This window comes from Sphingopyxis sp. EU05-FHT14B03, from assembly GCF_058790875.1.
Map to the genome: position 1 here is coordinate 664755 of NZ_JBYTDC010000003.1, position 110850 is coordinate 775604.

Annotated in this window: 110 protein-coding genes and 1 riboswitch (1 of these 111 cut by a window edge); of the genes, 46 read left to right on the plus strand and 64 right to left on the minus strand. The window is 66.7% G+C overall.

Annotation, left to right across the window (positions count from 1 at the left end; genetic code table 11):
- The first annotated feature begins 120 nt into the window (after positions 1-120).
- Positions 121-2490 carry a TonB-dependent receptor gene (locus AC3WS4_RS19775; RefSeq protein ID WP_187139613.1) on the plus strand — a complete coding sequence of 790 codons (2370 nt, stop codon included), beginning with the start codon at positions 121-123 and terminating at the stop codon, positions 2488-2490.
- 453 nt (positions 2491-2943) lie between these two features.
- Here the strand turns inward: AC3WS4_RS19775 and AC3WS4_RS19780 are convergent, their stop codons facing one another.
- Complete coding sequence (locus AC3WS4_RS19780) at positions 2944-3321, minus strand: VOC family protein (protein WP_187139614.1); 378 nt, start codon at positions 3319-3321, stop codon at positions 2944-2946.
- A gap of 184 nt (positions 3322-3505) precedes the next feature.
- Between AC3WS4_RS19780 and AC3WS4_RS19785 the strand changes: the two genes are divergently transcribed.
- The gene (locus tag AC3WS4_RS19785; RefSeq protein ID WP_492737630.1) at positions 3506-4045 is read left to right on the plus strand and encodes a winged helix-turn-helix transcriptional regulator; all 540 of its coding nucleotides are present in this window, start codon (positions 3506-3508) and stop codon (positions 4043-4045) included.
- A 79-nt stretch (positions 4046-4124) separates the two neighbouring features.
- Here AC3WS4_RS19785 and AC3WS4_RS19790 read toward each other — a convergent pair whose 3' ends face one another.
- The 4 genes from AC3WS4_RS19790 to AC3WS4_RS19805 all read right to left on the minus strand — a co-directional run bounded on the left by AC3WS4_RS19790 (position 4125) and on the right by AC3WS4_RS19805 (position 7633).
- On the minus strand, positions 4125-5711 hold the full coding sequence (locus AC3WS4_RS19790) for a GMC family oxidoreductase (protein WP_492737633.1): 1587 nt from the start codon (positions 5709-5711) through the stop codon (positions 4125-4127).
- A gap of 176 nt (positions 5712-5887) precedes the next feature.
- The gene (locus AC3WS4_RS19795) at positions 5888-6802 is read right to left on the minus strand and encodes a sterol desaturase family protein (protein WP_492737635.1); all 915 of its coding nucleotides are present in this window, start codon (positions 6800-6802) and stop codon (positions 5888-5890) included.
- Entirely contained in the window at positions 6795-7202 is a 408-nt protein-coding gene (locus AC3WS4_RS19800; protein ID WP_187139618.1) for a hypothetical protein, read from the minus strand. The genes AC3WS4_RS19795 and AC3WS4_RS19800 overlap by 8 nt, the downstream gene beginning before the upstream one ends.
- A complete protein-coding gene (locus AC3WS4_RS19805; RefSeq protein WP_492737637.1) occupies positions 7199-7633 on the minus strand; it encodes a TIGR01244 family sulfur transferase in 435 nt (144 codons plus the stop codon). The genes AC3WS4_RS19800 and AC3WS4_RS19805 overlap by 4 nt, the downstream gene beginning before the upstream one ends.
- Positions 7634-7724: 91 nt before the next feature.
- Between AC3WS4_RS19805 and AC3WS4_RS19810 the strand changes: the two genes are divergently transcribed.
- Positions 7725-8366 (plus strand): GNAT family N-acetyltransferase, encoded by a 642-nt coding sequence (locus AC3WS4_RS19810; protein WP_492737639.1) that lies wholly within the window; start codon positions 7725-7727, stop codon positions 8364-8366.
- 121 nt (positions 8367-8487) lie between these two features.
- On the opposite strand, the gene AC3WS4_RS19815 is transcribed toward AC3WS4_RS19810, so the two are convergent.
- From AC3WS4_RS19815 to AC3WS4_RS19840, 6 genes are all read right to left on the minus strand, one after another.
- On the minus strand, positions 8488-9315 hold the full coding sequence (locus AC3WS4_RS19815) for a sterol desaturase family protein (RefSeq protein ID WP_492737641.1): 828 nt from the start codon (positions 9313-9315) through the stop codon (positions 8488-8490).
- Positions 9316-9392: 77 nt separating this feature from the next.
- Positions 9393-10457, minus strand: a complete 1065-nt coding sequence (locus tag AC3WS4_RS19820; protein WP_492737643.1) for an AraC family transcriptional regulator — start codon at positions 10455-10457, stop codon at positions 9393-9395.
- A 41-nt stretch (positions 10458-10498) separates the two neighbouring features.
- On the minus strand, positions 10499-11488 hold the full coding sequence (locus tag AC3WS4_RS19825; RefSeq protein WP_492737645.1) for a hypothetical protein: 990 nt from the start codon (positions 11486-11488) through the stop codon (positions 10499-10501).
- Positions 11489-11606: 118 nt separating this feature from the next.
- Positions 11607-13382, minus strand: a complete 1776-nt coding sequence (recQ, locus tag AC3WS4_RS19830) for a DNA helicase RecQ (protein WP_492737647.1) — start codon at positions 13380-13382, stop codon at positions 11607-11609.
- Positions 13383-13556: 174 nt separating this feature from the next.
- Positions 13557-15200, minus strand: a complete 1644-nt coding sequence (locus AC3WS4_RS19835; RefSeq protein WP_492737649.1) for a cation:proton antiporter domain-containing protein — start codon at positions 15198-15200, stop codon at positions 13557-13559.
- Positions 15201-15270: 70 nt separating this feature from the next.
- Positions 15271-17295, minus strand: coding sequence for a putative bifunctional diguanylate cyclase/phosphodiesterase (locus AC3WS4_RS19840; RefSeq protein ID WP_492742944.1), 2025 nt, complete (start codon positions 17293-17295; stop codon positions 15271-15273).
- Between AC3WS4_RS19840 and AC3WS4_RS19845 the strand changes: the two genes are divergently transcribed.
- Together AC3WS4_RS19845 and AC3WS4_RS19850 are read left to right on the plus strand one after the other, a co-directional pair.
- A complete protein-coding gene (locus AC3WS4_RS19845) occupies positions 17294-17479 on the plus strand; it encodes a hypothetical protein (protein WP_492737653.1) in 186 nt (61 codons plus the stop codon). The genes AC3WS4_RS19840 and AC3WS4_RS19845 overlap by 2 nt on opposite strands.
- A gap of 34 nt (positions 17480-17513) precedes the next feature.
- Complete coding sequence (locus tag AC3WS4_RS19850; RefSeq protein ID WP_492737655.1) at positions 17514-18230, plus strand: hypothetical protein; 717 nt, start codon at positions 17514-17516, stop codon at positions 18228-18230.
- Here the strand turns inward: AC3WS4_RS19850 and AC3WS4_RS19855 are convergent.
- The 6 genes from AC3WS4_RS19855 to AC3WS4_RS19880 all read right to left on the minus strand — a co-directional run bounded on the left by AC3WS4_RS19855 (position 18227) and on the right by AC3WS4_RS19880 (position 23401).
- Positions 18227-20041 (minus strand): ABCB family ABC transporter ATP-binding protein/permease, encoded by a 1815-nt coding sequence (locus AC3WS4_RS19855; RefSeq protein WP_492737657.1) that lies wholly within the window; start codon positions 20039-20041, stop codon positions 18227-18229. The two genes, AC3WS4_RS19850 and AC3WS4_RS19855, sit on opposite strands and share 4 nt — an antisense overlap.
- 284 nt (positions 20042-20325) lie before the next feature.
- Positions 20326-20478 (minus strand): hypothetical protein, encoded by a 153-nt coding sequence (locus AC3WS4_RS19860; RefSeq protein WP_492737659.1) that lies wholly within the window; start codon positions 20476-20478, stop codon positions 20326-20328.
- Between the two features lie 144 nt (positions 20479-20622).
- Positions 20623-21420, minus strand: a complete 798-nt coding sequence (locus AC3WS4_RS19865; RefSeq protein WP_492737661.1) for a M15 family metallopeptidase — start codon at positions 21418-21420, stop codon at positions 20623-20625.
- Between the two features lie 130 nt (positions 21421-21550).
- A complete protein-coding gene (locus AC3WS4_RS19870; protein ID WP_492738077.1) occupies positions 21551-22096 on the minus strand; it encodes an LptA/OstA family protein in 546 nt (181 codons plus the stop codon).
- Between the two features lie 35 nt (positions 22097-22131).
- A complete protein-coding gene (lptC, locus tag AC3WS4_RS19875) occupies positions 22132-22770 on the minus strand; it encodes an LPS export ABC transporter periplasmic protein LptC (RefSeq protein WP_056342527.1) in 639 nt (212 codons plus the stop codon).
- A 13-nt stretch (positions 22771-22783) separates the two neighbouring features.
- Positions 22784-23401 carry a ribonuclease D gene (locus tag AC3WS4_RS19880; protein ID WP_056342525.1) on the minus strand — a complete coding sequence of 206 codons (618 nt, stop codon included), beginning with the start codon at positions 23399-23401 and terminating at the stop codon, positions 22784-22786.
- A gap of 261 nt (positions 23402-23662) precedes the next feature.
- Between AC3WS4_RS19880 and AC3WS4_RS19885 the strand changes: the two genes are divergently transcribed.
- Positions 23663-24475, plus strand: a complete 813-nt coding sequence (locus tag AC3WS4_RS19885) for a cold-shock protein (protein ID WP_187139632.1) — start codon at positions 23663-23665, stop codon at positions 24473-24475.
- A 151-nt stretch (positions 24476-24626) separates the two neighbouring features.
- On the opposite strand, the gene AC3WS4_RS19890 is transcribed toward AC3WS4_RS19885, so the two are convergent.
- From AC3WS4_RS19890 to AC3WS4_RS19905, 4 genes are all read right to left on the minus strand, one after another.
- On the minus strand, positions 24627-25082 hold the full coding sequence (locus AC3WS4_RS19890) for a Dps family protein (RefSeq protein WP_492737664.1): 456 nt from the start codon (positions 25080-25082) through the stop codon (positions 24627-24629).
- A gap of 89 nt (positions 25083-25171) precedes the next feature.
- Positions 25172-25744, minus strand: coding sequence for a hypothetical protein (locus tag AC3WS4_RS19895; protein WP_492737666.1), 573 nt, complete (start codon positions 25742-25744; stop codon positions 25172-25174).
- A 25-nt stretch (positions 25745-25769) separates the two neighbouring features.
- Entirely contained in the window at positions 25770-26099 is a 330-nt protein-coding gene (locus tag AC3WS4_RS19900; RefSeq protein WP_492737668.1) for a hypothetical protein, read from the minus strand.
- Positions 26100-26154: 55 nt separating this feature from the next.
- Positions 26155-26799, minus strand: coding sequence for a GGDEF domain-containing protein (locus AC3WS4_RS19905; RefSeq protein ID WP_492737670.1), 645 nt, complete (start codon positions 26797-26799; stop codon positions 26155-26157).
- 188 nt (positions 26800-26987) lie between these two features.
- On the opposite strand from AC3WS4_RS19905, the gene purE reads away from it, so the two are divergent.
- The 8 genes from purE to AC3WS4_RS19945 all read left to right on the plus strand — a co-directional run bounded on the left by purE (position 26988) and on the right by AC3WS4_RS19945 (position 35354).
- Positions 26988-27485: a 5-(carboxyamino)imidazole ribonucleotide mutase gene (purE, locus tag AC3WS4_RS19910; RefSeq protein ID WP_492737672.1), complete on the plus strand. Its 498-nt coding sequence runs from the start codon at positions 26988-26990 to the stop codon at positions 27483-27485.
- A gap of 4 nt (positions 27486-27489) precedes the next feature.
- Positions 27490-28563, plus strand: coding sequence for a 5-(carboxyamino)imidazole ribonucleotide synthase (locus tag AC3WS4_RS19915; RefSeq protein ID WP_492737674.1), 1074 nt, complete (start codon positions 27490-27492; stop codon positions 28561-28563).
- Entirely contained in the window at positions 28560-29054 is a 495-nt protein-coding gene (locus AC3WS4_RS19920) for a dihydrofolate reductase (protein ID WP_492737676.1), read from the plus strand. The genes AC3WS4_RS19915 and AC3WS4_RS19920 overlap by 4 nt, the downstream gene beginning before the upstream one ends.
- Entirely contained in the window at positions 29054-30256 is a 1203-nt protein-coding gene (locus tag AC3WS4_RS19925; RefSeq protein ID WP_492737677.1) for a dipeptidase, read from the plus strand. Before AC3WS4_RS19920 ends, AC3WS4_RS19925 begins: the two co-directional genes overlap by 1 nt.
- Complete coding sequence (locus tag AC3WS4_RS19930; protein WP_492737679.1) at positions 30253-31182, plus strand: bifunctional riboflavin kinase/FAD synthetase; 930 nt, start codon at positions 30253-30255, stop codon at positions 31180-31182. The genes AC3WS4_RS19925 and AC3WS4_RS19930 overlap by 4 nt, the downstream gene beginning before the upstream one ends.
- A 246-nt stretch (positions 31183-31428) precedes the next feature.
- Positions 31429-34383: an isoleucine--tRNA ligase gene (gene ileS, locus AC3WS4_RS19935; protein WP_492737681.1), complete on the plus strand. Its 2955-nt coding sequence runs from the start codon at positions 31429-31431 to the stop codon at positions 34381-34383.
- A gap of 3 nt (positions 34384-34386) precedes the next feature.
- A complete protein-coding gene (gene lspA, locus AC3WS4_RS19940; protein ID WP_492737683.1) occupies positions 34387-34908 on the plus strand; it encodes a signal peptidase II in 522 nt (173 codons plus the stop codon).
- A 26-nt stretch (positions 34909-34934) separates the two neighbouring features.
- A complete protein-coding gene (locus tag AC3WS4_RS19945; RefSeq protein ID WP_187139644.1) occupies positions 34935-35354 on the plus strand; it encodes a DUF3035 domain-containing protein in 420 nt (139 codons plus the stop codon).
- A 155-nt stretch (positions 35355-35509) separates the two neighbouring features.
- Here AC3WS4_RS19945 and AC3WS4_RS19950 read toward each other — a convergent pair whose 3' ends face one another.
- Genes AC3WS4_RS19950 through dxs form a run of 3 tightly spaced genes read right to left on the minus strand, consistent with a single transcriptional unit; the run spans position 35510 to position 38528 of the window.
- Positions 35510-36178, minus strand: coding sequence for a hypothetical protein (locus tag AC3WS4_RS19950; RefSeq protein WP_492737685.1), 669 nt, complete (start codon positions 36176-36178; stop codon positions 35510-35512).
- Positions 36175-36603: a hypothetical protein gene (locus tag AC3WS4_RS19955; RefSeq protein ID WP_492737687.1), complete on the minus strand. Its 429-nt coding sequence runs from the start codon at positions 36601-36603 to the stop codon at positions 36175-36177. Before AC3WS4_RS19955 ends, AC3WS4_RS19950 begins: the two co-directional genes overlap by 4 nt.
- The gene (dxs, locus tag AC3WS4_RS19960) at positions 36600-38528 is read right to left on the minus strand and encodes a 1-deoxy-D-xylulose-5-phosphate synthase (RefSeq protein WP_492737689.1); all 1929 of its coding nucleotides are present in this window, start codon (positions 38526-38528) and stop codon (positions 36600-36602) included. The genes AC3WS4_RS19955 and dxs overlap by 4 nt, the downstream gene beginning before the upstream one ends.
- Positions 38529-38703: 175 nt before the next feature.
- Here dxs and AC3WS4_RS19965 point away from each other — a divergent pair, with 175 nt between their 5' ends.
- Entirely contained in the window at positions 38704-39651 is a 948-nt protein-coding gene (locus AC3WS4_RS19965) for a hypothetical protein (RefSeq protein ID WP_492737691.1), read from the plus strand.
- A 104-nt stretch (positions 39652-39755) separates the two neighbouring features.
- On the opposite strand, the gene AC3WS4_RS19970 is transcribed toward AC3WS4_RS19965, so the two are convergent.
- Positions 39756-40007, minus strand: coding sequence for a hypothetical protein (locus AC3WS4_RS19970; protein ID WP_492737693.1), 252 nt, complete (start codon positions 40005-40007; stop codon positions 39756-39758).
- Between the two features lie 223 nt (positions 40008-40230).
- On the opposite strand from AC3WS4_RS19970, the gene AC3WS4_RS19975 reads away from it, so the two are divergent.
- Positions 40231-41235: a MipA/OmpV family protein gene (locus tag AC3WS4_RS19975; RefSeq protein WP_492737695.1), complete on the plus strand. Its 1005-nt coding sequence runs from the start codon at positions 40231-40233 to the stop codon at positions 41233-41235.
- A 44-nt stretch (positions 41236-41279) separates the two neighbouring features.
- Positions 41280-41711, plus strand: a complete 432-nt coding sequence (locus AC3WS4_RS19980; RefSeq protein ID WP_492742946.1) for a DUF3592 domain-containing protein — start codon at positions 41280-41282, stop codon at positions 41709-41711.
- A gap of 4 nt (positions 41712-41715) precedes the next feature.
- On the opposite strand, the gene AC3WS4_RS19985 is transcribed toward AC3WS4_RS19980, so the two are convergent.
- Entirely contained in the window at positions 41716-42606 is an 891-nt protein-coding gene (locus AC3WS4_RS19985; RefSeq protein WP_056342464.1) for a LysR substrate-binding domain-containing protein, read from the minus strand.
- 96 nt (positions 42607-42702) lie between these two features.
- Here AC3WS4_RS19985 and AC3WS4_RS19990 point away from each other — a divergent pair, with 96 nt between their 5' ends.
- The 4 genes from AC3WS4_RS19990 to AC3WS4_RS20005 are packed head-to-tail and all read left to right on the plus strand — an operon-like array spanning position 42703 to position 44437.
- Entirely contained in the window at positions 42703-43329 is a 627-nt protein-coding gene (locus AC3WS4_RS19990) for a pyridoxamine 5'-phosphate oxidase family protein (RefSeq protein ID WP_492737699.1), read from the plus strand.
- Positions 43326-43748, plus strand: coding sequence for a VOC family protein (locus tag AC3WS4_RS19995; protein WP_492737701.1), 423 nt, complete (start codon positions 43326-43328; stop codon positions 43746-43748). Before AC3WS4_RS19990 ends, AC3WS4_RS19995 begins: the two co-directional genes overlap by 4 nt.
- A 12-nt stretch (positions 43749-43760) precedes the next feature.
- Complete coding sequence (locus tag AC3WS4_RS20000) at positions 43761-43982, plus strand: tautomerase family protein (RefSeq protein WP_492737703.1); 222 nt, start codon at positions 43761-43763, stop codon at positions 43980-43982.
- Positions 43979-44437, plus strand: coding sequence for a DMT family transporter (locus AC3WS4_RS20005; RefSeq protein ID WP_492737705.1), 459 nt, complete (start codon positions 43979-43981; stop codon positions 44435-44437). Before AC3WS4_RS20000 ends, AC3WS4_RS20005 begins: the two co-directional genes overlap by 4 nt.
- A gap of 140 nt (positions 44438-44577) precedes the next feature.
- On the opposite strand, the gene AC3WS4_RS20010 is transcribed toward AC3WS4_RS20005, so the two are convergent.
- A complete protein-coding gene (locus AC3WS4_RS20010) occupies positions 44578-45033 on the minus strand; it encodes a DUF6265 family protein (RefSeq protein WP_492742948.1) in 456 nt (151 codons plus the stop codon).
- A 98-nt stretch (positions 45034-45131) separates the two neighbouring features.
- Between AC3WS4_RS20010 and AC3WS4_RS20015 the strand changes: the two genes are divergently transcribed.
- The gene (locus tag AC3WS4_RS20015) at positions 45132-45818 is read left to right on the plus strand and encodes a helix-turn-helix domain-containing protein (protein WP_492737710.1); all 687 of its coding nucleotides are present in this window, start codon (positions 45132-45134) and stop codon (positions 45816-45818) included.
- On the opposite strand, the gene AC3WS4_RS20020 is transcribed toward AC3WS4_RS20015, so the two are convergent.
- Positions 45815-46093 (minus strand): hypothetical protein, encoded by a 279-nt coding sequence (locus AC3WS4_RS20020; protein WP_492737712.1) that lies wholly within the window; start codon positions 46091-46093, stop codon positions 45815-45817. The two genes, AC3WS4_RS20015 and AC3WS4_RS20020, sit on opposite strands and share 4 nt — an antisense overlap.
- Complete coding sequence (locus tag AC3WS4_RS20025; RefSeq protein ID WP_492737715.1) at positions 46090-46479, minus strand: winged helix-turn-helix transcriptional regulator; 390 nt, start codon at positions 46477-46479, stop codon at positions 46090-46092. Before AC3WS4_RS20025 ends, AC3WS4_RS20020 begins: the two co-directional genes overlap by 4 nt.
- Before the next feature lie 107 nt (positions 46480-46586).
- On the opposite strand from AC3WS4_RS20025, the gene AC3WS4_RS20030 reads away from it, so the two are divergent.
- Positions 46587-47189, plus strand: a complete 603-nt coding sequence (locus AC3WS4_RS20030; RefSeq protein ID WP_492737718.1) for a flavodoxin family protein — start codon at positions 46587-46589, stop codon at positions 47187-47189.
- A 48-nt stretch (positions 47190-47237) separates the two neighbouring features.
- On the opposite strand, the gene AC3WS4_RS20035 is transcribed toward AC3WS4_RS20030, so the two are convergent.
- The 4 genes from AC3WS4_RS20035 to AC3WS4_RS20050 form a co-directional block, all read right to left on the minus strand.
- Complete coding sequence (locus AC3WS4_RS20035) at positions 47238-47552, minus strand: hypothetical protein (protein WP_187139661.1); 315 nt, start codon at positions 47550-47552, stop codon at positions 47238-47240.
- Between the two features lie 104 nt (positions 47553-47656).
- Positions 47657-47956 (minus strand): transcriptional regulator, encoded by a 300-nt coding sequence (locus AC3WS4_RS20040; RefSeq protein ID WP_056342434.1) that lies wholly within the window; start codon positions 47954-47956, stop codon positions 47657-47659.
- A 2-nt stretch (positions 47957-47958) separates the two neighbouring features.
- Complete coding sequence (locus AC3WS4_RS20045; RefSeq protein ID WP_492737722.1) at positions 47959-48405, minus strand: hypothetical protein; 447 nt, start codon at positions 48403-48405, stop codon at positions 47959-47961.
- Between the two features lie 91 nt (positions 48406-48496).
- Complete coding sequence (locus AC3WS4_RS20050) at positions 48497-49729, minus strand: cytochrome P450 (RefSeq protein WP_492737724.1); 1233 nt, start codon at positions 49727-49729, stop codon at positions 48497-48499.
- A gap of 147 nt (positions 49730-49876) precedes the next feature.
- Between AC3WS4_RS20050 and AC3WS4_RS20055 the strand changes: the two genes are divergently transcribed.
- Genes AC3WS4_RS20055 through AC3WS4_RS20065 form a run of 3 tightly spaced genes read left to right on the plus strand, consistent with a single transcriptional unit; the run spans position 49877 to position 51778 of the window.
- Positions 49877-50335: a hypothetical protein gene (locus AC3WS4_RS20055; RefSeq protein ID WP_492737726.1), complete on the plus strand. Its 459-nt coding sequence runs from the start codon at positions 49877-49879 to the stop codon at positions 50333-50335.
- Positions 50332-50772, plus strand: coding sequence for a cupin domain-containing protein (locus AC3WS4_RS20060; protein ID WP_492737728.1), 441 nt, complete (start codon positions 50332-50334; stop codon positions 50770-50772). Before AC3WS4_RS20055 ends, AC3WS4_RS20060 begins: the two co-directional genes overlap by 4 nt.
- A 52-nt stretch (positions 50773-50824) precedes the next feature.
- Entirely contained in the window at positions 50825-51778 is a 954-nt protein-coding gene (locus AC3WS4_RS20065) for a hypothetical protein (RefSeq protein ID WP_492737730.1), read from the plus strand.
- Here the strand turns inward: AC3WS4_RS20065 and AC3WS4_RS20070 are convergent.
- Positions 51775-52926, minus strand: a complete 1152-nt coding sequence (locus AC3WS4_RS20070) for a hypothetical protein (RefSeq protein ID WP_187139667.1) — start codon at positions 52924-52926, stop codon at positions 51775-51777. The genes AC3WS4_RS20065 and AC3WS4_RS20070 overlap by 4 nt on opposite strands.
- 140 nt (positions 52927-53066) lie before the next feature.
- Positions 53067-53177, plus strand: a riboswitch (TPP riboswitch).
- A gap of 42 nt (positions 53178-53219) precedes the next feature.
- On the opposite strand from AC3WS4_RS20070, the gene thiC reads away from it, so the two are divergent.
- From thiC to AC3WS4_RS20085, 3 genes are all read left to right on the plus strand, one after another.
- Entirely contained in the window at positions 53220-55106 is a 1887-nt protein-coding gene (gene thiC / locus AC3WS4_RS20075; RefSeq protein WP_492737732.1) for a phosphomethylpyrimidine synthase ThiC, read from the plus strand.
- 82 nt (positions 55107-55188) lie between these two features.
- Positions 55189-56868: an RNA-directed DNA polymerase gene (locus AC3WS4_RS20080; RefSeq protein ID WP_492737735.1), complete on the plus strand. Its 1680-nt coding sequence runs from the start codon at positions 55189-55191 to the stop codon at positions 56866-56868.
- 145 nt (positions 56869-57013) lie between these two features.
- Positions 57014-57301 carry a hypothetical protein gene (locus AC3WS4_RS20085; protein ID WP_492737737.1) on the plus strand — a complete coding sequence of 96 codons (288 nt, stop codon included), beginning with the start codon at positions 57014-57016 and terminating at the stop codon, positions 57299-57301.
- 31 nt (positions 57302-57332) lie between these two features.
- On the opposite strand, the gene AC3WS4_RS20090 is transcribed toward AC3WS4_RS20085, so the two are convergent.
- Positions 57333-57734 carry a hypothetical protein gene (locus AC3WS4_RS20090; RefSeq protein WP_492737739.1) on the minus strand — a complete coding sequence of 134 codons (402 nt, stop codon included), beginning with the start codon at positions 57732-57734 and terminating at the stop codon, positions 57333-57335.
- Positions 57735-57827: 93 nt separating this feature from the next.
- On the opposite strand from AC3WS4_RS20090, the gene AC3WS4_RS20095 reads away from it, so the two are divergent.
- Complete coding sequence (locus AC3WS4_RS20095; protein WP_492737741.1) at positions 57828-58508, plus strand: hypothetical protein; 681 nt, start codon at positions 57828-57830, stop codon at positions 58506-58508.
- A gap of 80 nt (positions 58509-58588) precedes the next feature.
- Positions 58589-59101 carry a 2'-5' RNA ligase family protein gene (locus AC3WS4_RS20100; RefSeq protein ID WP_492737743.1) on the plus strand — a complete coding sequence of 171 codons (513 nt, stop codon included), beginning with the start codon at positions 58589-58591 and terminating at the stop codon, positions 59099-59101.
- A gap of 101 nt (positions 59102-59202) precedes the next feature.
- Here the strand turns inward: AC3WS4_RS20100 and AC3WS4_RS20105 are convergent, their stop codons facing one another.
- Positions 59203-59619 (minus strand): hypothetical protein, encoded by a 417-nt coding sequence (locus AC3WS4_RS20105; RefSeq protein WP_492737745.1) that lies wholly within the window; start codon positions 59617-59619, stop codon positions 59203-59205.
- Between the two features lie 202 nt (positions 59620-59821).
- On the opposite strand from AC3WS4_RS20105, the gene AC3WS4_RS20110 reads away from it, so the two are divergent.
- Complete coding sequence (locus tag AC3WS4_RS20110; protein WP_492737747.1) at positions 59822-60145, plus strand: hypothetical protein; 324 nt, start codon at positions 59822-59824, stop codon at positions 60143-60145.
- Positions 60146-60151: 6 nt separating this feature from the next.
- On the opposite strand, the gene AC3WS4_RS20115 is transcribed toward AC3WS4_RS20110, so the two are convergent.
- Entirely contained in the window at positions 60152-60568 is a 417-nt protein-coding gene (locus AC3WS4_RS20115) for a hypothetical protein (RefSeq protein ID WP_492737749.1), read from the minus strand.
- A gap of 182 nt (positions 60569-60750) precedes the next feature.
- Between AC3WS4_RS20115 and AC3WS4_RS20120 the strand changes: the two genes are divergently transcribed.
- Positions 60751-61566, plus strand: coding sequence for a ThuA domain-containing protein (locus tag AC3WS4_RS20120; RefSeq protein ID WP_492737751.1), 816 nt, complete (start codon positions 60751-60753; stop codon positions 61564-61566).
- Here the strand turns inward: AC3WS4_RS20120 and AC3WS4_RS20125 are convergent.
- From AC3WS4_RS20125 to AC3WS4_RS20135, 3 genes are all read right to left on the minus strand, one after another.
- Complete coding sequence (locus AC3WS4_RS20125) at positions 61563-62405, minus strand: arylamine N-acetyltransferase family protein (protein WP_492737753.1); 843 nt, start codon at positions 62403-62405, stop codon at positions 61563-61565. The genes AC3WS4_RS20120 and AC3WS4_RS20125 overlap by 4 nt on opposite strands.
- Before the next feature lie 80 nt (positions 62406-62485).
- On the minus strand, positions 62486-63259 hold the full coding sequence (locus AC3WS4_RS20130; protein WP_492737755.1) for a hypothetical protein: 774 nt from the start codon (positions 63257-63259) through the stop codon (positions 62486-62488).
- 71 nt (positions 63260-63330) lie between these two features.
- Positions 63331-63873, minus strand: a complete 543-nt coding sequence (locus tag AC3WS4_RS20135) for a hypothetical protein (RefSeq protein WP_492742950.1) — start codon at positions 63871-63873, stop codon at positions 63331-63333.
- Between the two features lie 130 nt (positions 63874-64003).
- Between AC3WS4_RS20135 and AC3WS4_RS20140 the strand changes: the two genes are divergently transcribed.
- Positions 64004-64585 (plus strand): hypothetical protein, encoded by a 582-nt coding sequence (locus AC3WS4_RS20140; RefSeq protein ID WP_492737759.1) that lies wholly within the window; start codon positions 64004-64006, stop codon positions 64583-64585.
- Here AC3WS4_RS20140 and AC3WS4_RS20145 read toward each other — a convergent pair.
- The 8 genes from AC3WS4_RS20145 to ung all read right to left on the minus strand — a co-directional run bounded on the left by AC3WS4_RS20145 (position 64582) and on the right by ung (position 69263).
- Positions 64582-65010 (minus strand): OsmC family protein, encoded by a 429-nt coding sequence (locus AC3WS4_RS20145; protein WP_492737761.1) that lies wholly within the window; start codon positions 65008-65010, stop codon positions 64582-64584. The two genes, AC3WS4_RS20140 and AC3WS4_RS20145, sit on opposite strands and share 4 nt — an antisense overlap.
- A gap of 132 nt (positions 65011-65142) precedes the next feature.
- Complete coding sequence (locus AC3WS4_RS20150; RefSeq protein WP_492737763.1) at positions 65143-65703, minus strand: hypothetical protein; 561 nt, start codon at positions 65701-65703, stop codon at positions 65143-65145.
- Between the two features lie 96 nt (positions 65704-65799).
- Complete coding sequence (locus AC3WS4_RS20155) at positions 65800-66141, minus strand: Mpo1-like protein (protein ID WP_492737765.1); 342 nt, start codon at positions 66139-66141, stop codon at positions 65800-65802.
- 550 nt (positions 66142-66691) lie between these two features.
- Positions 66692-66883: a hypothetical protein gene (locus AC3WS4_RS20160; RefSeq protein ID WP_056342384.1), complete on the minus strand. Its 192-nt coding sequence runs from the start codon at positions 66881-66883 to the stop codon at positions 66692-66694.
- 202 nt (positions 66884-67085) lie between these two features.
- On the minus strand, positions 67086-67544 hold the full coding sequence (locus AC3WS4_RS20165; protein ID WP_492737767.1) for a YaiI/YqxD family protein: 459 nt from the start codon (positions 67542-67544) through the stop codon (positions 67086-67088).
- Between the two features lie 31 nt (positions 67545-67575).
- On the minus strand, positions 67576-67707 hold the full coding sequence (locus AC3WS4_RS20170) for a hypothetical protein (RefSeq protein ID WP_492737769.1): 132 nt from the start codon (positions 67705-67707) through the stop codon (positions 67576-67578).
- 93 nt (positions 67708-67800) lie between these two features.
- Complete coding sequence (locus AC3WS4_RS20175) at positions 67801-68559, minus strand: sulfite exporter TauE/SafE family protein (RefSeq protein ID WP_492737771.1); 759 nt, start codon at positions 68557-68559, stop codon at positions 67801-67803.
- Positions 68556-69263, minus strand: a complete 708-nt coding sequence (gene ung / locus AC3WS4_RS20180) for a uracil-DNA glycosylase (protein ID WP_492737773.1) — start codon at positions 69261-69263, stop codon at positions 68556-68558. The genes AC3WS4_RS20175 and ung overlap by 4 nt, the downstream gene beginning before the upstream one ends.
- Positions 69264-69350: 87 nt before the next feature.
- Between ung and AC3WS4_RS20185 the strand changes: the two genes are divergently transcribed.
- The 5 genes from AC3WS4_RS20185 (at position 69351) to AC3WS4_RS20205 (ending at position 79990) form a co-directional block, all read left to right on the plus strand.
- Entirely contained in the window at positions 69351-69671 is a 321-nt protein-coding gene (locus tag AC3WS4_RS20185) for a phosphoribosyl-ATP diphosphatase (RefSeq protein WP_492738079.1), read from the plus strand.
- 9 nt (positions 69672-69680) lie between these two features.
- The gene (locus AC3WS4_RS20190; protein ID WP_492737775.1) at positions 69681-70058 is read left to right on the plus strand and encodes a histidine triad nucleotide-binding protein; all 378 of its coding nucleotides are present in this window, start codon (positions 69681-69683) and stop codon (positions 70056-70058) included.
- A gap of 118 nt (positions 70059-70176) precedes the next feature.
- A complete protein-coding gene (locus tag AC3WS4_RS20195) occupies positions 70177-76011 on the plus strand; it encodes an alpha-2-macroglobulin family protein (protein WP_492737777.1) in 5835 nt (1944 codons plus the stop codon).
- Between the two features lie 143 nt (positions 76012-76154).
- Complete coding sequence (pbpC, locus tag AC3WS4_RS20200) at positions 76155-78305, plus strand: penicillin-binding protein 1C (RefSeq protein ID WP_492737779.1); 2151 nt, start codon at positions 76155-76157, stop codon at positions 78303-78305.
- A gap of 122 nt (positions 78306-78427) precedes the next feature.
- The gene (locus AC3WS4_RS20205) at positions 78428-79990 is read left to right on the plus strand and encodes an amino acid permease (protein WP_056342360.1); all 1563 of its coding nucleotides are present in this window, start codon (positions 78428-78430) and stop codon (positions 79988-79990) included.
- 65 nt (positions 79991-80055) lie between these two features.
- Here AC3WS4_RS20205 and AC3WS4_RS20210 read toward each other — a convergent pair whose 3' ends face one another.
- The 4 genes from AC3WS4_RS20210 to AC3WS4_RS20225 all read right to left on the minus strand — a co-directional run bounded on the left by AC3WS4_RS20210 (position 80056) and on the right by AC3WS4_RS20225 (position 86906).
- Complete coding sequence (locus tag AC3WS4_RS20210) at positions 80056-81249, minus strand: multidrug effflux MFS transporter (RefSeq protein WP_492737781.1); 1194 nt, start codon at positions 81247-81249, stop codon at positions 80056-80058.
- A gap of 189 nt (positions 81250-81438) precedes the next feature.
- Positions 81439-81741, minus strand: a complete 303-nt coding sequence (locus tag AC3WS4_RS20215) for a hypothetical protein (RefSeq protein ID WP_056342353.1) — start codon at positions 81739-81741, stop codon at positions 81439-81441.
- A gap of 26 nt (positions 81742-81767) precedes the next feature.
- On the minus strand, positions 81768-84644 hold the full coding sequence (locus AC3WS4_RS20220; protein ID WP_492737783.1) for a M16 family metallopeptidase: 2877 nt from the start codon (positions 84642-84644) through the stop codon (positions 81768-81770).
- A 102-nt stretch (positions 84645-84746) separates the two neighbouring features.
- A complete protein-coding gene (locus AC3WS4_RS20225) occupies positions 84747-86906 on the minus strand; it encodes an acylase (RefSeq protein WP_492737785.1) in 2160 nt (719 codons plus the stop codon).
- Positions 86907-87067: 161 nt separating this feature from the next.
- Between AC3WS4_RS20225 and AC3WS4_RS20230 the strand changes: the two genes are divergently transcribed.
- Together AC3WS4_RS20230 and clpB are read left to right on the plus strand one after the other, a co-directional pair.
- Entirely contained in the window at positions 87068-88648 is a 1581-nt protein-coding gene (locus AC3WS4_RS20230) for a leucyl aminopeptidase (protein WP_492737787.1), read from the plus strand.
- A gap of 267 nt (positions 88649-88915) precedes the next feature.
- Positions 88916-91495, plus strand: coding sequence for an ATP-dependent chaperone ClpB (gene clpB / locus AC3WS4_RS20235; RefSeq protein ID WP_492737789.1), 2580 nt, complete (start codon positions 88916-88918; stop codon positions 91493-91495).
- Positions 91496-91546: 51 nt separating this feature from the next.
- Here clpB and AC3WS4_RS20240 read toward each other — a convergent pair whose 3' ends face one another.
- From AC3WS4_RS20240 to AC3WS4_RS20260, 5 genes are all read right to left on the minus strand, one after another.
- Positions 91547-94594 carry a TonB-dependent receptor domain-containing protein gene (locus AC3WS4_RS20240; RefSeq protein WP_492737791.1) on the minus strand — a complete coding sequence of 1016 codons (3048 nt, stop codon included), beginning with the start codon at positions 94592-94594 and terminating at the stop codon, positions 91547-91549.
- Between the two features lie 287 nt (positions 94595-94881).
- Positions 94882-95196, minus strand: a complete 315-nt coding sequence (locus AC3WS4_RS20245; RefSeq protein WP_492737793.1) for a hypothetical protein — start codon at positions 95194-95196, stop codon at positions 94882-94884.
- Between the two features lie 39 nt (positions 95197-95235).
- Positions 95236-95592, minus strand: a complete 357-nt coding sequence (locus AC3WS4_RS20250; protein ID WP_187142007.1) for a hypothetical protein — start codon at positions 95590-95592, stop codon at positions 95236-95238.
- A gap of 22 nt (positions 95593-95614) precedes the next feature.
- A complete protein-coding gene (locus tag AC3WS4_RS20255) occupies positions 95615-95935 on the minus strand; it encodes a hypothetical protein (protein WP_056342333.1) in 321 nt (106 codons plus the stop codon).
- A 119-nt stretch (positions 95936-96054) separates the two neighbouring features.
- A complete protein-coding gene (locus AC3WS4_RS20260) occupies positions 96055-97239 on the minus strand; it encodes an aspartyl/asparaginyl beta-hydroxylase domain-containing protein (RefSeq protein WP_262407902.1) in 1185 nt (394 codons plus the stop codon).
- Between the two features lie 43 nt (positions 97240-97282).
- Here AC3WS4_RS20260 and AC3WS4_RS20265 point away from each other — a divergent pair, with 43 nt between their 5' ends.
- Positions 97283-98308, plus strand: a complete 1026-nt coding sequence (locus AC3WS4_RS20265; RefSeq protein ID WP_492737796.1) for a hypothetical protein — start codon at positions 97283-97285, stop codon at positions 98306-98308.
- Positions 98309-98414: 106 nt separating this feature from the next.
- Here AC3WS4_RS20265 and AC3WS4_RS20270 read toward each other — a convergent pair whose 3' ends face one another.
- The 4 genes from AC3WS4_RS20270 to xseA form a co-directional block, all read right to left on the minus strand.
- Positions 98415-101606, minus strand: coding sequence for a TonB-dependent receptor domain-containing protein (locus AC3WS4_RS20270; RefSeq protein WP_492737798.1), 3192 nt, complete (start codon positions 101604-101606; stop codon positions 98415-98417).
- 258 nt (positions 101607-101864) lie between these two features.
- Positions 101865-102800 carry a M23 family metallopeptidase gene (locus tag AC3WS4_RS20275; protein ID WP_492737800.1) on the minus strand — a complete coding sequence of 312 codons (936 nt, stop codon included), beginning with the start codon at positions 102798-102800 and terminating at the stop codon, positions 101865-101867.
- Positions 102797-103003: a DUF2093 domain-containing protein gene (locus AC3WS4_RS20280; RefSeq protein ID WP_056342324.1), complete on the minus strand. Its 207-nt coding sequence runs from the start codon at positions 103001-103003 to the stop codon at positions 102797-102799. Before AC3WS4_RS20280 ends, AC3WS4_RS20275 begins: the two co-directional genes overlap by 4 nt.
- 75 nt (positions 103004-103078) lie before the next feature.
- On the minus strand, positions 103079-104509 hold the full coding sequence (gene xseA / locus AC3WS4_RS20285) for an exodeoxyribonuclease VII large subunit (RefSeq protein ID WP_492737803.1): 1431 nt from the start codon (positions 104507-104509) through the stop codon (positions 103079-103081).
- Here xseA and purD point away from each other — a divergent pair.
- The 3 genes from purD to AC3WS4_RS20300 all read left to right on the plus strand — a co-directional run bounded on the left by purD (position 104508) and on the right by AC3WS4_RS20300 (position 107248).
- The gene (gene purD, locus AC3WS4_RS20290) at positions 104508-105785 is read left to right on the plus strand and encodes a phosphoribosylamine--glycine ligase (RefSeq protein WP_492737805.1); all 1278 of its coding nucleotides are present in this window, start codon (positions 104508-104510) and stop codon (positions 105783-105785) included. The two genes, xseA and purD, sit on opposite strands and share 2 nt — an antisense overlap.
- 59 nt (positions 105786-105844) lie before the next feature.
- Positions 105845-106534: a helix-hairpin-helix domain-containing protein gene (locus AC3WS4_RS20295; RefSeq protein WP_492737807.1), complete on the plus strand. Its 690-nt coding sequence runs from the start codon at positions 105845-105847 to the stop codon at positions 106532-106534.
- A 270-nt stretch (positions 106535-106804) separates the two neighbouring features.
- The gene (locus AC3WS4_RS20300; RefSeq protein ID WP_492737809.1) at positions 106805-107248 is read left to right on the plus strand and encodes a hypothetical protein; all 444 of its coding nucleotides are present in this window, start codon (positions 106805-106807) and stop codon (positions 107246-107248) included.
- 50 nt (positions 107249-107298) lie between these two features.
- Here the strand turns inward: AC3WS4_RS20300 and AC3WS4_RS20305 are convergent, their stop codons facing one another.
- A complete protein-coding gene (locus tag AC3WS4_RS20305; protein WP_056342308.1) occupies positions 107299-108621 on the minus strand; it encodes a hemolysin family protein in 1323 nt (440 codons plus the stop codon).
- 213 nt (positions 108622-108834) lie between these two features.
- On the opposite strand from AC3WS4_RS20305, the gene AC3WS4_RS20310 reads away from it, so the two are divergent.
- Positions 108835-109524 carry a YiaD family glycine zipper/OmpA-like lipoprotein gene (locus tag AC3WS4_RS20310; RefSeq protein WP_492737814.1) on the plus strand — a complete coding sequence of 230 codons (690 nt, stop codon included), beginning with the start codon at positions 108835-108837 and terminating at the stop codon, positions 109522-109524.
- Positions 109525-109585: 61 nt separating this feature from the next.
- On the opposite strand, the gene AC3WS4_RS20315 is transcribed toward AC3WS4_RS20310, so the two are convergent.
- Entirely contained in the window at positions 109586-110212 is a 627-nt protein-coding gene (locus AC3WS4_RS20315) for a MarC family protein (protein WP_056342302.1), read from the minus strand.
- 2 nt (positions 110213-110214) lie between these two features.
- Positions 110215-110850, minus strand: the 3' portion of a protein-coding gene (locus AC3WS4_RS20320) for a hypothetical protein (protein ID WP_492737817.1). Its footprint extends 45 nt past the window's final position; 636 of the gene's 681 nt are visible here — the last part of the coding sequence; its start codon lies beyond the right edge, outside the window; the stop codon is at positions 110215-110217.

Genomic DNA, 110850 nt, shown 5'->3' on the forward strand with positions numbered 1-110850 from the left:
CAGCGCGCCGACATTTTGTTACGCGCGATTCGGACCCCATTGCGCATTTGTGACAAGAGGCGCACTCCTCTCGCCGCGACGGGACAAGATAGTCCCGCGCTGCTCAGAGAGGAAAACATCATGCATGCTCGCACTATGCTGCTGGCCGGGCTTTCGACGCTCGCGCTGGCCAATTTCGTTACGCCCGCCGCCGCGCAGGACGCCGCCGCCGAGGAAGACGACAGCAACATCATCATCGTCACCGCGACCAAGCGCGACGCCAATCTTCAGGACATCCCCTTTTCGATCAACGCGCAGACCGCCGCCGACATCCAGAGGTCGGGGGCGGTGACGCTCGAGGATCTGTCGCGCAACGTCGCCGGCCTGTCGGTGCAGAACCTCGGCCCCGGCCAGAGCCAGGTGTCTGTCCGCGGCGTGTCGGCGGGACAGGTCGTGCGCGACCAGCCCGGCGTCAAGGAACAGGTCGGCGTCTATCTTGACGAAAGCGTCATCTCGCTCTCGCTCTTCACCCCCGACATCGACCTTTTCGACCTCAACCGCGTCGAAACGCTGCGCGGGCCGCAGGGCACGCTGTTCGGGTCGGGGTCGGTCGGCGGCACGATCCGCTACATCACCAACCAGCCCAAGCTCGGCGTGACCGAAGGCAGCGTCGAGGCGAACCTCAACCTCGTCGACGGCGACGATATCGGGGGTCATCTGAAAGGCGCGATCAACGTCCCGCTCGGCGACAAGGCGGCGGTGCGCGCGGTCGGCTATTACACGCGCTACGGCGGCTTCATCAACGCGGTCGGCCCCGCGGGCGGCAACGACGTCAACAGCGGCGAACGCTATGGCGGGCGCCTCGCGGTGACCTTCGAACCCGTCGACGACGTCACCATCACCCCGCGCATCGTCTATCAAAAGGTGACCGCCGACGGCTTCAACCGCCAGGACATCTATAATCTCTATGGCAACCGCTTCACCACCACGCGCCCGCAGGTGACCTATGACGAGCGCGAGCAATATCTGCTGCTGCGCGAAGCGTTCGAGGACAAGACGCTGATCGCCGACCTGGTGATGAACGCCAAGCTCGACGGCGTTTCGGTCACCTCGGTGACCAGCTACACCAACCGCGACATCCTCGTCAGCCGCGACGCGAGCGCGCTGACCGGTTCGGTCTCGGTCGACCTCGGTTTCCCGACCGCCGGGGTATTGCTGCCATCGGCCCTCGTCGACACCACCGACCTCAAGACCTTCACGCAGGAAGTCCGCCTCGCATCGGATTATGACAGCGCCTTCCAATGGGTGTTTGGCGGTTTCTATTCGAGCACCGACCGCTTCTATCGCCAGCGTCTGCCCACCCCCGGTTATGACGCCTTCACCGATGCGACGCTCGGCGCGGGCACCTCGGCGGCGGTCGCCAACGGCTTCCCCGCCAACTCGCCGTACAACGCCGACCTGCCCTATAAGATCAAGCAGCTCGCGATCTTCGGCGAAGGCACCTATTCGATCACCGACGCCTTCGACGTCACGGTCGGCGGCCGCTATTACGACTTCGTCGAGACGCGGCGCTTCGTCACCGGCGGGTTGTTCGCGAATGGCGACCGCCGCCGCGACAAGACGCGCTCGAACGGCATCAGTCCGCGCGTGCTGCTGAGCTACGACGTCGCCGACAATGTGTCGGTCAATGCACAGGCGTCGAAGGGTTTCCGCCTCGGCGGGGTCAACGATCCGCTCAACCTGCCGCTCTGCTCGCCGAGCGACGCGGCATTGTTCGGCGGCTTCCAGGACTATGATGACGAGACCTTGTGGAACTATGAAGTCGGCGTGAAGTCGAAGGGCCGCGGCTTCACCTTGAACACCGCCGCCTTCTACAACGACATCCGCAACCTCCAGGTCACGCTCGACGCCGGCAGCTGCTCGTCGCGCATCGTCTTCAACGTCCCCAAGGCGCATTCGATGGGGGTCGAGGTCGAGCTCGGGGTGAACCCGATCGACGGACTCGACCTCAACCTGTCGGGCAGCCTGATCGAGGCCGAGTTCGACACCACCCTGCCCGGCGTACTCGCCACCGCGACGGGCATCCGCGAAGGCAACCGCCTGCCCTCGGTTCCGAAGTTTCAGCTGTCGGCATCGGGCAGCTATGAATTCCCGGTCTCGGACAGCGCGTCGGCCTATCTCGCGGCGTCGTTCCAGCATGTCGGCGCGCGCTACACCCAGCCCGCGGATCAGGAAAACAACCCGCGCACCTTCGTCCACGGCCTGCCTTTCGGCGGCGCCCCGGCGAACGCCGCGACGACGGTCGACCTTGAACTGCCCGACTACCAGCTGGTCAATCTCAGCGCCGGGGTCGATTTCGAAAGCGGCCTGTCGCTCAGCGTCTATGTCAACAATCTGCTCGACGAAAACGCCCTGCTCTCGTTCGACCGCGAACGCGGCGGCCGGGCGCGCCTCGGCTATACCGTTGGTCAGCCGCGCACCTTCGGCATCACCGCGCGCCAGAGCTTCTAGACGATCGGGGCGGGTTGCCGTTCGCGGCGGCCCGCCTTCGCAGGCGCACAATAAATAGGCAGTGGTGATGCAAATTTAGGCCTTTCCATCATGACATTAATATGGCATTCAACCATCAAGAGTTTCAGGAGGGGAGAGCCTGAAAGGCTGGGCCGGGACGCAAGTCCCGGCCCTCTTTTTTTGTGCGCAGCATAAGCCATCGCGCAAAAGCCCGGAAAAGCGCGGTGCGGGATTTTGCTGCGCCGCAGCCGGCGCACGGGGCGGCTGCGAAAGCCCCCGATTCGCCGCGGCGGAATCCTCCCGAATAGCCAGCGCCCGCGTACCTGTCGCCGCACGCGTCGCGTTGCGGATTTCCGCTCGGACGAAAGAATGAGCGAGTCGGGCCCGGGCTTGAAGACGGACCCATCGCGACCCCCGCGGCAGCAATGCGGCGGGGGTTGCTCTATCGGGCGTTCAGCCGGCGCCCGCCTCGGACCGCGAAAACATGAAGGCATTACCGTCGGGGTCGTAGAAGGTGAGCAGCTTCACCAACCCCGGAATATGCTGGATATCGCCGTCCTGCCGTACCCCTTCGGCATCGAGATGCGCCTTCGCCGCCTCGATATCCTCGACCTCGAAGACGTTGGTCGCGCCGCCGCCTTGCACCACCGTCTCGACCTCGCTCAGCCCGATGTTCACGCCCGCCATCGGCGATTTGAGTTCGCACCAGCCGATCTCGTCGGCGCGGTAGAGCAATTCGCACAGCATCACCCGCTCGTACCAGGCGATCGACGCGGTCATGTCCTTGACCCCCATCGAACAGGTGAGTTCGGACCCGATCTTCAACGCCATTGTCATTTCTCCCTATCTGGCCAGGACTTCGTCATTGCGAGCGAAGCGAAGCAATCCAGGGCGACTGACGCCCGCTCTGGATTGCCGCGTCGCTTGCGGCTCCTCGCAATGACGGTCCCTATGAATTGGAACCCAAGACCCAATCCGCTTGCTTCGATAGTCTGATTTGTATAGTTACTAGCTAATGCCGTCAAGCGTTCCCGATCCCCTGCTCGCGCAGCTGACCCGCCACCGCTGGCTGGTCCCGCTGCTCGCCGATCTCGCCGCGCACCGCGGCGCGCGGTTCGTCGAACTGGTGAACCGGCTCGCGCTCGCGCGCGACAGCCTGACGCGCACGCTTGAGGCGGCGGCGGCGATCGGCTGGGTGCAGCGCAATCCCGGCCACGGCCACCCGCTGCGCCCCGAATATATCCTCACCGAAAGCGGGGCCGCCGCCGCACTGCGCGCCGCGACGATCGCACAGGCGCAGACGGCAATCGGCCTGCCGCCCGGCGCGGCGACGCGCTGGGGGCTGCCGCTGGTCGCCGGCATCGACGCCGGGCACGCCCGCTTCAACGCGCTGTCGCGGCTGCTCGCCCCCGCGACCCCGCGCGCGCTGTCGCAGGGACTGACGGCGCTCGGCAAGCATGGGCTGGTCGTGCGCGAGGTGGTCGACGGACGGCCGCCGAGCAGTCTCTATGGGCTGACGGAGACGGGGCGGGTGCTGGCGGAGGCTTGCGCTTAGCGCTCCCGTTCCCCGGCGAAAGCCGGGGCCCATGCGACGCCGCGCCAGCTCTCCGGGTCCCGGCTTTCGCCGGGGAACGTCAGGCCAAAGCCGCCTTCACGAAATCCGCCGCGCGTTCGCCGATCATGATGCTCGGCGCATTGGTGTTGCCGCTGACCAGCCGCGGCATGATGCTCGCATCGGCGACCCACAGCGCGTCGAGGCCCTTCGCCTTCAGCGTCGGGTCGACCACCGAAGCATCGTCGCTGCCCATGCGGCACGTCCCGACCGGATGATAGACGGTGTCGGCTCGGCTACGGATCAGCGCGTCGAGCGCGGCATCGTCGGCGAGGTCCACCGGATGCCGGTCGGCGCCGGCATAGTCCGACAGCGGCGGCGCGGCGGCGATGCGGTGCATCATCCGCACCCCGGCGCGGAGCGTCGCCATGTCACGGTCGTCGGTCAGGAAGCCCGGATCGATCGCGGGCGCGGCGGCGGCGTCCGGTGATGCGAGGCGCACCGTGCCGCGGCTCTCCGGGCGGAGCACGCAAGCGTGGATCGAAAAGCCATGCCCCTTGACCTTGGTCCGGCCATGGTCCTCGAGCATCGCGGGCACGAAATGATATTGGATATCGGGCGCGGGCAGGTCGGGGTGCGATTTCCAGAAGCCGCCCGCTTCGGCGAAGCAGGTCGTCATGATGCCGGTGCGTTTCAGCCGGTGCTCGACAATCGCCTTGAGCATCCGCCAGCTGCCACCGAGGCTGTCGCCGAAGGGATCGGTCGAGCGCGTCTCCCAACTCGACACATAATCGATATGATCCTGCAGGTCTGCACCCACCGAGGCGCGTTCGGCGACCACATCGACGCCCTGCTCCTGCAGATGCGCGCCCGGCCCGATCCCTGACAGCATCAGGATCTGCGGGCTGTTGAACGCCCCCGCCGACAATATCACCCCGCCCCGCGCGCGCAGGGTCTCCTGCCGGCCGCCGCGCCGGATCACGACCCCGGTCGCGCGCCCGTCCTCGACAAGGATTTTCTCGACCAGCGCCTTGGTGCGAATGTCGAGATTGGCGCGCCCGCGCAGCGGTTCGACATAGGCGCGCGCCGCCGACCAGCGCTCGCCTGCCTTTTGCGTCGTCTGATAAAGGCCGAACCCCTCGTTATTCGGTCCGTTGAAATCGGCGGTGCGCGGCAGTTGCAGCGCCGCCGCGCTTTCGACGAAGCGCCGGCTCGTCACATTGGGCCAGCGCTGGTCCATGACATTGAGCGGCCCGTCGCCGCCGTGGAAATCATCCGCCCCGCGCTCATTGCCCTCGCTGCGTTTGAAATATGGCAGCACGTCGGCATAGCTCCAGCCGGTCGCGCCGAGCGCCTCCCACTGGTCGTAATCGAACTGGTGGCCGCGGATATAGACCATCGCGTTGATCGCGCTCGACCCGCCGAGGCCGCGCCCGCGCGGCTGATATCCGATGCGGCCGTTCAGCCCCTTTTGCGCAACGGTGTCGTAGCGATAGTTCGACGCCTCGGGGATGAAGGGCATGAAGCCCGGTGTCTTGACGCGAATGATATCGTTCGTGCCGCCCGCCTCGACCAGACACACGCTGCGCGTGCCGTCCTCGGCCAGCCGCCCCGCCGCCGCACTCCCCGCGCTGCCGCCGCCGATGACGATGATGTCGAACTGATCCATATACCGCTCCCCTCGCGCCGCCTGCGGGCGGTCGCCGGGTGCTTACATGAATGTCATTAACGGGCGAAGCAAGACCCTAGTCGTCACGCCCGCGCAGGCGGGGACCGCTGGAAGTTTACGCCTTCGTCGATGACCAAGACCGCCAATGGCCCCCGCCTTCGCGGGGGCGACGATGCCTACTCCGCCGGCTCTTCCACCGGCCGCCCCGCCGCCCAGCGTTCCTTGATCATCGCGCTCGTCGCGCGGCTGCCGTCGTGGCTCCAGCCGGGCTCGCGCCACATGTAGCTGAGCTTGTGTTTCCACGGCGCGTGCCAGACATCCTTGGCGATGCCGACCCATTCATGGACCGCGGCCCACAGGATGTTGAAGCTGCCGAGCTGCTTGACGATGCCGTAACGCACCGGCTCGTCGTCGCGTTCGGCAACGAAGCTGCCGAACATCTTGTCCCAGATGATGAACACGCCGGCATAGTTCGCGTCGAGGTAACGCGGGTTGACGCCGTGATGGACGCGGTGGTGCGACGGGGTGTTCATCACCGCCTCGAACCAGCGCGGCATCCGCCCGATCGCCTCGGTATGGATCCAGAACTGGTAGATCAGGTTCAGCCCCGCGCAGAAGAACACCATCGCGGGCGGAAAGCCGATCAAAAACAAAGGCAGGCGGAAGAGGAAGGTCAGGCTGAAAAAGCCCGTCCATGTCTGCCGCAGCGCGGTCGACAGATTATAATGCTGCGAGCTGTGGTGGATGACATGGCTCGCCCAGAACCAGCGGACGCGGTGGGCGCTGCGGTGGAAGGCATAATAAGCCAGATCGTCGAGGAAGAAGCAGAGGATCCACGCCCACCACCAGCTGCTGAATTCGAGGCCGATGTCGAACAGGTGGAACTGATACACCCACACCGACATGCCGACGACCGCCGCACCGACGAGCGCACCCGCGACCTGGCTGACCGTACCGAGCATAAGCGAGGTCAGCGTGTCGCGCGCTTCGTAGCGGCTCTTGTCGCGGCGCAGCGAAACGATCATCTCGGCGATCAGCAGCAGGATGAAGGCGGGCACCGCATAGACGACGGGATCGGGAAGCTTATCCACGGGCGATCTCGCGCATCCGGCTGGCCCACATCCCCGCGTCCTTCCCCAATTGCAGCGTCACCGTCCCGAAAGTGCGTTCGGGCATCGTCAGGATCAGAAAGTCCTTGTCGAGCCGCCCGGTCACGCTGGCGTCGATCGGGCGCGCCGCGAAATGATTGCCATGCGCGCGGACCAGCATCTGGCGCCCCCCGGCATCGCGGACGATCGCCGCGAAACCCGCCCGGTCACGCGCGACCTCGACGCCCCTGAACCCCGCCTCGGCCTCTTCGGCGAGGCGGATCGCATGCGCCTCGTCCGCAATGCGCGGATCGGCGCCCAGTCCCATGGCCTTGACCAGCCAGGCGACGAACAGCACCGCGACCAGCGAAGCGCCCAACTGGATGAGGTCCGCCAGCGTCATTTGTCGCCCGCGAGCGCGTCCATCATCGGCCGCAGCCCGCTCAGGTCATACCCCGCATTCGCCGCTGCCTCGACGATGGCATCGACGTCGTCGCCGGCGCGCGCGCGGGTCAGCGCCCACAGATGCGTCGATCGCGTGCCCGAGCGGCAATAAGCGAGGACCGGCCCCGTCGCATCGCCGAGCAAGGTGTCGAGCGCGTCGAGCTGCGGATGGCTGAAGCCCGCATGGCCGACCGGGATAGCGGCATAGGCCAGCCCCTCGGCCGCCGCGGCATGCGCGATATCGTCGCCCTGCGGTGCCGAGGGCTCCTCGCCGTCGGGCCGGTTGTTGACGATCATCGCGAAGCCCGCGGCCTTGGCCTCGGCCACGTCCTCGAGTGTAATCTGGGGGGCGACGCTATAGTCGGCGGACAGGGTTCGAAAATCGCTCATGGCGCCGATCTACTCCCGCCGCCCGCTCGCTGACAAGCGGGAAGCTGCGTTGCCGCTTTCCTTGCCCGGCGCTTTACCTATGGTCGATGCCATGGACGATCATTTCACATGGGCCTTCGGCTATTGCGCGGCGCGCGGCTTTGGCGATCCGGTTGCCGCGACCACCCCTCCGGCGCTGTGGTTCGATGTCGGCAAGCCCGATCAGGCCGGCCGCTTCATTCTGGGGAATGTGTCGGGGGAGGCGGCCGCCGATGCGTTCGCCGCTGTCGCGGCGTCCCATATCTATGTCGACATTGCCGCGCCGCGCGACGCCATTCTCCCCCATATTCCGCCGCGCTGGCAGCCGCGCGACGCGATGTGGCTGATGGCGACCGACGCCCTCATGCCGGCGGCACTGCCCACGCCCGGCTTTGCGATCGAAGTCGATGAAAGCACCGACCGTTTCGAGGCGGTGGCCAGGCATGGCGACGGGTCGCTCGCCGCGCGCGGCGTTCTCGGCATCCATGGCCGCACCGCCGTCTATGACCAGATCGTCACCGAAGCGGCGTTCGCTCGCCGCGGGCTCGGCTCGGCGATCATGGCCGAACTCGGTCGCCGCGCCGTTGCCCGCGGCGTCACCACATGCCTGCTGGTCGCCACCGCCGACGGCAAGGCGCTTTACGAACGGCTCGGTTGGACGCTGCGCAGCGACATCGTCTCGGTCATCTCGCCACCGGGGCGTCCCCACCCATAGCCCGAAAGGCGCGAAAGCCTGGGGACGCGATCCGCGCCCCCAGGCTCCCTGAAGCAGGCCCGCCTTGCGGGAGGCCCACTGCCTTCTCCCCGAACCCCTCGCCCGGGAAGGCGGTTTCGGTTCAGGCGGCCACCGCTGTTGCGCCTGAGTCGGCGGGTTTCGCGCCCACCGCGCGGTCGCCGGCCACCACCTCGGCAAAACGCTCGGCATAACGCGGGTGCTCGGTCCCCATCATCTTGTCCCACCAGGTGAAATAGAGCCCGTAATTCTTGTTGAAGCCGCCATTGTGGTGGAGGTCGTGGTGCGTCGTGGTGTTGATCCAGCGCGTCCACGGCGTCGACAGCCACCAGCGCGGGTGGAGCTCGAACCCGGCATGCCCCATCGCGTTGCGCAGGATCTGGAACAGGATCCAGCTCAGCATCACCCAGCCCGGGGTCGGCACGAAGAAGAGCCAGATCGGCACGAAGGCGATCATCACGAACGCCTCGGGAATCGCGAAACTGTACGCCGCCCAAGGCGTCGGGGTGATCGAGCGGTGATGCGCGCGGTGGAAGGCCTTGAACAACTTGGGATGATGCATCGCGCGGTGCACCCAATAGAAATAGGCGTCGTGGGCGACGATGATCGCCGCGAGCAGCGCGAGGTCGCCGGCCCAGCCATAGCTGCCCTCAAACCGGTGCAGCACCCCGACATCGACGCCCCAGATGATGAACGCCGACACGACGGTATAGACCGCGACGGTCTGCACCGACTGCGCGAATTCGCGGCGCCTGTCGGCCATCGTCGCCTCGCGCGCCTGGATCTTGCGAGTCCTGAGGCTGCTCCGCCGCAATCCCCAGACGATCGCCGCGACCAGCGCGGCGGCGACCAGGTAGCGACCGAAGTCGAAGGCGAAGACGACCGGCCCTTTGTGGACCAGATTGGCGAGCGGCGGAAAGGCGTCGAGCATCGGGGCATCCTGTCTGGATTGGATGCCCGCCTTTCAGCACGGCAGCAGATGCCCCGCTCCCCGATGTCGGAAAATGGCTAGCCGATTCCGGAATCGGCGAGTCGGACGCTGCGATATTCGCTCGGCGTCATCGCCTCGGCGTCGCGGAACGCGCGGTTGAACGGCCCGAGCGAGCCGAAACCCGCGTCGAGCGCGATCGTCAGGATCGGCACCTCGCGCTGTGCCGGGTCGGCGAGCGCGGCGCGGACCTCGTCGAGCCGGAAGCCGTTCAGGAAGGCGGTGAAGTTGCGATAGCCCATCTCGCCGTTGATCGCGCGCCGCACGCGATATTCGGGCTCGCCGAGTCCTGCCGCGAGCATCGCGATCGAAAAGCCCTCGGCGCGATAGGCGCGCTCCTCGGCCATCACCGCGCGAAGTCGCTGCGCCAGCGGCGACGGCGCAGCGGGCGGCGCGACCGCATCGGGTTCGGCGCGCGCATCGGGACCCGCGAACAGTTCGGCGGCGCGAAACCGGTACAGCCCGACCGAGACGATGAAGGTCGCAACGAAGATCGCGACCAGCGTCACCGACCGGCCGAGGTCATGGCTCATGTCGCGATTGCGGAACATCTCGACAAAGGTGACGAGCAGGATGAAGCCGCCGATCGCCCCGACGACGCCGAGGCGGAAGGCCCGCCGCGCTTCGATCAAATCATTGGCGCGCCCGCGCCACGCGATCCACATGCCCGCCACCGCGAAACCGAACATGCCGATCCGTACCAGCACCCATATCTCCCAGCTGAACCGGCCGGTCCCGGCGATCAGCACGGCCTGGATCAGCGGCAGCGCGCCGAACGCGAGCACCAGCAGCCAGCTGCGCCGGCCGATCCGTTGCCGGTCGTCGAACCACAGCCGCGCAAACAGCCAGAACAGCGCCGGCACCATCACCGACAGGGCATCGCACAAAATATAGGGAAAGCGCGCCGGCTGATCGGGATTCAAGACGCGCGCCAGCAGATAGGCGATGATCGCGACGTTCATCGCGATCGCGACCCGCGCCGACAGGACGGCCCGATGGTCGCGCACCAAAATTGCGATCCACAGCGCGAACAGTGCAATCGCGCCGCCGCGAATCATCGGGTCGATTATGTCCAGCGCCGCCATCGCCGTCTGCTAGCTCACGGCGCGCGGCGGCGCCACCGTGCCTAGCCGTCGGGATATTGGTCGATGCAGGTCTGCATTTCGGCCCACAGCCCGCCTGCGGCGGCAAGCTGGACCACCCCCATTTCCTTGCCGAGCACCTTGACCTGCATCGTCCGGCCGGCCTTCAGAGTCGGCCAATAATATTCCTGCAGCGCCCCCAGCTTGTAATCGGTCGCGCCGTCCTCGGTCGCGCCATAGATGAAGCGCGCGGCCACCGCGCCATCGACGAAGATCGCGGTGCCCGGGAAATTGGCGTAGGTGACGCCGGGATCGAACCGATCGCGCGGATTGCCTTCGGCATCCTCGCCGGCACTCGCGCCCTTCTCGTGCTGCGCCGACAGCGCCTCGGATTTGCCTTCGTCGATGCGTGGCAGCGCCTTGCCGCTCAGCCAGATATTGCCATCGTTGAAATTGGTGAAGCGCAGCGCGAGCGTCAGATCCTTCGCCAGCGCCCGCGTCGCGATGCAGCTGTTGCCGCGCGACTGAAAGGTCCAGCCGTCGCCGAAGCTCAAATCCTTGCGCGGGATCGGCGGCGGTTCCCTGCCCTGCCGTTCCAGCGCGGCGCCGTCCGCGAATTTTTCGGGTGCCGCGAGCGCGAGCAGTTCGGCCATGTCGCGATAGGCGTCGAGATGGGCGCGGCGCAGCTTGTCGCACGCGGTCATGCGGCCGATCAGGTGATCGGCCCGCGCGCTGCCTTCGGCGGGCTGCGCGACCACGGCTTCGCCCTCTTCCTTGTGCACCCTATCGAAGGCGGCGGTCTGCTCGGCGTCGCTCAACGCCGATCGGTCGCTGGCGAGCGCGAACCAGGTCAGCGCCATCGCCTCGCGCGTCCGCACCGCTTCGGCATCGCCCTCGACGAGCACCCCCATCAGGCTGTTGAGCACCCCGCAACGCGCCGCGTCGCCATAGGCGACCGGTGTTTCCTCGGCGGCGGCGGCGGCGGGGACGGCGAGCAACAGGGCGGGAAGGATCGGCAGGGCATAGCGCAGCATGGCAGGCTCCATCGGCCGCGACCCTGCGCGCCTGATGCGGCGGTCGCGGGTCCCTGTCAATCGTGATGGGATCGGGCCGAGAGGCCGGTTTCGATTTGCCTGGCGCGCGGCGCGCGGATCAAAACTGCCTGATCACCGCCAGAAACGCATCGCCCCACGCCTCGAGCTTTTTGGCACCGACTCCCGGGATCGCCCCCATCGCGTGCAAAGTGCCGGGCTTTTCGGTCGCCATCGCGCGCAGCACCGCGTCGTGGAACACGACATAGGGCGGCACCCCCGCCTCGGCCGCGAGTTCGCGCCGGACGCTGCGCAGCGCGTCGAACAGCGGGTCGCCGACCGGGTTCGGCGCCCCGCCCGCGCCGCCGCGCTCGCGCCGCGTGCGTTTCACCGGCGGTTCGGCCATCAGCACCTCGGCCTCGCCCTTCAGCACCGGGCGCGCCGCTGGGCCGAGCATCAGCCCGCCATGTTCGGTCGTGGCGAGCGCCTCGCGCGCCATCAGGCTGCGCACCAGCGGCTTGATCAGCCGCGCCTCCTCGCCCGCGACGATGCCGAACACCGACAATTTGTCGTGGCCCCGGCTGACGATCCGTTCGTCGCTACGCCCCGTCAGCACCGCCTCGACATGGCCGATGCCGAAGCTCTGCCCGGTGCGATACACCGCCGAGAGCAATTTGCGCGCCAGTTCGGTCGCGTCGATCCGGCTCGGCGGTTCGAGGCAATTGTCGCAATTGCCGCAGCGCTCGGGCGGGTCCTCGCCGAAATGGCGGAGCAGCAGGGCGCGGCGGCACGCCGGTGTCTCGACCAGCGCACCAAGCGCGTTCAGGCGTGCCCGCTCGCCCGCGACGCGCGCCTCGGGCAGTTCGTCCAATCGCGACCGCGCCATCGCGAAGTCGGTCGCCCCCCACAGCATCAGCGCCTCGGCGGGGTCGCCGTCGCGGCCGGCGCGGCCGGTTTCCTGATAATAGGCCTCGATCGATTTCGGCAGCCCGGCATGCGCGACGAAGCGCACGTCGGGCTTGTCGATCCCCATGCCGAAGGCGACCGTCGCGGTGACGATGCCGTCCTCCGACGCGACGAAATCATGCTGGACGCGCGCGCGGATTTCGGGATCGAGCCCGGCGTGATAGGCCGCGACCTTGCGCCCGGTAGCGGCAGCGAGCTGGCTCGCCAGCTTCTCGGTCCCGCTGCGCGTCGGGCAATAGACGATGCCGGGGCCCGGGTTGGCGGTGATGAAATCGGTGAGCTGGCGCGCCGGGGTGACGCGCCCGCGCATCGCATAGCGGATGTTCGGCCGGTCGAACCCCGCGAGGATCAGTCCGCCCGCCGGGATGCCGAGCTGGACGAGGATATCCTCGCGCGTATGCTTGTCGGCTGTCGCGGTCAGCGCGAGCCGCGGCACCGCCGGGAAAGCGTCGAGCAAGGGCCGCAGCAGACGGTAGTCGGGGCGGAAATCATGCCCCCATTCGCTGACGCAATGCGCCTCGTCGATCGCGAACAGCGCCGGACTGCGCGCCTCGAGCAGCGCGCGAAACCCCTCGCCGGTCGCGCGTTCGGGCGCCACATAAAGCAGGTCGAGGTCGCCGTCGCGATAGCGCTGCCGCGTCTCGGCGAAATCGGCATCGACGCTGGTCAGCGCCGCCGCGCGGATTCCCGCCGCCCGCGCCCCGCGCAGTTGGTCGTGCATCAGCGCGATCAGCGGCGACACGACGACGACGCAGCCGGGCAGCGCGACCGCGGGCAGCTGATAGGTCAGCGACTTGCCCGCGCCGGTCGGCATCACCGCGAGCGTGCGCTCGCCCGCCATGACGCGGTCGACGACTTCGCCCTGACGGCCACGGAAATGGTCGAAGCCGAAGGTCGATTTCAGGAGGGGGAGCAGCGCGTCGGCGGTCATGCCGGGGCGATAGGAAGTTTGGGGGAGTGGGGGAAGCCCCGACCTCCTCAATATCGGGATCGATCCTCAAATATCGTCATCCCCGCGAAAGCGGGGACCCAGTGCGTAAGTCGACTTACCCCTCACTGGGTCCCCGCTTTCGCGGGGATGACAAAGGTAGGATGAGACGCGAAGCTAAGCCCGCGCCAGCATCGCCCGTTCGGCCATCCGCGACGCGGTCTCGCGTTCGGCCATCACGACATGGTCGGCGCCGCGCCGCACCAGGTCGGTCACCTCCTCGTCCGAATGCGCGCGCGCGACGATCAGCAGCTTCGGATTGATCGCTCGCGCGCGGCGCACGATCGCCCCCGCCTCGACCCCCTCGGGGATCGCGATCAGCAGGGTCGAGGCGTCCTCGATCCCCGCCTGCCGCAGGATGCTTTCCTTGGTTGCGTCGCCGACGATCACCGTCGCCCCGGCCTGCTTCGCCGCCGCCGCCATGTCCTTCTGGTCCTCGATCACCGTCAGCCCCTCGCCGCGGCCGCAGATCAGCGAGCCGATATGGCTGCCGACGCGGCCATATCCGATCAGCACCACCCCGGCGTTGCACGGCGCGGGCGCCGCTTCGGCCTCGACCGGCTCCTCCGCCGCATCGGGCTGCTCGGCGCGGATCCGCCGCACCGCGAGGCTAAACAGGATCGGATTGAACAGGATCGACAGCAGCGCCCCCGCCAATATCAGGTCGCGCCCGGTTTCGGGCAGCACCTCGAGCCCGACCCCCAGTCCCGCGAGGATGAAGGAGAATTCGCCGATCTGCGCCAGGCTGACCGATACGGTCAGCGCGGTTCGCGAATCATGGCCGAAGGCGCGGACGAGCGCATAGGCGGCGACCGATTTGCCGATGACGATGATCGCGACCGTCGCGATCACCGGCCCCGGCTGCTCGATCAGCACCTTGGGGTCAAAGAGCATGCCGACCGATACGAAGAACAGCACCGCAAACGCGTCGCGCAGCGGCAGCGTTTCCTCGGCGGCGCGGCGCGACAGCTGCGTCTCGCCGAGGATCATGCCGGCAAAGAAGGCGCCGAGCGCAAAGCTCACGTCGAAAATCACCGCCGCGCCGAACGCGACCCCTAGCGCGATCGCCAGCACCGCGAGCCGGAACAGCTCGCGCGATCCCGAATGCGCGACCCAGTGCAGCACCCAGGGCAGCACCCGCCGCGCGATCACGAACATGAAGGCGGCGAAACCGACGACCTTGACCAGCACGATCGCCGCCGATTGCAGCAGCCCCGCGCTCGTTCCCTCGTCGCCGCGCGCCCCGAACATCGCGGGCAGCAGCACCAGCGCGAGCACCATGACGAGGTCCTCGACGATCAGCCAGCCGACCGCGATCCGTCCCTTTTCGGTCTCGACCATGTCGCGCGCCTGCAACGCGCGCAGCAGCACTACCGTCGAGGCGACCGACAGCGCGAGGCCGAAGACCACGCTGCCCTCGATCGACCAGCCGAGCCACAGCCCGAGCATCATCCCCAGCGCGGTCGCCACCGCGATCTGCAGCACCGCCCCCGGCACCGCGATCTTGCGCACCGACAACAGGTCTTTCAGCGAAAAATGCAGGCCGACCCCGAACATCAGCAGGATCACGCCGATCTCGGCGAGCTGCATCGCAAGCCCGGTGTCGGCAACGAAACCCGGGGTGAACGGCCCGACCATCACCCCGGCGAGCAGATAGCCCGCGATCGGCGAAATGCGCAGCCGGTGCGCCAGCGCGCCCATCAAAAAGGCGACCCCCAAGCCCGCGACCACGGTTCCGATCAAAGAAGTGTCGTGCGGCATGCTCCTTGCGTACGGGGCGCGGGCACGGCGGGTCAAGTTGTGCGGCGCAAAAAACGTGACGGGCGACCCGTCAGGCGGCCTGTGCGCCCACGCCTCCGCCCGCATCTGCCAGCGCGACCCCGCGGCCCGGGCGGCCGATCAGGAAACCCTGCGCCTCGTCGCAGCCCTCGCGGCGCAGCACCTCGAGCTGTTCGCGCGTCTCGATCCCCTCCGCCAGGATCGGGATCGACAGGCTTTTGCCCAGCGCCAGCACCGCTCGCAAAATCGCCGTCGACTGGATATTGCCTTCCAACTCGGCGGCGAAGAAGCGGTCGAGCTTGATCTTGTCGAACGGAAAGGCGCGCAGCGTTTCGAGCGACGAATAGCCGGTGCCGAAATCGTCGAGCGCGACCCCGATGCCCAGCGCCTTGATCTGGCGCAGCACGTGCAGCGCGCGGTCGCGGTCGGCGATGATCGCGGTCTCGGTCAGCTCGATCTCCAGCCGCCGCGGCGGCAGGCCGGTATCGATCAGCACCTGGTGGAACAGGCGCGGCAGGTCGGCGTGCGCCAGCTGCAGCGGCGACACATTGACCGCGACCTTCGACTGGTGCGGCCAGGCCGCCGCATCGGCGCAGGCGCGGCGCAGCACCCATTCGCCGAGCGCGAGGATGAAGCCGTTCGATTCGGCGATCGGAATGAACACCGCGGGCGGGATCGCGCCGCGTTGCGGATGGGTCCAGCGCAGCAGCGCCTCATAGCCGGTGACCGCCCCGCTCGTGACCGAGGTCTGGACCTGGTAATGGGCGTCGAGTTCGTCGCGGTCGATCGCGCGGCGCAGGTCGGCGGCGAGTTCGCGCTGGTCGCGGATCGCCTCATCGAGCTGCGAATCATAATGGCACGGTACCGGCGCGGCGTCGGCCTTGGCGCGGTACATCGCGAGGTCGGCATTGTTCGCCAGCACCTCGGCGGTCGCGGCATCGTCGGGGAAGACCGCGATGCCGATGCTCGCGCCCAGCCGCGCCTCGAAATCCGCCAGAATCAGCGGCGCCTTCAGCTCGGCATCGAGCCGCGCCGCGAACGCCGTCAGCTGCGCGCGATCGGTAAAGCGCGTCAGTGCGACAAACTCGTCGCCGCCCAGCCGCGCGACAAATTCATTATGGCCGAGCGCATCGCGCATCCGCTGCGCGATCCGCGCGAGCACCTCGTCGCCGGCCTTGTGGCCGTGGACGTCGTTGATTTCCTTGAAGCGGTCGAGGTCGATCGCGCAGAGACCGACGCGCTCGCCATTGACGATCGCGGCGCCGATCTGCCGCGCCAGTTCGGCGCGAAAGGCGGTACGGTTGGGCAGGCCGGTCAGCGCGTCGTTCATCGCCATATGGGTCAGCTCGCGCATCGCCTCCGAGCGCGTCTGCCGGTCGAGCATCGCGGCGAACACGCCGGCGGCGATCACGATGCCGCCGACCAGCACCGTCGCAAGCGCCAGCGCATTGAACTCGGCCGGGCGCAGCGGTGTTTGGTCGAGCGCCATCGGGGTGATGCGCATCGCCGTCATCGCGAGGAAGTGGAGCGAGGCGATCGCGAGCACGATCAGCGTCGTGGCGAGCAGGACGCGATGGCGCATCGCCCGCTGCGTGCGCAGCACGGTCAGCGCGGCTGCGGCGAAGACCATGCCGCTGATCACCGCGGCGGCGATATAATTCTGGTCCCAGGCGACGATGCCGTCGACGCGATAGGCGGTCATGCCGGTAAAATGCATCGCGGCGATCGCGCCGCCGAACAGCGCGCCGCCGATCGCGCCAAAAATATCGTCGCGGCCCCACGCGGCGACCGCGAAACCGATGAACGATCCGACTATCGCGACCATCAGCGAGGCGATCGTCAACACCGGATCGAGGGTGACGGGGGCTTTCGCTTCAAAGGCGAGCATCGCGACGAAATGGGTGCACCAGATCGTCGCGCTGGCCGCGACGGCGACGAGGAACGCCCAGGCGATCCCCTGCGCCCGCTCCGCATCGCGCGCGCGTTCGAACATCTGTACGATGGCAAAGGCACCGACGCCGCAGATCGCGACGGCGAGCGCAACGAGCCACGGATCGTGCTCGATCGCGATGCACATGGCCAGCCTGATCAAAATCCCCACCTTCCGCCGCAAGCGCCGCCGGACAGGCGGGACGATTGCTGCCGAAATGGCGGTAATTGCTTACAAATTTGTAAATATTGTTGACGGTGGGGCGCCGATTTCAGGACAGGTCAGCCCGTACGCCTTTGAGCATGGCCTGTTCCCCGCGACTCCGCTATGAGACCTTATATCGCACGATCCGAAAGCCGGACGCCATGACCACACCCACGCCCCTGTCGGCGCAAAAACCGCGCTGGCTGCGGATCCTGCACGGTGTCGGGTATGTGACCACCGCCTTGGTCGCCATGCAGTTGCTCTTCATCGCCTTCATGGTCGGATCGGATTGGTGGGACCGGCGTCAGGCCGACCTGCGGTACCGCGAGGCGACACGCACCCATGTTGGCCCATTGACCAATATAGGATCGGAATTGGGCTTCGAGGAATCGGCAGCACTGTTCGCAGCGCTCCCGGCGGCATCAAAGGACGCGCCCGATTCCTTTCGCATCGTTATCGAGCCGTCGCTGAACCCGCACAGTTACGCGCTCTCGCTAATTCCATCCAATCAACCGGCGGGCTTGGTTGCCGTCGAACTTGTGACACTATCAGGGGATGCCTGCGACTTTCGCGCGCCCTTAGCGATGAATCGCCGCACCTTCACACTGCCGCCCGACGATTATCGCCGGTTCGCATCATGGTTCGACGCCAAAACCGAAGGATATGCCGGCAGCAGCGACGGCGTCCTTGATGGCACCACCCTCAGTTTCGAACGGCGCAAGGCGGGCCAAATAACGTCGGGTAGCGGCAATGTTCCCGATCACTACGGCCAGTTCGCCGCCCGACTGCTCCAGTTGCTGAAGCCGCATCTCAAGGGCGCCGATATTCCAACCGATGCGAGCTGGCATGCCACGGTGATGAAGGATTGTGCGGCCTAAACCGTTCCCTCTTCCTTCTCCGCCTGCTGCCGCGCCCACATATCGGCATAAAGCCCCCGCATTCGCAGCAATTGCTCGTGGGTCCCCGTCTCGGCCACGCGGCCCTTGTCGAGCACGATGATCCGGTCCGCCCCCGTCACCGTCGACAGGCGGTGCGCGATCACCAGCGTCGTGCGGCGTTCGGCGATGCGGTCGAGCGTGTCCTGGATCGCCGCCTCGGTGCGGCTGTCGAGCGCGCTGGTCGCTTCGTCGAGGATCAGCACCGGCGGGTTCTTGAGTAGCGTGCGCGCGATCGCGACACGCTGTTTCTCGCCGCCCGACAGCTTCAGCCCGCGCTCGCCAACCTCGGTGTCATAGCCCTGCGGCAGGATGCCGATGAAGGTGTCGATCGCCGCGCCCTCGGCCGCCGCCGTGATGTCGTCGGCGCTCGCATCCTCGCGGCCATAGGCGATGTTGTACCCGATGCTGTCGTTGAACAGCACCGTATCCTGCGGGACGATGCCGATCTCGGCGCGCAGACTTTTCTGCGTGACCTTGGCAATATCCTGATCGTCGATGGTGATCCGCCCGCCCTGCGGGTCATAGAAGCGGAAGAGCAATCGCGCGATCGTCGACTTGCCCGCGCCCGACGGCCCGACGATCGCCAGCGTCTCGCCCGCGCCGACCGCGAAGCTGACCCCGTTCAATATCGTGCGGTCGGGTTCGTAACCGAACACCACATTCTCGAACGCCACCGCGCCGCCGTTCACCACCAGCGGCCACGCGCCCTCGGCGTCGCGGACCTCGCTCGGCGTATCGATCAGGCGGAACATCGCCTCCATGTCGATCAGCCCCTGGCGGATAACCCGGTAAACCATGCCCAGCATGTCGAGCGGGCGGAACAGCTGCGCGAGCAAGGTGTTGACCAGCACCACGTCGCCGACCTGATATTGCCCCTTCGACCAGCCCCAGACGGTGTACGCCATCGCCCCCGCCATCGCGGCGTTGGTGACAAAACTCTGCCCGATGTTGAGCCAGGCGAGGCTGTTCTCGCTCTTCACCGCGGCCTTGGCATATTGGTCGGCGACGTCGCGATAGCGCGCCGCTTCGCGCTCCTCGGCGCCGAAATATTTGACCGTCTCGTAATTGAGCAGGCTGTCGACGCTGCGCCCGACGGTGAGGGTATCGAGGTCGTTCATGCGGACGCGCAGCGCATTGCGCCAGTCGGTCACCTTGCGGGTGAAGATGATGTAGACGATCACCATCAGCGCGGTCGCGCTGGCGAGACCAAAGCTGAACTTGGTCCAGAAGATGATCAGCACCGCGACCAGCTCGACGATCGTCGGCGCGATGTTGAACAACAGGAAATAGAGCATCGTGTCGATACTCTTGGTCCCGCGCTCGATCACCTTGGTGACCTCCCCGGTCCGCCGCGCGAGGTGGAAGCGCAGGCTCAGCGCGTGCAAATGGGTGAAGGTCGCGATCGCCAGTTCGCGTGTCGCATCCTGCCCGACGCGTTCGAACACGACGTTGCGCATATTGTCGAACAGCACCCCGGCAAAACGCGCCCCGGCATAAGCAAGCACCAGCCCGATCGCGAGCGCGACGCCCTGCTCCATCCCCGGCGCCATCTTGTCGATCGCGGCGCCGTACAGGAACCCCATCGACAGCTGGACGCCCTTCGACGCGAGCACGATGAGCCCGGCGGCGATGATGCGGACCTTATGCTCGGTGTGCCCGGCGGGCCAGAGATAGGGCAGGAAGCGCCGCAGCGTGTCCAGCACCGGCGGTTCCTTGGCCGCATCGGCGGAAGTTTGCGTATCGGGCGGCATCGGCGCCCCATGTAGGGTGGACGCCGCCCAACGCCAAGCGGGGTTGGTGACGACAGGCTGACTTATGCCTCCGCGCGCTGCGCCATGAATATCTCACGCGAAGGCGCAAAGGCGCGAAGAGGGCAGCGCACGCCACGGGCGCGGCGCGAGGATCGCGCGAAGCGCCTTTGAAAATGTCGCCTGCGGCGACGAGCCGACGCCAGCCGACCAGGCGCGACATCTTTGTGTCTTTGTGTGAGACCTTTTCTTTGCGCCTTTGCGCCTTTGCGTGAGATTTTCTTCTTCTACCGCGAATCGCGATATCCCGCCCGCCGCAGCAGGCGGTCGATCAGTCGCCGTTCCTCGCTGGTCGGGCCGGCAAGCTCGGGGGTTTCGATGGTGGTCCGCCGCCGGCCGAACAGCGGCCGGCGCGGCGTGACAATCGGGGAGAACCGCATGGGGCATGCCGCCTTTTACTGCGCGGCGTCGCACCCCCCGGTGCCGCATATGGTCTGGTCCCGCCGCCACCTTGCCGCGCCATGGTATCGGCCGCGTTGACGGAAAAGGTTAGCGCGCCCTTTCCCGCGAATCGCCGCCGCGGATCAGAGCTGGTGCCGGCCCGCGGCGCGCGCCGTCGCCGCCGCCGCGGGACGATGCTCCCAATGCCAGGCTTCGCTCGGCACGGTGCGGATGAAACCGAAGCGCGTCGCATGCTTCGCCAGCCAGTCATAGGTCGGGCTGCCGAGTCCCCCGGCGGTATCGATGTCGAGCGCGATGCCGTGCTGGTGGTTCGACGACCCGGGCTTGGCGGCCTTGTTGAACCCCGGCCGGCCCGCGACATAGCCCTCATAGAGATATTTCTGGTTGGCATAGGTGCGAAAGCCCGAATTCAGCAGGATCGCGATGCCGTCCGCCGCCGCCGCCGCGACCATCTTCTGATAGGGCGCGACGATCGCCTCCGACAGATATTCGATCTCGAGCGTCCGGTCGACGATCGGGACCAGCGTGATCTGGCCCTGATAGGCGCCGCCCTTCCACGCCGCATTGGGTCCGAACTGCCCCGCTCCCGGCGCGGGGGCGATCCTGCCCAGCGTGACGTTGCGAAAACTGCCGCTGAAATTGCGCGTCGAGGTCCACCCCAGCGCCGCGCCGCCCGCCGCGGGCGCGACCAGCGCGAAGACGATCTTCGACTGGCTCCCCGACGGTTCGATCTTGATCTGCTCGACCTTCACCTTGCTGTTCTTGGGGATCGTCTTGAACCCGCCGACCGCGGCGCCGGCGGGCAGCGCGTCGCCCGCCCGCCATGTTTCGAACTCGAACAGCGCGCCCGGCTTGCGCAACCGCGCATCGGGATCGGTCACGGTGAATATCGTATCAAGAAAGCTTTCGGAAATCGACACGACTCGCCTCCCCCACTTCTGAAAAATTACAGGGGAATAGTGACACGAAACCGGGATATCGCAAGTAACGGGCGCAAGTGATGAGCCGCGCCCGCCGCGCGGGTCGGAATTCGTCTTGACTTAGAGGCCGTTACTGCTTGCGTTCGGGAACGGTGAAGGTGCCGGTCACGCGCCCGCCCGCACCCGGGACGACATTGCCGTCGGGTCCGCGCGTCGCGCCGCGCCCATCGACCGTCGCGCGCCCCGAATTGAGGTCGATCACCAGCCGCCCGCCGTTCAGGCGGTTGCCGCGCTGGGTCAGCTGGACATTGCCGACCATCGTGATCAGCCGCTTGTCGAGGTCGTAGATCGCGACATTGCCCGTTGCGCGCTCGTCGCCCTTGGTCACCACGACGCCGCCGGTCGCGTCGAGCCGGTTGACGTCGGTGCCGCCCTGCCGCGAATAAGCGACGGTCATGCGCTGCGAGGTCACGGTCATGCCCGCCTGCGTCACCCGTACCCCGCCCGACAGCACGACGCGGTCGGACCGGTCCTGCACTTCGATGCTGCCGGCGCTGAAATCAACGGGGGCGTTGCTGTTGTGGTTGGCGAGCGCCTGCGCCCGCGCCGGGGCGCCGCCGCTGCCGCCCGACAGGATCGCGAGACTGGTCAGCGCGAAGCTCGCGCCCGCCAGCATCAGGCTGCGCAATCCCCCCAGGCGCGGCGTTGCGGTCATTTCAGCACTCCCTGATTGATCCTCAGCCGGGCATTGCCCGACAGGCGGACGACGCGCGTGTCGAGATCGGCCGACAGCGCGTTGGCCGAAAAATTGCCGATGTTCAATGTGCCGTTGACCCCGCCGCGGCCCGTCAGGCTGCGCGACTTCAAATCGATCGCGACATTGCTCGCGTCGATCCGGTATCCGTCGGCGCTGCGCACGCGCACCGCGCCGGGCACCGCGACCTGTTCGGTGTCCATATTATATTGCCCCGCCGCCGCCGCGATCGTCGCGGGTCCGTCGGCCAGGTTGATGGCGCCCGACAATTGTTCCATCCGCACGATCGGCTCGGCCGAGCTTTTCTGTACCGCGCTGCCCGCGACGAGCGCAAAGGGCTGGCCCTTGGTGTCCTGCCCGCGATATTCGGCGCGGGTCACCTTCATTCGCTCCTGCGCCACCTCGACCTTGTCCTTGGCGAGCAGGAAGCTGACCTCGGTCCGCTGGGTGAAGGGCGAAAAAATCATCACCGCGGCGACGACGCCGATCACCAGCGGCAGGCCGAAGCGCAGGATGCGCACGACACGGTCGTGGCTCGACCCGCTGGTCGCCCACAACTGGCGCATCGTGCGATCATGATCGGCGCGGGCGGACATGCGAATCGCCCCCTCAGCTGTGCGCGAAAATATCGGCCTCGGGCCAACCCGCGAGGTCGAGCGCCGCGCGCGTCGGCAGGAAATCGAAACAGGATTGCGCCAGTTCCATGCGTCCCTCGCGGACCAGACGCGCGTCGAGGATCTCCTTCATCGCGTGGAGGAAGCGCACGTCGCTCGCGGCATAGTCGCGCTGCGCGTCGCTCAGCGTCGCGGCACCCCAGTCGCTCGACTGCTGCTGTTTCGACACCTCCTGGCCCAGCAATTCGCGGACCAGCTCCTTCAGCCCGTGGCGGTCGGTGTAGGTGCGGATCAGCCGCGAGGCGATCTTGGTGCAATAGACCGGCGCGGTCACGACGCCGAGCGCCTGCTGCAGCGCGGCGATGTCGAAACGCGCGAAATGGAACAATTTCAACCGGTTGGTATCGGTCAATATCGCCTTCAGCACCGGCGCGTCATAGGCGCTGCCGGGACCGAAGCGGACGAGATGCTCGTCGCCCGACCCGTCGCTGATCTGAACCAGGCACAGCCGGTCGCGCAGCGGGTTGAGCCCCATCGTCTCGGTATCGATCGCAACCGCACCTGGACCCAGCACGCCCTCGGGCAGATCCTCTTCATGGAAATAGACTGTCATGGCCTCGCCTTAGGCCAAGCCGCCTTGCGGCTCAATGACTGGTTTTGCCCGCGCCGCGGGCGCGCCGGGCGGGTGCGACGGACGCTGCCCGCATCGCGACGAAGCCCGCGAATTTTCTGTTCGCAGCGGCCGGTCATTTAGGTTATATATTGCGCCGTTAGCGGCACGGGGCGAGTCTGTGCCAAGGGTGAACTGCGTCTCCGTCCGGCGCAAGGAGCCGGTGGTAACGGAGCGTGGACGACCGAAAGCGACTATCAGACAATGAGTTTCAACAAAGACCGCCGTGGCCATCGGGGGCGCGGTAAGCGCGATGATTTCGGCAATTTCGACAGCTTCGAACCGGCGCCCTATGGCGGTGACAGCTATGGCGGCGGCGCGTCGCGCGGCGGCTTCGGCGATCGCAGTGGCGGCGGCGGGGACCGTGGGGGCGGTTTCGGCGGCGGTGATCGCGGCGGCTTCGGCGGCGGCGATCGTGGCGGCGGCGGTGGTGGCTTCGGCGGCGGACGCGGCGGCGGCATGCCGGCGCAGGTCGTCGGCGAAGGCAATGGCACCGTCAAATTCTTCAACCCGTCGAAGGGCTTCGGCTTCGTCGCGCGCGACGACGGCGGCGAGGATGTGTTCGTGCACATCAGCGCGGTCGAACAGGCGGGCCTGCAGGGCCTGGCCTCGGGCCAGCCGCTCGGCTTCACCCTCGTCGAACGCAACGGCAAGGTGTCGGCGATCGACCTGAAGATCGAAGGCGAACCGATGCCGATCGAGGACAGCGCCCCGCGCCGCGACGATCGCGGTGACCGCGGCGGCTTCGGCGGCGACCGTCCCGCACCGGGCGGCGCCCGCGGCCGGCGTCAGCTGACCGGCGAACGCACCTCGGGCACGGTGAAGTTCTTCAACACCACCAAGGGCTTCGGCTTTATCGCGCGTGACGACGGACAGGCCGATGCCTTCGTCCACATCAGCGCGGTGCAGCGCGCCGGCATGACCGGCCTCGAGGAAGGCGACCGCGTCGCTTTCGACATCGAAGTCGACGATCGCGGCAAGTTCGCTGCGGTGAACATCCAGCCGCATCAGGACTGATTACGGTCCGAACGGATAGGAAAGGGCGGCCGCGAGGCCGCCCTTTTTCGTTGGGGGCGTGGCGGCACATACCTACGGTGCGAGCCCCCCATCTCCATTCGTGTCGAACGGGTTAGAGGTGTGTCGGCTATCAAGCGTCGATAGTTGCCGCTCAATAGCCCGCGGTCGCCTCCAGAAACCACACCCGCTGTTCGGTCTCGTCGGCCCAGCCGTCGACCAGGCCGCTCGTCGCGATATCGCCGGCCTTTTCCGCCGCCGCCTTGACCTCCTTGATCTGCGCCAGCAGCGTCTTGTTGTCGGCGGCCAGCGTGCGGACCATCGCTGCGGCATCGACGCCCGCGGCATCGTCGTCGCGGATCGACTGGCGGCGGCCGACGTCGCCGATCGAACGCAAGGTCGCGGCGCCATTCTTGCGCACGCGCTCGGCGATCAGATCGGTGGTGGCGAGTATCTGCGTCGCCTGTTCGTCGAACAGCAGGTGCAATTCGCGAAAATGCGGCCCGTGGACGTGCCAGTGGTAATTCTTGGTCTTGAGATAGAGCGCGAGACTGTCGGCGAGCAGCGCGTTGAGCGCATCGGCGACGACGGGCTGATTATGGTCGGGCATGGCACCCTCCTTTCCTGTTCCCACGATATAGGGATCGGAAAGCCCATGGTCCCACGCAGCCTTTCGCGCTGAATGATCGATAAAACCGATTACTGGCCGAGCATCCCGAACGCGGTCATCGCGCTGCGCAGCCCCCAGATCGCCAGAATGAGCGCCGCCGCCCAGCGCACGATCTTCGCGCCCAGCCGGTCGGCGAGCTCGGGTCCAAAAGCCAGGAAGGGCAGCATCGCGATCGTCCATCCGGCCAGCCCGCCCGCCGCGGCCCAATGCCCCGCGCCGCTCGTCGCGGCGAGCGCGCCGATCAGGAAATGGCTGCGGTCGCCGAACTGGATCAACAGCATCCGCACGGCGAGCAGCGGTACCAGCGCGGTCAGCACGCGATCGTCGGCGAGCGTCATCCGCCCGCGCCACGCGAGCGCCACCGCCGCCGACAGCAAGGCAAAAGCGACAAGCAGCGCGACGATGCCCTGCCCGATCATCCGGTTGGCGATCGATCCGGCGACCGCCGCGATCACCGCATTGACGACGAACGCGCCGACCGCGATGCCGAACACCAGCCGCCGGTCGTCGCGCGCGGCGAGCAGGTGCGACAGGAAAATCCCCGTCCGTCCGTCGGCGTTGGCCAGCGCCACCGCGACGAGCGCCAGCATGATCGCATCCATGAAATTCGGTCCCGAAGCGTTGGAATCAGTGCCCGAGGCGCATCGCGACCGACGCCAGCCAGGCTTCCTGCGCGGCGGGCGCCATCGGCCCGCGCGGTACGCTCGCGGCGTCGCTCATCGCGTCGAGATAGGTCAGGATCGCGGCGCGATAGCCGCCCGCGGCGACCGTCGATTCGAGCCGGCTCGCCAGCGTCTCGACCGCGGCAAAGCCATGGTCGCGCGCCAGGCAACGGATGTCGTCGACCCCCTGGACGATCTGGGTCAGCGCGCAATGCGGCAGCGCCTCGGCGAGCGCGCCGATCTGCCCGGTGATACGGCGCTGGATATCGTGGTTCGGGTCGTTGTGATGCAACATCTGACACCCCCTGTCCTCAAGGGTGTGACGATGCGCTCATTTGGTTAATGACCGGTTAGCGATGCCCGACGGGGCCATCCTGGCCCTGCTTGCAGCGATACATGTCGCGGTCGGCCGCCGCGAGGATGTCCGATTCAGTCATGTCGGGCTGGAGCATCGCGACCCCGAAGCACGCCGACAGCGCGATCTCGCGCCCGTCATAGACGGCGGGGGCCGCCATCAGCATATCGCACAGCCGCGTCACCTGCGCCCGCGCGCCTTCCTCGGTCGACTGGTCGAGGATCAGCCCGAACTCGTCGCCGCCGATGCGCGCCGCGACATCGGTCGCGCGGATCGAGGACAGCAACCGGTCGGCGATCTGGATCAGCGCGAAATCGCCCGCGGCATGGCCGAAGCTGTCGTTGATGAACTTGAGCTGGTTGACGTCGGCGAAGACCACCGCGGCGGTCTCGGCATGGCGTTCGAAGCGCGCGATGCGCTGGTGGATCGCGGTCAGGAAATAGCGGCGGTTGAACAAGGGGGTCAGCGTGTCGCGCTCCGACACGCGCTCGAGTTCGGCGACCGCGATCTTGAGGACGCGATTTTCGCGGCGCAACGCGTCGCGTTCGCGCCGAACGTCGCGCAACTGGTCCTCGATGGAGTCGACGGGTACGGCGGTCAGGTGATCGACCGCGATCCGTGCCCCCCCTATGCTGTCCATCCCAAACGTCCCCGAAGCGAACCCGTGCCGCCGGCCGGATGCCGACAGTCTCTCGTGACGGGCGATCCTAGAACGGACTTGATACCAATCGGTAAACGGAGCCCGCGATTTGATGGCGTTGCCCGCATCATTTCGACCCGCTAGGGGAGGGGCGCGGCGATGACTCGCCCGGGCAGGGAGACAGAGGGATGGGCGACACGGCGCCAAGCGTTGGCGTGATCATGGGCAGCCAGTCGGACTGGCCGACGATGGCGCACGCCGTCCACATCCTCGAAACCTTCGGCATCGCCCACGAGGTCCAGATCGTCTCGGCCCACCGCACCCCCGACCGCCTTGTTTCCTATGCCAAAAGCGCCGCGACGCGCGGGCTGAAAGCGATCATCGCGGGCGCCGGCGGCGCCGCGCACCTGCCCGGCATGGTCGCGTCGATGACGCGCGTGCCGGTGCTCGGCGTCCCCGTCCAGTCGGCGGCCTTGAACGGCGTCGACAGCCTCTATTCGATCGTCCAGATGCCCGGCGGCATTCCGGTCGCGACCTTCGCGATCGGCAAGGCCGGGGCGACCAACGCCGGGCTGTTCGCCGCCGCGCTGCTCGCGAACACCGATGCCGGCCTCGCGGCAAAGCTCGACGCCTGGCGTGCCGCGCAGTCCGAAGGCGTCGCCCCGATCCCTGTGCGCGAGGGCTGAGCGCTTGCTGCCACCCGGTTCGACCATCGGCATATTGGGCGGCGGCCAGCTCGGCCGCATGCTCGCCGTCGCCGCCGCGCAGCTCGGCTACAAGACGCATATCTATGCCCCCGACGCCGAAAGCGTCGCCGCACAGGTCGCGGCGCAGCACACGCAAGCCGCGTGGGACGACGAATCGCGCCTCGCCGCCTTCGCGGCGCATTGCGACGTCGTCACCTTCGAATTCGAAAATGTCCCGGTCGACACGCTGCGGTTCCTGTCGGGCCATGTCGCGGTGCGCGCCGGCGCCGACGCGCTCGAAATCGCGCAGGACCGGCTGATCGAGAAAAACTTCGTCGCGGGCCTTGGCGGCCGCCCCGCCCCCTTCGCGGCGGCCCCCGACCGCGCCGCGCTCGATACCGCGGTCGCCGCGATCGGCACCCCCGCGATCCTCAAGACCGTGCGCATGGGCTATGACGGCAAGGGTCAGGCGCGCCTCGCCACCCCCGAAGACGCCGACGCCGCGTGGGACGCGATCGACCGTCACGCCGCGGTGCTCGAAGGCTTCGTCGCCTTCGACCATGAATTTTCGGTGCTGATGGTGCGCGGCATCGATGGCGAAACACGCTTCTGGGACAGCCCGGTCAATGTCCATGAGGACGGCATCCTCGCCACCTCGACCGTGCCGCCGCCACCGATCGTCCTCGACCAGCAGGCCGAAGCCCGCGACCTGATGGCGGCGATCGCCGCCGAACTCGATTATGTCGGGGTCCTCACCGGCGAGTTTTTCGCGACCGAAAAGGGCCCGGTCTTCAACGAGATGGCGCCGCGCGTCCACAACAGCGGCCATTGGACCATCGAGGGCGCGGTGACGAGCCAGTTCGAAAACCACATCCGCGCGATCGCCGGGCTGCCGCTCGGCGACACCGCCAGCCCGCGGCTGCCCGTCGTCATGCGCAATCTGATCGGCGCCGGCATAAACGACGCGCCCGCCTTGCTCGCCGAACCCGGCTGCCACCTCCACCATTATGGCAAGGCCGAAGTCCGCGCCGGGCGCAAGCTCGGCCACGCGACCTGGGTCGGCACGGAACCCGCATGAACCACCCCGAAATCACCCTGATCGTCGCGCGCGCGACGAACGGCGTCATCGGCGCCGATGGCAAGATGCCCTGGCACCTGCCCGCCGATCTCCGCCGCTTCAAGCAGCTCACCATGGGCCGCCCGATGATCATGGGGCGCAAGACCTTCGACAGCCTGCCCGCGATTCTCGAGGGCCGCCGCCACATCGTCCTCACCCGCGACCCCGACTGGCAGGAGGACGGCGCCGAACCCGTCGCATCGGTCGAGGCGGCGCTGCGCAGCGCCAACGCGCCGCAGGTGATGGTGATCGGCGGCGCCGAAATCCATGCGATGTTCCTGCCCCTCGCCGACCGCATCGAGCTCACCGAAGTCGCGCTCGAACCGTCGGGCGACGCGAGCATCCCCTATCCCGACCCCGCCGACTGGCACGAAGCGGCGCGCGAAAATCATCCCGCCGACGACGCGGGCCGCCCCGCCTATAGTTTCGTCACCTTCACGAGGAAGCGCTGATGCGTCGCTGGCTTACCGGCCTATTGCTCGTCGTCGCGCTCGCCGCGCTCGCTTTCTTCGCCCTCGCCCCCGGCATTCTCGAGCGCGGCATGAACAAGATCGACGGCAAACCGCTGCCAGTCGTCAGCGAACGCGCCAAGACGCTGCACCAGACGCTGACGATCGTCGACCTGCACAGCGACACCTTGCTGTGGAAACGCAGCATCCTCGACCGCGCGGATCGTGGCCATATGGATTTTCCTCGGCTCGAAGAGGGCAATGTCGCGCTGCAGGTCCTGGCGAGCACCACCAAATCGCCCAAGGGCCAGAATTACGACGCCAATGGCGCCGACACCGACAATATCACCGGCCTCGTCATCGCGCAGCTCCAGCCGGTGCGGACGTGGAATTCGCTGCTCGAGCGCTCGCTCTGGCATTCGGAAAAGCTGAAACGCGCGCTGGCCGAGCAACAGGAGGCGATCGGCAATCGCCCGCCATGGTATCTCGTGACCGCGCCCGGCGGCCTCGACGGGCTGAACAAGGAGGTGATCCCCGACCATCCGACCGGCCGGGGCGTCATGCTCAGCGTCGAGGGGCTGCATGTCCTCGAAGGCGACATCGCCAATCTCGACAAGCTCTACGCCGCGGGTTTCCGCATGGCGGGGCTCACCCATTTCTTCGACAACGACCTCGCGGGGTCGATGCACGGGCTCAAGAAGGGCGGGCTGACCGCGTTCGGGCGCCGGGTCGTCACGGCGATGGAAGCCAAGGGCATGATCGTCGATGTCGCGCATTGCAGCAAGGCGTGCGTCGCCGACATCCTCAAAATGGCGCGCCGCCCGGTCGTCTCCAGCCATGGCGGGGTGCAGGCGACGTGCCAGGTCAACCGCAATCTCGACGACGCGCAGATCCGCGGCGTCGCGGCGACCGGCGGGCTGATCGGCATCGGCTATTGGGACGCCGCCGTCTGCGACACCTCGCCCGCGAGCATCGCGAAGGCGATGAAGCATGTCCGCGACCTCGTCGGCATCCAATATGTCGCGCTCGGCAGCGACTATGACGGCGCGACCACCGTCCGCTTCGACACCTCGCACCTCGTCCAGGTGACGCAGGCGCTGATCGACGCGGGCTTCACCGACGACGAAATTCGCGCCGCGATGGGCGGCAACGCGATCCGCGTACTCAGCGCGGGGCTCGTCCCGCTCACCCCGCCCGCGCTATGATCCGCCTCGACGGCCACCAGCGGATCGAGGGCGATTTGCGCGGCGGCGTCATCGCGCTCGGCAATTTCGACGGCTTCCACGCCGGGCATCAGGCGGTCGTCGGCCGCGCTGTCCGCCATGCGCGCGACGAGGGCCGCCCGGCGATCGTCGCGACCTTCGACCCGCATCCGGTGCGCTTCTTCAAGCCCGACGCCGCCCCCTTCCGCCTCACCACGCTCGACCAGCGGCAGGCGCTGTTCGCCGCCGCCGGCGCCGACGCGATGCTCGTCCTGCCCTTCGACGCCGCGCTCGCGGGTACGACGGCGGAGGATTTCATCACCGGCCTGCTGCTCGACCGCTATGGCGCCGCCGGGGTCGTCACCGGCGCCGACTTCGTCTTCGGCAAGGGCCGCGGCGGCGATGTCGTGACGCTTGCCGACCACGCCCGCCGCCTTGGCTTCTTCACCGAAATGGTCTCGCCGGTCGACGACGCCGACGAGGTCATCTCGTCGAGCCGCATCCGCGACGCGCTGCACGCGGGCGATTGCGCCACCGCCGCGCGCCTGCTCACCCGGCCGTTCATAGTGCGCGGAATCGTCCAGCACGGCGACAAGAACGGCCGCCTGCTTGGCTTCCCGACCGCGAATATCGACATGGGGTCTTATCTCCGCCCGCGCTACGGCATCTACGCCGTCACCGGGCGGCTTCCCGATGGACGCATCCTGAAAGGCGCCGCCAATCTCGGCATCCGCCCCAGCTTCGACCCGCCGAAGGAGCTGCTCGAACCGCATTTCTTCGATTTCGCCGAAGACCTGTACGGGCAGGAAATTGACGTCGCCTTCCACGCTTTCATCCGTCCGGAAGCGAAGTTCGACGGGATGGACGCGCTGATGGCGCAGATCGCGGCGGATTGCGACGCGGCGCGGGACCTGCTCGCGCACCTCTAAGGCAGACAATGCGCGCAGAGACGCAGAGGACGCAGAGAAAAACGGTTCACGCGAAGCCGCGAAGGCGCGAAGAAGAATGATTGGCGGCTTCGCCGCCCTTTCTCCCTATTTCTCTGCGCTCTCTGCGCTCTCTGCGCGAAACTTTTTCTTTCGCGTCTTCGCGTCTTCGCGTGAACCCCTTCTTCCTCAAGATGCCAGCGCCCATTGTCTTTGCTCCCACGCGAATCTGCGCTAAGCGCCGCCCCCATGACCGACAGCACGCCCGCGCCCGAAACCCGCGACTATCGCGACACCGTCTTCCTGCCCAAGACCGACTTCCCGATGAAGGCCGGCCTGCCGCAGAAGGAACCGCTGATTCTGGCGAAATGGGTCGAGGGCAATCTGGAAGGCCAGATTCGCGAAAGCCGCAAGGGCCGCGATCAGTTCATCCTCCACGACGGCCCGCCCTACGCCAATGGCGACATGCACATCGGCCATGCGCTCAACCATATCCTCAAGGATATGGTCGTCCGCACGCAAACACTAAAGGGCAAGGACGCGCCTTACGTCCCCGGCTGGGACTGCCACGGCCTGCCGATCGAGTGGAAGGTCGAGGAGCAGTATCGCAAGAAAAAGCTCAACAAGGACGAGGTTCCGGTCGAGGAATTCCGCGCCGAATGCCGCGCCTATGCGCAGCATTGGGTCGACACCCAGCGCGAGCAGCTGAAGCGCCTCGGCATCGGCGGCGACTGGGACCATCCGTATCTGACGATGGATTATGAGGCCGAGGCCACCATCGTGCGCGAGCTGCTCAAATTCGCCGCCAACGACATGCTCTATCGCGGCGCCAAGCCGGTGATGTGGTCGCCGGTCGAAAAGACCGCGCTCGCCGAGGCCGAGGTCGAATATGAGGATATCGTCTCGACGCAGATCGATGTCGCGTTCGAGATCGTCGAAAGCCCGATCGCGGAGCTGGTCGGCGCGCATGCGGTGATCTGGACGACGACCCCATGGACGATCCCGGTCAACCAGGCTTTGGCCTATGGGCCGGAGGTCGAATATTCATTGGTTGAGGTAGACGGCAAACGACTTTTGGTGGCCACCGAACTGGTTCCGACATTTCTCGCCCGGGCATTCCCCAACGCAGGCCAAAGCAACGTCGCTGCGATCCCCGTCGGGGATGGCAAGGATGATGCCGCGCTGAGTGCCGATCTAATCTTGCATGCGGATGGCGGGTATAAAGGCGCCGACCTCGCCGGCGCCATCGCCCGTCACCCGATGCACCATCTCGGCGGCTTTTTCGCGCGCCCGCGCCCCTTCCTTGCGGGCGATTTCGTCACCACCGACAGCGGCACCGGGCTCGTCCATATGTCGCCCGACCATGGCGAGGATGATTTCGACCTGTGCAAGGCGAACGGCATCGACCCCGTGTTCGCCGTCGAGGGCGACGGCAAGTACCGAGAAGACTGGGGCTGGCTCGGCGGTCAGGGATCGGTGATCAACCCCAAGTTCAACGCCCCCGACGGCCCGATCTGCACCGACCTGCGCGACGCGGGCGGGCTGCTCGCGGCCTCGGCCGATTACAAACACAGCTATCCGCACAGCTGGCGGTCGAAGGCGAAGGTCATCTATCGCTGCACCCCGCAATGGTTCGTGCCGATGGACCGGGTGATGACGCATATCGAGCCCAAGGCGCCGCGCGAGCAGCGCTGGGAATCCGAAGGCGGCGCGATCAACCCGCATGAAGAGGATCTCTGCGCCGCGCCGACGCTGCGGCAGGCGGCGATGCAGGCGATCGACGACACGCGCTTCGTCCCCGAAAAGGGCCGCAACCGCATCGGGTCAATGGTCAAGGACCGCCCCGACTGGGTGCTGTCGCGCCAGCGCGCCTGGGGCGTGCCGATCACCCTCTTCGTCGATCGCAAGACCGGCCACTATCTCAACGACCCGCAAGTCAACGACCGCATCGTCGCGGCGGTGAAGGCGGGCGGGGTCGATGCATGGTCCGACGCGCGCGCGCAGGAGTATCTGGGCGACGCCTATGACGCCGCCGATTACGAGCGGATCGTCGACATCCTCGACGTCTGGTTCGATTCGGGCTGCACCCACGCCTTTGTTCTGGAGAGCGGCCGCTGGCCGGCGCTCGTCCGCCACGACGGCGGCACCCACAGCGCCGACCTCTATCTCGAGGGCAGCGACCAGCATCGCGGCTGGTTCCAGTCGTCCTTGCTCGAAAGCTGCGGCACGCGCGGGCAGGCGCCGTACAAGGCGGTGCTGACCCACGGCTTCACGATGGACAGCAAGGGCCTCAAACAGTCGAAATCGGTCGGCAACACCACCGATCCGGTCAAGGTGATGCAGACCAACGGCGCCGACATCATCCGCCTGTGGGCTCTGTCGGTCGATTTCACCGAGGACCACCGCATCGGCGACGAAATCCTCAAGGGCGTCGCCGACCAATATCGCAAGCTGCGCAACACCTTCCGCTACCTGCTCGGCGCTTTGGACGGCTTCACCGCGGAAGAGCGCGTCGCCGACGTCGCGGCGATGCCCGAACTCGAACGCTATATGCTCAGCCTGCTCGCCGACCTCGACAAGCGGATGGCGCAGGCGGTCGAGGATTTCGACTTCAACAGCTACACGCGCCTGCTGTCGGACTTCTGCAACGAGGACCTGTCGGCTTTCTACTTCGATATCCGCAAGGACGTCCTCTACTGCGACCTCGGCCCCGCCGCGCCGCTCGGCACCGACACGCGCCGCGCATACCGCAGCGTGCTCGACATCCTCTTCCACGCGCTCGTCCGCTACGCCGCGCCCGTGCTGGTGTTCACCAGCGAGGAAGTGTGGGGCACGCGCTATCCCGATGCGAGCAGCGTGCATCTGCTGGAGTGGCCGAGTGTCGACGCGAGCTGGAACGATGCCGCGCTCGCGACCAAATGGGGGGGCGTCCGCAGCCAGCGTGAGGCGGTGACCGAGGCGATCGAACCCTATCGCCGCGAAAAGACGATCCGATCGAGCCTCGAAGCCGAGGTCACGATTCCCGATCCGACGCTAGACGCGACCGCGCTGGAGGAAGTGTTCATCGTGTCGGTTGCCCGCGCGGGCGAAACGCTTTCCGTCACCCGCACCGAAAACCACAAATGCGGCCGCTGCTGGCGCCACCTGCCCGAGGTGGTCGAGGACGGCGCCTTGTGCAATCGCTGCGACACGGTATTGAGCTAAGCCATGTCCAGCACCCGTTCGCCGCACCTGAAGTTCGGCCTGATCATCGCCGCCGTCGCCTTCCTGCTCGACCAGATCAGCAAGTGGATCGTCATCACCCCGCTCTCGCTCGAGGCGAAACGCGTGATCGACATCCTGCCGATCTTCCGCCTGACCTGGGCCGAGAATACCGGCATCTCGCTGTCTTTGTTCGCCGACGGCGGAGCGACGATGCGCTGGGTCCTCGTCGCGGTCACCGCCGCGGTGGCCAGCGCGGTGCTGATCTGGATGACCCGCGAAAAGGCCAAGGGCGACGTCTTCGCGCTGGCGCTGATCTTCGGCGGCGCGCTCGGCAATATCGTCGACCGCGTCCGCTTCGGCTATGTCGTCGACTTCGCCGACCTGCATTTCGGCGATTTCCGCCCCTTCCTCATCTTCAACGTCGCCGATGCCTGCATCACCATCGGGGTGCTTTTGCTGGTTGCGCGCGCGCTGCTCTTGGGCGAAAAGGCCCCGAAGGCGGGCGACCAGCCCGCCGCCGATTAAACGGGGCGTACAGGAGTGATTTTCAAGTGAACCGGACCACCGCCATTCTTGCCGCCGCCCTGGCCGCATCGACGCTGTCGGCCTGCGGGTCGAACAATCTGTTCAGCCGCGACCGTCCCGACGAAATGCGCGTGTCGCGCCAGGCACCGCTGATCGTGCCGCCCGACTATTCGCTCGTCCCGCCCGCGCCGGGCGCCGCGCGTCCCGGCGGCGAAACCACCGCCGAACAGACGCTCCGCACCCTCTTCGGCGGCCCCGCCCCGCGCAGCACGACCGAAAGCGCCGTCATCGGCAGCGCCGACGGCGCCCGCGCCGACCCCGGCATCCGCAGCCAGGTCGGCAGCCCGACCACCGAGGTCGTCGACAAGGGCCTCGTCACCCGCGACATCCTCGTCTCGCCCGAAGGCGACGGTCGCGACGCGCAGGCGGCGATTCCGGGAGCGTAAGGCTCCAAGATTTTCGCGCCGAGGCGCAGAGAACGCAGAGAAAAGGGGATGAAAAAGGGCGGCTAAAGCCGCCCAATTCCTATCTCTGCGTTCTCTGCGCCTTTGCGTGAGATTTTCGAGCCTCACGCAAGGGCACGAAGAAAATCCGGTATCGATCAGCTGAACAGGCTCGACAGGACGAACATCGCGGCCAGGCTTTCGACCATCGCGCGCGATGCATGGCCGAAGGCGCGCAGCCGGCCGCATTGCAGGTGCTGGTTGAACCACGCGGTCTGCAGGAAACCGAACCACAAAAGCCCGAACAGCGCGAGCGCGCCGCCCGCGAGCACCGACCAGTCATGGCCCTGCTTGATCAGGATCACCGCGATTCCCAGCATCATCGCGAGCACCGCGGCGACATAGCATTGGCTGTAAAAGGGCGCGCGCAGGGTCGCGCGATCGACCTGCAGCCCACGTGCGCGCACCATCCGCGTCGCCATCATCACCGGGAACAGGCTGTACAGCACGATGCGCAGGATGATCAGGTCGGTGTTGTTGCTGACGAAGGCCGACAGCCCGACCTTGCTCGCCACCACCGCGTCGGTGCCGACCAGCGCGATCTCGGCGGCGTGGACAAGGATGAGCGACAACAGCAGGAACAAAGGCGGGCTCAGCGTGTCGGTATATTGCTGGTCGGACACATCGCCCTGCTCGACGTCCGAATAATCCATCATCTTGAGCGGGTGCACGAGCACCCGCCAAAGGGTGACCGGATAGAAGACCAGCCACGACATCACCTCGTACAGAAGCTCGTCGAGCGATTGCAGGAGGTTGAAGAAGTTCATGCGGCAATCTCGACCAGCGACGCTTGCCCTTTGGAAAGCCAGCGCGCGAAATTGCGGACCGTTGTCGGCTGGCTCCGGTCCCAATTCGCCCAGCGTTTCCAGTCGAGGCCGCGGCTGTTGCAATAATGCTCGAGCCAGTCCTGCGGCTCCTCATCGTCGATCGGCAGGTCTTTCAGGAAATCGTCGTCGGGATGCGGGGTCAGCCCCACGGGCCAATAGGCCCATTCGGGCTGCAGCTCATCCCAGAGGAACTCCGCCACGTCGCGCTCGCAATCGCCGGCCAGCATGGCAATGAACCGTTCGCGCCCGACATTGTCGCGCCGGGCCGCCAGCGCCGCCGCCTGCCGTTTGTCACGGCGCGCGGCGATGAGCGAATAGATCAGGAACAGGGCGACGCAGCCGGCGGCGAACCACCAGCCGCTCAAGCCCGAACCCCCGCCTCCTCGACGCCCGCGCTGTTGTGGCGCAGCGCCTTCAGCACGGTATCGACGATCTGCGGCGCGTTGAGCCCCGCGGCGTCATATTGTTTGTCGGGCGAATCCTGGTCCTGGAAGGCGTCGGGCAGGCGCATCGTGCGCAGCTTCAACCCCGCGTCGATCAGCCCCTCGTCGCTTGCCAGGGTCAGCACATGCGCACCGAGTCCGCCGACGCTGTTCTCCTCGATCGTCACGCACACCTCATGGTTCGCGAGCGTCTTGCGGATCAGTTCCTCGTCGAGCGGCTTGGCGAAGCGCAGGTCGATGACGCTGGTCGACAGCCCGCGCGCTTCGAGCGTGTCCGCCGCCTTCAGCGCCTCGGCGAGCCTTGTGCCGAGCGACAGAATCGCGACGGTCTTGCCACTGCGCACGACGCGCCCCTTGCCGATCTCCAGCTTTTGGGGAACTTCGGGCAACGCCACCCCGGTGCCATTGCCGCGCGGATAGCGGAACGCGATCGGCCCATCGTCATATTCGGCGGCGGTATAGGTCATATGGACCAGTTCGGCCTCGTCGGCCGCCGCCATCACGACAAAATTGGGCAAGGTCGCCAGATAGGTGACGTCGAACGACCCCGCATGGGTCGATCCGTCGGCGCCGACCAGCCCCGCGCGATCGATCGCGAAACGCACCGGCAAATTCTGGATCGCGACGTCATGGACGACCTGATCATAAGCGCGCTGGAGGAAGGTCGAATAGATGGCGCAGAACGGCCGCATCCCCTGCGCCGCCAATCCGGCGGCAAAGGTCACCGCATGCTGTTCGGCGATGCCGACGTCGAAGGTCCGGGTCGGATGCGCCTTGGCGAATTTATCGACCCCCGTGCCCGACGGCATCGCCGCGGTGATCGCGACGATGCGCGGGTCGGTGTCGGCGAGCTTCGCCAGCGTTTCGCCGAACACATTCTGATACGCCGGCGGTCCCGGCGGCGCCTTCGCCTGCTCGCCGGTGATCACGTCGAATTTCTGGACGCCATGATATTTGTCGGCAGCGGCCTCGGCAGGGGCATAGCCCTTGCCCTTCACCGTCACCGCATGGATCAGCACCGGGCCATGGTCGCTGTCGCGCACATTCTCCAGCACCGGGATCAGATGGTCGAGATTATGCCCGTCGATCGGCCCGACATAATAAAAGCCGAGTTCCTCGAACAGCGTCCCGCCCATCGCCATGCCGCGCGCATATTCGTCGGTCTTCTTCGCCGCCTTGTGCAGCGGCTCGGGCAATTTGCGCGCAAAGCGCCGCGCGATTTCGCGCAGCTCGACGAACGGCCGCGACGACACCAGCTTCGCCAGATAGGCCGAGAGCCCCCCGACGGGCGGCGCGATCGACATGTCATTGTCGTTGAGGATAACGATCAGCCGGTTTCCCGCCGCTGCCGCGTTGTTCATCGCCTCATAGGCCATGCCCGCCGACATCGACCCGTCGCCGATCACCGCGATCGCGCGGCCGGGTTCGTCCTTGAGCTTGTTAGCGATCGCAAAGCCGAGCGCGGCACTGATCGAGGTCGAGCTATGCGCGGCGCCGAACGGGTCGTACTCGCTCTCGCTACGCTTGGTGAAGCCCGACAACCCGCCGCCGGTGCGCAGCGTGCGGATCCGGTCGCGGCGCCCGGTGATGATCTTGTGCGGATAGCATTGGTGGCCGACGTCCCAGACGATCTTGTCGCGCGGCGTGTCGAACACATAATGGAGCGCGGTGGTCAGCTCGACGACGCCAAGCCCCGAGCCCAGATGCCCGCCCGTCGTACCCACCGCCGAAATCATCTCGGCGCGCAGTTCGTCGGCGAACTGGCGGAGGTCTTCGGGCTTCAGCTTGCGGAGGTCGGCGGGGACATCCACCGTGTCGAGCAGCGGTGTTTGCGGGCGATCGGTCATCGCCCGGTCATACTGGCAAGTGCCGATAGTGTCGAACGAAAAGGGCGCGCGCCGGGGGCCTCCGTCCACCGCGTACGCGGGGGGCGCCAATTTGTTTCGAGTTGCATTTCGCGCGCCGATCGCCTCAGATTTGCGGCGGCACCCGCCGACACGGCGCGGCGAAAGGGATCGGGACATGACGGCAGGCAAGACACGGGTTTCGATGATCGGCGCGGCCGCCGCCGCGGCGGCGGCGCTGTTCCTGACGCCGGTGATCACCGCGGCGCAGAGCGGCACCGACGATGCCTTTGCCGGCCCCTATGCCGGCGCCAGCTGGTCGCTGAAAAAGGTCAGAAACGGCACCGGCCAGTGCATGATGATCGTCAATCACGGCGCGATGGGGCTCGACGCGGCGGGGACGAAGACCGTCAAGGAACGTTACGGGTCCGGCGGCGTGGCGCTGATCGAATGGAAGGGCGGCTGCGACGCCGACGGGCTGATCAGCGGACCCGGCACGCTCTACATCGACCTCGACGAGACCGGCGACTTTTTCTCCAAACGCTTCATCGGCACCGCCGACCGCGGCGTGCTGAACGGTCCGGTCGGCTATAACGCCTATTATGATGTCGATGCCGACGAATATGACGAACTCGACCCCGACCAGCCGGTGACCTTCGTCAACGGCTGCAACAACTGGAATGGCAAGCAGCCGAGCAGTTGCGACGCCGGCCAGTCGGACCGGCTGCGCGGCCAGCATATGGCAAGCCGCGGCGGTTCGATCGCCAAACCGGCCCCTGCGACCCCGAAACCGGTCGCTGCGACACCGGCAAAACCCGCCGGCCCGGTGGCCGTCGACATTCCCCCGTCCGAAACGGGCCATCTCAACGAAGAGCAGAATGCCGCCGCCGCCGCCTGGCTCAAGGCCGACACCGAGGCGCGGCGTATCCAGGCCGAAAAGGTCGCCGATTTCGAACGCAAACAGGCCGACTTCAACAAGAAACAGGCCGATTATGAAAAGCAGCAGGCCGACTATCGCGCCGCCGTCGCCGCGCACCAGGCCGAGGTCGCGCGCGTCGCCAAGGCCAATGCCGACATCGACGCCTGCAACAAGGGCGACCGCTCGCGCTGCCCGGCGCCGAACTGAACCGGCGACGCTGTACGCCGCCTGACCGCGTCCGCCCCTCCGTCAGCCGCTGCGCGGCTGCCAAAATACGCCATTCCCCAGAGAGGGCGGTCCTTCCCTGCATCCTACTTGGCGTCGGTATCCTCGGCGCCATCAGCCGGCGGCGCCACCCGTTTCGCGACGTCGACCTGCGCATAGAGCCCGCGCACCATCAGGTCGGTGAACACCAGCATCACCGCGACCATACCGAGCAACAGCACGACCGCGATGACCGGCAGCGGCCCGACGCTGGCGACCATGCCGCGCCGCTCGATCAGCGCAAGCCCGGCGGCGCCAGCCATCAGCGCATAGCCGATGAACCGCGGGATCCGGCTCATGCCCATGTTCTTTCGGTGACGTCACGACGGAACAACGGGACAGCCATGGCGTCGGCGCCTATGTCGCGCCGCGCAACATCGGGCGCGGGATTGTAATGATTGCAGGCCATGACACGCTGCATGGGAACTAAATCCCCCGTCGGCAAGTCTCTGTCTTTCCAAGCCCCCATCCTTCGCATACACCCCCTGCACGAGGGGCAAGACCATAGGAACCTAACGCTTTATGCCGATGCCCGCCTTTCTCCCCCGCCTTGCGCTTCCGGCGCTGCTGCTTTGCGGCGCCGCCCCTGCCCAGGCGATGGACGGCCCCGCGCTCGGCTATGACCTCGCAGGCCTGAGCGCCGAGATCGCGCCCGGCCGCCCGGTGCCCCGCACCACGCCCACCGCCTATCTGCAGGACCGCGACATCGACGAGGCGATCCTGCTCCCCGCTGCCTCGCCCGAAGGCGACGACAGCGACCGCAAATGGTCGCGCGACTATATTTCTGTGGCCGGCGGAGTGATCACCGCGCCGAGCTACAACGGTTCCGACGACCGCGTCGTCCTGCCCGCCTTCTACGTGCGCGGCCGGCTCAGCGGCTTTTCCTTCTCGACCCGCGGCACCAATTTGCAGGTCGACCTGATCCGCCAGAAGCGCGGGCAAAAGACCGACCTGAAATTCGGCCCGATCATCAACCTGCGCAGCGACCGCACCGGCCGCATCAAGGATGCCCAGGTCGAGGCGCTCGGCGAAAAGAAGATGGCGGTCGAACTCGGCCTGTCGGCGGGCGTCACCCACACCGGCATCGTCACCAGCGGTTACGACCAGGTCGGTTTCCGCGTCGTCGGGCTCGCCGACATTTCGGGCAAGCATGGCAGCTGGGTCGTCTCGCCGACCATCGATTATGGCACCCCGTTGTCGAAACAAGCCTTCATCGGCGTCTCGGCATCGGTAAACGTCTATGGCAAGGGTTTCGGCCGCTATTATTTCGACGTCGACCCAATCGGCAGCGCCGCGAGCGGCCTGCCCGTCTACACCGGCGCGGGGAACAAGGTCACCGCGGGGAAATATACGATCGGCCTCGCCGGCGCCTATGGCCTGTCGGGCGATTTGCGCAAAGGCTTCGTGCTGATCGGCGGCGCCCAATATGGCCGAATGCTCGGCCGCTACGCCGATTCGCCGATCGTCGCCGACGCGGGCAGCGCCGACCAGTGGCTCGGCGGCATCGGCCTCGCCTATCAATTCTAGACGGGGACCCGTCCGTCCCCATCTTCGTTCCGGGGGGAAGCGAAGTGGCAGAAGAGCAGATATTGCGTCTGATCCCGTGGTTCTTCGCGGGGATCGGCCTGCTGTTCGCGAGCATCGGCCTCGCCATGGCGAAAAAGGAAATGCGCGGCCGCCGCTGGCACGAGGTCGAGGGGCGGATCGTCGGCCATGACAGCCACTGGAGCAACGACAGCGACGGCGACCGCACGCTGATGCACACCGCGACGATCGAATATCGGCTCGCGGGGGTAACGAAGCAGATCCCCGACAACCTGTCGACCAACCACCCAAAACCGGTCGGCAGCATCATGCGCGTCCGCTACAACCCCGACGATCCCCATGACGTCATGATATGGGCGCCGATGCGCAACGGCTGCTTCATCGGCCTGTTTGTCGGCCTCGGCTCGCTGTTCGCGCTGGTCGGCGGGGTTTGGATCGCCTTCACGATGATCGGCTGACGCGTCAGGCCAGCCCCGCCATCCGCAGCCGCGCCTTCATCGCCGCGACGAACAGCCGCACCGACGGCAGCGCGGCGCGCGACGGTTCGAACAGCAGGTGGACGGGCAGCGCGGGCGGCTGATCACCGGCGAGCAAGGATATCAGCCGCCCCGCGTCGACCGCGTCCATCACCTGATAACTCAGCAGGTTCGCGATCCCGACGCCGGCCTCGGCCGCCGCCATCGCGCCGTCGACGGTGTTGACCACCAGCCGTGGCCGCGCCTCGAGCTTCAGCCGCGTGCCGGCGAACTGCCATTCGCCACCTGCGCGCGGCCCGTCCATCGCGATCAGCGCATGATCGGCGAGGTCGCCGACCACCGCCGGGGCGCCCTGCCGCGCGAGATAGGCGGGGCTCGCGACCAGCATCTGCCGCACCGCGCCGATGCGCACCGCTTTCAGCGCCGAATCGGCGAGCGGCCCGATGCGCAGCGCGACGTCGATCCCCTCCTCGACGATCCGGACGTTGCGGTCGACCAGCATCATCCGCGCGGTCAGCGCATCATGTTCGGCGAGCAGGGCACTCACCACCGGCAGCATATGCAGCCGCCCGAACATCACCGGCGCGGTCAGGTACAGCTGGCCGCGCGGTTCGGCCGCCGCACCGCGCACCGCGCGCTCGGCGCCCGCGAGGTCGCCGAGGATGCGCCGCGCTTCGCCGAGAAACGCCGCGCCGGCGTCGGTCAGCACCACCGCGCGGGTCGAGCGGTGGAACAGGCTCGTCCCCAGCCTGTCCTCGAGCGCGGCGATGCCGCGCGTCACCGCGGGCGGCGAATGGCCCAGCTTGCGCGCCGCGGCGGCGAAGCCGCCCTCGCCCGCGACGGCGACGAACATCTCCAGCGTCAGCAAGCGGTCCATCGATTATTCCATTTTCCGGAATGAAGTTCTGCAATCTTCGCCGATTATCGCCATTCAGGCAACGACCTAGATCGGCGCGGCGAAAGGAGGCGACCGATGGCACGCAATTACCGGACCACCCTCTTCAACGAAGACGTCCGCAAGCTGCAGGAAATCCACGGCTCGCGCGCCGCCTATGCCAAGCTCGACGCGGGCGCCGACGGCACGCCCGATGCGCTGACCGACAAGGAAATCTCGTTCATGGCCCTGCGCGACAGCTTCTACATGGCCAGCGTCACCGCCGACGGCTGGCCCTATATGCAGCATCGCGGCGGCCCCGCCGGTTTCCTGCGCCCTGTCGCGGGCAACCGGGTCGGCTTCGCCGACTATCGCGGCAACAAGCAATATATCAGCACCGCCAACCTGCTGCACGACGACCGCGTCTCGCTGTTCCTGATGGACTATCCGAACAAGGACCGGTTGAAGCTGATCGGCCATGCGCACAGCGTCGAGCTGGCCGACGATCCCGAGCTGGTCACCTCGCTGATGCCCACCGGCTATCGCGCGGTGCCCGAGCGCGCCTTCCTGATCGACGTCGTCGGCTGGGAATGGAATTGCTCGCAGCATATCACCCCGCGCTTCACCGAGGCCGAAATTTCGGCGGCGATCCAGCCGATGGCCGCCGAACTCAACCAGCTGCGCGCCGAAATCGCCGCGCTTCGTTCCGCAAAGGAAGAACAATGACGACAGCCTCGCCGCGCCCGCTCACTTTGGGCGCCCACCATATCGGCCTCGCGGTGCGCGACATCGCCGAGGCGCGCGACTTCTTCGTCGACGCGCTCGGCTTCACGGTCGCCGCCGAACGCCCCGACTATCCCGCGATCTTCGTCTCCGACGGGACCATTTTGCTCACCCTGTGGCAGGTCGCCGACCCGGCATCGGCGACGCCCTTCGACCGCCGCGCCAATGTCGGCCTCCACCATCTCGCGCTGCAGGTCGCCGATCTGCCCACGCTGCGCACCGTCCTCGCGCGCGTCGAGGGCCATCCCGGCGTCCGGATCGAATTCGACCCCGAACCGATCCGCGAGGGCGCGACGACGCATCATTTCATCTGTGCGATGCCCGGCGGACTCCGTATCGAGTTCGCGACCCCGTTCGCCTGAAAGGAAGACGCCATGCCCACTGTGAACATCAAGATCACCCGCGAAGGCGCGACGCCCGCACAAAAAGCCGAACTGATCGCCGGCGTCACCGACCTGCTCCAGCGCGTCCTCGACAAAAACCCCGCGACCACCGTCGTCACGATCGACGAGGTCGAGCTCGAAAATTGGGGCATCGGCGGCCTGCCCGTGCTCGACTATCGCGCTGCGCAGGCGGCGAAGGCGGCCAAGCCATGACCGCGAACCACAGCGCCCCCGCCTTCGCGCTGATCATGCTGCTCACCGGGATCGGCATCCCGATCCTCGCCGCGCTCAACGGCGGGCTCGGCACGCGGCTCGGCAGCCCGATGGCGGCGTCGATGATCCTGTTCGGCCTCGCCTTCCTCATCGCGACCGCCGGCGCGCTGATGACCGGCTCGGTCGGGCAGATCCGCTTCACGTCGGATATCCCGCCGCAATTCTACTTCGGCGGGCTGTTCGTCGCTTTCTACGTGATCGCGGTGACCTTCATCGCGCCCAAATTCGGGGTCGGCAACGCGATCTTTTTCGTCCTCGTCGGCCAGCTCGTCAGCGCCGCGACGATCGACCATTTCGGCCTGTTCGGCGCGATGCGCTCGGCGATCGACCTGAAACGCGTCGCGGGCATCGGACTGATGGTCGCAGGGGTCTGGCTCGCAAGGCGGACGGTCTAAAATCCTCCCTGTGGCGAAGCCATGGGGAGGGGGACCGTCGCCGAAGGCGATGGTGGAGGGGCCGCAACGCCACGTCATAGCCCCTCCGTCAGCGCTTCGCGCTGCCACCTCCCCATCGCTTCGCGACAGGGAGGATTCAGCTACCGCCGCTTGTAGGTCCAGCGCATCGCCTTCGACCCGTCGATCAGCGAGATCGTCGCGGTCAGCGTTTCGCCGTCGCGCGCATAGGTGATGCGCTGCGGATAATCATGCGCGGCATTATCGAAGGTCGCATGCGCCGCGCCATGCTCGGCCAGCGCGAACGCCACCGCCGAACCGCCGCCGGGCCGCGCGATATAGGTCGGCGTGCCGTCGGTGCCCGGCTGCAGCATCAGGAATTCGAACGCCTGCGCCTTGTCGCCCGCCCCCGACAGGCTGTGGCCGATCATGACCCCGCCGCGCGGGTCCGACCAGCTCTCCTCGCTCCATTCATCGCCCGCGTCCCTGACCCACGCCCCCGCCATCCACGCGAGATCGCCGACCGTGGCGGCCGGGGCCGAACCCGGGGCCGCCGCTATCAGCAGCATCGCCGCCATCGCCGCCGTCATGCTTTTCATCATCGCTTCCTCCCCGCCGCACCTCGGCGCCGGCCCCGTCTGCCGCCGCCGCCGCCGCGCGTCTTGAACCGATGCGACAAAAAGCGTCTAAAGCGCGCATGGACTATCGCGAGTTCGCCCCGCCCCCCACGCTCGCCGGGCTGGTCAAGGCACGCTGGACGCTCGCGGGCGGCGGCGACCCCGACGCGTGGATCGCCCAGCAGGCGACCCCCGACGGCTGCATCGAGCTGATCCGCCGCACCCGTGGCCGGTCGCGCTGGGACGGCGACCAGCCGGCGGATTTCGTCGTCGGGCTGGTCGACCGGCCGCAGGCGTTCACGATCAGCGGCGACGCCGCTTTCGAGGCGCTACGCCTCTGGCCCTGGGCTTGGACCGCGCTCGGCGGCGCCCCGCTCGCCCAGATCTACGGCCGGTGGCAAGCCTGTCCCGCCGCCGATTTTGAGGCCATCGAACGGCGATTGTCCGCCGCTACGGACCTTGGCGTCCTCGGCCTCGCCATCATCGGCGCGCCGACCGTCGCCGCGATGAACGCCACCACCGGCATGGCGCCGCGCGCGCTCCAGCGCTGGTTCGCGGCGCATGTCGGGGTGGCGCCGCGCGCCTATCTGCGCCTGCTGCGCTTCCAGAAAGCCTTCGAGACGCTCCCCGGCGAAACGAGCCTCGCGGGCCACGCCGCCGACGGCGGGTTCGCCGACCAGGCGCATATGGCGCGCGAATTTCGCGAACTGGCCGGGGTCCCCGCACGACAGGCACGGGTGCGGGCGCGCGGGCCGTTCCTGCGCTAGGCGTCGGGGCCGCCCAACCGTTCCTTGTTGTGGCGCGTGCGCGCGACGATCACCCACAATAGCACCGCCCAGCCGATGCCGAGGCAGATCCATCCCCAGGTCTCGGTCGACAGCGGCCCCAGCACCAGCGGCCCGCCGTTCTGCGGCCAGGCCCATAACCCCAGCGAGGCGAAGACGAAGACCAGGCCCAGCATGCGCGGGGCGCGGGCGATGCCGCGCAATTCGCTGCGATAGGCGGCGCGCGCGTCGGCATCGGGCAGGTCGGGCCGGGTCATGCCGCCACCGCCAGCCGCGCCGCGAACGCCGCGCGCGCCGCCTGCACCGCGCCGAACTGGCGCTCGATCCATTCGAAAAGGGGCGTCATCGCGTCGCCGAGCGACACTCCGAGCGGGGTCAGATGATATTCGACATGCGGCGGCACCGTCATGAAATCGTGCCGCTCGACCAGCCCATTGGCCTCCAACGCCCGCAACGTCTGCGTCAGCATCTTCTGGCTGATCCCGCCGACCCGCCGTTTCAGCTCGCCGTTGCGGCTGTGGCCCTGCGCGATCACCAACAGGATCAGCAGGCTCCAGCGGTCGCCGACGAGGTCGAGAATCTCGCGCGACGGGCAATTCGCGTCGCACGGATCGACTTTGCCTACCCAGTCCGGAACACTCATATCGATAGTTACCTCAAGGTGCGTACTTCACTTTTGGTTCCTACCCTATCATCTCCCGTTGCGCAAGCCGCCGGGACCCTTCCCGGCATCAGCAAAGGACGACAGACATGACCCAGGTAGCGATCATCCATCATTCGGGCTTCGGCCACACCGCGGTCCTCGCCGCCGACGTCGCGCGCGGCGTCGAAGCCGCGGGCGCCACCCCGGTTCTGCTCGCGATCGAGCCCGGCCAGACGAACTTCGACGAATTCTTCGCCATCGCCGCCGAATCGGACGCGCTCATCTTCGGTACCCCGACCTATATGGGCACCGTTTCGGCGCCGATGAAGGCGTTCATGGACGCCAGCGCCGCCGTCTATTTCACCAAGCAGTGGAAGGACAAGCTCGCCGCCGCCTTCACCGTCTCGGGCTCGCCCTCGGGCGACAAGCTCAACACGCTGACGACGCTCGCCATCTTCGCGGCGCAGCATGCGATGCTGTGGATCGGCACCGGCCAGAATCCCGGCAACAACGACGACACCAGCGCCGCGACCGACGTCGAAAACCGCCTCGGCAGCTTCCTCGGCGCGATGGCGCAGGCGGCGAACGACAGCGCCGAGGTCACCCCGAAAGCCGGCGACCGCGCCACCGCCCATTCGCTCGGCCGGCGCGTCGCCGCGGCCGCCGCCCGCTGGCAGGCCGGCGCGCGCGAAAGCGTCGCCGCGGCGTGATCGCGACGCGACCCGCGCGCTGCTCGATCGGCGGCGCGCGGGCGACGGTCACATCTTGTGCGCGGGCGCCGGCACGGCCTTTGCCGCGACCGCGCGATGCGGCGCGGCGCTATGCTTCGCGGCGACGCGATGCTTCGCGACATGATGCTTCACGGCGTGATGCTTCGCCGCGACGCGATGCTTGGCTGCGGCATGATGCCTCGCCGGCGCGCGATGCGCGGCGACGGCATGGCCTTCGCGTTGCATGCAATTGTCGGTCACCGACTTCGAGCAAAAAGGTGTCGCATTCTGCGCGGTTGCGGCCGTGCCCGACAGCGCCAACAGGGCTGCCGCGCCGATTGCCGCGAGTTTGGTCATCTGCATGATAAGCCTTCCTTCATCCTGTGGAGAGGGTGGCATCTATCGCACAGCCATCATGGCGGCAGCGCGTCCGTAACATTACAATCCTGCAATGGAGCCGGCGGCGGCTAGTCGGCGGCCGCCGGCAAATGGGCGACGATCGCGCGCAGCGCCGCGACGTGGCGGTCCAGCGCCTTTCCGCCTTCGCGGGTCAGCGAGGCCCAAGTGCGTTGCCGCCCGCCCTCGGACGCCTTCTTCAGCCGGACATAGCCGGCATCGCTCAGCGCCGAGAGATGCTTCGACAGCACCGAATCGCTGACCTTGACCAGTTCGCGCAACCTGGCGAATTCCATGTCGCTGACCGTGCTGAGCAGCGCCGCGATCTGCAGCCGCGCCGGCGCGTGCAGCAGCATGTCGATGCCGTCCATCGTCACGCGCCCTTCAACAGTTCGCGGTCATAGACGCGCGTCCACCACAGGCTCATCGCCAGCGCCACGACAAAGGCGAAGCCCGCGATCCCCAGCTTCACGCCGAGGCCCAGATCGTTGAAGCGCGCGTAAATCTCCGCGCCCATCGCACCGAGCATCAGCGCGAGCAGCAAGAGCGTCACCGGCAACGTCCGCCCCTTGCGATAGCCGTAGACGAAGACGCCGTAACGCTTGCGATCGTCGGCGACGATCCACGCGATCGCAGCCAAGGGCAGGACAAGAAACGGCAACTGCCCGGGAAGGCCGAACCCCTGCCCCAGCACCAGCGCCGCCATCACCGCGGCAAAGGCGGCGTGCCGCCACAGCGGATATTTCGGCCCGCTGCGCGCCAGTTCGCGCCGCGCCTCGGCCATCGAGTCGAGCGCCGCCTGAGCTTCGATCGGGTTCATCACACGCCTCCTTCACTTTCCAATACGGAAAGCAATAGGCATCGCTTTCCGATTCGGCAAGTGATAATTTTCCAACTTGGAAAGTGAAGCGTCAGCCGGGCACGATCCGCACCGGCATATGGACGAATCCGTGCAGGAACGGGCTCGCCAGCCGCTCGGCCTCGCCCTGCGGCTCGATCCGGATGCCGCGCGTCACGATCTCCTCGATCAGCGTGCAGAGCTGGATCTCGGCGAGCCGCGCCCCCACGCAGCGGTGGATGCCGTGCCCGAACGCGACATGCCGCCGCGCATTGTCGCGGCGCACGTCGAAGCGCTCGGCGTCGGGAAACACGCTCTCGTCACGGTTCGCCGAGATGTACCAGAGGATGACCTTCTCGCCCTTGCGCAAGTTTTGCCCGCCCAGCTCGACATCTTCGGTGCAGGTGCGCCGCATATGCGTCACCGGCGATTGCCAGCGGATGATCTCCTGCGCCGCATTGGGGATCAGCGACGCGTCGGCGCGCAGCCGGTCGAGTTCGCCCGGATAACGATCCAGCGCCTCGACCAGCCCGCTCATCGAATTGCGCGTCGTGTCGTTGCCGCCGACGATCAGCAGCGCGATATTGGCGAGCCGCTCCATCGGGTTCAGGCTGCCCATCGCCTCGCTGTGCACCATCCGCGACAGCAAATCGTCGCTCGGCGGCATCGCCTTGCGCTTGGCGAATTCGGCGTCGAAGCGCGCGAGCATCGCGGTCATCTCGGCCATCCACTGCGCGCGATATTCCTCGGTCGCGGTCTCGGGCGAGACGTTACCGCCATAATCCGACCAGCGCTTGAGGTCGTGCCGCTCCTCCCACGGGAAATCGAACAGGATGCACAGCATGCCGATCGTCAGCGGCACCGACACGCTCTCGACCCAGTCGAAGCTCTCGCCGACCGGCAGCCCGTCGAACAGCTCGCGCGTGCGCTGGCGCACCACTTTCTCGCGCTCGGCCATCTGGCTGGGGTTGAAGGCGGGGGCGATCACCTTGCGCTGCGCGGTGTGCACTGGCGGGTCGGCGGCAATGAAGTTCGGCAGGTTCGACTGCGGCGGCGGGTCGGCGATGACGATATTGCCATTCTCCCACGATGAGGAAAAGACCGTCGGGTTCAGCTCGACCGCCTGCACGAGCGCATGGCTGACCACCGACCAGTAACCGCCATAGGGACTGTCGGGACACCAGCTCACCGGCATCGCGGCGCGCAGATGGGCAAAGGGCTCGCGCCATGTGTCGCCCGTATAGAGCGCGAGGTCGCTGACATCGACCGGCGCAATCGCCCGCGCGTCTTCGAGTACCGAAGCCATATCGCTCTCCCTTCGCCCGCGTCGTTCGCGGGTCTGCGGCAAGACTATGCCACGCTTGCTTGGCGAGTCCAGCCGCGCCTAGAATGCACCATGACTGACCTTTGGATCGACGCCCTCTCGGCCTATTCGACGACCCGCGAAAGCGTCTTGGAGCATCGTTTCCTCGCCGACGTAGCAAGCTGCTTATGGAAACGCGGCGAGTTCGCTTTCGCTATATCGCACAGCGAAGTCGACAACAGCGGGTACGACGTGATCCTCGAAGCGTGCGGAATAACCCGGCATGTCCAGTTGAAGGCCATGCACGTCGAAGGCACCGCCGACTCCTTCAAGATACAGCAGCGATTGGAAGAAAAACCGTCGAGCTGCGTAGTCCTCATCGTGCATGATGCACGCACGCTCGAAATCGACCATTATCGCTGGTTCGGCGGAGCGCCCGGAGAAAAAATGCCTTCGCTCGGCGACAAGATTGCGGTGCATACAAAGGGAAACAGCGGCGGTTTCAAAGCGCAGCGGCCCGCCATTCGCGAACTGGCGAAATCGCGGTTCGCCAAACTCGCCGATATTGACGCGCTCGTCGATCACCTGTTCGGCACAGACCACCCATGACCGACCCCCGCGCCCTTATCGCCAAGCTCAACCTCGCCCCGCATCCCGAGGGCGGCTGGTACCGCGAGACCTGGCGCGGCCCGCCCGGTCCCGACGGCCGCGCCAGCGGTACCGCGATCCATTTCCTGCTCGAAGCCGGACAAAGCTCGCACTGGCACAAGGTCGATGCCGAGGAAATCTGGCTGTGGCACGCCGGCGCCGCGCTCACCCTGTCGCTCGCCGCGACCGATACCGACCCGCCCGCCCATCACCGCCTCGGCCCCGACATCCTGACCGGCGACGCGCCGCAGATACTTATCCCCGCGCATCACTGGCAGGCCGCGCACGCCGACAGCGGCTGGGCGCTGGTCAGCTGCCTCGTCGTCCCCGGCTTCGACTTCGCCGGCTTCACCCTCGCCCCGCCGGGCTGGGCACCGGGCTCAGCGCCGGCCGGCTGACATGTGACGGCAGGCACAGCATCGGGCACCGGAAGACGATAGCGGGGCGGCGATGCGTCAGCGCCTGCCCCTCGCCTTCGCCGTCCCGCTGCTCATCGGCGCCGCCCAGCCCGCCGCCGCGCCCGAAGCCTGCGACGCCGCCCGCGAAAACGGCGTCCACATCGCGCCGATCCCGATCGTCGACATCGCCCGCGACCCGATTCCGATCGCCGACCATATGCCCGTCGCGCACGAGGTCGTGCAGATCGCGACCAAGGGCTGGCTGCTCGGCAGCGCGCTGCGCGTCCCCGGCCCCGAGCGTCTCGTCTATCCGGCGGGCACCCCGCTCGATCCCGACCATGGAGGCGATCCGGGCAGACTCTGCCTGCCGCTCGCGCGGCCGCCCTTCGGCCTAATCCCCGATCCCGAACGGCGCGGCCCCGGCGCCTATGTCCAGCCCTGCCTCGCCGACATGGATGGCGACGGCGCCTATGAGCGGATCGATATCTTCGCGGGGGACAGCGCAATGCATGTCCCGACGCGGCGCCCCATACGCTCCGAAACCCTCGCCGTGCCGCAGTCGCTCGTCGCCGACCCGCTCGGCCTCGCGGCCAGCCGCCGCTATGTCCACCGCGAGGTCACCGCCTATGTTGACGGTCCCGTCGCGGCGGGAACCATCGTCCGCCTCCGCATCGCCCACGCCTTTCAGGATCAGGACCGCTACGATCCCGCGGGCGCCCCAGCGAGCAGCTTCGTCGCGGGTGCCGACGGGACAAGCGTCTACCGCCTCGTCCCCGGCCTCCCGCATCCCGTCTCGATGACCGGCAACGGCTATTATGGCGCCGCGAACGACCCCGACGCGACCATCGTCATCGCCGACGGCGCCGAGGTCATGGTCGGCGGCCTCAAATTCCGCATCGACCATTATGGCCACGGCTGGACGATCGAGCCCCAGGCGACCCGCTTCCCGCCTTGGGTCCATTATGGCTGCGACGGGCGGAGCGTCGAACTGGGCGGGCTGCGCTAGGGCGGCGCAGCGCCCGGCGCATTGGCCGCATCGGCGTTCGCGTCGGCAGCCGCCTCGGAATTGGCCTGCGCCACGGCTTCCGCCGCCGCCTTAGCCGCGGCTTCGGCCTCCACCTTGGCCTTGTCGCCGTAAAAATGCGTCGCGCGGTCCGAAAGCCATTTGGCGACCCGGTCGGAGAACATGCCCGCGAGTACCCCGATCGCGCTGAACGCCTGGTAGTTGGCGGTGCCGTCAGCGAAGCTGTTGGTCGACCCGAGCACCGCGGCGCCGCCACCGACGACGACGAACACGCACACCGCGATCAGCCCGCCCAGCAGGATGCGCTCGCCATAATTGCCGCCGGGCGTCGTAATGCCAAGGTCGTTGTTGGGATAGACCGCCAGCACCAAGGTCACCAGCAGCGCCCCGAACAGGCCCGAAAAAAAGGACAGGATGATCTGCAACAGCGAGGGCGGCAAGGGCACCAGCAGGCCGCCGCCGAGCATAAGCGAATCGCGCAGCACCGCGATCGAGGAGAAGGGCGCGCGCAACGCCTTGACCGCCTCCTCGGCCTTGTCGGCGCGGCCGAGATATTGATCGACCTCCTCCAGCGCCTTCATAGCGTCGTCGCGCGCGACCCTTGTTTCGAGCCATGTCTTGCTCGCCGCCAGCAGCGCCTCCTTGCCCTTCAACACCAGCTCGGCTTCGCGCCGCAACGCCGGCGACACACCCGGCTCGTTCGCGCAGCTCTCCATCCGGGTCAGAGCCATGCGCACGGCCGAAACGCTCAATTTGTCGCCGCGCGTGATGTCGCATATACCAGCCCTCGCGAGCTCGGTGAGCACCGATTGGAGCGGCTCCTCAAGCCCGAAATAATGATCGTTGGCCGCAATATAGGCCTTCTCGCTCTTGCGAAATTCGATGGCCAGCCTCTCGCGTTCGGCACGCTTCTTCGCCGCCGCCTTCCGCTTTCCGTCGGCGTCGGCGAGCAGCGCATAGCCCGAGGCATAATCGACATTGTCGACCTTGGCGGCCTTCAGCCGCACCCCGACCTCGGACTGCGCCGACGCCGTCATCAGCACGATGACGAACATGTAGGCGAGCAGCGCCGCGACGAGCAGCCGCGCCGCACCCGCCATCAGCCGTTTCGACCGTTCTTCCGCTTCCATCGCGCGCCCTCCCCCGAGAAATGCCTCGGCGCGAATGTCCCACCTCGCGCCGCCGCCAACAAGATGACCGCTCGGTTTCGGATCAATCTGTCCGCCGCCCTTTTCCGTTGTTGGCAATCGCCCGGCCGGGACCTATAACCGCGCCATCCCCGGGGAGCCTGTGTGTGGAAACAGGTTGAGAGCGGAACATCCCGCGACCCGTCGAACCTGATCCCGGTAATACGGGCGGAGGGAGGGTCGGCGTTCCACTCGCGGAATCCGTTCTCGCTCCGATCACAACGGAGCGACTGCACATGGCCGACATCGACGCGAAATTCGAAACCCCCACCCCCATCGGCGTCACCACCGGCCCGATCCGCGGCAGCCGCAAGATCCACGTCGCGACCCAGACCGGCAGCGGCATCCGCGTCGCGATGCGCGAGATCGACCTCGACCCGCATTCGGGCGAGCCGCCCGTCCGCGTCTACGACACCAGCGGCCCCTACACCGACGCCAACGCCACGATCGACATCAACGCCGGCCTCCCCGAACTCCGCCGCGACTGGATCCGCAATCGCGGCGACGTCGAGGAAGTGACGCAGCGCGAAGTGAAGCCCGAGGATAACGGCCAGCTCGGCCCCGACCGCAGCGGCGGCGTGCCCGCCTTCCCCAACGTCCGCCGCAAGGTGCTCCGCGCGAAGCCGGGCCAGAACGTCAGCCAGATGCACTACGCCCGCCGCGGCATCATCACGCCCGAGATGGAATATGTCGCCGAGCGCGAAAATCTCGGCCGCGCGCGCCTCGCCGAGTATAAGCGCGACGGCGAAAGCTTCGGCGCCAGCATCCCCGACTATGTCACCCCCGAATTCGTCCGCGACGAGGTCGCGCGCGGCCGCGCGATCATCCCCAGCAATATCAACCACCCCGAAAGCGAGCCGATGGCGATCGGCCGCAACTTCCTCGTCAAGATCAACGCCAATATCGGCAACAGCGCGGTCGCATCGGACGTCGCGAGCGAGGTCGACAAGATGGTCTGGTCGATCCGCTGGGGCGCCGACACCGTCATGGACCTGTCGACCGGGCGCAACATTCACGACACGCGCGAATGGATCATCCGCAACTCGCCCGTCCCGATCGGCACCGTCCCCATCTATCAGGCGCTCGAAAAGGTCGGCGGCATCGCCGAGGACCTGACGTGGGAAATCTTCGCCGACACGCTGATCGAACAGGCCGAACAGGGCGTCGACTATTTCACCATCCACGCCGGGGTCCGGCTTCCTTACGTGCCCCTCGCGGCGAAGCGCATGACCGGCATCGTGTCGCGCGGCGGCAGCATCATGGCGAAATGGTGCCTCGCGCATCACAAGGAAAGCTTCCTCTACACCCGCTTCGACGAGATCACCGAGATCATGAAGGCCTATGACGTCGCCTACAGCCTCGGCGACGGCCTCCGCCCCGGCAGCATCTATGACGCGAACGACGAAGCGCAGTTCGCCGAGCTCTACACGCTGGGCGAGCTCACCAAGCGCGCCTGGGCGCAGGATGTGCAGGTGATGATCGAGGGGCCGGGCCATGTCCCGATGCACAAGATCAAGGAGAATATGGACAAGCAGCTCGAGGCGTGCGGCGAGGCGCCCTTCTACACCCTCGGGCCGCTCACCACCGACATCGCGCCGGGTTACGACCATATCACCAGCGGCATCGGCGCCGCGCAGATCGGCTGGTACGGCACCGCGATGCTTTGCTACGTCACGCCCAAGGAGCATCTCGGCCTGCCCGACCGCGACGATGTGAAGGTCGGCGTCGTCACCTACAAGCTCGCCGCCCACGCCGCCGACCTCGCCAAAGGCCACCCCGCCGCACAGGTCCGCGACGACGCGCTGTCGAAAGCGCGCTTCGAATTCCGCTGGCGCGACCAGTTCAACCTGTCGCTCGACCCCGACACGGCGGAGCAATATCACGACCAGACGCTCCCGGCCGAAGGCGCCAAGACCGCGCATTTCTGCAGCATGTGCGGCCCGAAATTCTGCTCGATGAAGATCAGCCAGGAGGTGCGCGAATTCGCGAAGTTGCAAAATCAGGACAGCGCCGGCTTCATCGCCGCCGAAGAGGCCGAGAAGGGCATGGCGAAAATGAGCGAGGTTTATGAGGAAACCGGGCGCGAGCTGTATATGGGCGCTGGTGGCCGGGAGCATGACTGACGATTAGGCTCCCGAGCGTCAATTTAGAGCTGTATTACGAAATTGACTTTACAGGGCAGTCGATTCCTGAATTCATCGCGTAATGAACGATGATTGGCTAAAGGCACTTCTAGGCCGCGGATACTTTCCAAAAGAACTTCCGCGTGCCTTCACGACGGTCGACTTTGGAGAGCATGCCGTTCCTATTCTTGAAGAATGGGAAGCAAAGAAAGTCTTTGCAAAAACTCCGCCAAAATCAAAGATCTCTGGAAAGGTAAAAAACAACTCATACGGATACAAGGTTTCAGAATGCACTATAGAAACCATATCTACGCCTAAAAGAGGCTTCGAAAGACGAAATATACATATTACCCACCCCATTCCTCAAGCCTTACTTTCTGATGAAATCTCAAGGAATTGGAAAAAAATACAAAAATATATACCTCAAGATTCCTTTTCTATAGACAAGCTTGAGATTAGCAGATCATTTGCCCGTGGACTTTCAGAGATAGATTTTAGGTTTCACAGAATAAAGAAGTCCTATATCGAATCTGAATCAGATTGGATCGTCAAAACAGATATTTCACGTTACTATCCATCTATATACACTCATTCTATTGCATGGGCATGCTACGGAAAAGAGAACGTAAAGAAAAATAGGAAAGCCTATGAAGGATCTCTAGCAGATCGCCTCGATACGTTGGTTCGATCTTCGAACCGCAACCAGACCATTGGCATTCCTATCGGCCCGGAAACCTCGCGCATATTAGCTGAGATGCTCGGGCGTCATGTCGACGAGATGGTTAGAGCCAGATGTCCGGCCCTAAAACCAAAGTCGATGGATCGCCTCCAAGACGACTGGTTTGTTGGCGTTCCTGATTTGCCCACTGCTCAGCTGGCGCTCTCATCGATTGCCTTATCCTATCGGGAGTTCGGCTTAGAGATCAACGGCGGAAAAACGTCGATGACAGCAGTAGGCCAACATCTGGAAGATCAGGACATTGCAGAAATTTCCAGTTTTTTATCTCACAGGTCGGGCTTGGATGGCTTCAGGCTACGGGGATTGTTAGATCTAACGACCCGTCTGCAAGTAAATGATCCCAATTCATCCGCCGTAAACTACACCTTGGCTGTTTTAGAAGGAATTTCATTTTCTCACGATGATGTCGAATATATTGAATCATTCCTTTTGAAATCGGCAGTCACTTCCCCGAGATCGATGGAGCGCATCTGCTCCATGCTCTTGAACTTAAGTTTCAAAAGCAAATTTATTTCAAAGCAAAGAATAGGGGAAAGATTCAAAATTCTCGCTAATAGAGCTGCGGAACTAGGTCATACCTACGAATTAATATGGATTCTCTGGACCCTACGGGGCCTTAGAATTAAACTTTCATCGAAAATAATCAGCGACTTGACCAAGGAGGGAACGCACCCGTCCCTGTCTCTAATTTTGCTTGATATGCGGTCGACCGGCCTGTTCGTCTCCCCTCTACCAGAGGATGACTGGCTACTGAATCTCGATGAAGAACGCTGTCGCACGGACGCGATATGGCTCCTAGCTTACGAGGGATTCAGGCATGGCTGGTTGGCAGACAAGAAAGGCTTGATGACAAAGCCATTTTTTGAGCCAATGGCTAAACGCAATGTGGTATTCTATAATCCACAAGCAAACGTGGAAAAGAGTATTCGGCGCCGTAAACGCCGTGTAAACGAAATACAGAAATCGTTTAGGACGTTCACTAGATTTCTTTTGGAAACAAATTTCTTGGCTAGCCGGTACTAATTCGTTTTTCTGCACTCCTCAATCGGAACATTTACCAAACGATTGCACATAGGTTTACGGTGACAGGTTACTGGGTCGTAAAATTCCGTACCGCATTGGCTGGCCACCAATCAGAATCCTGCGTCCACCATGCTAAACTCCAACCATGCGCGCCCGGAACCCCCTCTACGTCATGGCCAAGCCGCCGCCGGAGGTGCACGCGCAGATCGCCGCGCTGCCGCGCAACGATCCTTCGCGCGGCCCCCACCTCCTCCATGTCACGCTCATCTCGCTCTACGACCTCCATTATGCGCCGCCCGACTGGCTGCCCGCGACCATCGCCGCGCTCGACGGCTTCGCCGCGGCCCCCTTCCCGCTCCGCTTCGACCGGATCGAGAACCGCAAAGCGGTGACGCTGCGCACCCGCGATCCGCTGGCCGAGGCGCGGCAATGAAAGGCCGACTACCCCGCATTCGGCGGCGCGCCTATTTCGCGCACACATAGGTCACGATCGCCGTCCCGTTCAGCTTGAACGTCCCGCCATCGATCTTGATGCCCTTGGCGCCTGCCTTCATCGCCGCCTTGACCTGCGGGGTCAGCATTTCCTTGCGGATGGCGTCCATATCGAAACCATATTTGCGTTCCATGTAGCGCAGCACCGCATGATCGGTGGCATATGGTTGGGCGGTCAGAATGTCGTGCCGCTGTTCCAGCAACGCGATTTCGCTCGCCATCAGGCTCGCCTGCCGGTCGATCGCGCTGGATCGTTCGCGGACCTGCGCCTGCTCGGTGCGCAGCTTCTTCATTTCAATGACGAGTTCGTTGATGCGCTCGCGGCATTCCGAAATCGATAGTTCTTCCGGTATCGACACACTGTTCTTCGCCATAATCTCCCCCACCGGCTGCTCGCCGATCCTATTTTACGCCCTCACCCCAAAAAGTCCTTTCCTAATAAATCCCCGTCTGGTTCATCCTGTCGGATGAAGCAGGACAAAATCCGCCCGCGCCGCGCCGCGGGCACTTCGCCGCCGCGCCCCGCGGCTCCCGACTATGTGCCCGTGCCGCTGCGCCACCGGCACGACGGCTGGACGCCCGACCGCCAGATGGATTTCATCGAGGCGCTGGCCGAGACCGCCTGCGTGACGCAGGCGGCAAAGGCCGTCGGCCTGTCGCCCTCCTCCGCCTATCGCCTGCGGGCCAATCCCGACGCGCAGGCCTTTCGGCTCGCCTGGGATGCCGCGCTCGACATCGGGGTGCGGCGGCTCGGCGACGCGGTGCTGTCCCGCACGGTGCATGGCGTTCCGCGCCCGATCTTCTATCGGGGCGAACAGGTCGGCGAGCGCATCTATTATCCCGAGCGGCTCGCGATGTGGATCCTGCGCCTGCGCGACCCCGAACGTTTCGGCGCGTGGCGCGAGACGCCGCAGCGCCCGAACGCGCATTATGACGGCCCGACGCTCTGGTTCACGCGCATGCTGCTCCAGCTGCAGGACATGCTGCTCGCCACCGGCCGCGACGGCAGCCCCGGCATCCCCGACCCCGCCGAAATGGCGAAAGCCCTCGGCCTCGACCCCGCCATCTTCGCCCCGCCCGAAAGCGGCGCCCCCGACGCCAAACCGGGCGAAGGGTATGATGATACCGGAGGGGAGTGTGAACTTTGAGAACTTCCGCGCCGGCGGCGTCCCCCGCGCCGCGCGCGCAGCGCTCGGCCTCGCCTCGACACCATGCTACAACCCCACCCATGCGCGCCCGAAACCCCCTCTACGTCATGGCCAAGCTGCCGCCAGAGGTGCAGGCGGCGATCGCCGCGCTGCCGCGCAACGACCCCGGGCGCGGCCCGGACCTCCTCCATGTCACGCTCATCTCGCTCTACGACCTCCACTATGCGCCGCCCGAGTGGCTGCCCGCGACCATCGCCGCGCTGGGCAGCTTCGCCGCGGCCCCTTTCCCGCTCCGCTTCGACCGGATCGAGAACCGCAAGGCGGTGACGCTGCGCACCCGCGAGCCGCTGGCCGAGGCGCGGGCGTTCCAGAAGGCGCTGGTCAACCATCTGCTGCGCGAAAAGGCGCCGATCATGGACGGCACCACCCCCGAACCGCACATCACGATCAACTATCGCGGTGACCGCCTGAACGCGCAAAAGATGCCGCCGATCGGCTGGACGGTCGACGAAATCATCCTGACCGAGAGCATCGTCGGCAAGACCACCCATGTCGAACATGGCCGCTGGCCGCTTGGCGAGGGTGCGGGCTGACGGATTTCAGTAGATCGAACAGCGGGCATAGCCGATGCCCGCGCGGCGTCGACAATCGTCCGTCCGAAGCGCCCCGAAACGACACCGCTCCGGCGGCGCCTTCAGAACACCACGGACTCGGGTATCGAAACCATGGCGCTCAAAACCCGCAGAGTGACGCCTTGCGCGGTGGCATTGTGGTTGGTGATTTCGACCGCCTGAATACCGTGCGCGCCGGGTTTCAGCGTCACCGAACAGCCGAGCGGAAAGGTGGCGAGATTATTGTGCCAGCTATACGTCTTTCGCGCGCATTCCACGCCGTCGACCCGGATCGCAAACACCGTCGTCGCGTTGTCGCCCGCATTGGTCATGACCGATATCGTGGCCTCGATGGCCACAACCTCTTCCTTGTCCACGGTCACCACTGCCTTCACATGCTGGCGATCGACCTCGACTTCGCGATAGGTCGCCGCATGCGCGCCAACCCCGCTCAGAAGCGCGACGGCCAGAATCCCGGCTCTCAATGATGTCATGGTCATTCCCCCTTTCCCGCGCATCGTGCACGACCGAACGGCCGCCCGGTCGAAGGCCCAACGGGACGAAACTAAACCGCCACCGCCGATGCCGCATCACGGACATCATCCAAAAGGGACCTATTCTCTCCCGCTTGCGGACGCACCGGACCCCGCATTGCCATGCGCCGCTGCGGAGCCTATCCTCGCTCCACGCAAAGGCTGTCCCATGTCGCACCCCTCGAACATCGTCCATTGCGCCGGCCCCGCCGACCCGCATGCGCTCGACGGGATTTCGCGGCGCCACCGCAGCGGCGACCTCGACAAGCTTTGCCCGGTCTGTGCCGGTTACGGCCAGTGGAACACGCAGATCGACCTCGTCAGCCACCGCTCGATCCGCCACGCCTGCCCCAAATGCGACGGGCGCGGCTGGATCGAGACCGGCAACGACATGGTCCCTTCGCCCGACATCATCCGCGACCCCGGCGCCCCGCCGCGCTGGACGGTGCGGCTCGACGCGTCCGATGACCGAGAGGGCGACGACCGCGAATAGGCGGGGTCAGCTCTCGTCCACAACGGCGACCGCCGGCCGCCAGCGCCAGATCAGCAGCAGCAGCGCGGTCAGGATGAAGATCGCGAACCCCGACAGCATCCACGCGTTGACATACCATTGCTCGCCCCAACTGAACTCGCCGCCCATGATCTTCGCCCAGCCGCGAAAATGCTGCGTGCTGGCGACCGCGAGGCCGAACAAAGCGAAGATCGCCGACAAATATCGCACCAGCCAGTGCGCCGGGTTGGGCAGGATCAGCAGCAGCCCCAGCACGCCGATCATCGTGCGCTGCACCCGGCAATAGGGGCAGTGATAGACAAGGTCGGTCAGGTCGACCGTCCAGGTCAGGATCGACAGCAGGATCGCCGCCAATCCCACGGCGCGGCGATGCCGCAACAAGATATCCGGCAGATCGTTCAGCATGATAGTCTCCCCCTCCGGCCCGGCATCCCCCACCCGGCCCCCGGCGTCAAGCCGGGCGCGTTCCACGTCCTGGCACGCCCGGCCCCGCCCGGGCGCCGCGATGAATAGCAATGCACGCGCCGCTCCCCCCTCGCCGCACCCGCCAAAGCGTGTAAGCTGCGCAAAAATACGGGAGAGTGCCGATGATCGCCGCCTGGCTCGCCGCCGCGCTGCCGCTGGTCCTGCAGGCCGCGCCTGCCGCCCCCGACCCGCGCCGCCCGGCGCCGACCCTCGACAGCGTGCCCCCCGCCGTCCCCGAGCTCGCGCGCCCCGCGGTGCTGATCGTCAGCAAGACCAACGGCTATCGCCACGACAGTATCGCAGAGGCGGTGCCCGCGATCGAAGGCCTCGCCAAGGCGCGCGGCTGGAGCAGCTTCGCGACCGAAAATGCCGCGGTGTTCAACCCGCGCGACCTCGCGAGATTCGACGTCATCGTCTTCGCCAACGCCAGCGGCGACATCTATACCCCCGACCAGCGCGCCGCCTTCCAGGCCTTTCTCTCGCGCGGTGGCGGCTTCGTCGGGCTGCACAGCGCGGGCGACGGCAGCCATCCGGGCTGGTTCGTGCGGATGCGCGGCAACGGTAATTTCACTGGCCACCCCGGCGGCGCCGACCAGTTCCAGGCCGCCGACATCGTGGCGCTCGACCGCACCCACCCCGCGACACGCGCGCTGCCGGCGCGCTGGCGCTGGACCGACGAATATTACAGCTGGGACGCCGAACCCGCCGCCGACGCGCATATCCTCGCGCGGCTCGACGAGAGCGGGATGCGGCTCGAGCCAAAGCTCAAGATGGACACCGGCCACGCGCTGATCTGGTGGCGCTGCGAAGGCCGCGCGCGCATCTTCTATTCGGCGCTCGGGCACCAGGCCGAGGCGTGGAGCGACCCGGCGCACCTCGCCATGCTCGACGGCGCGATCGGCTGGGCGGCACGCAAGGAAGGCGAAGGCTGCGGCTAGGCCGGCTCGACGACCTCGACCGCCGCCGCGCGCTCGATCGCCGCGCGCCAGCCCGGCTCGACCGTCAGCCCGAAATGCTCCGACAGTGCCGCCGCGATTCCGTCGGCCGACAGGATATGCTGCTCGGCCTCGTGGCCCGGCCGGCGGATCGTCAGCCGGTTGTTGCCCAGCGCATAGCGCGCCTCGACCGTCGTTCGCGCGACCATCAGCTGGTGGGTGAAATGCGACGCCGGGTGCGTCGCGGTGAACCAGTTGCCGACCTCATAATCGATCGCGGGCGGCGCATGATGCTCGAAGTCGTAGAGCGCCGTCCAGGTCCCGCCAAGGTCGGCCTCGAGCCGCGACACCGCGCCCATCGCCGCGATGCGATAGCGCTCGTGCGCGGTCGGCTGGACCTCTGCGGAGTCCATCGCCAGCGGCCCCAGCGGCACCGCCGATCCGAAACCGACGTCGACCAGCCACGCCTGCCCGTCCAGCATCACGCGCGTCATCTGGTGGGTGCGCGGGGTCGGCGGGGCGTCGTCGGGCAGCATCCAGCGCACCCGCGCGATCCGGCCCTCGGCATCGAAACCGATCGCGCGCAGCACGCGCAGGAACAAGCTGTTCTGTTCGAAACAATAGCCGCCACGCCCGCCATCGATCAGCTTGGCATCGACCGCCGCGGGATCGAGGTCGACCGCCTTGCCGGTCAGCGGGTCGAGCGCCTCGAACGGGATCGCCGCGATATGCGCCGCCTGCAGCGCCGCGAGCACCTCCCATGTCGGCACGAGCGGGCCGGCATAGCCGATGCGCGCGCAGTAACGCGGCAGGTCGACGGCGGCTGGAACATCATGGGGCATTGAAAAATCTCCGGTCGGCGAATCGGGGACCCGCCTTATGAAAGCTCAACCCCGGTTGAGATCAAGCGCCGATCACGCCGCTATTTCTTGACCCGCCATTCGCGCATATAGGCCGATTCCTCGCCATATTTCTTGCCGTGCGCCACCGCCTGCTCGGCGAGTTCCTCGGTCGTCGAGGCGCGCGCACGATCCTGTTTGATCAGGGTATCGCGGCGGATCGGGATCAGCTGCGCGATCGGCGTCCCCGCGGGCAGCACATGCTCGCCCACCGGCCCGGTCCAGGCGAAGGGCAGGTTCACCGTGGTGTCGAAACGATCGCAATCGACGAAGCCCGAAAAACAGGTGAAGGGCAGGTCGGGCCGGCTCAGCGGCTGGACGAACAGCACCGAATAGCCGCCCGGCACCTTGATCCGCCAGGGATTGATGAACTTCAGCGGCATCACGCTTTCGAACGGCGGTTCGGGCGCCCCGATCTGGCCCGGATGATGCTGTTCGAGCGGCGCGAACGGCACCCCCTCGGCCCAGCCCATCTGGATCGACACCCGGTCCTCGGGCACGACGATCAGCACGTCGAAAGGCAGCGGAATCACGAACCCCAGCGAAAAGGCGTCGGTCATCGGCAGGCACGCCTTGGCGGTCATCGCGGGCAGGCCGTTTTCATAGCTCATGCCCATTTCGCGGTTCAGCCGCTTGAACCAGTCGGGCGCAAAGCGGATCGCGCGTTCGGGCGGCGGGATCTTGCCGGCAAGTTCGGGATCGCAGAGAAATTCGATCACCGGCGCCGCGCTATCCGCCGCCGGCGCGACCGCCGGCTCCATCCCGCCGATGCCAAAGCTTATCTTATATCCGCTCATCGCCCCGTCCTTCGGCACCACCGTGTCGCAAAAGCCGCGCGCTGACAATCGTCCACACCCGCCGCGCCGCTTCAATAGACGTTGCGTTCGCTCCGCAGTGTCGCCTCGCCATTCTTCCAGTCGATCTCGGCCGCGGGTTCATCGGGGCCGTCGGGCGCGAACAGTTCATAGACCACGCCGCCATCGGCCTGCGTGCTTTCGATCACCCGCGCCGGCGCGAACCGATCGGGCGCGACATCGGCCGCCGCGCGCACCGCGGGGGGGACGTCGGACCAGGCGATGTCGCGCTGGATTTCGACGACGCGATAGGCGCCATTTTCCTCGATCACGTCGATTTCGATATCGCTGCCGTCGTCGCGCGATCCTTCGACGTCGTAAAAGACCATGCCGCCGCGTGCCTTGCGCGTCGCGCCCGCGATCGTCATGTCGGGCACGCGCGACAGCACCGCGGCGCGCACCCCTTCGGGCAGGCTCGCGGCATCGATCGCGGTCGTCTCGGCAGCCGGGCCATCGGGCAGCACCGCCTTCCCGTTCGCCGGCGGCGGCTCGGATGCGCCGCCGCATCCCGCCAGCCCGAGCATCAACCCCGCCATCACCCACCGACCACGCCGCATCATGTCACTCCCGTCATTGCGTGCGCCCTCCTATCGCCGCGCCGTGCGCAAGTCGACGAAGCATTCCGGATTCGACTCTTCGGCAGGTCGAGAACATAATAAGAACATTGATCCGATTCGGAGGCGTCTCATGGCACCCAATTTCCGCTATTTTCTGGGCTACCAGGTGGCCGCCGACCGCGCCGGATGGCTCGCACGGCATCTGCCGCCGGTTTCGCGCGATCTGTTCGTCGGCCTCAGCCCGCATCGCTATCATCTGACCCTCTGCACGATCGCCGAAACCACGCTGCCGCACCCCTTTTTGCGCCAGCAGGTCGAGCGTGCCCTGGCCGCTGGCTTGCCGGCCGCCGCCGCGATACCCTTTGGCCGCATCGTCGCCCGCGAGGCGGGGGCCGAACTCGTCACGGCGGGCGATATCGGGGCGATACGCGCCCAATATGAAGCGGTGATCGCCCGCCTCGCGCGCGAAGGCATCGCGCCCCTGCATCGAAAATCGGGTCTACGCCCGCATATCACGCTCGGCTACGGCAAGGCCGAATTCGATTCGGCCCCGCTCGCGTGGGCCTGGACCCCGCACGAACTCGTCCTCATCGAAAGCCATGTCGGGCATCGGCGCCACCGCCGGTTACAGGGCTGGACGCTGCCGCCGCCGGCGCAGGGGCTGTTCGACTTCATGGCCGACGAACTGCCGCCGATCCGGCGGGCCGCCTAGTTTTCGAGGCTGTGTTCGAGCGTGATCTCGCAATCGAGCAGCTTCGACACCGGGCAGTTCATTTCGGCCTCTTTGGCGATTTTCGCGAACTCCTCCGCCGAAATGCCCGGCACCCTGGCGGCCAGCGTCAGCGCCGAACTCGAAATCTCGAACCCGCCCTCGACCGGATCGAGCGTCACCGCGGCGCTCGTCTCGAGGCTGTCGCCGCTATAGCCCGCGCGCGCCAGCCCGAACGACAATGCCATGGTGAAACAGGCCGCGTGCGCCGCCGCGATCAACTCCTCGGGATTGGTCCCCGGCACGCCTTCGAAGCGCGTGCCGAACCCATAGGGCTGCTTGTCGAGCACCCCCGATTTGGTCGTGATCGACCCCTTGCCCTCCTTGCCGAAACCTTCGTAGCGGGCGGATGCGCGATTGACGGTCATGACATGTCTCCTTGGCCGGGCGGAAAGGGGCAGGACTCGGGGACTCGGCCCGGACGGTCAGCAGCTTAAGCCACACCCCCGCGCGCTGCCACGCCTATTCGTCGACGAAAGGGCGGCGCCCCCGCCGCGCGCCTATGGCTTGATCTTGCCGACCAGCGATACCGCCGTCGCCCTGGCGCTGTCGTTCGGCGCGCTGCCGACCGTCAGGATGACGAAGCGGCTGTCGTCGAGGAAGACGTTGAGCTGGTTGATCCCGGGCACGAAAAAGGCGCCCTTGCCCAGCCCCGGCACATCCTCGATCTTCTTGTCCGAAAAGGCCGCCATCGTCTTCGCGGTCGCCGATTTCGCCAGCGCGATCGCCTCGGGCGTATTGTCGGCGATCGGCGATTTGCGGGTCATCAGCGTCGCGCTGCCGCCGCTTGCCAGGCGATAGGTGCATTCCGACGTCGCGGCATTGGCGCCCTCGGCCTTGTTGACGAGGCCAAGGCTCGTTTCGGTGACCTGGTCCTTGAGCGCGTCGCCCACCGCCGCCTTGTCGAGCAGCGCGCAGGCATCGCTCGCATCCCAGCCGTCCACCGCGGCCGTCTTCGCCTCGCCGCCGCCCGTGGCGTCCTCTTTCGCGCCGCCGCCGCAGCCGGCGAGCAGCAATGTGCCCAGCGCCGCGGCGATCACACCCTTCACACTCTTGTCCATCCGGAATCTCCCTGCCGATATCGCGCGACCCGCAGCGACGATGCGCCCAAGCCTCCGCAACCGCAAGATCGTCCGCGATTATAGGATGATGAAGCTTCAGCGGCGCCCCCGTACCACCCCCGCCTTGTCGAGTTCGGGTCCCAATCGTCCGGTCAGCCACAGCGCCCACATCCGGAAATCGGCGGCGAGGCTCCACAACGGATAGGTGAAGGTCGCCGGCCGGTTCTTCTCGACCCCGAAATGCGCCACCCACGCGAAGAAATAGCCCGCAAGCGGCAGCGCGACCAGCCCCATCCAGCGCCCGGTGACGACCGCGGCGATCGCGATCAGCACGACCAGGCTGGTCCCGACATAATGGAGCGCGCGCGTCGACGCCTTGCTGTGCTCGCGCAGGTAAAAGGGCCAGAAGGTCGCGAAGCTGGTGTAGAGCCGGGGCATGGGGCGAGGATGATAGCGTTGACGGCGAGGGTCAAGCCGGCGGGTCCAACAGCGGCATTGGGATGGGAAGCGGACCTTGCCGCTCCTCCCTGTCGCGCAGCGATGGGGAGGTGGCAGCGCGAAGCGCTGACGGAGGGGCTGACGCGGTCAAAGGCTGACGCAAGGCCGCGGCCCCTCCACCACCGCTTCGCGGCGGTCCCCCTCCCCATGGCTGCGCCACAGGGAGGATTTATGCCGCGATCGGTCGACAGCAACCGCCGCAGGTTCGCCAACAAACGCCCATCCCGTCACATTGACGGCCACAACCCCATGCGCGTCGCGCCGCGCGAAGCGCTTCGTTTCCCCGGCCTCGAACCTCGCGGGGCCGGGGAACAGACGGGGGCGGACCGGATCGAGCGAGGCCATGCAAGGAAAAGCCCTCCCGCCGGGGTCGCGTCGGCGGAAGGGCTTCCTTGGACCCGGACCGGGCGGAGGGCCGATCCGGGGACGAAAATATTCTGGTGACGGCCCGCCCCCGGCCGGCCCAATTGCCGGCCGGGTCCTGGGGGTGTCACCGGATGCGGGCGGCGGCTTCGCGGACCTTCTGCACCGCGGGGAGCAGCAGGCCGATCAGCGCGTTCACGGGGCCGTTCGAAATCGTCATGCCGCCGGCGGCGGGCTGCGCCGACTGCGCCATCGCCGGGGTCGCCGAGAGGGCGACGGTGAGCGCGAGAACAGGGGCGAGGATCAGGGTCTTGGTCATCTTATAGTCCTTTCGAACGGGGTCGAACTTGGGTGTCGTGTTTCAAAACTGGCTCGGGGCGTTCCCGATGGCCGGCTTATGGCGGCGCGCGCGCCGGCCGGCCGTGACGCACATCACTGGCCCCGAAAAATGTTCACAACGCTTTGGAAAGGAAGAAGGAAAATCTTCGGATTCTTCTTCGCCGGCGAACCCTAGCCGCGAATTAGCCGCGTTTGAGCTTCACCAGCGCGGTGTCGAGCGCCTGCAGAAAGGCCGAACGGTCGGCTTTCGAGAAGGGCGGCGGGCCGCCCATGCCGTCCCCCATCCCCGATCGCAAATCGGCCATGATCGCGCGCGTCGCGATCGCGGGGCCGATCGACGCGAGCGTGAACGGTTTGCCCGTCGGTGCGAGCACGATCGCCCCCGCCTTGAGCGCGCGGTCGGCGAGCAATATGTCGGAGGTGACCACGATGCTGCGCGGCGTCGCCGCCTCGGCGATCCAGTCATCGGCGGCGTCGAAGCCGTCCGAGACGACGACGCGCTCGATCAGCGGATGCTCGGGCACGCGCAGCCGGCTGTTGCTGACGACCTTGACCGCGACTTCGTGCCGCCACGCAACCTTGTAGATTTCGTCCTTCACCGGGCAGGCGTCGGCATCGACCAATATCGTCGTCGCCGTCATCGTGCCGCGCCCGCCCGCCGACGGAGCGGCGTCACTTCTTCATATTGTCGAGTCCCGCGACCACGCCGGTCTTGGTCGACGGGTTGCTCGCATTGGGCTTTTTCGGCTTTTCGGCCTTGGGCTTGCGCGCTTCGCGGTTCGTCTTCTTCTGGCCCTTGGCCATGATCAATACCTTTGAGGGGGAGGACGCCTGTGCCCGCCGACCGCCACCCTAGGCGCAACACGCCCGCGCGTCGCCTGTTTCCCGCGCACGCGCTCACGCCGACACCCCGTCCCACAGCAGTTTCGCGCCGAGCAGCACCATCAGGACGTAAATGATCACATAGAAGCGCGCGGGGTCCATCCGCTTGAGCCAGCGCACCGTGACCAAGGTCGAGACGATCGCGAGCGGCATCAGCAGCAGCGCCGCGACCACCACCTCGTGCGGGAAGGCGCCGAGCGCGAGATAGGCGGGCACCTTCATCCAGTTGATGATCGCGAACAGGATCGAGCTGGTCCCGATGAAGACGAGGTGCGGCAACTGGCGCGGGGTCACCCACATCTGGAAGGGCGGACCGCCGGCATGCGCGATCTGACTCGTCAGCCCCGTCGCGACCCCGAACAGGCTGCCGACCCAACCCGGCGAGCGCGACGCCGCTACGACGCGTCCGCCGCGTTCGACCCACAGCCGATAGAGGCCGAAGAGCATCGTAATGCCGCCGAGCGCCGCCATCAGCTGCGCCTCGTTGACCTGTTCGGCGAAATACCAGCCGCCGAGCACGCCGAGCGCGGCGCCGGGCAGCATCCAGCCGATGATCCACCCGTCCCACGTCGCGCGGAACGACCAGACGCTGACGACATCCTGCACGATCAGGATCGGCAGCAGCAGCGCCGCGGCGGTCGCCGGCGGCAGGACGAGCGCAGCGAGCGGCGTCGCCAAGGCACCGACCCCGGCGAGCCCGCCCTTCGCCATACCGAGCAGAATCACCGCGACGATCAAAATCGCCAGCGTCATCGGGTCGGCCAATATGCTCATTCGGCGTCCGGCGTCTCGGGCAATTGCCAGTCGATCGTGCCGCGCCCCTTCGCGGCGAGGAATGCATTGGCCTGGCTGAACGGCTTCGACCCGAAGAAGCCGTTGTGCGCCGACAGCGGCGAGGGGTGCGGCGCGCGCAGGATCAGGTGCGGGCTGTCTGCGCCCAGCCCCGGCACGTCGGCGGCCTTGCGCTGCGCATGGCTGCCCCACAGGATGAAGACCTTGGGCGCCGGATCGGCGGCGACCGCCGCGACCGCGGCGTCGGTGAAGCGCTCCCAGCCGCGTTTCTGGTGCGACGCCGCCATGCCCGCCTCGACCGTCAGCACATTGTTGAGCAGCAGCACGCCCTGCGCCGCCCAGCTTTTGAGATAGCCGTGCCGCGCCGGCGCGATGCCGAGGTCGTCGCGCATTTCCTTGTAGATATTGACGAGGCTCGGCGGCGTGCGCACCCCCGGCTGGACCGAGAAGCACAGCCCATGCGCCTGGTCGGGACCATGATAGGGGTCCTGCCCCAGGATCACGACGCGCACATCCTGCGGCGGCGTCGCATCGAGCGCCGCGAACCAGTCGCTTGGGCGCGGATAGATGGTCTTGCCCTTGGCGCGCTCGGCGGCAAGATACGCCTTCAGCTCGCCCATATAGGGCAAATCGAACTCGCCGCCGATGCGGGCGAGCCAGTCGGGATGGAGCTTGACCTCGGCCATGCGGCCTTTGACCGGAGCCGGCGCGCCTTGTCCAGCGGCTATTCCATCGCTAGGCACGGCGCGCAGACAGGGGATCATTTGATGGCGATCGGCGAAGCACTGGATCAGCTCGAGGCGGTGGTGAAAACGCGGCTCGCCGCGGGCGACGCCGAAGCCAGCTATGTCGCCAGCCTCGCCGCCAAGGGGCGCCGCAAGATCGCGCAAAAGCTGGGCGAGGAGGCGGTCGAAACCGTGATCGCGGCGGTCAGCGAGGACGACGCCGCGCTGGTCGGCGAAGCAAGCGACCTCCTCTTCCATCTCGCCATCCTGCTCGCCGACCGCGGCCTCGGCTGGGACGCCATCGCGACCGAACTCACCCGCCGCCACGGCACCTCGGGCCACGCCGAAAAGGCCGCCCGCCCCCGCTAGGAGCTCTCCATGCCGATCGACGCCACCCTCCCCTATGACGAGACCAACATCTTCGCGCGCATCCTGCGCGGCGAACTGCCGTGCCAGAAGGTCCATGAGGACGACTTCAGCCTCGCCTTCCACGACATCAATCCGCAGGCGCCGCTGCACATCCTCGTCATCCCCAAGGGTCCCTATGTCAGCTGGGACGATTTCTCCGCGCGCGGCAGCGACGCCGAAATCGCGGGCTTTATCCGCGCGGTCGGCCAGGTCGCGCGCGATGCGGGCCTCGTCGCGCCGGGCTATCGCCTGCTCGCCAATGTCGGCTTCGACAGCCATCAGGAGGTTCCGCACCTGCATGTCCATATTTTTGCAGGACAAAAATTGGGGCCGATGCTGGCCCGCTGAGTCGGCCAAACGCTTCATCGCGGCAAAATCTGCGACGAACCGTTTCATTTCGTCGGCGAACCGTTGACTATTCGCCCGCGTTTCGGCACATAAGACGCTGGGTCTTTGGGAGGCAGCGATGGCGCGTTTTTGGCAAGGACTCGGGGTGCGATTCGCGGCGAAGGCCCGCCTCGCGCTGATGCTCCCGCTCGCCATGGCGGTCGCCGCCGCGAGCGGCGACACCATCCCGCAGGTCATCCTCGCCACCCCCGGCAGCGCCGGCACCGGCGACGGCACGATCAGCCGCTTCACGCTGCGCTTTTCCGAAGACATCGTGCCGCTGGGCGATCCGCGCGCCAAGGCCCCCGCGACCAACGATTGCAAGCTGCCCGCCACCGGCCGCTGGGTCGACACGCGCACCTGGGTGCTCGAATTCGAAAAATCGCTGCCCGGCGGCATGAGCTGCCACGTCGAGCTGCTCCCGACGCTCAAGACGGCAAGCGGCGTTTCGGTCGGCGGCAACAGCCGTTTCGAGATCGACAGCGGCGGCCCCTCGGCGCGCGCGGTGCTCGTCGGCGGCACTTATGATGGGGTCGAGGAGGATCAGATCTTCCTCGTCGCGACCAATGTCGCCGCCGACCGCGCCTCGGTCGGCCGCTTCGCCTATTGCGCGGTCGACGGCATCGGCGAGAAGATTCCGGTCGACGTGCTGGGGTCCGACACCGCGAGCGAAATCCTCGACGGCCTCGGCAACAACAATTGGGACCGCCAGGAATTCGCCTATAATGGCAATCTCCCGCTGCGGCTCGCCGCGGGGCCCGACCGCGCCGCCGCGCTCGAACGCATCGTGCCCGTCAAATGCCGCCGCCCGCTGCCCCCCGGCCGCGAGATGGCGCTCGTCTGGGACGCGCGCATCCAGCAGGCGGGTGCGCCCAGCCGCACCGCCGGGCGCGACCAGCGCTTCGATTATGACGTCCGCCCCGCCTTCACCGCGAAAATGTCGTGCAGCCGGATCAACCCGCAGGCGGGCTGCAACCCGATCAAGGACATCACGCTCAGCTTCGCCTCGCCGGTCGCGCGCGACACCGCGCTCGCCGCGACGCTCACCACCGCCGACGGCAAGCGCCTCACCGCGCGCGTCGACGACGACGACAAGAATGACGCGCATGTCACCTATGTCCGCTTCAAGGGGCCGTTGCCGCAGAATGTCGACGCGACGCTGATCCTGCCCGCCGACGTTACCGACCAGAGCGGCCGCAAGCTGCAGAACCAGTCGAATTTCCCGCTGAAATTCCACATCGACCGCGCCCCGCCGCTGGTCAAGTTCGCCGCCGAATTCGGCATCCTCGAGGCCGGCGAGGGCGGCGTGCTGCCCGTCACCGTGCGCGGGGTCGAGGCTTCGCTGGTCCAGGCGAACCTCAAGATGCCCGCCAATATACTGAAGGTCGGCGACGACGATGCCGCGATCGCCCGATGGCTGAAGCGCGTCGACGAGGCCGACAACAGCGATTATCGCGAGGAACGCGACGCGACCGGCAAGGAAGTCACCGTCAACTACACCGGCAGCAAGTCGGTGTTCGACGGCGCTCCTGCGGGGGGCGAGCGCCGCGACATGGTGCTGAGCCCGCCCGCCGGCGGCAAGGAGTTCGAGGTCGTCGGCATCCCGCTCGGTGAAAAGGGTTTCCATGTCGTCGAGATCGCGAGCCCCGAACTCGGCGCCGCGCTGCTCGGCCGCAAGTCCACCCGTTATGTCGCGACCGCCGCGCTCGTCACCAACATGGCGGTGCATTTCAAATGGGGCCGCGAAAATTCGCTCGCCTGGGTGACCTCGCTCGACACCGGCCTGCCCGTGCCCGGCGCCGAGATCCGCGTCACCGACAGCTGCACCGGGCGCCAGCTCGCGCGCGGCACCGCCGACAAGGCGGGCCGCCTCGCCTTCCCGAACGGCCTGCCGCAACCCGAAACCTATGCGAGCTGCGAAGAAAAGCCCGACATGGCGGTCAGCGAGGGCCATGCGCTGATGGTCAGCGCGCGCAGCGGCGACGATTTCAGCTTCACCCTCACCGACTGGGGCGACGGCATCCGCCCCTATGACTTCGACCTGCCTTATGGCTGGTCCGAACGCGACGACATCCTTCACACCATCTTCGACCGCGCGCTGGTCAAGGCGGGCGAGAGCGTCAACATGAAGCATGTCCTGCGCCGCCCGGTCGGCACCGGCTTCGCCGCGCCCAAACCGATCGCGGGCAAGCTGCGCCTCGTTCACCGCGGCTCGGACACCGAATTCACCATGCCGTTCAGCATCGACGCGTCGGGCAGCGGCGAGAATGTCTGGAACGTCCCCGCCTCGGCGCCGATGGGCGATTACGACCTCGTCTTCGTCACCAAGGACAAGGATGGCGAGGACAAGACGATCTGGTCGTCGCAATCGATCAAGGTCGACGAATATCGCCTGCCGACGATGAAGGCTACCGTCACCGGGCCGAAACTGCCGCCGGTGCGTCCGACGCAAATTCCGCTGTCGCTGTTCGTCGGCTATCTGTCGGGCGGCCCCGCGCCCAACCTGCCGGTCGAGATGCGCACCAGCTTCTCGCCCAGCTGGTCGCCGCCCGAGGATTATCGCGACTGGGACTTCGACGGTCAGCCGGTCAAGGAAGGCACGATCCAGCTCGACGACAGCGGCGAGGAACCCGCCGCCGACCTGCCGCTCGCGCGCTCGGTGCCGCTCGTCCTCGACGCCAACGGCAGCGCGACGACCAATGTCATGGTCGACCAGCCGATCACCGAACCGACGCAAATGGCGGTCGAGATGGATTATGAGGACGCCAATGGCGAGACCTTGACCTCCAGCCGCCGCATCACCCTCTTCCCTTCGGCGGTTCGCCTCGGGCTCAAGACCGACGGCTGGCTGATGCGCGACAACGACCTGCGCCTCAATTTCATCGCGCTCGACCTCGACGGCAAGCCGCTGTCGGGCCAGCGCGTCTCGGTGGCAGTCTACAGCCGCGAGATCATCACCGCCCGGCGTCGCCTGATCGGCGGCTTCTACGCCTATGACAACCAGATGCGCACGCGGCGCCTCGACGCGACCTGCTCGGCATCGACCGACAAACTCGGTCGCGCGCACTGCGCGATGGCGCCCGGCATTTCGGGCGAGGTCACCGTCGTCGCGACCACCGTCGACGCCGACGGCAACGAGGCACGCGCCGTCCGCTCGGTCTGGCTCGCGGGCGACGACGACTGGTGGTTCGGCGGCGACAATGGCGACCGCATGGACGTGATCGCCGAAAAGCCGCGTTACGCCGCGGGCGACACCGCGCGCTTCCAGGTTCGCATGCCCTTCCGCGAGGCGACCGCGCTGGTCACCGTCGAACGCGAGGGCGTGCTGTCGAGCTTCGTCGTGCCGCTCAAGGGCACCAACCCGGTGGTCGACGTCAAGCTGCCCGCCAGCTACGCTCCCGACGTCTATGTCTCGGTGATGGCGGTGCGCGGCCGCGTCACCGGCGACGAAAGCTGGTTCCGCAAGCTGAAACGCGCTGCGGGCTTCAAGATCGAAAATAGCGAGGGCGCCCCCGCGACCGCGCTCGTCGACCTCGCCAAACCCAGCTATCGCATGGGCATCGCGCGGATCAAGGTCGGCTGGGAAGGCCATCAGCTCGGCGTCAAGGTCAAGGCCGACAAGGCGACCTACGCCGTCCGCGAAACCGCCAAGGTCGCGATCGAGGTCAAGGGCCCCGACGGCAAGGCCCCGGCCAACGCCGACGTCGCCTTCGCCGCGGTCGATGAGGCTTTGCTCCAGCTCGCACCGAACGAAAGCTGGAAGCTGATCGACGCGATGATGGGCGAACGCACCCTCGATGTGCTGACCTCGACCGCGCAGATGCAGGTCGTCGGCAAACGCCATTATGGCCGCAAGGCGCTCGAACCGGGCGGCGGCGGCGGTGGCGACCTCAGCGGCCTGACCCGCGAGGACTTCCGTCCGGTGCTGCTGTGGAAGGGCCGTGTCCCGCTCGACGCCAAGGGCCGCGCCACCGTCGACGTGCCGCTCAGCGACAATCTGTCGGGCTTCCGCCTCGTCGCGATCGCGACCGACGGGTCGCAGCTCTTCGGCACCGGCGAGACGAGCGTCCGCACCGTGCAGGATCTCGGCGTCTTCGCCGGGCTTCCCGAGCTCGTCCGCACCGGCGACGCCTATGACGCGCGCTTCACGTTGCGCAACGGCACCGACAAGGCGATGGAGGTCACCGCGACCGCGACGCTGTCGCCCGCCGTCGCCACCGCGCCGCCGCTCACCGTCACCATCCCCGCGGGCGGCGCGGTGCCGATCAGCTGGCAGATGACCGCGCCCGACCTCGTCGGCCCGATCGAATGGACCGTCGAGGCGTCGGCAAAGGGCGGCAAGTCGCGCGACCGGCTCGTCTTCCAGCAGGTCGTCGAACCCGCGGTACCGGTCGAAACCTGGGCCGCCAGCCTGTTCCGTGTCGGCCCCGACACCAGCTTGGCCGTAGGCATTCCCGAAGGCGCGCTCACCGGCGGTTATGTCGACATCGCGCTCGCGGGCACCCTCGCTCCGCCGCTGTCGGGCGTGCGCGATTATATGGGCGTCTACCCGTACAATTGCTTCGAACAATCGACATCGCGCGCCGTCGCGCTCGGCGATGTCGGCCGCTGGCAGGCGCTGGCGGGGGCGATCCCGACCTATCTCGATAAGGACGGGCTGCTGCGTTACTGGCCCAACGACCGGCTCGAAGGGTCGCCGGAACTGACCGCCTATGTGCTCGCGGTGACCGCTGCCAACGGCTTCGCCATCCCCGAGGATTCGAAGGCTAAGATGATCAAGGCGCTGCAGGCGATCGTCGAAGGTCGCCTGACCCGCAAGGGGTACGGCCCCTATGACATCCGCCCGGTCCGCGTCGCCGCGCTGGCCGCGCTCGCGCGCAACGATGCGTCGAGCCCCAAGCTCGTCGCGGCCATCGACATGGCGCCGGTCGACATGGCCACCGGCACCCTCGCCGACTGGCTCGTCGCGATCGAACGCACCCCGAATGTGCGCAATGCCCCGGCGCTGCGCACCGCCGCCGAGGCCGAGCTGCGCAAGCGCCTCGTCTACGAAGGCACCCGCGTCGATCTCGTCGACGATGCCAAGGCGCCCTGGTGGATGATGGTCAGCGGCGACGAAATGGCGATCAAGGCGCTCGACGCGGTGCTCGGCCGCAAGGGCTGGGAGGATGACGCGGGCAAGCTGATGGTCGGCGTCGCGCAGCGCCAGCGCAGGGGCCATTGGGACACCACCCCCGCCAACGCCTGGGGCGCGACCGTCGTCCGCCGCTTCGCCACCCTTTATCCGGCGGCGGCGATCACCGGCGTCACCCGCATCAGCCTCGCCGATGCGAGCGCGGCGCAAAGCTGGCCGCTTCCTGATACAACCAGCCCGCTCCGTGTGCCGCTCGTCACCGGCAAGATGGCGCTGCAACACCAGGGCACCGGTACGCCCTGGGCGGTGGTCAGCGTCAAGGCCGCCGTGCCGCTCAGGGAGCCGCTCAACGCCGGGTACCGGATCAAGCGCAGCGTCAGCGTGGTCAAGGCCGCCGACCCGAACCGCCTCGTCCGCGGCGACGTCATCAAGGTGCGGATCGAGGTCATCGCCGCCGCCGGACGGACCTGGGTCGTCGTCAACGACCCGATCCCGCCGGGCGCGACGATCGTCGGCAATCTCGGCGGCCAGTCGCAGATGCTGGCGGCGCAGGCCGGGGGCGAGGGCGTCTGGCCGAGCTATGTCGAACGCGGCAAGGACAGCTGGCGCGGTTACTTCGGCTGGATGCCCGCGGGCACCCACGCGGTCGAATATGTCGTGCGCCTCAATGGCTCGGGCCGCTTCAACATGCCGCAGACGCGCGTCGAGGCGATGTACTCGCCCGCGATCCGCGGCCAGTGGCCGAACGCCCCGCTGACCGTGGCGGCTGCGGCGAATTGATGGCCTCGGCGCCCGCCTTCAAAACTCCGTCATTGCGAGCGGAGCGAAGCAATCCAGAGCGGCTTGCCACACCCTGGATTGCTTCGCTTCGCTCGCAATGACGAGGTGAGTGATGGAATGACCTGCAACGGCGCGCAAAGGCGATGACTGGGCCCGTCCCCCGCAAATCCCGCATCGGCGACGCCCTCGCCTGGACCGCGCTCGCCCTCCTCATCCTCGTCACCGCCGCGCACCTCCTCACCAAGCCCCCCGCGATGCCCGACTACGAGGACGTCCGCGCCGACTGGAAACCCAGCGAAGCCTGGCTCTACGACCGCGACGGCCGTCTGCTCGACAGCGAGCGCGTCGATTTCGAACGCCGCCGCATGGCCTGGGTGCCGCTGAAGGACATCGCGCCCGCCGTCCGCGCCGCCGTCGTCGCCAGCGAGGACAAACGCTATTGGTCGCACGGCGGGGTCGACTGGCTCGCGATCGCCAGCGCCGCGAAAACGCGCCTGAATTTGGGGGGGACCGGCGGCCGTTCGCGCGGCGCCTCGACGCTGCCGATGCAGCTCGCGGGTTTCCTCGCCCCCGACCTCGCGCTCCCCGGCCAGCGCGGTTGGCTGAACAAGATTCGTCAGATGCGCGCCGGGCAGGACCTCGCCGCGCACTGGACGCGCGAGCAGATGCTCGAGGCCTACTTCAACCTCGTCCCCCTGCGCGGCGAGACGCAGGGCATCGGCGCCGGCGCCCGCGCCTTGTTCGGCAAAAGCCCCGCCGACATGGACCACACCGACGCCGCGCTGTTCGCCGGGCTGCTTCCCAACCCCGCGGCGGGCGCCGAAACGCTCGGGCAACGCGCCTGCCGCGTGGCCGGCGCAAAGGATTGCACCGCGATCCGCGGCGCCGCCGCGACGCTCGTCTCGGGCGAACGCATCGCGCAGCTCGACCCCGCGCTCGCGCCGCACCTCGCGGTCCGCCTGCTCGACAAGCCCGGCAAGCGCGTCACCACCACGATCGACCGCCGGATCCAGGAGGCCGCGATCGTCGCGCTCAAGCGCCAGCTCGCGGGCCTTGGTGCCGACCGCGTCCGCGACGGCGCGGTCGTCGTGCTCGACAACGCCACCGGCGACGTGCTCGCCTATGTCGGCGGCGTCGGTTTGAAATCAACCGCGGCGCAGGTCGACGGCGCCAATGCGCGGCGCCAGGCCGGCTCGACCCTCAAGCCGCATCTCTATGCGCAGGTGATCGAGCATCGCTGGCTCACCGCCGCCTCGATCCTCGACGACAGCCCGGTCCAGCTCGACACCGCCTCGGGCCTTTATGTGCCCAAGAATTACGACCATAGCTTCAAGGGGCCGGTCAGCGTCCGCCACGCGCTCGCCTCGTCGCTCAACGTCCCCGCCGTCCGCACCCTGCTGATCGACGACGTCCAGCAATTCCGCGACCGCCTGTGGGCGCTCGGCTATCACGGCCTCGGCGAGGACGGCGAATATTATGGATTCTCGCTGGCGCTGGGTTCCGCGGAGGTTTCGCTGGTAGAACAAGCTAACGCCTTCAGAACCTTCGCAAATCACGGCAACTGGTCCCCCGTGCACTTCGTCGATATGCGCGATGATCGTGAAGGTCCGCGCGCCATCGTCAGCCCCGCCGCCGCCTTCATCGTCGGCGACATCCTCGCCGACGCCTCCGCCCGCACCGACGCCTTCGGCGCCGACAGCGCGCTCCGCCTCCCCTTCTGGGCCGCCGCGAAGACCGGCACGTCAAAGGGCATGCGCGACAATTGGTGCATCGGCTGGTCCGACCGCTTCACCGTCGCGGTGTGGGTCGGCAATCTCGAGGGCGATTCGATGCGCGCCGTATCGGGCACCTCGGGCGCCGCGCCCGTCTGGCGCGACGTGATGATGGCACTCCACGCCGGAAACCCCGGCAAGGCCCCCGCGATGCCCGCCGATGTCGAGGCCCGCCAAATCGCGCTGCCCGGCACCCGCGAGCCGCCGCGCCGCGAATATTTCATCCGCGGCACCGGCCAGGCCGAAATGGCCGCCGCCCCCGCCGCCGCGCGGCGCCCGCGCATCACCAGCCCGGTCAGCGGCAGCGTCTATGCGCTCGACCCCGACATCCCGCTCGATCGCCAGCGGCTCGGCATCGCGGTCAGCGGCGAAGTCACCGGCTATCGCCTGATCCTCGACAAGGTGATGCTCGGCGACGCCGACGCCGGGCAACAGATTTTACCACGCCCCGGCAGTCATATGCTCGCGCTCGTCGACCCCGGCGGTCGCATGGTCGACCGCGTGCGTTTCACGGTGCGATAAACCGGGTTGGACCCACCCGAATCCGTCTTTCGGCCCCGTGAAATTAAGTTGCGCTGACGGGAGGAGCGTTTACTCTACCCCGCCATGAGAGGCCCACACCGGGTCCCAAAGGGGAATTTTGGATGATATTTGGTCGCGTCAAACCGCTCGACGCCATCTTGGCCACCGCCGAGAAAAAGTCGCTGCATCGAACGCTCGGTGCGTTCCAGCTCACCCTGTTCGGCATCGGCTGCGTCATCGGCACCGGCATTTTCGTGCTGACCTCGGCCGGCGCGCAAAAGGCCGGGCCAGGCCTGATGCTCGCCTTCGCGATCGCGGGGCTGATCTGTATCGTCGCCGCGCTCTGCTACGCTGAAATCGCCGCGATGATCCCCGTCGCGGGTTCCGCCTATACCTACACCTATGCGACGATGGGCGAGGTTCTCGCCTGGACCGTCGGCTGGGCCCTTGTCCTCGAATATGCGGTCGCGGCGTCCGCGGTGTCGGTCGGGTGGTCCGGCTATTTCACCGGAACGATATTGAATGAGTTCCTCGGGATACAGCTGCCATCCTACCTCGCCGGCGCGCCACTGGCGCTCGGCGGGATCGAAGGCGGGTTCATCAACCTGCCCGCCGTGGTCATCGCCCTGCTCGTCACCTGGCTGCTGATGATCGGCACGACCGAAAGCGCGCGGGTCAACGCGATCCTCGTCGCGATCAAGGTCACCGCACTCACCGCCTTCATCGTGCTGACGCTGCCCAGCGACTATTTCTCGACCGACAAGTTCAATCCCTTCCTGCCCGCCGGCGTCTTCGGCGGCTTCGGTTCGGGCCTCGGCGCGGTCGGCGCGGCGGCGACGATCTTCTTCGCCTATGTCGGCTTCGACGCGGTTTCGACCGCGGCCGAAGAAACCAAGAATCCGCAACGCAACGTGCCGATCGGCCTGATCGGCTCGCTGCTCTTCTGCACCGTCTTCTACATCCTCGTCGCCGCCGGCGCGATCGGCACCGTCGGTGGTCAGCCGATCATGGGCCCGAACGGCATCCCCTTCCCCGCCGGCTCGGAAGAACTGGCACGCCAGTGCGCGACCTTCGCCGCCGACCAGCTGCCGCTCGTCTGCTCGAACGAAGCGCTTGCGCATGTGCTGCGCCAGATCGGCTGGTCGGGCGTCGGCAACATGCTCGGTATCGCCGCCTTCGTCGCGCTGCCGTCGGTCATCCTGATCCTGCTGTTCGGCCAGACCCGCGTCGCTTTCGTGATGAGCCGCGACGGCCTGCTCCCCGAATCGTGGAGCAAGGTCCATCCCAAGTGGAAGACCCCGCACATCATCACCGCGATCACCGGTGCGGCTGTGGCCTTCGCCGCCGCTTTCCTGCCGGTCGGCAAGCTCGCCGACATCGCCAATGCCGGCACGCTCTATGCGTTCATGATGGTCGCCGTCGCGGTGATGATCCTGCGCAAGACCGCCGCCGACACGCCGCGTGCGTTCAGGACGCCCGCGCTGTGGCTGATCGGCCCCGCCACCATCGCCGGCACGGTGTTCCTGTTCTTCAACCTGCCGCTCGACGCGATGCTCGTGCTGCCGATCTGGGGTGCGATCGGGCTGCTGATCTACTTCCTCTACAGCCGCAGCCGCAGCCATCTCGGTCGCGGCATCGTCGAGGTGCATGAGGACGATCTGGAACCGCACGCGCCGATCAACTGACGCTAAACGGCCAGAAATCGAAAGGGGCCGTCCCGGCAATGGCCGGGGCGGCCCCTTCGCTTTTTTCAGAAGGGACTTTTCGGCGCCGTCCCCGGCCGGGTGAACAGCTTGCCGCGCTCGGCCCAATAAACCAGCGCCAGACCCAACACCCCCGACATCAGGAAGGCATAAGCGAGCGGCAGCGTCGTGCCGTCATATTGCTGGCCGATCAGCGCGCCGACCGTCGCCGCGAGCAGGGTCTTGGCAAAGCTCTGATAGGAGGAGGCCACGCCCGCCATATGGCCGAAATCCTCCATCGCGATCGAGCCGAAATTGCTGCCGATAAAACCGATCAGCCCGACATTGACCATCATCAGCGCGGTGAACATCCACAAGGTCTCACCGCCGCTGAGCGCCACCAATATCTGCATGCTCGCCGTCGCCATGAAGGCGAAGACCGCGCATTGCGACACGCGCCGCGCCCCGAAACGCTCGACGATCGCCGCGTTGGAAAAATTGGCGATCGCGATGCCGGTCGCGACGAACGCGAAAACCAGCGGGAACAGGTTTCGCGCCTGGAACACATCGGCGATGATCTGTTCGCTGCTGTTGAGATAGCCATAGAGCGACCCCTGCATCATGCCCGATGCGAACATGTAACCCGCGGCGCGGCGATGGCGCGTCACCGTCGCCCAGCCCGCGATCATGGTCCGCAGGTCGAGCGGACGGACGTCGGCGGGGTCGAGCGTTTCCGGCAGCCGTCGCAGCCAGAACAGCATGACGACGCCCATCACCGCGAGGACGATGAAGATCGAACGCCAACCCGCGACGGCGGCGACCCCCGCGCCCATCGTCGGCGCGATCGCCGGAACGATCATGAAGACGAGGAAGATCATCGACAGCCTTTTGGCCATCGCATCGCCCGAAAAAAGATCGCGGATCACCGCGACGACAATCACGCCGAGCGCCGCGCTGACGACGCCATGTCCGAAACGCAGCGTGAGCAGCATCGGAAAACTGGTCGCGAGACCACAGCCGATCGAAAAGGCGACATAGGCAAAGAGCGCGGGCACCAGCACGCCCTTGCGCCCGAAGCGATCGGACAGCGGACCATAGAGGAGCGAGCCGAAGCCGATGCCGAGCAGATAGGTCGAGATCACATATTGCCGGTCGTTGGCGACCGTCACCCCCAGCCCTTCGCCGATCGCGGGCAGGGCGGGAAGCATCGAGTCGATGGCGAGCGCATTGAGCGCCATCACCATCGCCATCATCACAACCATCTCGCGTTGGCCCGGAAGGGGACGCGCGGTTTCGGGCGGGGGGGCGGAAGGATTATTGTGCATTGCAGCAGCGCTATGCGCTCGCCCCCGCAGTTTGGCCACCCCCTCCGGCCCGGCAAAGCTATGCAAAGAAAAAGGGCCGCCTCCGGGTGGAGGCGGCCCTTCGTCTGTTTCCAGGCGTTGCGGCGATCAGCCTTGGCGGGTGCCGGTCATCGCCATCGAACCGAAAGGACCGGCCTTGATCGTGCCGGTCAGCGTGTCACCGTCGATCGTCGCTTCGGCTTCGAGCGTCATCGGCATCGGCACCTTCATGTTCATGGTCCAGGTCAGCTTGTTGCCGTCGACCTTGCCATTTTCCACATCGAGCGCTCCCATCGCACCGGCATTCTGGCCGGTGAAGGTCGCGCCGTCGCTGGTGACGGTGAAGACCGACTTCTGGTCGCCCATCGGCGACTTGGTCACGCAATCATAGCTGCCATCGACTTGGGACATCTGGGCTCTCCTTACTGAAACTGATGTTAGTTATCGAGAGTCACCGTTTCCACCGGCAGACCCAATCCGTCAAGCTGTGGTTTGACCGTCGCGGCATCGCCGACGACGACATAGACGAGGCCCTCGGTGCTCAGCGCCTTGCGCGCCGCTCCGTCGATCTCCGCGGTCGTCATCGCTTCATAGGTCGCGGGCAGGGTTTCGTAATAATTGTCCGGTCGGCCATATTTGACGATCGCGCGCAGTCCGCCCAGCACATCGCCCGAGGTTTCGAAGCTGCCCGGCAGTTCGCGGACATTGCCGTTGGTCGTGCGCTGCAACTCTTCGGCGGTGACGCCCTTGTCGCCGAGGAAGGATTTGAGGTCGCTCTGCAGTTCCTTGATCGAATCGCCGGTGCGGTCGGCCTGCACCGGCGCCGCGGCGATCCAGGCGATCCGGTCCTTGTCGCTCGAAATCCGGGTCCGCACGCCATAGGACCAGCCCTTGGTCTCGCGCAAATTGGTGTTGAAGCGCGACAGGAAGCTGCCTCCGAAAATATCGTTGGCCGAACGCAGCACCTCCAGCTTGTCGGTGCCTTTGGCATCGAGCACCTTGCCCGCCAGAATCACCGACTGCGGCGATTTGGGGCGGTCGAAAAGCAGGATGCGCGGCTGCGGCGCCGGGATCGCGACCTCGAAATGCTTGGTCGGCTTCGCCGTCGCGGGCGCCTTCCAATTGCCGAAGGCGGTTTCGAGCTGCCTGGTCACCTCTTTCAGCGTCGTGTCGCCGACCACGAAGATGCGCGCCGTGTCCGGGCGGATCCAGGTCGAATGGAACGATGCGAGCTGGCCCTGTGTCGCGGCGGTCACCGCCTTGGCATCGCCAAGGCCCGACGGCGGAATGCCATAGGGATGGTCGGCGCCGTACAGCACCGGCATCAGTACGCGCGAAGCGATCGCATTCGGATTGTTGAGTTCGGCCTTCAGCCGGTTGAGCTGCTGCGCGCGCACCCGCTCAAGTTCCTTCGCGTCGAAGGCGGGATTGCGGATATAGTCGGCGAGCAGGGTCAGCGACGGCGCGAGGTTCGGCTTCAGCGCGAACAGTTCGAACACCGTTTCGTCGGCGTTGGCCGATCCGTCGATCTGTGCGCCGAGCCGCTCCTTGGCCTCGGCGAAAGCGATCGAATCGAGGCTCTTGGTGCCCTCGTCCATCAGGCTGAGCATCAGCGACTGGGTGCCGAGCGCATCATGCGGATCGGCGGCATAGCCGGCGTCGAAGCTGACCGCGACATTGACCGTCGGCACCGCGCTACGCTTGGCGAAAACGACCTCGATGCCATTCTTGAGCTTGGCGCGTTCGATGGCCGGGAATTCCAGCGCCTTGAGATCGGTGACCGCCGGCAGTTGCGACCGGTCGGCGATTGAGGTGCCAAAACCCGTATCGGGTCCGACATCGCCGAGCGCGGGGTTCCAATAGCGGTCGGGTTCGACCGCCGCCGTGACCTTGCCGGTTACCGCACCGCCGCGATTCTCGCCGCCCTCGGTGCGTTCGCCGGGAACATAGGTCAGCGAAAAGGCCGGGCGCGACAGCCATTTGTTGGCAACCGCCTTGACCTGCTCGGGGGTCGCCTTGGCCATGCGGTCGAGCTCGACCTTGTAATAGCCCGGATCGTTCGAATAGAGCGCGCCCTCGGCGAGCGCGACGGCCTTGCCGCCGAAGCCGCCGACCGATTCGAGCCCCGAGATCGCCGCCCCCAGATAGCTCGCCGCCGCACGCTGCAACTCGTCGGCGGTCGGGCCGCTCGCGAGGAATTTGGCGACCTCTTCGTCAAGACGCTGCCCGACGAGGGCGGTATCGACGCCGGGCTTCACATCGGCCTGGACGAGCAGGATGCCGGCATCCTCGAACGGCTGGGCGAAGGCCGAGACGCTGACCGCGACCGGGTCCTTGCGCACCAGCGCATTGTCGAGCCGCGACGACGACAGGCCGCCGAGCACCGACATGGCCATCTGCAGCGGGATCGCGTCGGCATCGTTGAGGCCGGGAATCGCCCACATGCGATAGATGCGTGTCGTCGGGACAAGGTCCTTGACCTCCTTGGCGAGCGGCGCGGGCAGCGTCGGGACCGACGTCGCCGGCGCCTTCACTTCGGGACCCTTGGGAATATCGCCGAACCACTGCTGCACCTTGGTCTTGGCGGTCGCGACGTCGATGTCGCCCGCGAGCACCAGCACCGCATTGTTCGGGCCATAATTGTCGGTGAACCACTTTTTCACGTCGTCGAGGCTTGCCGAATTGAGGTCGCCCATCGAGCCGATCGTGCTGTGGTGATAGGGATGGCCGGTCGGGAAGAGATTTTCGAAAATCTCGTAACGCAGCAGGCCATAGGGATTGTTGTCGCCCTGGCGCTTTTCATTCTGGACGACGCCGCGCTGGTTATCGAGCTTCTCCTGCGTCACCGCGCCGAGCAGATGGCCCATGCGATCGCTTTCGAGGAATAGCGCCATGTCGAGCGCGCCGGTCGGCACCGTCTCGAAATAATTGGTGCGGTCGACGTTGGTCGTGCCATTCTCGTCGGTGGCGCCGACCTGCTGCAGCGGTTCGAAGAAATCGCCCGGCGAATTTTCCGACCCGTTGAACATCAGATGCTCGAACAGATGCGCGAAACCCGTCTTGCCCTTGGGTTCGTGCTTCGACCCGACACGGTACCACACCGACACCGCGATCACCGGCGCCTTGCGGTCCTCATGGACGATGACGCGCAGGCCGTTGTCGAGCGTGAACGCCTGATACGGAATGTCGACCGCCTTGACGAGGTCGGCGATCGGCGCGGGGTCGGCCGCCTTGGCCTTGGCGAGTGCGGGGCCGGCGGCGACGAGCGAGGTCGACAGGGCAAGGGCAACAGCGAAGCGGTGAAAACGGGGCATGAAAATCCTCTTGAAATCAGGAGCAGGCGCGGGTTTGGCCTGCATGCGACCGGGGTGCCGGACGGCACTGTATCAACGGTTTAGGACGGCGCGCGTGCCGGTTCAAGGCCGATAGACGCCCGGCTTCGTCGCCCACAGCGCCGCGGGGTCGAACAGCACCGGCTTCAACTGGTGCCGCACGAACAGCGGCGCCTGATCGTTATAATGCGGACTCTCGGGGCGCGTCGTCGCCGATCCGAACGGCTGGATCGATTCGGACTTGAGCTTGCCGTCCTTGCCCCAGGTCACGAACATGATGAAGCTGTCGCCGTGACGGACCTTGAGCCGGCCGTCGGGCTCGACGTCCCACAGGGTCGAGGCGCGGATCGTATCGTTGCCGCCGTCGAGCGGCAGGTCGACACGGTGATCGCCCTCGCCATGGCGCAGCCGCAGCACGGTACCGAGCTTGGGATCGAGCGTGCCGAAATGTTGCTGCAGATGGTCGGCGGCTTCCTTCAGCGTCTCGCGCGGGTCGGGGCGTTCGGCGAGCCGTTGGTAATGGACGCGGTTCGCGGGGCGCAGCACCATCAGCGCCAGCGCATCGCCCTGCCCCTTGCCATCGAGGTTCCAGTCCCATGCGCGTAGCAAGGCCTGCGCCTGCGCGAGTTCGGCATCGCCCTTCAGGTTCAGTGCGAGGATGCGATCAATCCACGCCTTGGCATAGCCGGTCTTCGCATAAGCGGTGTCATATTTGATCGCCTTCAACCGCGCCTCGTCGATCTGTCCCGACGCCTCGAACAGGTCGATCAGCCGCGACGCGCGGTTGCTCATATCGTCCTCGATTCCGAGCAGCGGCGAAAAAGCCGCCGCGTCGAGTTCGTCGCCCGGACCCGCCGCGACCCACGGCGTGTTGTTGGCGTTCATCACATAACCCGACGCCGGATTGACCAGCGCGGGGACGCGGTCGAACGGCAGCGTCTTGGTCCACAGATCGGCCGAGCGATCGCCCGGCAATATGCCGCGCCAATTATAGCCCGCCGGCCGGTCGGGGAACATCGCGTTATAGAACATCCCGATATTGCCTGCGGCGTCGGCATAGATGAAATTGGTCGCGGGCACGCCCTGCCCCGCCATCGCGGCGCGCCATTCGGCGAAATTCTTCGCCTTGTTGAGCCTATAATATTGGGTGACCATATTCGCCTGGTCGATCCCGGCGTAGCGGATCGCGAAGGCGCCCTGGGCGTTCCTGATCACCGGGCCATGGACCGAGCGATAGACCATGCGCGGCACCGGCAGCACGAAGGGGCCGAACTTGACCTTGAGCCACACCCGCCTCGCCTCGAGCGGGCGCCACTGGCCGTCGAAGCGATAATTCTCGCCGCTCTCGTCGAGCACGAGTTTGTAGATGTCGATCAGATCGGGCCGGTTCACCGTGTTGGTCCAGCCGAGATATTTGTTGTGGCCGAGGAAGGGGTATGGCGAGCCGGGGAAGTTCGCGCCCGCAAAATCCCAGCCCTCCTCACTATGCACCACCAGTTCGTACCAGGCGACCCCGCCGGTCCAGGGCTGGTGCGAGTTGGAGACGAGCCGCGTCGCGCCGTCCGTCGAACGGGCTGGCGCGACCGCCATCGCGTTCGACCCATTGGCGGCGGGATCGCTGCCGAGCGGCGTGTCCTTGCGCGGTACGATCTTGCCGGTGGCGTCGAGTTCGGGGCCGCCCTCCCGCCCCATCTCCTTGCCTTCGACGAGCGAGCCGAGCGTCGAATCGAGCCCGAAGAAGAAGGGTGAGCGCAGCACGAAACCCGCGACGACATCCTCGCCGGTCACCGGGAACAGCTTCGACAGCCGCACTTCGTCCGGATGCTTGTCGGCGTAGCGATTGAGCCCGGCCGCATAAGCGGTGAACAGCGCCTGCACATCCTTCGGCAGCCGCGGCCAGTCGCGCGCGGTGGTCGTGCGGATATCGAGCAGCGCCGCAGCATAGTCGATCTTGGCGCCATCCTGCCCGAGCATCGCCCCGGCGCGCCCGCGCGTCATCGCGAGCACTTCCTGCAGCGTCGCAAAATCATCCTCGGCATGGGCATAGGCGACGCCATAGGCGACATCGGCATCGGTCTTGCCGAAGATGTGCGGGACGCCGAACTTGTCGCGCGCGATCCTGACGTCGGTCGGCTTGAAGCTCGGCGCGGCGGGTGCCTTAGCGGTCAGCGGCTCCCAGACCGCCAGCGAAATCACGGTCAACAGCAGCAGGACCAGCAGCCCGATTCCCAGTTTGCGCAGCATCTCGGTCCCTTTTGCGTCGGCTCACGAACGCGACTGTCTGACCGCGTGCAGGTTCGATGGCAAGCGTCTGTCGTTCGTCGAGAGGCAATTGCAGGTCGGGCCGCGCGTGCTAGGTCAAGAAACGGACCGATAGTGATGGAATAACAGGGAGTTTCCGTTTGATGCGTACCAAAAGCCTGCTGCTCGCCGCCTGCCTCTCGCTCGCGCCTTTGACGGCCCCCGCCGCCTTGGCGCAGGACGTGACCGGCTCGGGCGTCGTCCCCGGCAGTGTCGCCAACAGCGCCGAGCGCCCGATCGGCTTCGCCGCGAGCGCGCCCGCCAAGGGCGTACTGGTGGTGCTGATGGCCGACGCGACCCTGCCAGCGCTCGACGCGGTCGGCGTCGGCGCGGGCGAACGCGCCGCGATCGAATCCGCGATCGCCAATGCGAAGTTCGACGGCAAAGCCAACGCCACGCTGTCGCTGCGCGGGATCGGCGCGCACAGCCGCATCCTGCTCGTCGGCACCGGCACCGCGCCGACGATGCTCGCGCTCGCCGAGGCGAGCGGCAAAGCGGCGCAGGAACTCAAGTCCGACGCGCAGCCGGTGACGCTGACCGGCGCGTTCACCGGGGCGCAGGGCGCCGAGGCGGGCTATGGCTTTGCGCTCGGCCAGTACCGCTTCGACCGCTACAAGACCGTCGACCGCAAAACGCCCCCCGCCGACACCGTAACGATCGTCGGCGGCGACAGCGCCGCCGCCGGATCGGCCTTCGCCGCGCGCTGGCGGCCGCTCGCCGACGGCGTCCGCCTGTCGCGCGACCTCGCCAACGAGCCCGCCAATGTCGTCTATCCCGAAAGCTTCATCGCCGAAGTGCGCCAGGCCTTTGCCGGCGTCCCCGGGATTACGGTCGAGGTGCTCGACGAGGCGGCGATGCGCAAACTCGGCATGGGGACGCTCGTCGGCGTCGGTCAGGGCAGCCCGCGCGGCTCGCGCCTGCTCGCGGTGCGCTATCGCGGCGGCAGCAGCGACGCCGCGCCGCTCGCTTTCGTCGGCAAGGGCATCACCTTCGATTCGGGCGGCATTTCGCTGAAACCGGGCAGCGGCATGTGGGACATGAAGGGCGACATGTCGGGCGCCGCATCGACGATGGGCGCCGTGCTGTCGCTCGCCAAATCGAAGGCGCCGGTGCATGTCGTCGCGGTCGCGGCGCTCGCCGAGAATATGCCCGACGGCAACGCCCAGCGCCCCGGCGACGTCGTGCGCACCATGTCGGGCAAGACGATCGAGATGCTCAACGCCGATGCCGAAGGGCGGCTCGTGCTCGCCGACGCCAATGAATATGTCGCCGACAAGTACAAGCCGCGCGCGATCGTCAATATCGCGACGCTGACCGGATCGATCGTAGGCGCGCTCGACAACCAATATGCCGGGCTGTTCGCGCGCGACGAGACGCTCGCCGCGCAACTGCTTACGGCGGGCAGCGCGAGCGGCGAAGAACTCTGGCGCATGCCGCTCCACAAAAATTACGCGAAGAAGATCGAATCGGACATCGCCGACGTACGCAACATCGCGCCCGGCGCGGGCCCGGGCGCCAGCATCGGCGCGCATTTCATCGGTTATTTCGTCGCCGAGACGACGCCTTGGGCGCATCTCGACATCGCGGGCGTGAACCAGGCCGACAGCGCCTCGCCGCTGGTGCCCAAGGGCATGTCCGGCTTCGGCGTGCGCTTGCTCGACCAGCTCGCGCGCGAAGGGCAGTAAGGATTCGCACAGAGCCGCAGAAAGCGCAGAGAATATGGTTCACGCGGAGACGCAGAGACGCGGAGAGAAAATGAGAATGACAGCGGCGGCGCCCCTATTTCTCTCTCCTCTGCGTCCTCTGCGCCTCTGCGCGAATCTTCTCTCTTTTCTTCTCCGCGTCTCCGCGCCTCCGCGTGAACCCTTTTCAGGGCGGCGCGAACCGGGTGATCGCCCCTTGTGTTGCCAAATAGCAACACTATCTCTGGCGACGAGAAAGGGGATTTCTGAATGAACCTCGAAAAATTTACCGACCGCGCCAAGGGCTTTTTGCAGGCGGCGCAGACGATCGCGATCCGCATGAACCACCAGCGGATTTCGCCCGAGCATGTCGCGAAAGCACTGCTCGAAGACAATCAGGGCATGGCCGCCGGGCTGATCGCCAAGAGCGGCGGCGATGCCGCGCGCGCCGTACAGGGCGTGGACGCGCTGCTCGCCAAGGTGCCCGCGGTGTCGGGGTCGGGCGCGCAGGCGACCCCGGGCCTCGACAATGATGCCGTGCGCCTGCTCGACCAGGCCGAGCAGGTCGCAACCAAGGCCGGCGACGGCTTCGTCACCGTCGAGCGGCTGCTGCTCGCGATGGTACTGGCGGCGGGCACGCCGGTCGCCAAAGCCTTCGCCGACGCGGGCGTGAAGGCGGACGCGCTCAACGCCGCGATCAATGACCTGCGCGGCGGGCGCACCGCCGACACGGCGAGCAGCGAAGACCGCTACGAAGCGCTCAAGAAATTCGCCCGCGACCTCACCGAAGTCGCGCGCGAGGGCAAGCTCGATCCGGTCATCGGCCGCGACGAGGAGATCCGCCGCACGATCCAGATTCTCGCGCGCCGGACCAAGAACAACCCGGTGCTGATCGGCGAAGCCGGGGTAGGCAAGACCGCGATCGCCGAAGGCCTCGCGCTGCGCATCGTAAACGGCGACGTGCCCGACAGTTTGAAGGACCGCCGCCTGCTGTCGCTCGACATGGGCGCGCTGATCGCCGGCGCCAAATATCGCGGCGAGTTCGAGGAGCGCCTCAAGGGCGTGCTCGACGACGTCAAGGCCGCCGAGGGCGAGATCATCCTCTTCATCGACGAGATGCACACGCTGGTCGGCGCGGGCAAGGGCGAGGGTGCGATGGACGCCTCGAACCTCCTGAAGCCCGCGCTCGCGCGGGGCGAACTCCACTGCATCGGCGCGACGACGCTCGACGAATATCGCAAGCATGTCGAAAAGGACCCCGCGCTCCAGCGGCGCTTCCAGCCGGTCTTCGTCGGCGAGCCGACGGTCGAGGATTCGATCTCGATCCTGCGCGGCATCAAAGAGAAGTACGAGCTGCACCATGGCGTGCGGATCACCGACGGCGCGATCGTTGCCGCCGCGACGCTGTCGAACCGCTATATCTCCGACCGCTTCCTGCCCGACAAGGCGATCGACCTGATGGACGAGGCGGCGAGCCGTATCCGCATGGAGGTCGAATCGAAGCCCGAGGAGATCGAAAACCTCGATCGCCGCATCATCCAGATGAAGATCGAGGAATCGGCGCTCGGCAAGGAAAGCGACGCCGCGTCGAAGGACCGGCTCACGACTTTGCAGTCCGAACTCGCCAATCTCGAGCAGCAGTCGGCCGAGATCACCCAGAAGTGGCACGCCGAAAAGGACAAGATCCACGCCGAGGCCAAGATCAAGGAAGAGCTCGACGCCGCGCGTTCGGCGCTCGACCAGGCGCAGCGCGCGGGCGACCTCGCGAAGGCGGGCGAGCTCAGCTACGGCACCATCCCAGGCCTCGAGAAGCAGCTCGAAGCGGCGCAGGCCGCGGCGGGCAATGCGATGCTGCGCGAGGAAGTCACCGCCGACGATATCGCCGCGGTGGTCAGCAAATGGACCGGCATCCCCGTCGACCGGATGATGGAAGGCGAGCGCGAGAAATTGCTCGCGATGGAATCGACACTCGAAAAGCGCGTGATCGGCCAGGACGATGCGGTGCGCGCCGTCTCGACCGCGGTGCGCCGCGCGCGTGCGGGGCTTCAGGATCCCAACCGCCCGCTCGGCAGCTTCCTCTTCCTCGGCCCGACGGGCGTCGGCAAGACCGAGCTCACCAAGGCGCTCGCGCGCTTCCTGTTCGACGACGACAATGCGATGGTCCGCATCGACATGTCCGAATTCATGGAGAAGCACAGCGTCGCGCGGCTCGTCGGCGCGCCGCCGGGCTATGTCGGTTATGAAGAGGGCGGCACGCTCACCGAAGCCGTGCGCCGCCGGCCCTATCAGGTCGTGCTGTTCGACGAGGTTGAGAAAGCGCACCCCGACGTGTTCAACATCCTGCTCCAGGTGCTCGATGACGGGCGCCTCACCGACGGGCAGGGCCGCACGGTCGATTTCACCAATACGCTCATCATCCTGACCTCGAACCTAGGCAGCCAGGCGATCGCGGCGCTCCCCGACGACGCGCCGATCGAACAGGCCGAACCCGCGGTGATGGAGGTCGTGCGTGCGCATTTCCGGCCCGAGTTCCTGAACCGGCTCGACGAGATCGTGCTCTTCAACCGCCTCGCGCAGCAGCATATGGGCGGCATCGTCGACATCCAGGTCGCGCGCGTCCAGAAGCTGCTCAATGATCGCAAGGTGACGCTCGACCTCAGCGACGCCGCGCGCGCCTGGCTCGGCCGAGTCGGCTACGACCCCGTCTATGGCGCAAGGCCGCTCAAGCGTGCGGTGCAGAAATATCTGCAGGACCCGCTCGCCGACCTGATCCTGAAGGGCGAGGTCAAGGACGGCTCGACGATCAAAGTCGACGAAGGCGACGGCGCTCTCAAGCTGACCGCAGCGTAACAAAAAAGGGCGGCAGAAATGCCGCCCTTTTCTTTTGATCCGAGACCGGCCCTAGAGGCCGAGGCTCGCAAGGTTCACCTTCACCCCCGCATAGACGTAACGCCCGCGGAAGCTCGACGGATAGTTGAGCTCGCCGACATCGGGATCGCGACCGAAGATATTGTTCACGCCGGCATAGAATTGGAAACGCTCGTCGTCGGTCTTGAAGCCGAGCTGGACGTCATGTTCCCATTTCTCGCGATAGAAGATGTATTTCGGATCGACGAGATCGGGGTTCGCCTCGATCTGCTCGGTGGTGAAGCGCCGCGTCTTGCTGAAATAGTTGACGCCATAGTTCAGCGACCAATTGTCCTTCACCCAGGTGATGTCGAGCGTGCCGTTCCATTTCGGCGCGAACGCCTCGGTCCGGTCGTTGTCGACCTCGGCCCCCGGGGTCGAGATGAAGGTCAGGCTATCGAGATAGCCGCCCGCGAGCCGCAGATTGAACTGGCCAAGGCTGTCGCTCGGCCGGAAGGCATAGTTGATCGTGAAGTCGGCGCCCGACGTCGCGAACTGCGACACGTTGAGCGGCCGCAGCAGATAGTCCGAAACGAACCCGGTCGACGGATCGCGGGTGATCAGGTCGCAGAACTGGTTGTCGAGCGTTGGCTGATCGACGCAGGCGTTGGTGAGGTCCTGCGCGGTCGCCGTCGTGATCGCATTGGCGATCTTGATGTCATACCAGTCGAAGGTCGCGACCAGCCCCGGAATGAAGGTCGGCCGCAGCACCACCCCCGCGGTCCAGGTCTTCGCCGTTTCCTCGTTGAGGAAGGGCGTGCCGATCGTCCGGCCCGGCAGCGACGCCGTCGCCTGCGGATCGTTCGTAGGATTGAAGGTCGCGGGATCGATGCCGAGCGCGGTCAGCGTCGCGTTGCAGTTGGCGACGCGGAACGACGTGCCTTCGGCGAGGTTGGTCGGATCGCACGGATCGTCGATGAACGAAAAGGTCCCGTTCTGCGGCGCGAACAATTCGGTCAGGTTCGGCGCGCGCACGGCCTCCGAATAGGTGCCACGGAAGCGGATGTCGCGCACCGGTCCCCAGGTGCCGTCGACCTTCCACGTCGTCGTGCTGCCGATCGTCGAATAATCCGACACACGGATCGCCGCACCGAACTGCAGGATATCGGCGAACGGCATGCCGCGCAGCACTGGGATATTGATTTCGGCAAAGGCTTCCTTAACGTCGAAGCTCCCGCTTTCGGGGAATTGCGCCGCCAGATCGGCGAGCGCATCCTGGACGAGGAAAGCGTCGGGGACGAAGTTCGACTTTTCCTTCCGATATTCGGCGCCCAATGCAAAGCCGATCGGGCCGCCAGGCAGTTCGAACACCGCACCGGTGTCGCCCGATACCGAGGCGCTGACCACATGCTGCTGTACTTTGACGCGGTTGGCGAGGTCGACGTTGATCCAGTCGAGCGCCGCCTTGCTCGGCGAACCTTCGCCGAAGATGTTCAGCGGCACGCAGCCGCTGTTCGCGCCGGGGGTGAAGGTGATCGGCGTCGTGTTGGCGCCGATGATGATCCCATTGGGGTCGTTCAGCGGCGCGGTCGGATCGAGTGTCGAGCGGCAGACGATATTGCCGTTCGGCGTTCCGGTCGTGAACGCGCCCTGGTCGACCGCATCGAGCGCCGCGAAATATCGGTCGCGCAGGCGGTAATTGGTGCTCAGGAACTGCGTCTTGGTCTGGCCGTAGACATAGCTCACCTCATAGGTGAGATTGTCGGTGAGCCGGCCGTCGAAGCCGAGCACCCCGCGATAGGTGTCGCGCTCGGCATATTCGCCGCGCACCCCGAGGTCGAAATTGTCGCGACTGACAAGAACGCCATCGGGAAGGAAGCCAGCTTCGCCGAAGATTCCGAGCGACAGCGCATCGGGCACGATCGCGTTCCGGATCGCAGCGGGAATGAACGGGTTGTCGGCCTGCACCGTCGTGAAGAAGTCGAACGACGGCTGCGCGAAGGAGAAGTTCTTCGTTTTGACGTACTTGCCCTCGACGAAGAAGCGCAGCGCGTCGCTGAACTCGTAGCTGCCGAGCAGGTTGATATTATGCTTCTCGGTCTTGGGCTGGAGGTCGCCCTGATAGCCGGCGATCGGGGTGCTGTCGCCGCCCTGCACCACGCCGCCCGAACCGGGGATCGCGGTTCCAAGGTCGTAAATCTTGCCCGCGCCGGTGAAGTCGGGCGAAAAGTCGATATCGACATCGACCGCGCCGCCCGGCGCGCTGTCGGCATAGCGGATGTCGTTGTACAGGATGCGGTCGACGATGTTCGGGACGTCGGGGAAATCGGCGAGGTTGCGGCGGAAGCTGAACAGGCCGAGGTTGCGCCCGGTCTTGCGCGCATCGGCGGGCACGCGCGAATCGCGGTTATATTCGTAGGACAGCGCGACATTGCCGCGATCTTCCGAGAAATTGGTGCCGACGGTCAGCGCGCCATAGATGTTGTTCGCATCGCCGCGCGACGAAATGCCCGTCTGGAACCGCGCGTCGATGCCCTCGAAATCGCGCTTGAGCACGAAGTTGACGACGCCCGACACGCCATCGGCGCCGTACACCGCCGACACGCCGCCGGTGAGCACGTCGATGCGGTCGATCAGCGCGTTGGGGATGGTGTTGATGTCGACCGACGAGGTGCCGGTGATCCCCGAAATATGGCGGCGGCCGTTGACGAGCACGAGCGTGCGTTCGGTGCCGAGGTTGCGCAGGTTGAGCAAATTGACCCCGACCCCGCCGAACAGCGCGGTCGATCCGCCGGCATCGGCGGTCGTGCTCGATCCGAGCAGCGCCGGATTCTGGACGAGCAGATCGGTGAGGTTGGTAAGGCCTGATTGCTGGATCGTCTCGCTGCTGATCGAAGTGACCGGATTGGGCGAATCGGCTTCGGGCCGCGCGATGCGCGACCCGGTGACGACGATGGCCTCGCCATCGTCGGCCGCGGCGTCGGCGACGGCATCATCGGCGGGCGCTTCCTGCGCGAAGGCGGGGGCGGCACAAAGCGCCAGGCCGAGGGCCAATGGCGCGGCACCGCGGCGCAGGCTTGCCAGAACGACGAGATTTTTCACGGATGGGACTCCCTTTTTGTCATCAACAAAAGGTGAGCCATGGCAGGGGGCGGCGCGCGCCAACAGGCAGCGCGCTCCGTCATCCGGCACGACCCACCCCACATCGTGCACTGAAGGATTATCCTTAATTTTCTGTTATTTCGGTGAATCCCCGGTGCAAAACCAACATGCAGGGGCCACGTGCCAAAACAAGCATGGTCCGGCCAAGCGACGTGGGGCTTCGACGAACGGTCGTCAGACGCGCGGATAGTGTCGCGCACCGACCGCGCGTTGCGCGGCGCGACAATTTAGTTGCTGTGGTTGACCGGTGCGCGCGTCATCGCTTCGGCGGTTTGGCGGGCATCCTGATTTTCCTTCGCCCACACCGCCTTCCACTGTTCATTGGTGTGGCAGACACGGTTCTTCTTCACCAGTGAGCCGATCTCGAGCGTCTTGCGGCATTTGATGAAATAGGGATGGGTCGGCGCGAGTCCGACGTTATACGCCTTGATCTCGGTCGGCGTCATCTCCGACGGCTTCCGCGTCGGCGGGGCGCGATCGGCGGCGGGATCGGGAGCCGCGGCCGACACGGCCAGTGCAAGCGCTGTCAATATCGTCAACATCGAGACCGCCTTTCCTTCAACGGGGTTCGCCCGCCACGCCTATTGCGGACGTCTGGGAATGGTGACCAACTGGTCGGCGGGTTCCTGCGGATTTGTCCAGCCGCGCGCGAGCGTCTCCATCGTATCGCGGGCGTCCTGATTGCCCTTGTCGACGATCCGTCGCCACTGCGCATTCGTGTTGCACACCCGCAACTTCTTCACCAGCGAGCCGATTTCCTCGATCTTGCGGCATTTGATATAATTGGGATCGGCAAACGCCAGCCCTTCATTATGCGCATCGATTTCGGCCCCGGTCATTTCCGAAGGGGTCCGCGCGAGGGGCATGTCGTCGCTCGCCGATGCCGCAGCCGGGGCAGCCAGCATCAACGATATGGATAATATGGGACGCGCACGCATCATCATCTCCCCATCGGCTGCGTCAGTTCGAACCGCCCGCCGCCTTGCTCGTCATCGCCTCGGCGGTGTCGCGCGCATCCTGGTTGCCCTTCGCCGACACTTCCTTCCACTTCTCGTTGGTGTAGCACACCCGGTTCTTCTTCACGAGCGAACCGATTTCGAGCGTCTTGCGGCATTTGATATAATAGGGATGGGTCTGCGCCAGCCCCTCGTTATACGCCTTGATCTCGGTCGGCGTCATCGCCGAGGGCGCCTTGGTCGGCGGCGCGCGGTCGTCTTCGGCCGCCTGGGCGACCGGAGCCGCAACCAGCAACGCGGCAAACAGGGTCACATATTTACGCATCGAATATCCTCCTTGCCGCCGGGCGGGCCGGCGGCATCCAGGCGATATCATATGTCGGCGTGCACCCCTTCGCCAAGCGGAATCTCCAGTCGAAACCATGGCCGCGAGCGGGCGCCGGTTCAGCGCGGAATGGCGAAGCCCGTCGCGTCCGCGGCGGCGAAATAGCGGGTCAAAAGCTCCTGCTCGCGCGGGGTCAGATGCGGGTTCCAGACGTCGAAGATCAGCACCGCGCGCAGATCGTCGCTGTCGTTCCACGCCTCATGTTCGATCGTGTCGTCGAAGGCGAAGGCCTTGCCCTCCTCCCACGCCCGCGTCTCGCCCCCGACCCGGAAACCGCAGCCCGGCGGCACGATCAGCGGCAGATGGACGATCGCCCGCGTGTTGGTCACCCCGGTGTGCGCGGGGATGCGTGTGTGGGGTTTCAGCAGCGAAAAAAAGGCGCTCGGCGATCGGCCCGGAATATGCGCGCCCGGTACCGTGGCGAGCACCGCCGCGGTCGCCGGGCAGCGATCGAGTACCGCCGGATTCGGCTCGCCATATTCCCACAGGAAGCACGCCCCCCAATCGAGCCGGTTGTCGAGCGGCGACCAGATCGACGTCGGGGTTCCCGCGTCCATCCGCACATAGGGACGCAGCGCATCGCCGGGATCGTCGAGCAGCGCAACGAGTTCGGCGCGGATGGCATCGGTCTGCGCCTCGACGTCCGCACGCCAGGGAAAATGGCCGCGATCGAAAAATTCGTCGGCGGGCAGGAACGGATAATAAAGCCCGGCGCATTCGTTCTGATAGATACGACGGCGCCCAAGCGCGCTCGCGACGAAAGCATCGCCGCGGCGTGCCTCGATCTCGGACAGGTCGCCCCGCATCGGCGCGAGCGCGCCGGTGACGGCATCGAACATCGTGTCGGTCGCCCCCGCGACAAAGGCCTGGCCGTGCGCCAACAGCGGTGCGAGCGGCGGCGGCATCGGATCGAGCTGGCCGCCGAGCGCGGTCGCCGCGCTCCATGCGCCGAGCGCCGCGCCAAGTTCGCCCCGCGCCTCGTGTCGCTCGGCCTTGCGGACCCAGGCCATCAGGTCGCGCCGGTCGACCGCCAGCGCGGCATCGAGCGCCGCCAGTTCGCGCCCGTCGTCGCCGAGCGCGCGCCAGGCCGACGCGAGGTTGCGCTGCAGCGCACCCGACTGCGGGTCGGCGGCGGCGGCGGCGGTAAAATGGGTCACGGCGGCAGCGGGATCGCCCGCCTGAAGCGCCGCGATGCCCAACCGGTTGGCCTCGACGGCCGATGCAGGCTGAGAAGAGCTGGTCATGGCCATGCTTGCCATCGGCGGATGCAATCGGCAAGGTCGATTGATGACCGCCGCGCCTTCCGTGACCGCCATTATCGGCGATGCCGAATGGCTGGCGCACCGCTACGATCCCGGCCACGACACCTTTCATTTCCGCCGCGTCGGACGCGAAGCGCGGGCGGTCGTTCCCTTCCTGACCGATGCCTGCCTCGGCGAGGACGCGGCGGCGGTCGTGCTGGCGCGGAAGGACTGCCGCGCGGCGACCGCGAACGCCACGGCGCCGCTGCATTTTCTTTTCCATTCGGCCTATTGCGCCTCGACGATGCTCGTCCAGGCGCTCGACCAGCCGGGGGTCGCGACCGGCCTCTCCGAGCCGGTGCTGCTCAACGACATGGTCGGCTGGCGACGGCGCGGCGCCGCGCCGCAAGAGCATGGCCGGGTGATGGACGACGCGATGGCGATGCTCGGCCGCCCTTTCCGTCCGGGAGAGGCGGTGGTGGTGAAGCCGTCGAACATCTTCAATCCGCTGGCGCGTGGCGCGTTGACGCTTCGCCCGCAGGCGCGCGCGATCCTGCTCCACGCGCCGCTCCGCGCCTTTCTGTTGTCGGTCGCGCGCAAGGGCATGTGGTGCCGGCTGTGGTGCCGCGAACTGCTCGAAAATTACCTCGCCGACGGGTTCGTCGCACTCGGGTTCGAGCCGCGCGACTATTTCCGCCAGTCCGACCTGCAAATCGCCGCGGTCGGCTGGCTCGCCCAGCAACAGGCCTTTGCCGCGCTCGCGGCATGGGCGCCCGATCGCATCGCGACGCTCGACAGCGAAACGCTGACCGCCGATCCCGCCGCGGCGGTACTCGCCGCCGCGCGCCATTTCGGACTCGCCGCGGACCCGGCGCACATCGCGGTCCATCCCGCGCTTGCCCGCAACAGCAAGTCGGGCGCCGCCTTCGCGCCCGGCGAGCGTCAACGCGACCTTGCGGCGGCGGAGGCCGCCTATGGCGAAGAGATCGAGCAGGTCGCCGGCTGGGCGGCCGTCGTCGCCGAACAGGCCGGCATCCCGCTGGCCTTGCCGCGCAGGCTCGCCATCGCCTGACGCCACGGCGTCACCTCAGCCACCGGTTCGTGCGGATTACCGCAGGCAAAGAAAAAGGGGCGGACATCGCTGTCCGCCCCCGATTCCTGTGCTTGGCTGAAGAAGACTAGAACTTCAGCTTCGCCGACACCGCGTAGCGGCGGCCCAGCGCGTCGTAGGTCGACGGATAGGTGTTGCCGCTGTTGTACGTGGTCGAACCCAGCGAGTTGCCGACGATCGGCGGCTTCTGGTTGAGCATGTTCTGCACCGTCGCCGTGAAGGTCAGGTTTTCGCTGACGTTGAACCGCGCGGTCAGGTCGAAATAATGCTTCGCCTTGATCTTGCGGAACTCGGGGTTGACCATGCAACCGCCGGTGTCGGTCGTTTCCGGATTCGGACAGTCGCCCGGATTTTTAAGCGCGAAGTCGAGATCGTCCTTCAACTGCTCCGGCTCGAACGAAACGCTATCCTGCCAGCGCCACAGCAACGAAAGGTCGACCTTGTCGAAGCCCAGCGTGAAGCGGTTCGAGAACTGGAGCTCGGGCTGGATCGAACCCGTGAACGAGCAGTTCACGCTGTAGTAGCCAACGCATTCGCGGTTCAAGCTTTCCGGATCAGCGGCATTGGCCTTGAACTTCGAGTGACGCGTCCAGTTGCCGACGAACGACCAGTCGAGGCTCGCGAAGCCCAGATCGGCGTTATAGTTCAGCAGCAGGTCGACGCCGTCGGTGTACAGGCGACCGAGGTTGTTGGTCGTACCGAACAGGCCCGGCGTGGTCGCCGGATCGCCGTCGAGACCACCGGTCAGCGGGTTACGGCGAATTGCCGTACAAGCCGGATCGGTGGCGCTGCCCGCGGTGAGGTTATCGAAGCAGGCGCTGATGATGTCACCCGGCAGCGGCGTGCCCAACACGTCGTTGATCTTGATGTTGTAATAGTCGATCGACATGTTGAAACGCGGCAGGAAGTCGGGCTGCCACACCACACCCAGGGTCCAGGTGTCGGCCTTTTCGGGCTGCAGGTTCAGGTTACCACCGGTGGTGATGTTCGCCTGAGCCGCGGTCGGGTTGGTGATCGAACCGATCGTGCCGGCCGGAGCACCCTGTGCGATACAGACGGCGCGCAGGTTGGCGTTCGCGGGCAACGTCGGACCCGTGCCAGCGCACGGATCGATGCCGAGGTTGGTCAAACCGACGCTCGTCGGCGTGAACAGTTCACCGATGTTCGGCGCACGCACAGCACGGCTGTAGTTACCACGGAACTTGACGCCCGCACCCGGTTCCCAGCTGCCGCCGGCCTTCCAGGTGGTGGTGTTGTAACCGCCGGCGCCGTTGATGCTGTAATCCGAATAACGGATACCGGCTTCGAGGGTCAGGCTTTCGAAGAAAGGCTTGTCCTCGATCAGCGGCGCGACGATTTCGGCATAGGCCTCATAAACGTCATAGCCGCCGTCGATGTCGGGAGCAGCACCGCCGGCGCCGCCGAGCTCACCCGCCGTCTTGGCGAGAAGGTCCGATTGCTGCTGCGCCTTGTACTTGCGATATTCGCCGCCGATCGCGAAGCCGATCGGCTGGACGGCGCCCGGCGAAGCGAAGCCAAGGTCGCCCGAAATGATCGCGCGGACCTGTGCCAGCGACGTGCGGTTCACCGACGTGCTGTTTTCCTGGAGATAATCGGCCATCGCAGGCGTGATCGAGCCTTCGGGGCCGAACAGATTGACGGGAACGCAGGCCGCGTTGCCGCTCTGGCAGGTCACGCCGTCGTTCGACAGTGCGGCTTCGCGGAAGCGCGACTGCAGCGTGTAGCCCTGGATCGTCTGGATATTTTCCGATTCGCCATAGGCACCCTCGATGCTCCAGTCGAGCGTGTCGGTGATGCCGCCACGGGCGCCGATGCGATAGTCGAAGAAGGTCGTCTGATAGTCGCTGATACGCGGACCGACTTCCGGCGTACGGCGATTCAGCGTTGCCGCCGGATTCGACTGATAGCCTTCGCCGTCGCTAACAACGCCGTCGTTGTTGACGTCGAACGGCACGAGGACGCTGTTCAGACCGATTTCACGATAATTCGGGTCCGAACGACCGGTCGCCGTTGCGGCGGCCGCACATTCGGCAACCGAAAAACGCGCCGTATAGATGTCGGGGCGGCTGTTGACGTCAAACGCGCAAAGCTGAGCCCGCAGCGATGCCGGCAGGAACGGGTTGTTGAGGTTGATCGGAACCGAACCGCCGAACGAACCCGACGGCGCGATGATCGTCGAAACGGTCTGCTTCGAGAACATGCCGCGCGTGTAGACCTCAACCGCATCGGACACTTCATAATTGGCCTGGCCATAGATATTGAAGCGCTCGAACGGCGTCTGGAAGATGTTGAACGGGTTGAAGTTGAAGGTCTGGAACGTGCCGACGGCCTGGCCAGCGGCATTCACCTGACGGACGCCGCCATTGGCTGCACCGCCGGGATTGGCGGCATAGATCGGCGTACCATCGGGGTTGCGACCGACGAAGACCGATTCAGGCGTGATGTTCGGCGTGCCGCCCGCAAGCAACGGACGCGTGCCCGAGAAGCGCGACGGGACCGAGGTGCCCGAACCGCCAGTGCCGCCGGTGTAGCTGTCGACCTGGTTGACCGAGAACGGACGCGCGCCCTGATAGACGGGGTCGGCCTGCTGGTAACCGATGCTCAGCACGGCGTTGCCGCGACCATCGTCGAAGTTCGCACCGATGGTGGCGTCGACGCGGAAGACGTTGCCGTCACCCTGCTCGGTGATCTGCTCCGAAGCCGTGACTTCCAGACCGGCGAAATCGCGCTTGGTGATGAAGTTGACGACGCCGGTGATGGCGTCGGCACCATAGGTGGTCACCGCGGCGCCGGTCAGCGCGTCGACGCGCTCGATCAGGGCCAGCGGGATGTTGTTAAGGTCGACGCGGCCGTTGACGTCCGACGGTGCGACGCGGTTGCCGTTCAGCAGCACGATGTTGCGGGTCGAGCCGAGGCCACGAAGATCGACGTACGAAGCGCCGCCGTTGCCGTTGTTGACGGCCGAACCGATGTTGGCGACGACGCCCGGCAGTTCGCGCAGAACTTCTTCCGCGGTGTTCGACTGCTTCAGCTCGATCGTGTCCGACGTGGTCACGTTGACCGGCGTCGACTGCTCGAGGTTCGGGTTGCGGATCAGCGAACCGGTGACGACGATTTCCTTTTCGGCCGCCGCACCGTCTTCTGCGTCCTGCGCGAAGGCAGGAACCGAAACGAGCGCAACGCTCAGCACCAGCGGTGCGGCGCCCAGTTTCAGCTTGGAATATTGGGTTTTCTTCACAGTGCAGTCCCTTGCTACTGATGGATAAGATACCCGGACCCCCATTGCGCCGGCAAAACGCCAGCGCACAGATGCCCCGATAGCGTGCGGGATGATCCTTCATTCATGTGGAGTAAAGGGAATTTCCGGCGCTTCCGGCGGTTTCGCCGGCCATTGTGACGTATTTGCAACAAGTGCGAGGGCGCGCGAAATTCTATGATGCGTCGCAGCATGTTATGCGACATAAAGTTACGCCGGTTACGAATTCCGGTGCGGGCCTCAGTTCCCCATCGGCCCCGCGAGCTTGCCCGGATCGAGGCGCGCATCGCGCCATTTCATGCCCCAGTGCATATGCGGGCCCGTCGCGCGGCCGGTCTGCCCTACCGTGCCCAGCCGCTGCCCCTGGACGACGCGGTCGCCGACCTTCACGTCGAGCCGCTGGCAGTGGAGGAAGGCGCTGTTCAGCCCCATGCCGTGATCGACGATCAGCAGATTGCCCTCGAGCGTGAAGGGCGACCCCGCCGCGAGGACGACGACCCCGTCGGCGGGCGCGACGAACGGCGTGCCCGCCGGCACCGCGATATCGGCGCCGCTGTGATAGCTGCCCGGCTTGCCCTGATAGACGCGCTGCGAGCCGAAGAAGCCCGATCGCCGTCCGGTCACCGGCCAGATGAAGCGCTGGCGCCAGCCGTCCGAGGCGTGATCGACGCGGCGCGCCTCGGCGATCTGCGCCAGCTCGGCGGGGCGGCGGCGCTCGAACTCGGCGTCGCTCGACGCGCTGCCGCGATAGGGGGCGTTGATATTCTCGATCCGCCAGTTGCCGGGCGCGACGCTCAGCGCGCGTTCGATCGTGCGGCCGTCGGCGAAGGTCGCGACGAGCCACGCCGTCGCGGCGGCGTCGCGGTCGAAGGCGATCAGGAAGGCGCCGTCGTCGGTCGTCGCAACCGGCCTGCCGTCGAGCGTCAGCGCCGCGATTCCGCTCGGCGCCTGCCCGACCATGGCGCCGCCCTGCTCGGCCGTGCCCCGCAGCGTGAAATCGCGGCGGAGCGGCGCGATCGGGCCGACCACCACCGGCTGCGGCGGCGCGACGGCCTCGACCCGCGGCGGAGGCGGCGGCAGCGCGGCCGACTCGCTGGCCGGGGGGACGCAGCTTCCCGCAACGATCAGCAGCGGCAGCGCGGCACCATAGCGCCGCCAGCGTCGGTGGCGCCTCATGCCCTGGATTCGAGCGCCGCCTGCACCGAAATCGCCGCGCTCGCATAAGGCTCCTGCCGTGCCACCGACCAGTAGCGCAGCTCGTCGAGCCCGATCGGCACCCCGGTCACCGCGCACAGGACATGATCGCCCGGCGACAATATCCGAAAGCCGTTGGGCCCGAACTGCAGGCGGGCGAGGCGATTGCGACTGGCGATCAACATGGTCGGGGGTCCATTCGGTGACGATATTCGCGCCGACCATAGCAGCTTCGGCGTGCCCGGCCAGCCCCGGCGACGTCAGAAAAGCTCGCCCTGCCCCCGTTTCGGCGCGTCCGGCGACGGCTTGCGCGCCGGTTTGGGCATGGGGGGCGGCGACAGGGCAGCATCGCCGCCCGCCACCTGCACCGGCAATTCGCCGTCGGCGAACTGCAGCCGCAGATGCCCCGCCTGCTCGGCCTTCGCCGCGGTCGTGACGATCGCCCCGCCGGTATCGCGCACCATCGCATAGCCGCGCGACAGCAGCGCGCGCGGGTCGAGGCTGTCGAGCAATCGCCCCAGTCCTTCGATCCGCGCCCGGTCGCGGTCCCAGCGCCGCGCCAGCAGCGAAGGCCGGAGCGCGCCCGACCGCGTCGCGAGCCGCTCGGCGATCACCGCCAGCCGGTGGCGCTGGCTGCGGTCGAGCCGGTCGCCCGAATCGTCGAGCCGCTGGCGCTGCGGCGCATAGAGCGCCTCGCGGCGCGGCAAATGCCGCGCCAGCGCGGTCAGCCGCTCGCCCGCCAGCGCCTGATGCCGGTTCGCCGCCGCGATCATCCGTCCCGCGCGCTGGAACAGCAGTTCCTGCAATTCGGCGCGCACCGGCACCGCCATCTCGGCGGCCGCCGTCGGCGTCGGCGCGCGGCGGTCGGCGGCATAGTCCGCAAGCGTCGTATCGGTTTCGTGCCCCACGGCGCTGATCGTCGGGATCCGGCAGTCGGCGATCGCCCGCACGACGACTTCCTCGTTAAACGCCCACAGATCCTCGATCGAGCCGCCGCCGCGCGCGACGATGACGAGGTCGGGGCGCGGCACCGGCCCGCCGGGCGCGATCGCGTCGAAGCCGCGGATGGCGTTCGCGACCTGCGCCGCGGCGCCGTCGCCCTGCACCAGTACCGGCCAGACGATGACATGCATCGGGAACCGGTCGGCGAGGCGGTGGAGAATGTCGCGGATCACCGCGCCGGTCGGCGAGGTCACCACACCGATCACACGCGGCAGGCGCGGCAGGGACTGCTTGCTGTCCTGGTCGAACAATCCCTCTTCGCCGAGCCGCGCCTTCAATTTCTCGAAGAGCAGCATCAGCGCGCCCTCGCCCGCGACCTCGAGCGTATCGACCACCAGCTGATATTTCGACCGCCCCGGATAGGTGGTGAGCTTGCCGGTCGCGATCACCTCGATCCCGTCCTCGGGCCGGAAGGCGAGGCGCGCCGCCTGCCCCTTCCACATCACCATGTCGATCAGCGCATTATCGTCTTTCAGCGCCGCATAAAAATGCCCCGACGCGGCGCGCTTCGCACCCGACAATTCGCCGCGCACGCGGACGCGCGCAAAGCCGTCCTCGACCGTGCGCTTGATCGCCGCCGACAATTGGCTGACCGATAGCGGCGGCACATTGTCGCCGGGCGTCGCCTCGGCTAACAGCCGCGCCGCGGGGTCGGTTTCGGACGCCGGATCGGGAAAAGGGACTGCCATGAATATCCTGCTGGTCGGCTCGGGGGGCCGCGAACATGCGCTGAGCTGGCAACTGGCACAATCGCCGTCGTGCGCCAAGCTCTATGCCGCGCCTGGCAGCCCGGGGATCGAGGCCCATGCCGAATGCGTCGCAATCGGCGTCGACGACCTCGACGGCCTCACCGCCTTCTGCACCGCCCACGCGATCGACTTCGTCGTCGTCGGTCCCGAGGCGCCGCTCGTCGCCGGCCTCGCCGACCGACTGCGCGCGCTCGGCATCGCGACCTTCGGTCCCGGCGCCGCGGCGGCGCGGCTCGAAGGCAGCAAGGGCTTTACCAAGGACCTGTGCGCCCGCGCGTCGATCCCGACCGCCGCTTATGCCCGCTGCACCAGCGCCGAGGAAGCGCATGCGGTGCTCGAAGGCTTCGACATCCCCGTCGTGATCAAGGCCGACGGCCTCGCCGCGGGCAAGGGCGTGATCATCGCCGAGACCGCTGAAGACGCCGCCGCCGCCATCGACGACATGTTCGACGGCGCCTTCGGCGGCGCGGGTGCCGAGGTGGTGATCGAGGAGTTCATGACCGGCGAGGAGGCGAGCTTCTTCGCGCTGTCCGACGGCACCGACGTCATGGCGTTCGGCAGCGCGCAGGACCACAAGCGCGTCGGCGACGGCGATGTCGGCCCGAACACCGGCGGCATGGGCGCGTACAGCCCCGCCCCGGTCCTCACCCCCGACCTCGAAGCGGCGGTGATGGACCGCATCATCCGCCCGACCGTGGCGACGCTCGCCGCCGAGGGCACGCCCTATGTCGGGGTGCTGTTCGCCGGGCTGATGCTCACCGACACCGGGCCGAGGCTGATCGAATATAACGCGCGTTTCGGCGACCCCGAATGCCAGGTGCTGATGATGCGCTACACCGGCGACCTCGCCGCGCTGCTCCATGCCGCCGCGACCGGCGCGCTGGCCGGAGCGACCCCGCCCGCTTTCACGAGCGACTATGCGCTGACCGTGGTGATGGCCGCCAACGGCTATCCGGCGACCCCCGAAAAGGGCGGCGTCATCCATGGCATCGCCGAAGCAGAAGCTGGCGGCACACGCGTTTTCCACGCCGGCACCGCGCGCGACGGCGACACGATCGTCGCGGCGGGCGGGCGCGTGCTGAGCGTCACCGCGACCGGCCGCACCGTCACCGAGGCGCAGGCGCGCGCCTATGCCGCGGTCGACAGGCTCGATTTCCCGACCGGTTTCTGCCGCCGCGACATCGGCTGGCGGGAAGTCGCGCGCGAAGCGAAATAGGCGGTGCTGGACGGCGCGGACGCGCGCGCATAGGCTGACCGCAACACAGGGAGACTATCATGGTGTGGCTTCAGGAAAATTATGTCATCGCGGTCGTCGGACTCGTCGTCGCGGTCGTGCTGCTGTGGTTCCTGTTCGGCCGCAAAAAGGCCGAGGATGTCGCGCCGACATTCGCCCCGCCCGCCGAACCGAAGAAGCCGCTCGAAGCGGTGAAGCCCGAGATCGTCGCGGCCGAACCCGCGCGCTTCAAGCCGAAGGAACCGGCACCGGTGCCCGCGCCCCCGGTCGCAGCCCCTCCGCCTCCCCCGCCCCCGGCGCCCGAACCGGTCGTCGAACCGGTACCCGAAACCGAAGCACCGGCGGCACCGGCCGAACCGGTAACCCCGCCGCCGGCTGTCGAGGCGACCGCCGAAGCGGCCCCCGCTCCAGCCCCTGAACCGGCTCCGGCTCCGGCTCCGGCTCCGGCTCCGGCTCCGGCTCCGGCTCCGGCTGTCGCGAAGGCCGATAATCTCCAGCTGATCAAGGGACTCGGCCCGAAACTCGCCGGGCTGCTTAACGGCCTCGGCGTTTCCAGCTTCCAGCAGATCGCCGACTGGACCGAGGCCGACATCGACGCGATCGACCCGCAGCTCGGCGCCTTCCAGGGCCGGATCGCGCGCGACAATTTCGTCGACCAGGCGGGCTATCTGGCGCGCGGCGACAAGCCCGGGTTCGAAGCGAAATATGGCGCGCTTGGGGGCGAGCTGTAACGACGGATTTCGACCGCATAGCGGGCATAAATCCTCCCTGTGCCGCAGGCATGGGGAGGGGGACCGCCGCGCAGCGGTGGTGGAGGGGCTGCGGCCTTGCGCCAGCCTTTGACGGCGTCGGCCCCTCCGTCAGCGCTTCGCGCTGCCACCTCCCCATCGCTGCGCGACAGGGAGGAGCGGCAACGTCCGCTCCCCACCCCAAAGCCGACCCTTCGCCGCCACCGAAAATAATCCTTTCCTAAATTAGTTCGCTATGTTCCAAACTGGTGGATGGAACCCTCGCCTTCCCCACCACCCGCCCTGTTGCTCGCCGACAGCTGCCTCGCCTTTGCGTCCGTGCCGCAACAGCGCCATCGCGCCGACGGCTGGACACCCGAAACGCAGGCGCGCTTCATCCGCGCGCTCGAGGCCATGGGGTCGGTGGGCAAGGCGGCGCGCGCCGTCGGCATGGGCCGTGCCTCGGCCTATCGCCTGCGCGACCGGCCCGGCAGCGCGTCTTTCGCGGCGTCCTGGGATCGCGCGATATCGATGGGGCGCACCTATCAATATAGCATCGCGATCGACCGCGCGATCAACGGCGTGACGACCGTCCGCGTCTTGAAGGGCGGCGCGATCGATGTCAGCGGCGGCCCCGACATGGCGGTCGTCCATGCCGCACTCCGCGACGAAACCGTGCCGCCGCATGCCGCTAAAGCGACAAAGGAGACAATATGACGGCGTGTGTCCGTATCTTTTGTCGCTTTAAGGCCCGAAACGGCCGCGCCTCACTCCGCCTCGTCGCCCTTCGGCTTGACGATCTCGCTGACGAGCAGCTTGTCGATCTTGCGCCCGTCCATGTCGACGATCTCGAAGCGCCAGCCGCGGTCGGTGAATGTCTCGCCTTCCTTGGGCAGATGCTTCAAAATCGCGAGCGCATGGCCGGCGGCGGTCGCATAGTCGCGGTCCTCGCCGAGTTCGATCCCCAGCCGTTCGGCCATCTGGTCGGCGGGCATAGACCCCGCGATCAGCAGGCTGCCGTCGTCGCGTTCGACGACGAAGGGCTCGCTGCCGATATCCTGGTCCGACGCGAATTCGCCCGCGATCGCCGAGAGCAGGTCGGCGGGGGTCACCAGTCCTTCGAAATGGCCATATTCGTCGTGGACGAGCAGCACCGGCACTTCGGCGGCGCGCAGGTTTTCGAGCGCGTCCATCGCGTCGATCTGGTCGTGGATCACCGTCGCGCGGCGCGTCAGCTTTTCGAGGTCGAGCGTCTCGCCGCGGAACAGCGCGCCGGCGATGTCGCGCGCCTGGACGACGCCGATGATGTCGTCGACCGACCCGCGCGCCACCGGCAGCCGCGTGTGCGGGCTTTCGAGCAGCTTGGCGCGCACCGCGTCGGCATCCGAGGCGATATCGATCCAGTCGACGTCGATTCGCGGGGTCATCACCTCGCGCACCGGGCGATCGGCAAGCCGCACGACGCCCGAGATGATCGCGCGTTCGCTTTCCTCGATCACCCCCGATTTCGACGCCTCGGCGACGATCAGGTGCAGTTCCTCGGCGGTCACCCGGTCTTCGGATTCGCGGCTGAGGCCGAGCAGGCGGAAAACGAGTCCCGAGCTGTTGTTGAGCAGCCAGACGAGCGGCGCCGCGATTTTCGACAGCCACAGCATCGGCCGCGCCATGAAGATCGCGATCGGCTCGGGCGCGCGGAGCGCGAACTGCTTGGGCACCAGTTCGCCCGCGATCAGCGAGAAATAGGTGGTGACCGCGATGACGACCGCGAACCCTGCGGTCAGCGCGGTTTCGTCGTCGAGCCCGAACCAGGCCTGCAGCCGTTCGCCGACCGGCCCACCGAGGCTGGCGCCCGAATAGGCGCCGGCGAGGATGCCGATCAGCGTAATGCCGACCTGGACGGTCGACAGAAAGCGTCCGGGATCGGCGGCGAGCTGGCGTGCAACCGCCGCCCCGCGACTGCCGCGCTTTTGCGCCGCCTGCAGACGCGGGCCGCGCGCCGAGACGATCGCGAGTTCGGATAGCGCAAAAATGCCGTTGAGAAGGATCAGCAAGGCGATGATCGCCACGTCCGACCAGGGAAAAGGGGTCATCAGTTATGTGTCCGGCGCGGTCGCGCCTGGCCCCTGTCAGCTTCGGTCATGGCCACCCTATAGGCGAAAGGTGCCGCGCTGCACAATGGGCGCGCCGCGCCCGGCTCAGCGGGGGTTCAGGCGATGAATGGAACCAGAGGCGCGGCCGGAGGTTATCGGCACAGCGACAGCAACGTCGGCGATCAGCCGTCCGCGCATAAAAGGGAGCGCATCATGAATATCAAGACCATCAAACTGGCCGCACTGGCGGGCATCGCCGCCATCGGCCTGTCGGCCTGCGTCACCGACCCGGTGACCGGCGAAAAGAAGATCTCGAAGGCCGCGATCGGCGGCGTCGGCGGCGCGCTCGGCGGCTATCTGCTCGGCGACCTGATCGGCGGCAAGCACAGCCGCACCGAGGAAATCGTCGGCGCGGGGATCGGCGCGGTCGCCGGCGCGGGCGTCGGCTATTATATGGACCAGCAGGAAAAGAAGCTGCGCGAACGCACCGCCGGCACCGGGATCGACGTCGAGCGCCAGGGCGACCAGCTGGTGCTCAACATGCCCGGCGACGTGACCTTCGATTACAACAGCGCGCTGGTGAAATCGCAGTTCCGCAGCGCCCTCGACAGCGTCGCCTCGACCCTCGCCGAATATCCGAGCACCTATATCGACGTCTATGGCCACACCGATTCGACCGGCAGCGACAGCTATAACCAGGGCCTGTCCGAACGCCGCGCCTCATCGGTCGCCGACTATCTGGGCGGCCGCGGCATCCAGCGCGCGCGCATGGCGACGATGGGTTATGGCGAATCGCAGCTCAAATGCTCGCCCGAACGCAGCGAGGCCGATTATCAGTGCAACCGCCGCGTCGAAATCCGCATCGCGCCGGTGACGCAGAACGACGTGAACAGCGCGCGGTAAACACCGATTCCAGTGGATGGAAGGAGGGCGTCGCCGACAAGGCGGCGCCCTTTTCCGTCGCTCAACCCAGGTTGAAGCTGGCCTTGACCCCGTCAATGACGAATTGCGCCGCGAGCGCGGCGAGCAGCACGCCGAGCAGGCGGGTGATCACCGCCTCGCCCTTGTTGCCGATCAGCCGCATCAATGGCCCCGCCGCGAGCAGGGCGGCGAGCGTCAGCAGCAGCACGAGCAGCAGCGCCCCGAAGATCACGAAGGCCCGGTCGAGGCCGTTGTTCTGCGACACCAGCAGCATCACCGAGGCAATCGACCCCGGCCCCGCGAGCATCGGCATCGCCATCGGGAACACCGACACATCCTCGACCTCGGGGGTCGCCTTGACCTTTTCGGCGCGCTGCTCGCGGCGTTCGGTACGCTTTTCGAACACCATGTCGATCGCGATGATGAACAGCATCAGGCCGCCGGCGATGCGGAAACTGTCGAGGTCGATGTGCAGGAAGCTGAGCAAAGCCTCGCCGAACATCGCGAAGAAGACCAGGATCCCGCCCGCGATGATCGTCGCCCGGATCGCCATCGAACGCCGCTGCACCGCGTTCGCGCCCGTCGTCAGGCTGGCATAGATCGGCGCGCACCCCGGCGGGTCGATCACCACGAACAGGGTGACGAAGGCCGAGATGAAGAGGTCGAGCATCGTCAGGGCTTCTGCGGTGTCGGGGCCGCGACCCGGTCGTCGATCACCGGCGTCATCGCCGTGCCGTCCCACAGCCGCACGGTAACGCGGCGCGCGCCGTCGGGGCTGACGACCGACGTCCAGCTGAGCGTCTGGTCGGGCGACAGGCCGACCGCGCGGTCCTCACCTTCGTTGCCGCCGTCGATCGCGACACCGGGGCGCGAGCCGCACACCGCCTGCTTGGTCTCGATGAATTCGGGCGCCGCGCGCGGGGTCGCCAGCGTGTCGCCATGGTCGAGCGTCCACAGCGTCTTGCCGCTCTTGGGATCGCGCAGCCAGACGGTGCTGAAATAGCCGTTCGCCGGCCCCTTCTGCCAGGCGCCGGTGGTGACGCCGACATTGCCGTCGCAGCTGACATAGACGGCGTGCGGCTGCCACTTCACCGCCTCGGCGGGGTCCTTCTGCGTCCGCAGCCAGTCACGCGCCTTCACCCGCTGCGGCACGAACATCGTCGCATCGGGCGCCGAGGTTTCACGAAACGCCGTCCACTGCCCCTTTTCCTGCGCGAGCCGGGCAAAGCCGATCTCGGCGGCGACGAAGCCGCTGGGATTGGGGCCGAGCGGGCGGTTGCGGATATCGTCGGGCTGACCCGCGCACCC

Bases quoted from the DNA above. Each gene is read 5' to 3' on its own strand.
- AC3WS4_RS20070 (WP_187139667.1), bottom strand. From the start codon at position 52,926: ATGGAAGCGGAAGAACGGTCGAAACGGCTGATGGCGGGTGCGGCGCGG.
- AC3WS4_RS19825 (WP_492737645.1), bottom strand. From the start codon at position 11,488: ATGCTGCGCTATGCCCTGCCGATCCTTCCCGCCCTGTTGCTCGCCGTC.
- AC3WS4_RS20260 (WP_262407902.1), bottom strand. From the start codon at position 97,239: ATGACCAGCTCTTCTCAGCCTGCATCGGCCGTCGAGGCCAACCGGTTG.
- AC3WS4_RS20305 (WP_056342308.1), bottom strand. From the start codon at position 108,621: ATGACCCCTTTTCCCTGGTCGGACGTGGCGATCATCGCCTTGCTGATC.
- AC3WS4_RS20065 (WP_492737730.1), top strand. From the start codon at position 50,825: ATGCGTCAGCGCCTGCCCCTCGCCTTCGCCGTCCCGCTGCTCATCGGC.
- AC3WS4_RS19820 (WP_492737643.1), bottom strand. From the start codon at position 10,457: ATGGCGGCGCTGGACATAATCGACCCGATGATTCGCGGCGGCGCGATT.
- AC3WS4_RS19840 (WP_492742944.1), bottom strand. From the start codon at position 17,295: ATGTGCATCGCGATCGAGCACGATCCGTGGCTCGTTGCGCTCGCCGTC.
- AC3WS4_RS19800 (WP_187139618.1), bottom strand. From the start codon at position 7,202: ATGACGCTGGCGGACCTCATCCAGTTGGGCGCTTCGCTGGTCGCGGTG.
- AC3WS4_RS20015 (WP_492737710.1), top strand. From the start codon at position 45,132: ATGGACTATCGCGAGTTCGCCCCGCCCCCCACGCTCGCCGGGCTGGTC.
- AC3WS4_RS20220 (WP_492737783.1), bottom strand. From the start codon at position 84,644: ATGCCCCGTTTTCACCGCTTCGCTGTTGCCCTTGCCCTGTCGACCTCG.
- AC3WS4_RS20010 (WP_492742948.1), bottom strand. From the start codon at position 45,033: ATGAAAAGCATGACGGCGGCGATGGCGGCGATGCTGCTGATAGCGGCG.
- AC3WS4_RS20150 (WP_492737763.1), bottom strand. From the start codon at position 65,703: ATGGACAAGAGTGTGAAGGGTGTGATCGCCGCGGCGCTGGGCACATTG.
- AC3WS4_RS20060 (WP_492737728.1), top strand. From the start codon at position 50,332: ATGACCGACCCCCGCGCCCTTATCGCCAAGCTCAACCTCGCCCCGCAT.
- AC3WS4_RS19895 (WP_492737666.1), bottom strand. From the start codon at position 25,744: ATGGATGCGATCATGCTGGCGCTCGTCGCGGTGGCGCTGGCCAACGCC.
- lptC (WP_056342527.1), bottom strand. From the start codon at position 22,770: ATGTCCGCCCGCGCCGATCATGATCGCACGATGCGCCAGTTGTGGGCG.
- AC3WS4_RS19890 (WP_492737664.1), bottom strand. From the start codon at position 25,082: ATGCCCGACCATAATCAGCCCGTCGTCGCCGATGCGCTCAACGCGCTG.
- AC3WS4_RS19790 (WP_492737633.1), bottom strand. From the start codon at position 5,711: ATGGATCAGTTCGACATCATCGTCATCGGCGGCGGCAGCGCGGGGAGT.
- AC3WS4_RS20215 (WP_056342353.1), bottom strand. From the start codon at position 81,741: ATGTCCCAAGTCGATGGCAGCTATGATTGCGTGACCAAGTCGCCGATG.
- AC3WS4_RS19880 (WP_056342525.1), bottom strand. From the start codon at position 23,401: ATGACAGTCTATTTCCATGAAGAGGATCTGCCCGAGGGCGTGCTGGGT.
- AC3WS4_RS19805 (WP_492737637.1), bottom strand. From the start codon at position 7,633: ATGAGCGATTTTCGAACCCTGTCCGCCGACTATAGCGTCGCCCCCCAG.
- AC3WS4_RS20105 (WP_492737745.1), bottom strand. From the start codon at position 59,619: ATGACCATGACATCATTGAGAGCCGGGATTCTGGCCGTCGCGCTTCTG.
- AC3WS4_RS20255 (WP_056342333.1), bottom strand. From the start codon at position 95,935: ATGCGTAAATATGTGACCCTGTTTGCCGCGTTGCTGGTTGCGGCTCCG.
- AC3WS4_RS20230 (WP_492737787.1), top strand. From the start codon at position 87,068: ATGCGTACCAAAAGCCTGCTGCTCGCCGCCTGCCTCTCGCTCGCGCCT.
- AC3WS4_RS20125 (WP_492737753.1), bottom strand. From the start codon at position 62,405: ATGCCCCATGATGTTCCAGCCGCCGTCGACCTGCCGCGTTACTGCGCG.
- AC3WS4_RS20130 (WP_492737755.1), bottom strand. From the start codon at position 63,259: ATGAGCGGATATAAGATAAGCTTTGGCATCGGCGGGATGGAGCCGGCG.
- AC3WS4_RS20090 (WP_492737739.1), bottom strand. From the start codon at position 57,734: ATGGCGAAGAACAGTGTGTCGATACCGGAAGAACTATCGATTTCGGAA.
- AC3WS4_RS19860 (WP_492737659.1), bottom strand. From the start codon at position 20,478: ATGCGGTTCTCCCCGATTGTCACGCCGCGCCGGCCGCTGTTCGGCCGG.
- AC3WS4_RS20035 (WP_187139661.1), bottom strand. From the start codon at position 47,552: ATGCAGATGACCAAACTCGCGGCAATCGGCGCGGCAGCCCTGTTGGCG.
- AC3WS4_RS20000 (WP_492737703.1), top strand. From the start codon at position 43,761: ATGCCCACTGTGAACATCAAGATCACCCGCGAAGGCGCGACGCCCGCA.
- AC3WS4_RS19775 (WP_187139613.1), top strand. From the start codon at position 121: ATGCATGCTCGCACTATGCTGCTGGCCGGGCTTTCGACGCTCGCGCTG.
- AC3WS4_RS19950 (WP_492737685.1), bottom strand. From the start codon at position 36,178: ATGAACTTCTTCAACCTCCTGCAATCGCTCGACGAGCTTCTGTACGAG.
- AC3WS4_RS20030 (WP_492737718.1), top strand. From the start codon at position 46,587: ATGACCCAGGTAGCGATCATCCATCATTCGGGCTTCGGCCACACCGCG.
- AC3WS4_RS19900 (WP_492737668.1), bottom strand. From the start codon at position 26,099: ATGTTGCATCACAACGACCCGAACCACGATATCCAGCGCCGTATCACC.
- AC3WS4_RS19920 (WP_492737676.1), top strand. From the start codon at position 28,560: ATGAACCACCCCGAAATCACCCTGATCGTCGCGCGCGCGACGAACGGC.
- AC3WS4_RS20110 (WP_492737747.1), top strand. From the start codon at position 59,822: ATGTCGCACCCCTCGAACATCGTCCATTGCGCCGGCCCCGCCGACCCG.
- AC3WS4_RS19855 (WP_492737657.1), bottom strand. From the start codon at position 20,041: ATGCCGCCCGATACGCAAACTTCCGCCGATGCGGCCAAGGAACCGCCG.
- AC3WS4_RS19925 (WP_492737677.1), top strand. From the start codon at position 29,054: ATGCGTCGCTGGCTTACCGGCCTATTGCTCGTCGTCGCGCTCGCCGCG.
- AC3WS4_RS20175 (WP_492737771.1), bottom strand. From the start codon at position 68,559: ATGAGCATATTGGCCGACCCGATGACGCTGGCGATTTTGATCGTCGCG.
- AC3WS4_RS20295 (WP_492737807.1), top strand. From the start codon at position 105,845: ATGGTGTGGCTTCAGGAAAATTATGTCATCGCGGTCGTCGGACTCGTC.
- AC3WS4_RS20250 (WP_187142007.1), bottom strand. From the start codon at position 95,592: ATGCGTGCGCGTCCCATATTATCCATATCGTTGATGCTGGCTGCCCCG.
- AC3WS4_RS20300 (WP_492737809.1), top strand. From the start codon at position 106,805: ATGGAACCCTCGCCTTCCCCACCACCCGCCCTGTTGCTCGCCGACAGC.
- lspA (WP_492737683.1), top strand. From the start codon at position 34,387: ATGTCCAGCACCCGTTCGCCGCACCTGAAGTTCGGCCTGATCATCGCC.
- ileS (WP_492737681.1), top strand. From the start codon at position 31,429: ATGACCGACAGCACGCCCGCGCCCGAAACCCGCGACTATCGCGACACC.
- AC3WS4_RS20005 (WP_492737705.1), top strand. From the start codon at position 43,979: ATGACCGCGAACCACAGCGCCCCCGCCTTCGCGCTGATCATGCTGCTC.
- AC3WS4_RS20310 (WP_492737814.1), top strand. From the start codon at position 108,835: ATGAATATCAAGACCATCAAACTGGCCGCACTGGCGGGCATCGCCGCC.
- AC3WS4_RS19835 (WP_492737649.1), bottom strand. From the start codon at position 15,200: ATGCCGCACGACACTTCTTTGATCGGAACCGTGGTCGCGGGCTTGGGG.
- AC3WS4_RS19815 (WP_492737641.1), bottom strand. From the start codon at position 9,315: ATGCTCGACGCCTTTCCGCCGCTCGCCAATCTGGTCCACAAAGGGCCG.
- recQ (WP_492737647.1), bottom strand. From the start codon at position 13,382: ATGACCGCCGACGCGCTGCTCCCCCTCCTGAAATCGACCTTCGGCTTC.
- AC3WS4_RS19850 (WP_492737655.1), top strand. From the start codon at position 17,514: ATGACCACACCCACGCCCCTGTCGGCGCAAAAACCGCGCTGGCTGCGG.
- AC3WS4_RS20265 (WP_492737796.1), top strand. From the start codon at position 97,283: ATGACCGCCGCGCCTTCCGTGACCGCCATTATCGGCGATGCCGAATGG.
- AC3WS4_RS19885 (WP_187139632.1), top strand. From the start codon at position 23,663: ATGAGTTTCAACAAAGACCGCCGTGGCCATCGGGGGCGCGGTAAGCGC.
- AC3WS4_RS20145 (WP_492737761.1), bottom strand. From the start codon at position 65,010: ATGACCGTCAATCGCGCATCCGCCCGCTACGAAGGTTTCGGCAAGGAG.
- AC3WS4_RS19975 (WP_492737695.1), top strand. From the start codon at position 40,231: ATGCCGATGCCCGCCTTTCTCCCCCGCCTTGCGCTTCCGGCGCTGCTG.
- AC3WS4_RS20245 (WP_492737793.1), bottom strand. From the start codon at position 95,196: ATGTTGACGATATTGACAGCGCTTGCACTGGCCGTGTCGGCCGCGGCT.
- AC3WS4_RS19985 (WP_056342464.1), bottom strand. From the start codon at position 42,606: ATGGACCGCTTGCTGACGCTGGAGATGTTCGTCGCCGTCGCGGGCGAG.
- pbpC (WP_492737779.1), top strand. From the start codon at position 76,155: ATGACTGGGCCCGTCCCCCGCAAATCCCGCATCGGCGACGCCCTCGCC.
- AC3WS4_RS19990 (WP_492737699.1), top strand. From the start codon at position 42,703: ATGGCACGCAATTACCGGACCACCCTCTTCAACGAAGACGTCCGCAAG.
- clpB (WP_492737789.1), top strand. From the start codon at position 88,916: ATGAACCTCGAAAAATTTACCGACCGCGCCAAGGGCTTTTTGCAGGCG.
- AC3WS4_RS19845 (WP_492737653.1), top strand. From the start codon at position 17,294: ATGGCCAGCCTGATCAAAATCCCCACCTTCCGCCGCAAGCGCCGCCGG.
- AC3WS4_RS20045 (WP_492737722.1), bottom strand. From the start codon at position 48,405: ATGAACCCGATCGAAGCTCAGGCGGCGCTCGACTCGATGGCCGAGGCG.
- purE (WP_492737672.1), top strand. From the start codon at position 26,988: ATGGGCGACACGGCGCCAAGCGTTGGCGTGATCATGGGCAGCCAGTCG.
- AC3WS4_RS20100 (WP_492737743.1), top strand. From the start codon at position 58,589: ATGCGCGCCCGAAACCCCCTCTACGTCATGGCCAAGCTGCCGCCAGAG.
- AC3WS4_RS20095 (WP_492737741.1), top strand. From the start codon at position 57,828: ATGAAGCAGGACAAAATCCGCCCGCGCCGCGCCGCGGGCACTTCGCCG.
- dxs (WP_492737689.1), bottom strand. From the start codon at position 38,528: ATGACCGATCGCCCGCAAACACCGCTGCTCGACACGGTGGATGTCCCC.
- AC3WS4_RS20210 (WP_492737781.1), bottom strand. From the start codon at position 81,249: ATGGTTGTGATGATGGCGATGGTGATGGCGCTCAATGCGCTCGCCATC.
- purD (WP_492737805.1), top strand. From the start codon at position 104,508: ATGAATATCCTGCTGGTCGGCTCGGGGGGCCGCGAACATGCGCTGAGC.
- AC3WS4_RS19780 (WP_187139614.1), bottom strand. From the start codon at position 3,321: ATGGCGTTGAAGATCGGGTCCGAACTCACCTGTTCGATGGGGGTCAAG.
- AC3WS4_RS19810 (WP_492737639.1), top strand. From the start codon at position 7,725: ATGGACGATCATTTCACATGGGCCTTCGGCTATTGCGCGGCGCGCGGC.
- AC3WS4_RS20040 (WP_056342434.1), bottom strand. From the start codon at position 47,956: ATGGACGGCATCGACATGCTGCTGCACGCGCCGGCGCGGCTGCAGATC.
- AC3WS4_RS19870 (WP_492738077.1), bottom strand. From the start codon at position 22,096: ATGCTGGCGGGCGCGAGCTTCGCGCTGACCAGTCTCGCGATCCTGTCG.
- AC3WS4_RS19905 (WP_492737670.1), bottom strand. From the start codon at position 26,799: ATGGACAGCATAGGGGGGGCACGGATCGCGGTCGATCACCTGACCGCC.
- thiC (WP_492737732.1), top strand. From the start codon at position 53,220: ATGGCCGACATCGACGCGAAATTCGAAACCCCCACCCCCATCGGCGTC.
- AC3WS4_RS20160 (WP_056342384.1), bottom strand. From the start codon at position 66,883: ATGACCAAGACCCTGATCCTCGCCCCTGTTCTCGCGCTCACCGTCGCC.
- AC3WS4_RS20195 (WP_492737777.1), top strand. From the start codon at position 70,177: ATGGCGCGTTTTTGGCAAGGACTCGGGGTGCGATTCGCGGCGAAGGCC.
- AC3WS4_RS20165 (WP_492737767.1), bottom strand. From the start codon at position 67,544: ATGACGGCGACGACGATATTGGTCGATGCCGACGCCTGCCCGGTGAAG.
- xseA (WP_492737803.1), bottom strand. From the start codon at position 104,509: ATGGCAGTCCCTTTTCCCGATCCGGCGTCCGAAACCGACCCCGCGGCG.
- AC3WS4_RS19970 (WP_492737693.1), bottom strand. From the start codon at position 40,007: ATGAGCCGGATCCCGCGGTTCATCGGCTATGCGCTGATGGCTGGCGCC.
- AC3WS4_RS20205 (WP_056342360.1), top strand. From the start codon at position 78,428: ATGATATTTGGTCGCGTCAAACCGCTCGACGCCATCTTGGCCACCGCC.
- AC3WS4_RS19995 (WP_492737701.1), top strand. From the start codon at position 43,326: ATGACGACAGCCTCGCCGCGCCCGCTCACTTTGGGCGCCCACCATATC.
- AC3WS4_RS19930 (WP_492737679.1), top strand. From the start codon at position 30,253: ATGATCCGCCTCGACGGCCACCAGCGGATCGAGGGCGATTTGCGCGGC.
- ung (WP_492737773.1), bottom strand. From the start codon at position 69,263: ATGGCCGAGGTCAAGCTCCATCCCGACTGGCTCGCCCGCATCGGCGGC.
- AC3WS4_RS20050 (WP_492737724.1), bottom strand. From the start codon at position 49,729: ATGGCTTCGGTACTCGAAGACGCGCGGGCGATTGCGCCGGTCGATGTC.
- AC3WS4_RS20020 (WP_492737712.1), bottom strand. From the start codon at position 46,093: ATGACCCGGCCCGACCTGCCCGATGCCGACGCGCGCGCCGCCTATCGC.
- AC3WS4_RS20025 (WP_492737715.1), bottom strand. From the start codon at position 46,479: ATGAGTGTTCCGGACTGGGTAGGCAAAGTCGATCCGTGCGACGCGAAT.
- AC3WS4_RS19965 (WP_492737691.1), top strand. From the start codon at position 38,704: ATGACGGCAGGCAAGACACGGGTTTCGATGATCGGCGCGGCCGCCGCC.
- AC3WS4_RS20080 (WP_492737735.1), top strand. From the start codon at position 55,189: ATGAACGATGATTGGCTAAAGGCACTTCTAGGCCGCGGATACTTTCCA.
- AC3WS4_RS20085 (WP_492737737.1), top strand. From the start codon at position 57,014: ATGCGCGCCCGGAACCCCCTCTACGTCATGGCCAAGCCGCCGCCGGAG.
- AC3WS4_RS20155 (WP_492737765.1), bottom strand. From the start codon at position 66,141: ATGCCCCGGCTCTACACCAGCTTCGCGACCTTCTGGCCCTTTTACCTG.
- AC3WS4_RS20280 (WP_056342324.1), bottom strand. From the start codon at position 103,003: ATGTTGATCGCCAGTCGCAATCGCCTCGCCCGCCTGCAGTTCGGGCCC.
- AC3WS4_RS20140 (WP_492737759.1), top strand. From the start codon at position 64,004: ATGGCACCCAATTTCCGCTATTTTCTGGGCTACCAGGTGGCCGCCGAC.
- AC3WS4_RS19785 (WP_492737630.1), top strand. From the start codon at position 3,506: ATGCCGTCAAGCGTTCCCGATCCCCTGCTCGCGCAGCTGACCCGCCAC.
- AC3WS4_RS20190 (WP_492737775.1), top strand. From the start codon at position 69,681: ATGCCGATCGACGCCACCCTCCCCTATGACGAGACCAACATCTTCGCG.
- AC3WS4_RS20225 (WP_492737785.1), bottom strand. From the start codon at position 86,906: ATGCTGCGCAAACTGGGAATCGGGCTGCTGGTCCTGCTGCTGTTGACC.
- AC3WS4_RS20135 (WP_492742950.1), bottom strand. From the start codon at position 63,873: ATGCGGCGTGGTCGGTGGGTGATGGCGGGGTTGATGCTCGGGCTGGCG.
- AC3WS4_RS20315 (WP_056342302.1), bottom strand. From the start codon at position 110,212: ATGCTCGACCTCTTCATCTCGGCCTTCGTCACCCTGTTCGTGGTGATC.
- AC3WS4_RS20120 (WP_492737751.1), top strand. From the start codon at position 60,751: ATGATCGCCGCCTGGCTCGCCGCCGCGCTGCCGCTGGTCCTGCAGGCC.
- AC3WS4_RS20275 (WP_492737800.1), bottom strand. From the start codon at position 102,800: ATGAGGCGCCACCGACGCTGGCGGCGCTATGGTGCCGCGCTGCCGCTG.
- AC3WS4_RS20170 (WP_492737769.1), bottom strand. From the start codon at position 67,707: ATGGCCAAGGGCCAGAAGAAGACGAACCGCGAAGCGCGCAAGCCCAAG.
- AC3WS4_RS20115 (WP_492737749.1), bottom strand. From the start codon at position 60,568: ATGCTGAACGATCTGCCGGATATCTTGTTGCGGCATCGCCGCGCCGTG.